The following is a 108,925-nucleotide window of genomic DNA, read 5'->3' on the forward strand; positions in this document are numbered from 1 at the left end:
AACCTCGCGACCTTCTCGGACTCGCGCCCTGCCCGGGCGGTCCCGAGGATGATGGGGATGTACATAAGGTTCTTTTTCTTATTCAAGATATGAATAGCCTTTTCTCGACCCAACCGGCCGCCGTTGATCGATCCCAGCCGGCTCCGCTCCTGCTCGCGGAGTGGATATGCCCCCGGATGGCGATCAAAAAGCGTTAATCGCTGGAACTCAAAAATAAGACCAGGTGGTGAACCTGTGGAGACGATCAGAACGTGTATAGGCTTCCATGGAGAGGCCGAGGAGGCGGCGAACCTCTACGTCGATGCCTTCTCTAGGGCCTTCGGAGACTCGAAGATCCTGAAGATCACATACTATGGAGATGAAGAGCTGGAGGCGCTAAGAGAAGTCCCCGATGTGACAGAGGAATTCATGCCGGGGCCTCCCGGGAGCGTGAAGGACGTCCGTTTCCTGCTGAACGGAGATGAGCTGATGGCGTTCAACGGCGGGGGCTACTTCGGCAACTTCACCGAGAGCGTCTCCCTCTATGTCAGCTGCAAGACCCAAGACCAGATAGACGGACTCTGGGAGAAGCTCTCCGAAGGCGGGATCGAGCAGCAGTGCGGCTGGCTGAAGGACCGGTTCGGCGTAAGCTGGCAGATCGCCCCTGAGATCATCCAGGAGATCATGGAGGGGCCTGACCAGGAGAGGGCCCAGCGGGTGATGAAGGTCCTCTACGGGATGAAGAAGATCGAGATCGAAGAAATTTTGAAGGCATGAGATGGGAGAAGATGGGAGATGAGCAAGATATGGGAAGAGGATTGGTCCAGCACATAAACCCCGAGGGGCTATCAAAAAATCCGGCCTTCTCCCAGGCGGTCGTGGTAACCGGCCCGGCGAAGACGATATACGTCGGGGGGCAGGACGCCGTCGACGGATCGGGGAATATAGTCGGTGAGGGCGACGTCGGACTCCAGACGGAGCAGGTCCTGAAAAACATCCAGACGGCGCTCGCGGCCGCAGGCGCGGACCTTGCGGACGTCGTCAAGTGGAACGTTTACGTCGTCGCCGGCCAGCCCCTCCAGCCGGGCTTCGAGGCGTTCATGAGGGGGTGGGGCCGCCGACCCAACCCGCCGGCGATCACCATGGCCTTCGTCAGCGGGCTCGCGCGCCCGGAGTATCTGGTGGAGATCGATGCTGTAGCCGTGGTGGAGGAACAAGGAGGAAGGTAGCAAAATAGCGCAACTTTAAACGGGTGCTTTAGGCAGAGCTGCTCTGACATGGACCGTGCCACCTTCCCACCCCCAGACTCCGATCAAACAGCTCACCGGGATGCCTGCTTGCCCTTGTACCTCCCAGCCCTAATGATCGATCTCTGATACCATTATTCCCTATCACTAAAAACTGATATAGGATATCACTGATAACCTTAAATACATATCAGTAAATGGTGATATCACTCATGAAGACCATATCACCCTCCAGCTCTGAGATTATCGCGTTCCTTCGCCAAGAGCTAGAAATCAGCGAGAACGTATCTATAAAGCAGGAGGGTATGCTCAACGATAATTACCCTATTCGGTTTGACCTGATCATCGAAGACGACGGTAAAACGTACGTCGTGGAAATCAAGCGGATCGTGCGCCTTGAGGCCCTCTCACGGCTCGGGCTGCTAAAACTGCTCCTAAATGCCGATAACATCAGCAATTACGACATCGAATTCGTCATGGTAGGTAAACGGATAACACCGGAAGCTGCTGAAGCCGCTGAGAAGACAGGGATGCGATTCATCAAGCTGCCAGCTGATGTGAACTTAGAAGAAGCCCGCCCCAAGTCCAGCGCCTTGTCGGTGAAGCTCACATCCCCCAAGTCCTGGCAAGCCATCTCATATCTTCTCAAGATAAAGGAGGCTTCCATCAGGCAGCTCGCGATCGCATCTGGCGTCTCCTACGGCTGGACCCATGCGACGGTGAAGGCTCTCGCCTCAAAGGGAATAGCATCAGCCGATAGGGGCCTCGTAGAGATCGCTGACAAAAACAAGCTTCTCAACGGCATAGCGTGGGAGCGGCCGTTCGAGAAGCTCTTTGCCCAGGAGATTCGGATAGCTGCCGAGAGCCCCATGGCGCTCGCCCAGGAAATTTGCCTCGTCTGCGATGAGCAGCAGATTCCAAGCGCTTTTTCCAGCTACACTGCAGCAGAGATTTACACCGGCTACAGCGCGAGGCACGATTCGATATACCTTTATATTGAGAGGAAAAATATAGATGAAGTTGTAGGGATGTTTGAAGTGCAGAACGAAGGCGGAACAGCTGTACGAATCTATGCTCCAGACCGCGATGTTTTCAAGGATCGCAGAATTTCCACCGTGGAGGGCGTTTGGCTCGTCTCGCCCGCCCAGGCCCTCCTCGACTGTGCGGGCCTGGGATATGCAGGCCGCGACCTCACATTAAGGCTGGTGGAGATCTATGACCGCCTATAGAGCCCCACGAACGATTGTGGACGCGTCCCTGGAGGAGCTGATCGACATATTCCGCTGGGTGCATGCCCGAGAGAAGGATGAGAGAAATCCCGTCACCGTTTTGATCGGCGGCTGGGCGGTGTACAGCTACAATAAGTGGTACGGCTCGGTGGATATCGATCTTGTCACCAATAACAAGACAAAGCATCAACTGATGAAGCGCCTGAGGGACGAACGGGGATTTGTTCACCAGAGGGACCCGATGGTTCCCACCACAGTTGTGAAAAATGTCCAGGAAGAGAAGATCCTTCTCGACTTTGGGTCGCGGGAGGATATCTCCAGGTTTGAGGGGAGAGATGAACAACTTCCGTTTTCGCTTCTTGATGGGCGTACTGAGGCAAGAGAGATCAGCCCAAGTTCTTCTGTTTCTGTGATTGTGCCCGAAAGAACGCTGCTCATGATCTTCAAGCTCAAGGCTGCATGGGACCGCTCGTTCCGGATACAGAATGAAACCGCCGAAGATGAGGAATGGGAGAAGAGCAAGCTATGCAAGGATCGGGCCGATATTATAGCTCTCATCGACCCTGACGCCGGGGGCACTGAGATCGATATTCAATATCTTGGTGAGAGGCTTCGCATGAACCCGTTCCTGGTGGAGGTGCTTTGGGAGATCCCGAGCGACATCGATGCAGTCGATATGTACGGCAGGATGGAACAGAAGGAAGTTCAGGATTCCATCGAGAAGCTGCTCCTCCTTGCGGGAGAAAGAAAATGAGCTTCGCCTGAACGAATTCCAGTCATCACACAGCTCCATTGCCAGTCCCTTGCCCAATCCACTCCAGCTCTTCGGCCTGACGCAAGCTGGCTGCCCAGGAGGCAAAAAGGCGACATCCGGCAGCAGACGGTTCAGATCCTGATAAACATCCAGACGGCGCTCGCGGCCGCAGGCGCAGACCTTGCGGACGTCGTCAAGTGGAACGTTTACGTGGTCGCCGGCCAGCCCCTCCAGCCGGGCTTCGAGGCGTTCATGAGGGCGTGGGGCCGCAGGCCCAACCCGCCGGCGATCACCATGGCCTTCGTCAGCGGGCTCGCGCGCCCGGAGTATCTGGTGGAGATCGACGCGGTAGCCGTGGTGGAGGAGTAGAGGCTAAAAAGCAGATCGCCTAAAAACTGATCCTACTCTCGACCGCCCACGTGGCGATTCAGCTGAGATAAAAACAGATCTGCAGAGAGGTCGTCTGCCGGTTCGATGTAGCTCTCAAATGAGTTCGATTTTTCGCGATCTGCAATGATGAAACATGCTGCATTGTACTGACGCTCTCGGACCAGCTTCCGGCAGAATAGCTCGTACCTCTTGGCGTATGAAGCGCCCCGAAACTCCTCGAAGACCGGAAAGTGGGTCTCCTGAGTTCTCACCGGGCTTCTTGATTCTGGGCAGTCCTCCAGCAAGAACAGATACCCAAGCCAGGGCGCAGGGGATGTGCAAAAGGCACCTTCCCTGTAAGCGGTCCAGATATCCAGGGCCGTGCCCATCGCCTCCTCTGTGCGGTTGTTGAAGTTGTTTCCAAACGAGAGGCCGACCTGTGACTTGAGCTCGATGGCAGCCATAAGCACTCCATCGACTACCACCACGATATCCCAACCCTTGACGGGGCGGAAGAATCCGGGCAGGTGAGTCTTTTTCGTGTAGATGTTCCCCTCATCGACGCCGCTTGCCGTCATCAGCTCGATGATCTTTCGGACGAATCCGTCCATCTGCTTTCCGCCGGTGACAGCGCTCCGCGCCCCCTGATCAGACCCGCCGCGCCTCTCCTGGTCCTTGATCTGCCGATCTCTGATCTGCCAGAAAGTTTTCACAGCGTCAGAGAAAACGAGGTCTCCAGCGAAATCTGTGATAATCCCACCCCCTAGAAGCCGTCGAAATCCAGCGTAAGCTGCTTATTTCTGATCTTGTTGAGACGATTCGAGGCCATCTCAAAATACGTCGGCTCGATCTCGAATCCCACGCTGCTCCGCCCCCACTGGCCAGCGGCCAGGTTTGTGGTTCCCGTGCCCATGAAGGGGTCGAGGACCGTATCTCCAACGAAGGAGAACATCCTTATGAGCCTCTCAGCAAGGGCCAGAGGAAAGGGGGCAGGATGTTTTCTCGTCGATGCCCCCGTGATCGTCCAGATCTGCTGGAACCACTCCTTGTGGAGATCCTCGGGGATCACCGAGAGGAGACGAGCCGCATTTGAGGGCTTTCGATACCCTCCCGGCTTTCTCTGAAATAGTATGTACTCGATGTCGTTCTTGACGATGGCATTCGGCTCATAAGGCTTTCCCAAGAACTTCGACCCGTTATTCGACTCGAATCTGGCGTTCGCGATCTTGTACCAGATGATCGGCGCGAGGTTGTCAAAGCCGATCTTCCGGCACCGCTCCTGGATGCTGGCATGCAGAGGAAAAACGACGTGCCTGCCGAAGCAGCGCCTCGGAAGGCAGACGTCCCCCACCACGACCACCAGGCGGCCGCCGGGGACGAGGACCCGGAAGACGTTCCGCCAGACCCTGTCCAGCTCGTCGAGGAACTGCTCGTAGTCTTCGACGGAGCCGAGCTGCCCCTCGTTGGCTGGGTACTCCTTGAGGGTCCAGTAGGGAGGAGAGGTGACCGCCAGATGGACGCTCTCGTCCGGGATCTCCTCCATAAAACGGCTGTCACCGAGGAAGAGCTGATGGCGGGTGGGGACCCGCTTTGCAGCCATCTCGATCTCCAGGAGAAGATCCGGGTTTTTGGCGATGGCTGGAATCGCCCTCTGCCCTTCGCTTCGGGCAAAATTTAGAGCATTTATCGGAACCAGATCCTCCAGCTCTCGCCCAAAATCGGAGGGCTCGATTATCACCACATCCTCGCACATCTTCGAACCCAGACTCCTCACCCGTGCGCCTTCCTCGCAAACTTCTTCGCATAGTACGTCAATATCATATCCGCCCCGGCCCGCTTGATGGAGGTGAGCGCCTCGCCCATCGCCTTCTCTCCATCGATCCAGCCCCGCTCCGCCGCGGCCATGATCATCGAGTACTCACCGCTCACCTGATAGGCGGCCGTCGGCATCCCGAACTCGTCTTTGACCATCCTCACGATGTCGAGGTAGGGCATCGCCGGCTTCACCATGATCATATCCGCCCCCTCCTCGATGTCGAGGCGGACTTCCCATAGCGCCTCTAAAGCGTTGGCGGGGTCCATCTGGTAGCCGGACCGGTCGCCGAAGGAGTACCCCGACTCCGCCGCCTCCCGGAAGGGTCCGTAGAAGCTGGAGGCGTACTTGGCGGCGTAGGAGAGGATGGGGGTATCGGTGAATCCCTCGTCGTCCAGGGCTCCGCGGATCGCGGCCACCATGTGGTCCATCATCCCGCTGGGGGCGACGACGTCCGCTCCCGCCCTCGCCTGGGAGACGGCTGCTTTGCCCAGGAGGGGGAGGGTCTCGTCGTTGGCCACCTCCTGGTTTTTGATCAGGCCGCAGTGGCCGTGGCTGGTGTACTCGCAGAGGCAGAGGTCGGCGATGACGATGACCTTCGAGGTCGTCTCCTTGATCCGCTCGGCCGCCCTCTGGACGACGCCCTGGGGATCGTAAGCGCCGGAGCCGACCTCGTCCTTCTTTTCAGGAAGGCCGAATAGGATGACGGCGGGGACCCCCAGCTCCTCCAGCTCCTCGACCTCCTTCGCGAGGCTCTCGAGGGAGTGCCTATTCTGCCCCGGCATCGACTCGATCTTGATGGGCCTCTTTAACCGCTCATCCACGAAGAGGGGCATGATCAGGTCGTCCGCCGAGACCCTCGTCTCGGCGACGATCCTTCTCAGCCCCGGCTTACGAAGTCTACGCATCCTTCTCATCATCCGCCTCCAGCCCGAAGAGCTCCTCGATGAAATTCAGACATCCGTCGTCGCCCCGCTCCGCCGCCCTCCTCAGGGCCTTCGTCGGCTCGGCGAAGATCTTGTTGACGATGGAGTGGCTCATGTCCATCAGAACCCTCTCCTCGATCTCCCCTAACGTGTGGCGGGCGCCGAGCTTGTTCATCGCCCTCATGCACTCCTGGGCCTTGATCTCCTCGGCCTGGAGGTAGATCCTCCCGAGGAGATCCTCCGCCCTCCTCCTCTTGTACTTGGCCTTGAGGAGGGCGAGCTCCTCGTCGATGATCGCCTCGGCCCGAGCCATCTCGGCCATCCGCAGCCTCATATTCTCGGCGCTGATCTCCCGGAGGGCGTCGATGTTCCGCAGCTCCACGCCGGGGATCTCGCCGACGTCCTCGGCGATGTCCCGGGGGTTTGCGATGTCTATCATCAGGAGGGTCCCCTTCGTCCTCCTCGCCATCACCTCCTCCAGGTCGTCCCGCCTCAGGATGTAATGGGGGGCGGAGGTGGCGCTGATGACGAGGTCGGAGGTCCTGATCATCTCCTTCATCCGATCGAAGGGGACGGCCTCGGCGCCGAGGCCGGCGGCGAGGGCGAGGGCCCTCCCGAAGGTTCTGTTGGTGACCAACAGCTCGCCGATATTCTTCGATAAGAGGGCCTTCGAGATGAGCTCCCCGGTATCCCCCGCCCCGATCACCAGGACCCTCCGCCCCTCAAGGCTCCCCAGGATCTCCTCGGCGAGGTCGACGGCCGCGGAGCCCACCGAGATCGACCTCTCGTTGATCCGCGTCTCCCGGCGGACCCGTTTTCCGACGGAGATCGCCTTCTTGAAGGCGACGTCCAGGGTCCAGCCGGTGGTCTCCGCCGCCTTGGCCATGTTGTAGAGCTCCTTCATCTGGCCGAGGATCTGGTCTTCGCCGATGATCATCGACTCGAGGCCCGAGGCGAGGCGGAGGAGGTGGTTGAGCGACTCGTCGTGGTCGTGAAAATCTATGATCCGCGATGATATCCGGGCCTTCTTCGCGAGCTCGAAGAGGACCTTCTCCCCCCGGGGCGAGACGACGTAGATCTCGACCCGGTTGCAGGTCTTGAGGACGGCGGACTCCTCCACCAGGTCGGAGGAGGAGATCCACTTGAGGAGGGCCTCCAGGTCGCCGTGCCAGGCCCTCTCAATCTCGTCGATATTGGCCTTCCGGTGGGTCACCAGCATCGAGGCTATCTCGCTCATCTGAAGGGAGATGTTCTCCGGCCCTCTTATAGCCCTTTTCGTAGGACTCCGATAGGAGCCTCCAGACCTCGCCATCGGAGATGATCTCCCAGAGGATCCGCCTCCTCTCCTCCTGGTCGGCGACCCTCTCCTTCATGACCCCCCTCATCTCCCCCAGGAGCCGGGCCATATCGCCGTACCCTTCGTCCAGGATCTCTTCGATCCTCATCCGCAGGCTCTTGGATAGAGCCGGGCTCTCCCCGAAGGTGGATATGGCGACGACGACGGGGCCCCTCCTGACGATGGAGGGGACGACGACCTCTCCGAAGCCGTCGACCCGGTTCACCAGGACCCCCATAGAGGATGCCGTCTCCTCCAGCCTGGCATTGAGGAAGGAGTCGCTGGTGGCGGGGATCGCGATGAAGGCGCCCCGGAGGAGGTCCGGCCCCGCCCCCCAAGGTCCGCCTCCACCAGCTCCACCTCCCCCGCCGCCGCCATCTCCCAGATCCCGGGGGTGAACTCCAGGCTCGCCACCGTCACCCTGGCATGCTCTGAGAAGAGCCGGGCCTTCCTTTCGCCGACGGCACCGCCGCCGAAGATGACGACCTTTCGGCCCGAGAGGTCCAGGAGGAGGGGGAGGTGGCCCTTCAGATCCGCGCCCCCGTCTTCTTGAACTCCCTCTCGCTGAAGAGGACCTGATACTCGGTGATCCCGACCTTCCTGGATATCTCGGCGGCGACCTTCCGGCACTCCTCCCGGGAGGGAGAGTGGACGACGGTGTAGAGGTTGTAGGGCCACTCGGGCCTTTCGGCCCGCTCGTAGCAGTGGGTGACCTCGTCGAAGGAGGCCATGATCCCCCCGACCCGCTCGGCATCCTCCGGCGGGACCCGCCAGACGATCATGGCGTTGGCCACGATCCCCAGGGCCCGATGGCCTATCGTCGCCGAGAACCTCCTGATCACCTCCAGCTCCAGGAGGCGGCTCAGCCTCTCCAGCACCTCCCCCTCGCCGATGGCGAGCTCCTTTGCCAGGGCCTCGTAGGGGCGGGAGGAGAGGGCTATCCCCCCCTGAGCCGCCCTGATGAGGGCGAGGTCCAGATCGTCGACCTCATCCGGCGTCCCGTCATCTCCTTCTTTCATCCGAGGACCTTCGTATGATTTCACTTCTTCCTCCAGCCGTCGGGGTCCTGGAAGGGGTACCGGTCCACCCCCCTCGTGGGGACAGCCTTGGGACCGGACCCCGGATTTCCGGTTACCTGATGGTCGCTCCAGAAATTTCCTCCCACCTCGGCCCCCCCATCCCAGGAGTTGTCGCCGTTGTCGACGGCGTTCTGGGGGCTCATTGGGTTGCCGTTATCGATGAAGTTGTTGTGGCGGATGATACAACCCGTGCAGTCGACCAGCCCCGTCCCCCCGAGGCCGTTCTTGACGAAGGTGTTCCCATAGACCTTCCCTTCCCGGGAGTAGCTCATCCTCAGGCCGTAGCGGCGGTTATTGCTGAGGTTGTTCCCCTCGATCTTAGCGCCGACGACCGCCTGGAGGAAGACCCCGTCCCCGTTATCGAAGGCTGATGATCCCGCCACCGTCGCCGCGGAGAGCTGGAGGAGGGCCAGGCCCGCATCCCGATTCTCCGAGAGGTGGCTTCGGACCACCATCGTCCCGTCGGAGCCGGAGGCTCTGATCCCCCAGCGGTTTCCCGAGGCGATGTTGTTGTTCAGGACGGACCTTGGAGATCTCGAGATTTTGATCCCCTCCTCGGTGTTCCCCATCGCCCTGGCCTGGAGGATCGTGGTGGAGGTGGAGTTGACGACGGAGATCCCCACCAGCCCCTCCGAGGCCTCCACCCCCCTGAGGGCCGAAGCCTCCGACCCCTGGACCAGAAATCCGGCCTCCGAGGACCTCAGGGCCGAAGACCCTTCGATCGAGGCGCCCTTCCCCCCCTGGACCAGGAACCCGATGGTGCAGTTATCGGCTCTGCTCGCCTCAACCCCGCAGCCGGCCGTCCAGAGCATCCGGACCCCGGCATCGTTCCCCAGGAGGGTGAGGTTTCGGGCTGTGCAGCTGCTCGAGTTGACGATGAGGGCTCCAGCACTGTTGTTGGAGAGGGCCAGGCTCTCGACGGTGACGTTGGTGCAGCCCACCAGGGCCAGGAGGCCGTAGTCTCCGGAGATGGACCGGTCATGCTCCCCCACCAGATAGCAGAAGGCCTTTCCGTCGATGGTGTTGGAGGAGTCGGCGTCCTGGCGGAAGGGAGCGTCGTCGGTGGCCGAGGGGTCTTCTCGATCGACCCTGAAGGCCCGGTGGTTATCTTCCATCTGGTTTTTCCGGAGGAGGTTCGCCCCGGATCCGAGGAGGGTGAGGCCGCGGCCGTTCTTCAGGATCTGGTTCTCCAAGATGGAGTTCCCGGAGGAGCCCGACCTGAAGATCAGCCCTTCGACGTTCCCGGATAGGAGGTTTCCGGCGACGACGTTCCCCTTCGAGCCCTCCAGCCAGATCCCGGCGACGGCGCTCTCCTCCATCCGGTTCTTCAAGATCCTGTTCGCCGTCGAGTCCTTCAGCCTGATCCCTACGTTGCAACCCAGGGCCGAGTTTTCGGCAACTGTGCTGTTGCCGGAGGCGAGGAGGAGGATCGCGACATTGGTCGCCCCCGTCACGACGTTCTCCAGGATCTCGCTCTCCTCCGACCTCTCGACGGCGATCCCCCTCTCCGGCGAGGAGATCTCGTTTCCTCTGACCCTGGTTCTGGGGGAGTCAGTGATGAGGACTCCGGTCCTGGCGGTAATGAGGGAGTCAGAGACGGCACACCCGCTACAGTTGGCGATCACGACCCCGGTGCCTCCGGAGATGGTGCAGTTGGAGATGGCAGGCCCGAGGGCCTCGACCCCCGAGACTGAGCTCTCCTGCAAGTCCCGGACGGTGCCGCCCGAGAGGAGGACCCCTACGGAGCAGCCCTCGATCGCCGAGCCGACGACGGCGTTATCGGAGTCGGACGAAAGGATGCCGGTAGAGAAGTTCCGGATTATGCAGCCCCGGATGGTGGCCTCTTTGGATCTCAGCTCCACCCCGACGCCGGTCCCAGTGCCCCTCATCTCGAAGCCCGAGATGTTGGTGCCCGGAGCCTCCACCCTGAAACCCCCCTCCAGGGTCGTCTCGCCGGCGGAGCCGTTGAGGGCCAGGGGCCGGAGGAGGGGGATCACCCCCTCCCGATAGTACCCGGGGCGGACGAGGATCTCGTCGCCGTCTTCAGCGGCGTTGACGGCCTTGCTTATCGTCGAAAACCCTCCGCCTCCGCTCGGATCGACGACTAGAGTTGCAGCCTGGGCCCCGGGCTGCCATGGGCTGAATATAAGGAGAAGGACTATGAGCCATAACCTATCCGTGACGACACCCCCAATCCGGTACGATAGTCCAGTGGTGGCGGTGATAGATAACTCTATCCCCAGGCCACGAAAGGCGGAAAAATCCTTCCGGGATCGATAAGTACCTGCCTCCTGAGGAGGAGAGGACCCCCGCGGCGGAGCTCAAATCCGGCCGCCAACGGGAAGATTCTAATCGGATGAAATTGAATATTTGCGGGATGATCCTGGAAGGCGGGCCGGCATGACCAGCCCTTATCGGATCCTCATCATCGAGGACAACCCCGACGACGTCGAGCTGATCCTCCTCGGCTTCTCGAAGCACGACGAGTTCTTCGTAGACGTCGCCACCACCGGGGAGGAGGGGCTCGATAGGGTCGCTACGAGCCGATACGACCTCGTCTCCGTCGACTTCGCCCTCCCCGGCATAAGCGGCCTGGACGTCCTGGAGGAGATCCGAACGTCCGACCAGGACGTCCCCGTCGTCATGGTGACGGGCCGGGGGACCGAGGAGCTCCAGGTCGTCGCCTTCGAGAAGTTCGCCACGAGCTACGTCATGAAGAGCGTCGACAGCTTCAGGAGCCTTCCCACCGTCTTCGAGGCGCTGATCATCGAGGCGAGGTTCCGGTCCCAGGAGCGGCGGATGAAAAGGGAGATCGAGAGGTCCGAGACGGTGAGCAGGTACATCCTCGAGAACTCGCCGACGGGGATATACGTCCTCCAGAACGGCTGCTTCAAGATGGTCAACTCCAGGTTCGCTGAGATCTTCGGCTGCGATAAGGAGGATCTTATAGGAGAGCACTTCTGGAGCCTGGCAGACCCGGAGAGCTTCGAGTGCGAAGAGGCCGCCGAGGAGCCCTGCCTGGAGGTCGGGGCCGATCTCCCAAGGACGAAGGTCCACGAGTTCGGCGTCACCAGGAGGGACGGGTCGAAGCGGTGGGTCGAGGCGAGGATCGCCTCCCTCGACGACCAGGAGGAGAGGTGGGTCCTCGGAAATGTGGTGGACGCCACCGATCGGAAGAGGGGGGAGAGGGACCTCCTCCTGGCGAACCGGAGGCTCTCCATCCTCCACAACCTCCTCCTCAGGGCGATCGACTTTCCCGGTGACTCCGACGACCTGATGAGGTATGCCCTGGCAGAGGTGATGGCCGGCCCGGACGGATTCGAGGTGGGGGGAGCCTTCCTCCAGGAAGGTGGACGGCTCGTCCTCCGGGCGATGGCCGGACCCCTGGAGGCCCTCATGGAGCTCTCCGAGAAGGTAGACGCCGAGGGGCTCCTGGAGGAGGGCAAGATGAGGACGGTGGCGGGGGACGGCCCCACCATATCCTGGGCCATAGCCCCCTTCTCCTGCGGCGAAGGCCGGAGGGGTCTCTTGGTTCTGGGAAGGGGGGTGGAGATGGGGGACGACCTTCAGAAGTTCGTCGCCGACCTTGCCTCCCACTTCGGGAAGATGGTGGGAGGGGAGCCTCCGACCGGCCGAGAGGGGCTACAGCCGCCTCCAGATGAGGGCTATCCTCTGGAGGGCGGTGATGTGGCTTGCCAGGGTGATCACCACCACAGCCCACCCCAGGATAGATAGACCCATGATATCCCCGGGGAAGAGGGCGGTGGCGAAGGTGGCTCCGAGGATGATGACGAGCCGGTCGGCCCTGCCCATGATCCCGCCGTAGAGGCGGCCGAGGCTCAGGGCCTGGGCCTGGGTCCCGAGGTAGCTCGTCAGGAGGACCCCCATCACGGCGAAGATCCCCACCGCCTCGGAGACGTAGCCCGCGAAGACGATTCCCGTGAGGATCGCCATGTCGGCGTACCTGTCGATGACGTGGTCGAGGAAGTCTCCCCTCGCCTCCGCCCGGCCGGCCTTCCGGGCGACGGCGCCGTCGACGGCGTCGAAGACGGCGTTGAGGAGGAGGAAGAGGGCTGCAGGATAAAGGAAAGCGGGACCTTCGGCCGAGAGGTAGTAGAACCCCCCCGCCGCCAGGGCGAAGATCAGGGATAGGAGGGATATCAGGTCGGGGGACGCCCCCGCCCCCATCGCCAGGTCCGCCAGGGGCTCCGTCGCGGCCTGGGACCTGGACCTCAGGTCATCGAGGGTCAAACTCCACCTCTCCAGTCCAATCTATACCCCCGGGCGGAAGAGAGATCTCGCGGCGAAGGAGCCTCCCCACCAGGTCCGCCACCTCCTCCGGCGATAGCCGGGTCGCGTCGATCTCGCTCACCCGGTGGCACCCCTCCACCGCCTCCACCAGGACGACGTCCAGGGCTTCAGCCTCCAGGTTCTCCCGGATCTTCCTCTCGGGGTAACCCCTTCGGGCGAGCCGCTCCCTCAGGACCGCGGGGCGGGTCCGGAGGACTATCGCCTCGGGGGCGAAGCGGTGGGAGAAGTGCCCCTCCAGGACGACGATCTCCTCCGCCCCCTCCGGGGCCAGCTCCTCGATCCTCGCCTCCAGGGCTTCGACGTCGGCGATCAGACACCCCCGGCCCTCGTCGATGCCGACGGATAGCCCCTCCTCCCTCACCAGGGCGTTTATCTCGATCACCCTGAAGGGGAGGAGGGCGGCGACGGTCGTCTTCCCCGTCCCAGGGGTGCCGGTCAGGGCGGCCCGCATACCTCTCCGAAGGCCTCGAGGAAGCGGCCGTTCTCCTCGGGGGTTCCGACCGTCACCCGAAGGGCGCGGTCGCCCGCCCCCCGGAAGGAGTAGCAGTCCCGGACGATGACGCCCCTGCCGAGGAGCCGCTCCGCCACCTCCCCCGAGGGCTCCGCCGTCTCCATATAGAGGAAGTTCCCCCCCGAGGGGCGAAACTCCGGGATCGCCGCCATCAACCGGTCCCTCTCATGCCTTATAGCCTCAACGGACCGCCTCATGTGCTCGAGATCCTCCAGGGCCGCGATCCCCGCCGCCACCGACGGAGTGGTGACGCCGAAGAAGGGAGGGGCCGCCCTCCTGTACTCTCTCGCAATCCAATCGGGGGCGACGGCGTAGCCCAGCCTCATCCCGGCGAGGCCGAAGGCCTTGGAGGTCGTCCTCCCCACCACCAGGTTATCGTAATCCTCCACCAGGGGGAGGAAGTTCTGGTCGCTGAACTCGGCGTAGGCCTCGTCGAGGAAGACTATCCCCTCGGCGGCCTCGACGATCCCCCGGAGGTCCTCTTCGGGGATCGTATCGCCGGTGGGGTTGTTCGGAGAGCAGATGAAGATCATCTTAATCCCGGAGGGCACCTCCGACGGCACCTCGAACTCGGGACCCCGGGGGAGGAAGAGCGGATCGGCCCCGGCAGTCACCGTCAGGATCTCGTAGTAGCTGAAGGTGGGGGGATAGATCACCGCTCTATCGCCGGGGTCGAGGAAGAGCCTCGTCAGGGTGTCCATCACCCCATCCATGCCGGCGCCGATGACGACGTCCTCGGGAGGTGCTCCGGCGTAACCGGCCAGGGCCTCGACGAGCCGTCCGGGCTCGGGGTACCTCTCGGGCCTCGCGGAGGCGATCGCCTCATAGACCTTCGGGCTGGGGCCGTAGGGGTTTTCGTTGGAGCCGAGCTTGACGATCCCGTCGGGCGGCAGGCCGTACTTCGCCGCGATCTCCTGGATGCCCCGGCCGGCGACGTAGGGCTTCAGCCTCGCCAGGCAGGACCTAAGGTTCTCTTTGTATCTCGCCAAGGACCTTCACCACGCGGTCGATCTCCCCCCTTCCGACGACCAGGGGCGGGACCATCCTGAGGACGTGATCGCTGGTGGCGTTGAGGAGGACGCCCCGCTCCCGGGCCCGGTTGACGATCTCGGGGCAGTTCGCCGCAAGCTCCACGCCCACCATCAGGCCGAGGCCTCTTACGTCGATGGCGTCGATCTCCTCGGAAAGCCTCGACCGGAGGTATCTGCCCATCTCCTCAGACCGCTCCACCAGCCTTTCTTCCCTGATCGCCCCGATGGAGGCGAGGGCCGCCGCCGAGACCAGCGGGCCGCCGCCGAAGGTGGAGGCGTGGTCGCCTCTCTTGAAGACGTCGGAGACGGACTCTGCCGCCAGCATCGCCCCCATGGGGAGGCCGCCGGCGATCCCCTTGGCGAGGGTCATGGCGTCCGGCATAACCCCGCTGTGCTCCTTTCCAAACCACTTGCCCGTACGGCCGAAGCCGGTCTGGACCTCGTCGAGGATGAAAAGCGCCCCGCAGTCGTCGCAGATCTCTCGGGCCGCCCTCAGGTAACGGGGCTTGGGGACGTGGACCCCCCCCTCCCCCTGGACCGGCTCCAGGATCACCGCCGAGGTCTCCGTTGATACCGCCGCGGCCAGGGCCTCGGGGTCGTCGAAGGGGACAAAGTCCGCCTCTTGGAGGGGGCGGAAGGGCTCCCTGTACATCGGCTTATAGGTCGCTCCCAGAGACCCCAAGGTCCTCCCGTGGAAGGAGTGGATGGCGGCGACTATCTTCGACCTGCCCGTCGCCTTCCGGGCGAGCTTCAGGGCCGCCTCGACGCTCTCGGCCCCGGAGTTGCAGAAGAAGGCTCTATCCATCCCCGTCAGGGCCTTCAGCTCCTCGGCCAAAAGGACCTGGTTCTCGGTGTAGTAGAGGTTCGAGGTGTGGATCAGCTCTTTCGCCTGCTGCCGGATCGCCTCGACGACCGAAGCGTGGCAGTGGCCGACGTTGTTGACGGCGACCCCGGCGACGAAGTCGATGTACTCGCGCCCCGAGGCGTCCCAGACCCGCGCCCCCGACCCCCGGACGAGGAGGATCGGCTGGCGGGTGTAGGTCTGGACCACCGACTTCCTCTCCACCTCTGCGATCCGGGCGGTCCTCTCGGCGCCCGAAGATTCCGCGTTCAAGTTCACCGTCGCCTTCTCCTCTCCCTTCTTCATACCCTCATCGGTGTTCATCATCCTCAAATCGCCCTCTTTATATCGCCCTCTTTATCGATCATAGAATGCTCCGAGCAAACCGGAGGCTCGCCTGGATCTGACGGCCGACGTCGCCGCTGACGACCTCCATGTGGCCGGGGTAGAGGACCTCGACGTCGAGGGCCGTCAGCCTCTCAATGGAGCGGATCAGGTCCGCGTCGCAGCCTGCGAAGAGGTCGGTCCTCCCGATGTTCCCCTGGGGGAAGACGGTGTCCCCGGAGAAGAGGACCTTCGCCTTCGGCTCGTAGAGGCAGATCCCCCCCGGCGAGTGGCCCGGGGTGTGGAGGACCGAAAGCTTCCACTCCCCGAGATCGAGGACGTCCCCCTCCTTCAGGGTCCCGTCCGCCTCGATCTCCTGGGCCGGGAGGCCGAAGAGGTAGGCGACCGTCGCCATGTCGTCGCCGAGGGAGCCCGCCTCCTCCTCGTGGATCAGGACCCTCGCCCCCGTAGCCTCTTTTAGCCGGGGCACCCCTGCCGAGTGGTCGTGATGGCAGTGGGTGAGGACGATCATCTCGATCTCCTGAGGGTCGATGTACTTTTTGATCTTTCGGAGCGTCGACTCCGGCTCCATCCCCGCGTCGACGAGGATCGGGACCTCATCGAGGATCAGGTAGACGTTCCCGTCGAAGGGCGAGCCTGAGACCTTGTGGACTTCCACCATTCCAACACCTACTCCGGGGAGGGGCTCCACCGATATATCTGTTTGGCAGCGGTTTGAGGGCGGTTAGGGCATGTTTCGAGGAAAGCTCATCGATCGGCGCGATCAATAACCTTTTAAGAAAATAGATCTTCTCCAGATCAGCTTTGAAGGTGCCGATATGTCCCAATATGAGATCAATATGAAGAGCGTCCCCGCCCTGCGGGTGGTCAGCCTCTGGGCCAAGGGCCTCCCCTTCGCCGTCACCGTACCCAAGGCCTAAGAGGAGCTGGCGGCCTGGATGGCGAAAAAGTCGATCCCCGCTCTATCGGGCTCGCCGATGGGCCTCGCCCACTACTACGACGACCCCGCCTCCGTCGGCCCCGTGGAGGTGCGGTTCAAGGTGGCGGTGCCGGTTCCGACCGAGACGCCCGAGGTCGCCGAAGGCGGGGCCGCGATCTGCCTATGAGGCGGTTGAAGAGGATTTTAAAAACATATATATCCTCAAGGATCGCTCTATAAATTCGAGGTATTTCTAATGGCAAAAGCTGAGGTCCGCCCAATCAAGGCCGATTATGCAGATGAAGAAGAGGCCAGGGTGGCGGAGTTTGAAGAGGGCGTAAAGCGGGGAATCGAGCAGTTTGAGACCGGCCAGGTGAAGACCTTCGATGACAAAGGAGAATTCCTGAGCCACCTGCGCGCCCTTTGAACGTCGTCCTTCTTGAGAAGATGATATGTCCCGACCCCTCGATTCGGTGAGGCGCGAATATGCGAGCACCACCGAATTCGAGCGGCAATTCAAAAAGCTGACGAAGAAGGACAGGGCGCTAAGAGATCGCCTGCTGAGGAAGATCAACCAGATATTATCAGATCCAGAAATCGGTGAGCCGAAGAGCCACGCCCTCAGGCACATTCGCGGCTCTCACGTCGACCCCTATGTCATCGTTTATGTGTTCAATGGAAATACAATCACATTTATATATGTAGATCATCACGATGCTACTTATAAAAAGGCACCATATATATTAGCGAAATATCGCCTTTAACTCCACTGCGACATCTTTTTAAGACATTAGGTGTATACTATGCCAGATTTTAGAGAGGTTTCGACATGCCAACATACGATATCGAGATCAAGAGCGTCCCCGCCCTGCGGGTGGCCAGCCTCTGGGGAAAGGGCCTCCCCTTCGCCGTAACAATCCCGAAGGCCTACGAGGAGCTGGCGGCCTGGATGGCGAAAAAGTCGATCCCCGCTCTATCGGGCTCGCCGATGGGCCTCGCCCTCTACTACGACGACCCCGCCTCCGTCGCCCCCGAGGAGGTGCGGTTCAAGGTGGCGATGCCGGTGGCGGCGGAGACGCCCGAGTTCGCCGAGGGCGGGGCGGCGGTGGAGGTGCTGCCAGAAGCGGAGGTGGCCTATCTCACCGTCCGTGGGCCCTACACCAACCTCGAAGACGCCTACAGCCAGCTCTACGGCTGGGTCTTCTCAAACGGCTTTCAGCCTGCGGACGCCGCCCGGGAGGTCTACGTCCGGTGGAGCGAATCGATGCCGCCGGAGGAGTGGGTGACGGAGATCCAGGTGCCGGTGGGGAGGTAGGGGAAGAGAAAGGGCGAAGCATCCGAGGGGCTCGGATACACGACCTCCGTTGAGGTAGAGAGGTCGAAAGATTTATCTTTGACCACGTCAACCGTGGTATTCGACATTTCAGTTCACCGCTAAATGTCGACATCAGGCAGGGGGCTTCGCAGTCTCCCTGTCTTGATCCTCTTCTACTATCCTGATAGTGATCTCCACCAGGTCGCCGTCTTGAAGCCTCATGGCGTCGCGTATGGATTTTGGAATGGTCACTTTTCCACCACTAAAAACACGTACTACGGTCGTGTATCCTCTCATGTGATCCATCTAGGTTGTACAAGTTTTTATAGATTACTTGTTGTTCTTAGAAATTATTAGCGATAATGTTATATAACCTGAATCTGATACACTATGTCGGTGGACTGAAATGAGCATAGAAACAGCATTTAGTGGCGGGAGGAGACGCCGGTCTTGCGGCTCCGACGCCGAGACTATTTTGAAGCCAGAAGGGTTGAAACGTCGTCCGAGCGGTGAGAGAAGGCTTTATTCGTGACGATCCGTCGGGCTGCGACGACGTCCAGCGACCAGCCCCGCCGCCGATAGCCTCTGAGGGGGCTTTTATCGTGGCCAGAACGCCTTCCCCGATTCGTGGAGGTCGGCAAAGATGGGGGCGGAAGAGGTCGCGGTATGATCGATCCTTCCCCTTCAGTTCTCGGACGGGTCTCTGAGATGAGGCGGATTCGATCCGACGGCTTCCCAGCCCAGGCTGATGATCAGAGCTGAGGAGGTGTGGAGATGCGATCATCCGGGAGAGGAGAGGCTGATAGGCTGACCGTTCCTCACTGTGGCACCTCGCTCTGGACTTACCAGCCAGAGGCCGAAACGATGGAACTCCCACCGCTGGAGAAACGGGCAGACGAGCTGTTTCTGGAGCTGAACCAAACCCAGGCCATGATCAGGGATCTGAGGGCTGATATCGTACTCTGGGGGCGTGCTAGAAAACTCCACGAGCTCCGAGGGGTTCGGAGGCGGAGACGAGAATAAAAGAGGTGTGGATATGAAGAAAGCCGAAGGATATTGGAGACCGACAAAATCGGACCCGGATACTTGGGTGGGGCGCGTATAATTGGCATCGGAGCTGAGCTTAGAAGAGACGAAATCCGAATTGATGGAGAAGGTGGCTGAGCAGATCGAGAACCTTCACTCTAAAAAGTTCGGAGAGGACCACAAGATCAACTGGTACTACTATGACGACGTCCTGGGGGAGGGCGACGGCAAATGCACCGCCTGTGGAGGAAAGTTCACGATACGGTTGAAGCAGAGCTGCGCCCGAAGGGGTGACTGGCTATGAACTGCCCTGGTACGGTCCGCCGGGCAAGAGCAGCTGGAAAGGTATGGATCGATAAAACCAACATATGGAGGAAAGTATATGAATGAAGTATTTCAGGAGCATCGACGTGATGTGGTTGAAAAAGATCTACAGATGCCCGACGATATATTGGAAGTTATCGGCAGCATCTCGAAGAGCCAGGCAACGGTGCTGTTAGCCGATGAGGAGAAGCGGCGTAGGAAGAGGGCGAGGAGATGAGCAGAAGGTATCTGATGGACTGCGAGGGCTACAGTTGCGGTATCTGCTACAAGCCGATCAAGATCGGTGAACTTTACGTAACCGACCATGGGGCCCTATACCACGCGACCTGTGCCGAAGAAGCCATGGCGGTTGATCCCGTCGCCAATTGGTGGGGGATGGCATGATGGTAGCCCGCCAATGCTTCGCCAAGGTATATGGTCCTGGAGGTGGCTGTGACCTTGAAGGTCGGGGAGAGCCGATCCCTGCCGGGGGAGGAGAAGTCATGACCCCCGACGGAGAAGATCTAGCTGCCCTGTATGCAGAATTCGACAGGAGGTTTGCCGAGCTGGAACGGCTCATATGGCGCATAAGGATGCTGGAGGAGGAAGAGACGAACATTCCTCCTAAATCGCCCGATATATCGAAAAGGAGCCCGCCTGATAGGGTATGCTGTGAAGGAGATATCGAAAGATCAATCGGCCCGTATAGGCGCCAATCGGCTATCCCCTCCACCGCGGCACCACCCGCCCCGTCCGCTCCGAATACCGCCGATACTCCTCGCCGAATTGATCCAGCATCATCTCCTCCTCCCGGGGGATCCGGGCGGCGTATAACGGGAGGGACGCCACCAGGAAGGCGGGGCCGGCGATCGCGTTCTGGAGGAGGAGGAGCTGAGCCGTCGCCCAGAGGAGGTGGGCGGCGTACATGGGGTGGCGGATCCGCTCGTAGACGCCGGTGGTGACGAGGAGGTGGCCCTTTCGGATCTGGAGCCCCGGCGAGAAGCTCTTCGCGAGGTCGGCGTGGGACCGCCACAGAAGGATGAGGGCCTGGAGGAAGAGGGCGGCGCCGAGGGAACCCGCCACGAGGCTCAATGTGGGCGGCAGGGTGTAGTCGGCGAAGTCGAGCCTCGTCGTGAAGAGGTAGAGGAAGGGGACGACGATCATCCCGGCGGCCGTGAGGAGCATGAGGGGCCGGTCCTGCCTCCTCTCCCGGTTTAAAGCCACCATCTCCCGCCTCCGCCACCAGTGATCGGTCCTCCGAAGCCAAAGGAGCCGGATGGCGGAGGCCGCCCCAAACCCGATGAGATAGACGAGGTCGAAGATGTCGTCGAGCATCGCCCCCCCTCGACGCCGATGATAAAAATAGGCGGCGGTCCGGGGGGGGTCAGTGGATCGACCGGGCGAACTCCAGGCTCGTTTTGATCTGCTCGCCGACGACCTCGTCCGTCGGCTCCATGTGGCCGGGGTAGAGGACCCGGACCTCCAGGGACGCCAGCCTCTCTACAGACCTGACCAGCTCTCTGACCATCTCCCCCGACCGGCGGGTCCTCCCGATGTTTCCGTGGGGGAGGAGGGTGTCCCCGGAGAAGAGGACCTTCGCCCTCGGCTCGTATAAAGAGATGGAGCCGGGCGAGTGGCCCGGGGTTCTGATGACCGAGAGCGCCCACTCCCCGAGGTTGATCACGTCCCCCTCCTCCAGGGTCCCGTCGATTCCAAACTCCGCCGGGTCCTCTCCGTACTGGTATGAGCCGGTGGCGATGTCGTCGCCGAGGTCGCAGACCTCCCCCTCCCCGATCAGGACCTTCGCGCCGGTCGCCGCCTTGAGGGCCGGAACCCCGGCGGTGTGGTCGTGGTGACAGTGGGTGAGGATGATGAACTCAATCTTTGCGGGATCGATGAGCTTCTCGACGTTCCTCATCGTCGCCTCGGCATCCATCCCGGCGTCGATGAGGGCCACCACCTCGTCTATGATCAGGTATACGTTCCCCTCGTGGACCGGGCCGCCGCCGTTAACCTTATGCACTTCCACCATTCAAAACACCTCATAAGATGGATGGGTTTCCTTAAATATATCGGTTAGTTGGTATCATGACTCTCATCGAAGACGCTAAGAAGGGGAAGACCCCCCCCGAGGTCGAGGCCGTCGCCCGGAAGGAGGGGGTCGACCCCGCCGCCCTCACCCGCCTTGTAGCCCGGGGGAGGGTGGTGATCCCGAGGAACGCCCGGCGCGATATCAGACCGACCGGGATCGGCGAGACCCTCACCACCAAGGTGAACCTCAATATCGGCTCGTCCCGGGGGGTCGCCGACCCCGCCGCCGAGGTGGAGAAGGCCGTCGTGGCGATGGAGGCGGGGGCCGACACCGTGATGGACCTCTCGACCGGCGGCGACCTGGACGAGATGAGGCGGAAAATCCTCAAGGCCGTCGAGATCCCCGTCGGGACCGTCCCCATATACCAGGCGGAGGTGGCGGGAGATCTGACGAGCCAGGGGCTCTTCGACGCCCTGGAGCGGCAGGCGAAGGACGGCGTCGACTTCGTCACCGTCCACGTCGGGGTCAACTTGAACTCCTTCGAGCGGCTGAAGAGGAGCCACCGGATCATGGGCGTCGTCAGCCGCGGGGGATCCCTCACCCTCAAGTACATGAGCGAGACGGGGGAGGAGAACCCCTACTATGCCGAGTTCGACCACCTCCTGGAGATAGCCCGGGAGCACGAGCTGACTTTGAGTTTGGGCGACGGCCTCCGCCCTGGCTGCATCGAGGACGCCAGCGACCGGGCGAAGTACATGGAGTTCATCATGCTGGGCGAGCTCGTCGACCGGGCGAGGAGGGCGGGGGTCCAGGCGATGGTGGAGGGGCCGGGGCACGTCCCCGCCGACGAGATCGAGACGAGCGTAAAGGCGATGAAGTACGTCACCGACGGCGCCCCCCTCTACCTCCTCGGGCCGATCGTCACCGACGTAGCCCCCGGATACGACCACATCACCGCCGCCATCGGGGGGGTGATCGCCGGGATGAGCGGCGCCGACTTCCTCTGCGCGACGACCCCCAGCGAGCACCTGGACCTCCCCACCAAAGAGGACATCTTCGAGGGGACGATCGTCACCAGGATCGCCGCCCACGCTGCGGACCTGGCGAAGGCGGGGGTCAAAGATAGAGCCCGCCTCTGGGACCGGAAGATGGCCGCAGCCCGACGGGACCTGGACTGGCCCTCCCAGTTCGACCTCGCCATAAACCCCGCCATCGCTCGAGAGATCCGCCACCGAAGAGGCGTCGAGGTCGACACCTGCACCATGTGCAACGAGCTGTGCGCCATCAGGCTCGCCCGGGAGGCGATGGAGCGGGAAGCGGAGAAGGCGACGAGGAAGACGAAAGAGAGAGAGGGCTAGAAGGCTCCTCCGAGATCTTGGGGCCTCAGGAGCAGCCCTCAAGATCCCTCTCCACCACCGCGCCTCCGGGGGAGGCCTCGGCGAAGGCCTGCCCCTCGAAGAAGAGGACCTCCGTCTCCTCGTCGATCCAGGAGTCGGGGGGGAGGCCCGCCTTGATGCAGGTCTGGCATAGAAAGTCCGTCGCGTCGAAGCCCCACTCCGTCGCCACCTGGGGGAGGAGGAGCCCCGACCAGATCCCCCGCCGGACGATGATGCCGTGGCGCCCTACCTGGACCGCCCCTGGTAGATCTCTATTTCTTACGGAGTAGGGCCTCGGCGGCGATAGGACCGTCACCTCGATCTCGATCCGCGAAAGCTCTTCTCGCCCGACCCGGGGAAACCTCGGGTCGTTCACCCCGGCGTTGATCGCCGAGTCGACTATGGCAACCCCCAGATCCATCACCGGCTCCGGGTAGCCGATGCAGCCCCGGAGCTCCCCGGCCTTGTGGAGGGTGACGAAGACCCCGGCCTTCTCGCTGAAGGCTGGAGGGAGATCCTCCGGAGCTATCCTCTCCCTCCGATCAACGTAAGCCGTCAGGGCCTCCCTCGCGAGATGGACGGCCCGCCTCCCCTCATCGATCGTCAGCATGATTGTAACTGGGGCTCACCCTGTAATAAAGAGTTTTGAGCTGACTGTCTTCAAAGGCGAGATTACAAACTTAATCGAAAACTTGATTATAGATAAAAATCAACTGTGTATGAGAGGTGAAAGGCGATGGTGGCCTCAATATATAGAAAAAGCTTCGCGGCTCTGGTTTTGATCGTCCTTCTGGCTCTATCCGTCCACGGAGCCACGGATGACGATACCGCTGCCCCCCAAGAAGAAGCGACTGACCAAGGGAACGCCGTCAGCGGTCCAGGGGGCGATTTGACGGGAGAAGAAGGGATCGATGAGAATACAACGGCTGGCGACCCAGCTGTCGAAGGAGAAGAAATCCCGGATTGGAGTAAGCCGGGGAGTGGGACGCTGATATTCATAGTGATGGTCATAGCTCTCGTCCCCTTCTCAATAGTCTTCGTAAACGTCCTCGGAGCGTATCACTATTACGGAAAACGGCAGGATATTTTGGAAAAATTGTTGGCCAAGAATGGCAGCACTAGTCAAGATGAAACCCAAAGTCTGATCAAAGAGTTCATATCCATGGAGCCGATCGGCGTTGGAGGGGTGGCAAGGGCAGCCATGGCCATCGGCGTGATCGTGATCGTGGGAGTCGCCGTAGTCTTCCTCCTCGTCAACGCCTCGGAGGGGGACAAAGATATCGTCAAGGAAATTCTGCTGATCCTCTCGGGAGCCTTGTCCTCGGTCATAGGGTTCTATTTCGGCGGCAGAACCGGCCAAGAGGGCGCAGCCGCCCCCCCAGGATCCCAGACGACGGAAAAACCACCTGAGACTGGAGGAAGGCCAGGAACGGGAGGAACATCCGGGACGGTATGACGGAAAGATTTAACCTGATAAGGAGCCTGGGGAGGGGACCTTCCAATCTCTTTTTATCAAATCAGCTCGATAAACCTCCGACATGTCCGACTCAGAAGATGCCCTGAAGGAGGCCTTCGCCGGGGAGGCCCAGGCGAACCGCAAGTACCTCGCCTTCGCCGAGAAGGCGGACCAGGAGGGCTACCCCCAGGCAGCCAGGCTCTTTCGCGCCGCCGCCGAGGCGGAGGCGGTCCATGCAATAAATCACCTCCGGGCGATGAACGCCGTCAAGACGACGAAGGAGAACCTGAGGGAGGCGATCGCGGGAGAGACCCACGAGTTCAAGGAGATGTACCCCGGGATGATCGGAGCCGCCCAGGCCGAAGGAGACCGGGCCGCCGAGAGGGCGTTCCGATACGCCAACGACGTCGAGGAGATCCACGCGCGGCTCTACCACGAGATGATGGAGAGCCTCGAGCCCCGGAAGGGGGAGAGCTTCCCCTACTACGTCTGTCCCGTCTGCGGCATGACGGCGGAGCGGGAGCCTCCCGAGAGGTGTCCTGTCTGCGGCGTCAAGGGGGATAGGTTCAGGAGGATCGACTGAGGCGGCCGGCGGTCTCTAAGCCTTATCCAGATGGAGCTGAAGCTTCTCCAGGAGCCGCCAGGAGAGGAGGAGCTGAGCCATCCCGGTGGAGGTGACCCGGTCGCCTCCGGCCCGGTCGCAGATCGGCGCCGTCGAGCCGGCGAGGCTCTTGAGCTTCGCCTCCACCCCCTCCACCATCGAGCGGTGGAGCTCGCCGTCGACGGTCAGGACGCTCACCCTCTTGCCGTAGTAGTCGTCCCTCTGGAAGGATATGGAGAACTCCCCATCAGGGAGGCTGAAGAGGGCGGAGAGGTCGATTTTCAGGTCCACCGCCGACGGCCCGGCCTCCAGAACCTCCTGGATCAGCCTGACGGAGTACCTCTCGCCGGGGTCCTCCAAGAAGGATGGCGCCCCAAGCCGCGTATCGTCGATCTTGACGACCGCCTCGGCGTAGACCTTCTGGACGTCGACGTAGAGCTTGTAGTCCGGCTCCCGGGCGAGGATCTCGGCCATCACCAGATCCCGCTGGTAGCCCCTATCGCCGCAGTCCCTCCGGATCTTCCACCGCCTCTTCACCGCCCGGCTCGGGTCGACGAAGATCCCAAAGTCGACCTCCCGCCGGAGCTTCTGGGTGTAAAGAGGGTGGAGCCCCTCGAGGATCAGGACTGGCCCCGACCGGAAGGGGACGGGTTCCCGAAATTCTCCCACCGAGTGGTCGTAGACGGGCTTTGCGATAGTCTCGCCCAACCGCAAGGACCGGAGGTGCTCGGCGAGGAGGTCGAGGCGGTTCGCCTCCGGGTTCAGGGGGGTCATCCCCCGGACCCGCCGCTCCTCCCGGTCGAGGCTGTGGTAGTCGTCCATGCTGAAGGTGGAGACCGCCTCCTCGCCGAGGAGCCTCCGGATACCCCGGGATAGGGTGGTCTTTCCGGAGCCGCTGTCCCCCGCCACCGCTACCACGAAGACCCGGCCTGACCCCTTCAGCCTCTCAGCCAAACTGGACGCCACAAAAATCACCCATCATGAGATCCCATCCAACGGTGATCCCGGACCGGGGGTCCATGGGAGGATGGGGAGATAAGGAATAGTCATTTATCCTGCTTCTCCGACATGAGGTCTGCAAACTCGCTCGTCTTGCCGATCCGCTCCAGCTCCCGGCTCTCGATCACCGCCGTCTCCTCCACCCGCTCCACCTTCGACTCGCCGTCGACGATCACCGCCGAGAAGGTCTTGGTGACGATGGAGAGGCTGCTCATCAGCCGGGCCTTCTTCAGCATCGTCGACGAGAACTTGCCGACGCCGGTGAGGACGACCAGATCCTCCTTCTGGGTGATGGCGTTGAAGGGGGACTGGGCGGTGGGGAAGACGTCGAAGCCGATATCGGCGAGGTGGCTGAGGACCTTGTCATCGATCCGCCCCCCCTCTCTGGAGACGGGGGCGGCGGGCTCCAGGATCTCGACGGGCTTTATCAGCTCCTGGCCGAAGAGCTCCTCGAGCTTGATGGCGACATCGATGGTGGTGTCCATGCTCTCGATCTCGTACTTGCTGACCGTCCTCCGGGAGACGGATAGCTCCGAGGCGAGGGCCCCCAGGGATTTGCCGCTATCCAGCCTGAGCTTCCTCAGGAGGCGGCCGTCGATCTTGACGTAGAGCCCCCCGTGGGCGGCGTAGACGAGGGGGGGGGATATCCTCGACGATCCAGTCGGCGAGGGTGCTGAAGCTGACGGTGGGAACCCCGTACCTGAAGTAGACCACCCCCCCCTCCAGGCCGTGGTCCCTCGTCTTCTCCCCGACGAGGAGGGGGTTTCCCGAAAGGTATCTGGCGAGGCGGCGAATCTCCACCGCGGTCTTCTCGTTGAGGCCGTCGATGTTGGAGAGGATCTTGAGAATAAGGAGGACGCCCCCCCGTCTGGCAGCGAGGTCGAAGCTCCTGGGCCTGACGTAACACCGGTCGGAGACGGAGAATCCCGCCCTAAACAGAAGATTGCTGACTTGGTCGGTCAGAAACTCCTTATTCATCGTCGTATATCTTTGGGCTCAGCCGTTATTTAAGGTTCACCATCATGATCACCATAGGCGTAGACGATACCGATTCAGAATACGGCCTCTGCACCACCTACCTCGCCGCCACGATGATGGCGAGGCTCGGGGAGATCGGTGAGGTCCGGGGGCCCCCCAGGCTCGTGAGGCTCAACCCTGCCGTCAAGTTCAAGACGAGGGGGAACGCCGCCGTCGCCTTCTCCCTGGAGACCGACCAGCCGGAGGAGGCGAAGGAGGTCGCCCTCCAGACCGTCCTGGAGCTCTCCGACTTCTCGGGCCCCAATACCAACCCCGGCCTGGTGGTGGCGGAGGAGGTGTCGGCGGATCTCTCCTCCTTCTACCGGAGGGCGCTCTTCGAGGTTCTGGAGGTCGGCGAGGCGGAAGAGATCATCGAGGCCTACGGCCTCTGGTCCCGGGCCTTCAAGAACCGCCGGGGGCTGATCGGGGCCCTCGCCGCCGTCGGGGCGGAGTTCTCCGACTGGACCTATGAGCTCCTCGCCTACAGGCGGCCCGAGCGGTGGGGCACCCCCCGGGAGATCGACGAGGCGTCGGTCTGGAGGGCCGACGAGCTGACCTACCCGCGGACCTGGGACACCGTCGACCACCACAACCAAAAGGTGGTATTCGCCCCCCACTCCGGGGACCCCGTCCTCTTCGGGATCCGGGGGGAGGGGCCGGAGCCCCTCAGGGAGGCCCTGGAGGCGATCGGATCGGAGGCATACGAGAGGGCGGTCATCTACAGGACAAACCAGGGTACCGACGCCCACATCCTACCTTGCAAGATCTCGGAGGCCGCCGAGGACGGGAGCTATCGCCTCCGGGGCGTGGTCGCCGGGGGTGCGAAGCCGATCGAGGGGGGGCACATCTTCTTCCCCCTGGAGGCCGAGGACGGCAATAGCGCCATCAACTGCGCCGCCTTCGAGCCGACGAAGAACTTCAGGGATCGAGTGAGGGCCCTCCTCCCCGGAGATCTGATCGAGGTCTACGGCGCCGTCAAGAGGGGGACCCTGAACCTCGAGAAGATGGAGGTGGTGGCCCTCGCCGAGGTGAAGGCCCCGACGGCGCCCCTCTGCCCCTCCTGCAGACGGCGGATGAAGTCGGCAGGGCGGGGTCAAGGTTACCGGTGCAGGAGGTGCAGGACCAGGGCCGGGGGGAAGGTGGAGGCTCCGATCCATAGAGAGATCGAACTCGGGTTCTACGAGGTTCCTCCTTCTGCCAGGAGGCACCTATCGAAGCCCCTGGTGAGGATGAGGGAGGCGCGGGTTCATCCGAGCAGATGAAAATATAAAAATGGCGGAAGCCTGCCCTCACTTGAAGGCCGCTTCCAGGGGCGGTATGACCTGCTTCTTCCTCGACAAGACCCCCTTCTTGTAGATGGCGTTGTTCTCCATCTTCCCTTCGAAGGCCTTCTCGAACTTATCGACGGGGGATCCGACGAAGAGGAGGTCGCTCGCCTCCTTCATCACATCGGTGAGCATGATCAGGACGAAGCTGAGCCCCTCGTCCTTCCTCACCTTCTCCATCGTCTCCAGGATCTCCTTCTTCCTGGGGACGAGGACCGAGAGGTCCATCACCTCGATCTGGCCGACTCCGGCCTTCGTCCCGGCGAAGTCGAAGTGCTTGTAGTCGCCCTTCACGATCTCCATGGCGGTCTTGGAGGAGATGTCGCTCTTCGCGGTGAGCATCGCGATCCCATACTGCTGGAAGTCCTCGCCGGTGATCTTGGCGAGCTTCGCCACCTCATCCTTGTCCTTGGGGGTGCAGGTGGGGGACTTGAAGAGGACGGTGTCGCTGAGGATGGCAGACATCATCACTCCCGCCATCTCCTTGGAGATGGGGACCTTGTACTGGTCGTACATCGCCGAGACTATCGTCGCGGTGCTCCCGACGGGCTCGTTGTGGAAGAAGATGGGGTTAGGGGTCGTGATGTCGCCGATCTTGTGGTGGTCTATGACCTCGAAGATCGTCGCCTCCTTGATGTTCTCCACCGCCTGTCCGACCTCGTTGTGGTCTACCAGGACGATCTTCTTCCCCTTGCCGTCGGTGATCGTCTCCGGCACCGGGACGCTGAAGTGGTCGAGGACGAACTTCGTCTCGCTGTTGATCGTTCCCGCCGCCGCCGGCACGTATATCTCCGGAGTTCCGAGCTGGTTCTTCAGGTTCGCGTAGGATATAGCCGCAGCTACAGAGTCAGTGTCTGGACTTTTGTGGCCAACCACGTAGACGTTATCAGCCAGATGAAACACCTCCGAAGATAATCAACGCGCGACTTCGACTTAAACCTTTGCCACGAGGCGTTTATCTCGAAATTATGTTACAACCCCGGGGGAGGGGGAGCCGGGATCGAGGGAGGCAGGCATCTTTATATAGTACTTTGCTTATATATCGAGGGTTCCCCTCAGAGGACTGGCAGGAGCTGAGGCATCCGCCGTCGCCGTGACTGCCGGCGCAAAGGGGGAGCGACACGAAAAGCCGCGTTGATAGGTCCTTGGGGGAGATACTGACTATCGTCTGACGATGACCTCAAGACAACCCAGATGCGGTACAGAAAGCCCGCTGCGAGGGTCACTGAGCCGACTTGCGGATCTTCCAAAGGATGAGGCCTCAGAGTTAGCAGGCATCGGGCGACATCTCCACATCCATGGGCGTAGAGTCGCCTTCTGGCGTAATTCTTCGATTTTTCTTACGAGGGACTTATCCCGGGATCTTCCCCATCCTTAAATATCAGCACCCCTTGATGGAAGACGCTGATTATGAGGGGAATTCTGATCACCTTCGAGGGGATAGACGGAAGCGGCAAGTCGACGGCCCTCGCCGGCGTCGCCCGCATGGCATCAGAAGGGGAGCTGGCCGTGGAAGGGAGGCGATTTCTCTTCACCGCCGAGCCGACTTATGGAGATGAGGGGCGGCTTCTGCGAGAGAGGCTGAGGGGTCCAGCGGCCGAGGGCGGCGGGGCGGCGGCGATGAGGGCGGGGCAGATGGAGGAGCTCTTCCTCTTCATGGCCGACCACGCCCGCCACCTGGCGGAGACGGTGATCCCCGCCTTGGAGGGGGGGATGGTCGTGGTATCCGACCGGTACTCCGACTCCCGGGCTGCCTACCAGGGCGCCACCCTCCGGGAGGTCTTCTCTGACCCTATGGAGCGGGTGCGAGAGCTCCACCGCCCCTGGAGCGTCGTCCCCGATAGGACGATCCTCTTCTCCATCGACCCCGCCCTGGCGGTGGAGAGGTGCCTCTCCCGGGGGGAGGCCGACCCCTCGGCGCCGAAGGGGCCCGAGAAGTTCGAGCGGGAGGAGTTCCTCCGGCTAGTGGCAGAGAACTTCAAGACCCTGGCCCGGCTGGAGCCCCGGAGGTTCGTCGTCATCGACGCCTCCCGCCCCATCGCCGAGGTCCTCGCCGAGACGGTTGAGGCCCTCGCCGAGGTCCTCGCCGAAGGCTGAGGGCCGGAAGGCCAATAAGATCGGGGGGGACTCCGATAAGCCTTCCAGGAGCCGGCGACGGCCCACAAAGACGGGGGAAGGCCCAAGGTGCCGGAGAGAAATGGGGCTCTCGCCACCTAATCGGCGGGATCCGGCCTGCCCTCCAGGGCCATCGCCACCAGCCGCCTCGCCCAAGCCAGCTTCTTCTTCTTCTTCGCCGTAACGGTGGGGTCGTCGAAGTCGAATCCCACGAGATGGATCTCCCCGGCCCCGAACCGTCGGGCGAGGAAGACCGCCCGATCCCCGTCGGTGAAGCCGCCGAAGTTGTATACCCCCTCCAGGGGGCGCGACTGGGTGGTGGCGAGGACTCTGGTGAGCCTCGGGACATACTCTTTCAGGGCCGCCAGGTTGTCCCCGTGGGCATGGACCACCGCCGCCGAGCCCCGGCGGTTTGAGGCGAGGATGTCGGGGAGAAAGCCGTCGAGGTCGGTGACGATGACGTCCGGGAGGGCCCCGGCCGCGAGGATAGGGGTCGTCGCCCCGTCGGCGGCTATGATGACGAGATCGCTCCGCTTCAACGGCTCCGGCGACCCTTCTCCTCCTCCCAGGGCCTCCGCCAGCCCTCGGGGGAGGCTCGGCCCGTTCCCGCAGACCAGGACCTTCCTCCCGCGGATCATCGAGGCGAGCTCCTTTATGGAGAGGTCGCCCTCGCGGCCCAGAAGGAGGCTCTGGAGGAGCAGGGCCGCCCCCTCGTCCTCCTCCCTGGTGAAGCCGAAATCCGCCAGGATCTCCGCGTAGATCGGCACCCACTCCGAGAACTGCATGGTAACGCCATCCTCCGGGGACGGTTAAGCCTTTTCGGCCGGGGCGATAGAATCGGCAATTGAGACGAATGACCCGACCTGATCAAAAAGAAGAAAAGAGGGGGGGAAGGATCTTCCCCTTCAGTTGCCGCAGCATCCACCGCTGGTGGTGGGGGTGTACGCAGAGGCAAAGACCGACCCGGCCGACGTCTTGTTGGCGGCGGGGGTCATATCCATGCACTCCTCGCAGGGGTTATAGGGGGTTCCCACTTCGCACGGATCGGGGCATCCACCTATGCAGCAGCTGAGCCAGTCCTTCGGCGTTCTTTCATGCTTATAGGGGACGTCGATGGACATGTTCTTCTCGATGTGGAAGGTTCCGACGTAGTGCTCATCGATCTCGATCATCGGCTTGACCCACTTGGAGGTAGCTGGATACCAGTAGCCGGGATGCTCCATCGAGGCCGGCTCGCCCTGGAGGACGCCGATGTCCACCATACCGTCGGTGACATCCTCGTTGATCCTCATGGTGGTGTAGCCGACGCCCTGGTAGACCGGATCTTCGTAGACGTACTGCTTGTCCTTGACGATGATGTCGATCTCCTTGTCGATCGCCTTAGCGTACTCGACCTGGTGGTGCATCATGGTGGCGGGCCTGTAGTTCTTTATGACCGTCTTCTCCTTCAGGAGGGAGTCGTACCGGATCGGGTTTTTGGCGTAGTAGCCGTTCCCGTAGGACATGGTCATCGGGGAGTAGACCATGGAGTTGTCCTCCCTCGCCGAGATGCAGGAGTAGGCCTCCCACTCCCTATAGCAGCCGACTGGCCTGGTGTATTCGATCTCCTCTGCACAGATGGTGATCTCGTTGTCTATGGTGCCGCTCCCGTGGGCGTAGTCCTTGTACATCGGTCCCTTCTGGCCGGCGTTCGGACCCCAATCCGTCCCCGGGGAGTCGAGCTGGATGTACCTGTAGGTCATGAAGTAGCCGCTGCCCTGGACGCTCTGATCGAAGTCGAAGGTGACATTGCGGGATGTGGTGCCCTTGCCGCACATTGCTGGATCCAGTGAGCATTTATCATCCGGATATCCGCATGCGGGACCACAATACCCCGACTCACACGGTCCTGCAGACGCCATCCCCATCAGCAGCGATAGGGCGAGTATAGCGAATGTAACTTTTTTCAGATCACTCCCTCCGTCTAAATTAAGCTCGGTAGAGACTTGCAAGAAACTAATGCCACCCACCTATTTTAATCTGTTGATTGCATTATACCCTGGGAAGGGGCTGCGGCAGGATTTCTTCGGCGTTCGGAACCTGATGGATCGAAAGAGAATGTCAGAGGTATCCGGCTAAGAGGGGGAAATTTCAGACCTCAGGTTTACGAATAGAGATCCGAAGGGGACGAGGGCCTGAGGGAGGCGGGAGTCTCCTCATCGGCCCTGATCGGCATCGGCGGAGGCTACCCGCCGCCGAAACTCCTCAAACCCGATCGTCTTGATGAACTCACGAAGCCTCATTCCGGGCTTGGCGCCAGCCCCGTAGACCTCCAGGATCCGCCCTATGAGGGGGAGGATCTCCTCCCTGCCGACGAAGTCGCGGAGGATCCAACCCTCGAAGGGGGGCCAGCTTCCGCGACCCCCGACGAAGAGCATGTAGCCGTCCTCGGCGGAGTACCGGGCCCCCCCGGGACAGTTCACTACGCATCGGCCGCACATGATGCACTTGTCGTAATCTATGACCGCCTTGCCGTCGACGACGGAGGCAGCTCCCACCTTGCAGACCGCAACGCACCTCTCACACCCGGTGCACTTCTCGGTGTCCATCTCCGGCCGCACCCGACCCATGATCCCTATCTCGTTGAACTGGGGCCTGGTGCAGGGGAAGGGACACCCTCCGATCCCGACCTTCAGAGGGCCGGGGGTCTTCTCCCCGGTAAAAGCCTCCGCGACCTCCTTCGCCAGGGAGGTCGTCTCAGCCGCGGCCTTGAAGCAGTAGTCGGACCCAAGGCAGGAGACGACGTTCCTGAAGGTCATCCCCGCCGATCCCGGGGCGAGCCCCGCCTCCGCGAGATCCTGGAGGGCGAGGTCGAGCCGCTCCTCGGGGACCCCCAGGATGGAGAGCTCCTGCCGCACGGTTATGTGAACCTCGCCGCCGTACTTCTCGGCGACCTCTCCGATCCGCCTCACCTGCCCGGGGGAGAGCATCCCCCCGGTCACCAGGATCTTTATCTCGAACTTCCCGTCCTTCCTCTTGAATACCGCAGGCATCCCTTTGTAAATCTCCGGCTTCAAAGCGACTCCTCCATTCATATCTCGAACCATCGATCCCGGTGGACTTGTAAATTGTGGTCGGGAAAAAGGCGACATAGGTATGATCGTCTCTCCCCCGAGAGGAAGCCCACCACCTTGCGGACGGGGTAGCGGCCGCGGTGGGGGGAAGAGGCTCCACCGCCCGAGGGAGGCGGTTCGGACCAAAAGGTTAATACGTAAGGGGTAAATTAGAAAATTGCCACATGCCCATCGACGTCGATCTTGGGAACAAGCTATATTTTGGTTCCATGGAGCTCGAAGGTGGCGGCATTTTGACCTCCGCCCAGAGCCCGGCTGAGATGATGATAAGATAAAAGCGAAAGTCGATATTTTATTCGGATCTCCACCAGGAGAGGTCGATCGAGGGAGCATGTAAAGTTTATGGTGCCCCGCGCTGGAGAGTGCCGTAGGGAAAGGCGTAATACCAGCCCATGAGCTGGAAAAGGAGGATAAAAGGGGGATGCTGGCAGAACTGGAAGAAAAGAAGGCCCGGCTGAAGCAACAGGCCGTCGATTATAAGGAAAGTCGCAGCCAATTGAACGCTGAGGCGAGCAAGTGGGCCGCGGAGCGGAACGAACTGAACAAGAAGACCAAAGAGCTCATAGACCAAGCCCAAGAGCTCAAGACGCTCCGTGACGAGTACAACAAGAACGTGGCTGAGGCCAAACTGAAGCGGGACGAGTACAACGAGAAGACCAACGACTTTTACGCTCAGATAGACGAGATCAGGAAGAAGCACAACCTCACCGGCGATCGATCGATCCGGGGTCTGCGCCGAGAGATAGACCACATGGAGTTCAAACAGCAGACCGAGGTTCTCAGCCCCGACAAGGAAAAGCAGCTGGTCGAGAAGATCTCCGCCCTCCGAGCCGAGTTCAAGACGAGGAAGGAGCAGATGGAGAAGAACGAGGTCTTGAGAGACCTCTTGGACGAGGCCCAGAAGCTGAGGGACCAGGCCTCCGAGTACCACGATCTCGTCACCAAGTCCGCGGAGCTCGCCCAGGAATATCACGACAAGATGATCGCCACCTTCAAAGAGGCCGACCAGGTGAGGGCCGCCGCCGACGCAGCCCACCGGGAGTTCGTCAAGGCCCAGGAGGCGGCCGACAAGCAGCACCGAGAGTTCATCAGGACTCAGAGAGAGATACGTGATTTCGACAAGATCATCACGGGTCTCCGAAAGAAGAACCGGGAGAAGAGGGAGGACAAGGTGAAGGCCGAGGTCAGGAAGGAGGCCGAGGAGATCCTCACCCAGTTCCGGCAGGGAGAGAAGCTGGACACCGCCGACCTCCTGAGACTCCAGCGTTCAGGTCTGGTTTAATCCAGCATAAGAGGGCAGCATTGCGGGGGGGGCCCAGGCCCCCCAAAAACCCTGCATATTTCCGTGTCGCCCTTCGGCGATCGGGCGACGACGGCCCCAGGTGGACGGAGATGAAGATAACCTGGCTTTCTCATTCTTGCTTTGAACTCGTCGAGACGATGAGGGTCCTCATCGACCCCTACCTCCGGGGAAACCCCGCCGCTCCGGCGTCCCCCGAGGAGCTCGACCCGGACGCAATCGCCGTCACCCACGGCCACGCCGATCACCTAGGGGACGCCGAGGAGATCGCCCGCCGGACCGGCTCCCCGGTCCTGGCCGTCTCCGAGGTGGCGAGGTTTTTGGACCGCCGGGGGGTTCGATCGGAGGGGATGAACATCGGGGGGACCCTCCGGATCGCCGACGTCTCCTTCACCATGACGAGGGCGGTCCACTCCTCCGGGATCACCGTCACCGACCCGCCTGCTTGCGGCGGCGAGGCGGCAGGGTTTGTGATCGACGACGGGGTCCGGGTCTACCACGCCGGGGATACCGCCCTCTTCGGCGACATGAGGCTCATCGGAGACCTCCTCCGCCCCGAGGTGGCGCTCCTGCCGATCGGGGGGAGGTACACCATGGGGCCGAGGGAGGCGGCGATCGCCGCGAGCTGGATAAGGCCCCACCTGGTCATCCCGATGCACTACAACACCTGGCCCCGGATAAGCCAGGACCCTGCCGAGTTCCGAGATCTGGTGGAGACTCTATGCGATTCCGAGGTCGTGATCGTCGAGGCTGGCGACTGCGTAGAGTGCTGAAGCCCCGGGGGGGCTGGAGGCGGGAGTTCGTTTTTATATTAATATATTTTTATATTTCCGCTTCCTTCTCCTGGCCCTCCCTGCCATCCTGCCGATCCTGCCCCCCCGGGGCGACCGCAAACTTTTAAACTCCGTCGCCGAACCAACCGTCGATGAGCGATCTGCGCCTGCTCTTTGGAAGGCCTAAGATGAAGGGGACGGGGAAGTTTCTTGCGGCGTTGAGGGAGGCTGGGGAGGGCCGAGGCTGCATCATCCAGGCGATGGACGCCTCCCTCGTGGTCGGCGAACGCCACGCCGCCTTCGCCGCCGAGAAGGCGGTGCGGGCCTTCACCGAGAGGAGGAACGTGGCCAAAGACCTGGGGCTGGAGATCCTCCGCTACGCATCGGGCCAGAGACAGATCGAGCGGGCGCTCTCCATGGGGGTATCGGAGGCGACGGAGCGCGTCGCCCTGATAGTCATGGGCACCCCTCCGGATATCTCCGATATCCTGGAGCTCGACGGCGAAGGGCCCCGCTGGAGCGAGGCGGCCGTCAGGGAGGCCTTCGATATCGGGGACCTGGAGATCGAGGCCGCGGGGGAGGAGAGGATCCCCGACCTCGTCCTGGAACGGGTGGCCCTAATAGACGCTTACCGATGAGAGGATCTTATGAAAGAAGAGTTCTACACCCGAGGCCGATGGCAGAACTGGATCAACAAGATAAAGGAGAGCGGGTTCACCCTCCAGGAGTCGGAGGAGGACCCGTCGGCGGCGGTCTTCGTCTACGCCATGGACGATGTGGTCCTGGCCTGCCTCAAGGTCATCGCGCGATGCGAACACGGCACCATAACTAAAGAGGAGGCGATCTCCACCATCGACGAGATCAGGGAGATCGTCTCCGAGAGGGACGACTCCCTGGGGGAGGACGCGACCCTGATGCTGGAGTCCTTGAACGCCTCCCTCTCGGCGGTCTTCCTGGCGAGCCAGAGGTACATCGATGGCGGCTACGACCAGAAGACCCCCCTGGCGGATATGGTGAGGAAGGCAGCCACCGCCGAGGAGGCGGGGAGGATGGAGGAGGCCCTGGGGATCCTGAGCGACATCGGGGCGAGGGTGATCGGAGGGGAGGCGGTCCCCGAGGAGGCCTTCGCAGAGCTTCCCTACTGCATGACGGCGGAGCTCCTGGACGGCATCGACGCCATCTCCGCCGCCCAGGTCGGGGACGACAGCTACAAGGAGGACGACGGCTCCGAGGACGACGGCGAGGACGCCTGACCGGACCTTCACCCCGGCCTCGTCGTCACCTGGCGGCCGCTATCCAGGACGATCACCGTCTCCTCGGCCTGGGAGACGAGGGCGCCCTCCGCCTCCCAGAGGAGGGGGTACCGGTGGAGGACCCCCGCCCTGAGGAGCTGATGGAGGGAGTAATCGATCCTCTCCCCCGATAGCCAACGCCGGGCGAAGGGGAGGGAGGAGTAACTATCCAGGACCTCTTTTAAGAGAGCCCTCGCCGGCGGGGACCTGATCGGCCTCTTCCCGATGAGGGAGTATATCTCGACCTGGGGCGCCTCCGATATCCGGCCGATGCCGTCGGTGGCAAAGGGCTCGATGGCGATTACGTCCCCCGGAGATAGCTCCACCCCCTTCTCGACGGCCCGGTTGGGGATCGAGGGCTCCCCGTGAGCCCGGTAGCGTCCGAGGCCGTGGCCCGTCAGGTTCGCGACGGAGCTGTAGCCGTACCCCCGGATCGCCTCCTCGATGGCCGCCCCCAGGTCGGCGGTGGACGCTCCGGGCTCCACCAGCTCGATCGCCGCGGCAAGGCCGGCCTTCGAGGCCTCGACGAGGTCGGGATGGCCCCCGAGGTCCACCGTCACGGCGGCGTCGGCGATGTAGCCGTCGACGTGGACCCCGATGTCCAGCTTCACCATCTCCTCGCCGAAGACCGCCCCGTCCGCCGGCCGGGGGGTGTCGTGGGCCGCAACCCTGTCCCTGGAGATGTTGCAGGGGAAGGCGGGCTCGCCGCCGAGGGCTCGCGTCTTCCCCTCTACGAACTCCGCCACCTCCAGGATGGAGACTCCGACGTCGATCATCGAGGCCGCCTCCTCCCGAACCCGGGCCAGGATCTCTCCCGCCGTCCTGTACTTTTCCAGCACTTCAGCGTCCATATAACCATACTCCTATCGTCAAAACGCCCTCGTCAGAGGATCAGCCGCTTTTCGAAGTTGGTGAGGTTCTCGGACCCTCCCCCCCTCACCACCAGCAGATCCTCGAGCCGAACTCCCCCGAGCTCCGGGTAGTAGAGGCCTGGCTCCACGGTGACGACGCTCTCCGCCCGGAGGGCCTTCCCCACCTCGGAGAGGGAGGGCCTCTCGTGGACCGCAAGCCCCACCCCGTGGCCCGAAGAGTGGATGAAGCCCCGACCCTCCCGCTCCGGGTAGCCCCGCTCCTCGAAGGCCTCGCAGACCTTCGAATGGACCATCCTTCCGCTCGCCCCCGCCCTGACGGCCGCGATCCCCGCCACCTGAGCCGCCAGCACCACCTCGTAGATCTCGAGGACCTCGGGTTCTGCCTCGCCCCGGAGGACGGTCCGGGTCATGTCAGCGAAGTATCGCGTCCGTTTGGAGCGGGGGAAGATGTCGATGACGATGGGGGCGTCCCTCGGCAGGGGGCCAGAGCCGACGAGGTGGGGGTCGGCCGCCTCCGGCCCTCCGGCCACGATCGTACCTTCCGCCTCGCACCCCCACTCCAGGAGAGAGACCTCGATGGCGGACCTGACCCTCTCGGAGGTGAGGGGCCCCCCCTCCAAAAAGAGGAACTCTCCGGCGGGCCGGGAGCGGCGGATCATCTCGATGGCGACCTTCATCGCCTCCTCGCAGGCCCTCTGAGAATATCTGATCGCCTCGATCTCCTCGGCGGCCTTCACCTCTCGCATCTCCAAGACGGGGCTCTCCAGGACGGATATCTCGAACTCCCCGGCGAGGTCCAGATAGATCCTCGCGGGAAAGTCTCCGAAGACCCCGAGCCTCTTGACGGACCGGTCCCGGAGAAACTCCTTCAGGACCGCGACGTAGGCATCCTCAGGCCGTTCGAACCTGGCCATCTTCTCCAAGATCCCGTAATCGGAGGTGCTGACCACCTCGTCGGCGACCGACTCCTTCCTGGCCCGGCCCGCCTCCATCCCCGAGACGAGGATGGATAGCGACGGCCTGGCCAGCAGGGCGAACCTGTCGGGGGCTGAAAAGCGGGATAGGTAGTAGATGTCCAGGTGGCAGCGGCCGTCTCCCAGGAGGAGAAAGCCGTCCAGCTCGTGATCGGAGAGAAACTTCCCCGTCTGAGGAGACGAAGGGGGCATGGGAGGGGATCAGGAGAGATAGTATAAAAGGATAGCCATAAAAGGGAGGCCCGCGGCCTGAAGCGAGCTGATCAGAGGCCCTTCATCGCCGAAGTGATCTCGCGGACGAAGGCCTCGACGTCCTCGGACCTCTCGACCCCGGTCCCGGTGACGATGATCTCGGCCCCCGCCTCCACCAGGCGGCGGGCCGCATCCCCGGACCGGATCCCTCCGCCGACGATGAGGAGGGCGTCGCCGATGGCCCTCTTCGTCGCCGCCACCATCTTCGGGGGCACCGGATCCCCGGCCCCGGACCCCGCCTCCAGATAGACCATCCTCATGCCGAAGTACTTCCCGGCGAGGGCGTACGCCGCGGCCAGCTCGGGCTTATCTCTCGGGATCAACTTCGCGTCCCCGACCCAGCCCACCGTCCCCCCCGGCTCGACGATGATGTAGGCCATGGGGATCGGCTCGAGGCCGTACTTATAGACCAACGGGGCCCCGAGGGCCTGGTTCTCAATCAGGTAGCTCGCGCTCCTGGAGTTGAGGAGGCTCATGAAGAAGACGGCGTCGGCGTTGGAACAGAGCCCCGAGACGCCGCTAGGGAAGAGGATCACCGGCAGGCCGGACTCCGCCCTGATCGACCTCACAGTATCCTCGAGGGCGCGGCCTGCCGCGCCGACAGACCCCCCGACCATGATGGCGTCGGTGCCCCCCTTTGCCGCCGCCTTGGCCATCCTGCCGGCGGCCTCGGGGCCCTGGGAGTCGGGGTCGATGAGGGTGAGGTGGGCAGCCCCTGCCGTCTCCACGGCCGTCGCCAGCATCCCCTCTACGGGACCGATCATGAGGACCTCAGCCCCCGGCCCGGCTACCCTTTGCTCTCCTTGGACTTGACGCGAAGCCCCTTGTAGCCGCACTTGCGGCATCGGGTTGAACGGGCGGCGTTTCGCGCGTTGCAGCGCATGCAGATCTTCATGTTCAGAAGTCGGTTTTCAGCCTCTGGAAATCGAGCCATGGAAGTATCCTCTCTGATCTTTATAGCGGTTCGTCATCCCTGACGACGGATATCGCCAGACGGACCGCGGCGATATGAACCTTTTGGAGGGTTTCAGGCGCCGGGGTTGGGATTTTCCTGGGAGGGCTTTCCCGCCCCCCCATTTTGAACCCAAGCGTCCCAGAAGGGACAACAGGTCTCGAGCCTGCCGCGTTTGGACTCTTCAGACCCCTTGGAGACAGAAGATTAGTCCGCTCTGCCACCCCGGCTCCGGAGCTTCTTCTTCAAGCTTCTGGTTTATATCTGTTGGCCCGGCCCCCTCCAGCAGGATAGGCTTATGTGGGCGGGGCGCTAATTCCCGGCGGGAGATTTGGATGGCCCTTCGAGATGATGCGCTGGAGTTCCACCGGAAATCAAGGGGTAAGATAGCCATAAAGAGCAAGGTGCCCTGCAGCACCCGCGAGGACCTGAGCCTCGCCTACACCCCCGGCGTCGCCGAGCCCTGCCGCGAGATCGAAAACGATCCGGATAGGATCTACGACTACACCGCCAAGGGGAACCTGGTGGCCGTCGTCACCGACGGGACCGCGGTTTTAGGCCTCGGCGACATCGGCCCTGCGGCGGCGATGCCGGTGATGGAGGGCAAAGCGATCCTCTTCAAGGAGTTCGCCGACGTCGACGCCTTCCCCATCTGCATAGACTCAAAGGACCCCTCGGTGGTGGTGGAGGTGACCAAGAGGATATCCACCGTCTTCGGCGGGATCAACCTGGAGGATATAAGCGCCCCCCGCTGCTTCGAGATCGAGGACCGGCTGAAGCGGGAACTGGATATCCCCATATTCCACGACGACCAGCACGGAACCGCGGTGGTGACGGCCGCCGCCCTCATCAACGCCCTCACGATCGTCGGAAAGGGGTTCGACGAGGTCCGGGTCGTCACCAGCGGGGCGGGGGCGGCCGGGGTCGCCGTCTCCAACTTCCTCATGAGCTTCGGCGTCGAAGACCTCATCCTCTGCGACAGAAAGGGGGTCGTCCACGAGGGCCGCGGCGACCTGAACCCCTCCAAGATGGAGATGGCGAAGATCACAAACCCCACTGGGGTGACCGGGTCCTTAGCCTGCGCCCTGGAGGGGGCCGACGTCTTCGTCGGGGTCTCGGCCCCGGGGATCGTATCCGAGGAGATGGTGAGGTCCATGGCCAAAGACTCCATCGTCTTCGCCATGGCCAACCCCGTCCCCGAGATCATGCCGGACCTGGCCAAAAAGGCCGGGGCGAGGGTCATCGCCACCGGCAGGTCCGACTTCCCCAACCAGGTGAACAACGTCCTGGGCTTTCCCGGGATCTTCCGGGGAGCTCTGGACGTCCGGGCGAGGGACATAAACGAGGAGATGAAGATGGCGGCGGCGAGGGCGATCGCAACGCTCGCGGAGCCGATCTCCGAGGACCGGATAATCCCCTCCCCCTTCGACCGGCGGGTGGTTCCGAAGGTGGCGGAGGCGGTGGCGAGGGCGGCGATCGAGTCGGGGGTCGCGAGGCTAGAGGTTGATCCTGCGGAGGTGGGCCGGAGGGCGGCGGAGAGGATCGGGCTATCGGGGTAGACGGCGGCGAGGGAGGGGGAGGCAAAAAAAATGAAAGTAGGAACGCTGAGGCCTCCCGGATTTGCGTCGTTTTGTGATTCTTCATTATCTTTATATGGGATAGTGTAACACAACTAAGTGTGCGAGGTGAAGGTCAATGGCCAAGCCCGTGGAGCTAGGATTAACTCTAGAAGGCAAAGAAGCGGATGAGTTCTTAAAGAACGAGTCCAACGCCGAGTTCACGTCTAGCCAGGTCGATCTATTCCGGGAAGCGAAGCGGATTTATAGATCGCATCGCACCCAATTTAAATTCTGATGGATCCGATCAGCGAAGATGAGCTCGGCATTGAGCTTTTGAATGCCAGGTACAATCTATCGCTTTTTAATTCAGGAGACGCAGAATTGGATGATTTTCTTAAGAATGATGCCTTAAAAGAACAACAAGAACTCCTGAGCAAGACCCATCTATGTTTCTACAAAAACCATGTCGCGGGTTTTTTCACAATAACGGCAGACTCAATACGAGTAAAAAAGGACAGACTGGATGAAAGCCAGATTGTCGAGGACTCCGAATATCCCGCCTATCCCTGCATTCTAATTGCTCGATTGGCCATAGACAAAAGAGTACATAAACGGGGTATCGGAAAATTTTTGCTGTTGCTCATAATAGGTTTTGCCCTTGAGGGACCATTAGGATGTCGATATCTATCAGTTGATCCCAAAACCGACGCGTTAGAATATTATAAAAAATTCGGGTTTAACTTCTGGACCAGCAGCAAGCGAAGGATGTACTTGAATATTAGAGATGTTGCGCGGGAACTGAGACCTGATGAATCATTGGATCCTTGGATAACGAACGAATAGTCCATGATAAAGAAGGCCTCGAAAAAGAGAGGGTGAGGTCAGAGGACGTCCTTCTGGACCTCGCTCCTGATGTCCTCGAAGTCGACGAAGTGCATCCCCGAAACCTCCCGGAGCTCCCGGGCGATGAACCGCTTCGTGGACATGACCATGAACCTCTTAACCCTCGCCTGGAAGGGCTTGAGGGGCTGCTCGAAGTCGCCGTCTCCAGGTTCCTGATGAGCTTCGGAGTCCGCGACATCGTCCTCTGCGATAGCTTGGGCGTCATTCACCCCGGCCGCTCCGACCTCAACTCCTCCAAGATGGAGATGGCAAGGATCACCAACCGCAAAGACAAGACCGGCTCCATCGCCGAAGCCATGGATGGCGCGGACGTCTTCGTCGGGGTCTCGGCCCCGGGGATCGTATCCGAGGAGATGGTGAGGTCCATGGCCAAAGACTCCATCCTCTTCGCCATGGCCAACCCCGTACCCGAGATCATGCCGGACCTGGCCAAAAAGGCCGGGGCGAGGGTCATCGCCACAGGCAGGTCCGACTTCCTCAACCAGGTGAACAACGTCCTCGGCTTCCCCGGGATCTTCCGGGGGGCCCTGGACGTCCGGGCGCGGGAGATCAACGAGGATATGAAGATGGCGGCAGCCAGGGCGATCGCAAGACTCGCAGAGCCGATCTCCGAGGAGTGCATAATCCCCTCGCCCCTGGACCGGCGGGTGGTGCCGAGGGTGGACGAGGCGGTGGCGAGGGCGGCCGAGAGGATCGGGCTATTGGGCTAGACGGCGGGCGAAGGAGAGGGGGGCAGCCAGGCTGGAGGGCGAGGCCGAGGATCTGTAGAACGCGGCGCGGGTGGAGGTGTTGACGGTCTACCTCGGCCCGGTAGAGAAGATCACCGCGAAGGGGCCGAAGACCTACGAGTACTATTTCACATTCTGGAAGATGGGGGTCAAGGTCGTCAACAAGTACATCGGCTCTCCTCGAAAGATGACCCGAGAAGCGGCCCCGCGAAGGCCCGGAAACTGAAGGCGGAGGCTCTAGGGCTCTGATCCCCCTTTTAGTTATGTGACCCTACCAATCACCCCAGGTGAGATCAAGACATGAGACTGACGCAATCTATGTTCTTTTATCCAGAACTTCACCAAAAGACTTTTAGTTGGTCAATGTTATTTTATAGCGGGTAAAGGCTATGAAAACGAAACTACCGACGATCTCGGCAATACTATTAGTGCTAGGGCTATGCGTAATAACGCAGGCGGCACTAAGTACATCAGACAGTGATCAAGAGTGGGTAAACATTGTAATAGTATCAGCAGCATTCTTGTCGCAGGACATGCAAGATATGTCTGTAGCAGCAGATGCATTGGACACCGATGCGCTTGCGGATGCGAGTTCCTCATTATATGGTCACTCAATAGCAGCCAAGCAGCTGAGCGTAAACTGCACAGTATCCTCTGACTATAGTACCTCTAAGCGCGAATTTGAACTCGCGCTGGACGATTTTGCGAATGCTGGGTTATATGGGTACATTGGTGCAACAGAAATGGATGCAGATTCTTTAGAGCTAGCAAGTGACTATATGACACGCGGCTCCAACCACCTAACCGCTGCTACGGACGCACTTCCAGATGAGTGACAGTATCAAACACAACAAGCAGGAAGGAGCCCTCAAGGGCTCCTTTTATGATTGATATATGCTTACCGGCTCTCGCTACCATTTCGCATCCTGGAAAATGGGGGATAAGGTCGTCAAGTACATCGGATCTCCTCGGAAGATGACCCGAGAAGCGGTCACGGCGAAGGCCCGGAAATTTAAGGCGAAACTCTGGAGCTCAGATTCCTTTTTTTGGTTATGTGGCTCACAGTCAATAAATGATCTATCGAGTCACATAACAAACCGCCATGACTGATGTATCTGGAGCGTGAGGCCCGGATATACGAGTGGAACCGCCATAGGAAAGAGGAGAGGACGAGAGCGAGAGAAAGCTGCGCTCACAAGCCTAAAAAGAAAGGTATGAAGAGGCTCACATCTTGAACATCAGTGTATCAAAGAAATGCAACACAGGCTCTTCAAACTTCCCTCTACTTACACTATCACCTGGAGCAAGTACACCCAAGCTTAAAATCTCTAGTGTTTGCCCGGCCATTATCTCTTGCGTCCCAAACCGAACGGACAGCATCGTAATATTTGAGGTATCTTGGTCCGCGAAAAAGTACATTATGCCATCGCCATATGGAGTTGTATCATTTATCCAACCACGTGGGTGCTCAACGCTAAAATAAACACTGTCGTAAGGCACGTAGGTTATATTATCCGAAACGTTCGCCACATCGGTGCCGCTGTTTTTAAAGGTAAGAGTATCTAAGAAATGTTGCGTGGGCTCATCGAGATATCCACTTTCTACGGTATTCAATGTTGATACAATCGCCAACACGATAATATCTGCACCTATAATGAGGTTAATCTGATGCAATATTACATCGTTGACATCTGGGTCAGAAGGATCCACACTATCAAAATCAACATTTATAAATTCGTACTCCCATCCACCTAATTCGGTCGCTAACGACCTTTCGGCATCCCAGTTGGACGGATATTCTACACTAAAAGATGCCGTATCGTATACGGAATAGGCAGTGGTATCAGCATCATTTGCTGAAACGGCACTCACACCACAAAGGCAGAATATCATCAATATACTGAATGCTAATTTAAGTTGCGTCATTCATTTATCACACCTTAAAACATAATGTCCTCATGAAATGCTGTACTGGCTCATCAAACTTACCGTTTACCACACTGCTTCTTGAAACTCGCATTAGCATCGATACAGTATCTAAATTTAGTTTATCTGCTGTTCCAAAAGCAAAGGTCAGTGTCGTTGTGCTGTCCCCAAATAAGTACACATTACCAAGTGTTTTATCTTGCTTCCTATCAGTCATCCAGCCTTGCGGATACTCTGCACTTAAATAGATACCATCATACAACAAATAGGTTATATTTTGGTCATCATGTGACGTATTATCATTACTACTGTTAAAAACTAGCGTGTCTAAGAAATGTTGTGTGGGCTCATCAAAAGAACCGTTCTCGATAGCATCGAGCGTCAATTTCATAAATAAGTCAATTCTATCTGCAGAGATCGTAAGGCAGATCTCATGGGCTGATGCATTCTCGAAAGGAGCAACTGGATTAACTTCACCAAGGTCAAGACCACGAAACGTGTACTCCAATCCTTCTTCTTCAACAGCCAAAGACCTTTTAACATCCCAGTTGGATGGGTATTCCACACTAAAATATTCACAATCATACGTATTATATACCATTCCAACAGCAACCGATACTACAATTGCGCCAAGAAGGCAAAACACGACCAACGCATCTATTCCCTTCTTTATGATGTACATTTTTTGATCTCCATGAGTTTAGCTACATAATAGCTTAAATAAATTATCCATGGATCAATCGGTTAAGGAGGTTAAGCTACACAATCTCTCTATTTTTCACACTGTAGGCTTAGGTCAATTTTATACAGGACATTTTTAGAGAGCTTGAAGCCTGGGATGCGTATAGGATCACGGGCAATTAAAGCAGGAGACGTAGAGGCGTTGAGTTAACCGAGTTTTCATGAAGGCCTGAAGCTGGTCACCGGACGAGGTCCTGTAGCCCCCATCGGTCAGAGGTGGATTTGTAGAAAGATAAAAACAAAGGACAAAAAAGAGAAAAGAGGTCTCAGGTCTCCTTCTGGACCTCGCCCCTTATGTCCTCGAAGTCGACGAAGTGCATCCCCGAAACCTCCCGGAGCTCCCGGGCGATGAACCGCTTCGTGGACATGACCATGAACCTCTTCCCCCGGGCCCGCAGGAGCCGGAGGGGCCGCTCGAAGTCGCCGTCGCCGCTGACCAGGATCGCCATGTCGTAGTTCTCGATGGTGTTGAACATGTCCAGGACGATCTCGATGTCCAGGTTCGCCTTCCTGATCTCCCGGCCGTCGTCGAGGACTATGATCTTCAGCTCCTTGGTGATGATGGAGTAGCCGATGTCCGCGAGGGCGGTCAAAAACCCCTGCTGCCTGGTGTCTGGCGGGTTCTCCTCCCCCACGTAGTAGTAGGCGTCGATGATCTCCCCGCCGGTCCTGTTCTCGATCCACCGGAGGAGCTTCTCGAAGTTGATCCACCACTTAAGCTCATCTTTCTGCATGTAAAAGACGTTCGCCCCATCTACGAATACCGATATTTTCAATTATATTTCCCCTTTATTTTAAATGTAGTAACCATGGCGGCCGCCGTCGGCCGCCCATCGCCCTTCCGCGAGGAAGAATATCTGAGAATACATATAGTTTCCTGAAGTCCCATGAAGGGCCCAGACCTCCATAGCCCGCCTCTGGACGGTATATCAGTCGTTGGCTGCCGCCCGGGGGGGCGGGCTCCCCTCCTTTTGGCCGCAGCCGTCGCAGATCCCCTTCAGGTCCAGGCTGGATCCGATGACGGTGAAGTTCGCCTCGGCAGATACCTTGGAGATCAGCTCTCCCATGATGGGGTCGGACCAATCGATGAGGCATCCGCACCGGATGCACAGCAGGTGAGCGTGAGCCTCGGTATTCGGATCGTATCTCGTCTCGCCCTGGGAGAGGTTCAGCTCCATGACCAGCCCCATATCCTTCAATATTCTGATTGTGCTGTAGACCGTAGCGAGGCTCACCGTTGGGTGGGTCTTCTTGACCTCGAGATGAGCCTTCTGCGCCGTTGGATGTTCGTGATTGCTCAGGATATACCTGCTGATGGCGATCCTCTGGGGCGTAGCCTTGTACCCCCTGTTCCGGAACGCCTTTATTATCGATGCCTCAGGATCGCCGTAATTGATCATGGTGATTACTACGTAATAATCAATCTTAAATAAGCCTATGCTCAATAAAGATTTTGGGGGCAATCAACTCAAATTTTGGGCGTCCACGTTGATCGAGCCCTCGAGATTGATGGAAGATAAAGAGAGGAGATGCTAAAATGACCCACCATGCAGAAGACCATTTCGGATGCTGTGAAGGGAGCGGTTTCCCGTTGATCGGAGACAAGTTCCCCATGATGAAGGTGAAGACCACCCACGGTATGATCAACCTCCCGGGGGATTATAAGGGAAAGTGGATCGTCCTCTTCAGCCATCCTGCGGACTTCACCCCCGTCTGCACCACCGAGTTTGTGGCCTTTGAGAAGAGGCGGGAGGAGTTCGATAAGCTGAACTGTGAGCTGATCGGCCTCTCCATCGACCAGGTCTTCTCCCACATGAAGTGGACCGAGTGGATCCGGGAGAATATCAAGGTGGAGATCAAGTTCCCCATCATCGCCGACGATCAGGGGAGGATAGCGGAGATGCTGGGGATGATCCATCCCGGCAAGGGCTCCAACACCGTCCGGGCAGTCTTCATCATCGACCCCGAGGCGACGATCCGCTTGATCCTCTTCTACCCCCAGGAGGTGGGGAGGAACATGGACGAGATCGTCCGGGTTCTGAAGGCCCTCCAGGTCGTCGACGAGAAGAAGGTGGCAGCTCCCGCCAACTGGCCGAACAACGAGCTGATCGGAGACCACGTCATCATCCCGCCGCCGGGGGACGAGAAGACGGCAGCCACCCGAAAGACCGGCGGCGGCATAGTCTGCGAGGACTGGTGGTTCTGCCACAAGAAGATCTGAGATGGCGGGAAAAGTAGTTAAGAGGGAGAACCATCTATAACGGTTAAAGGTGATGGTATGGCGAAGATCGGTGTTGTGAGACATCGGGTGGAGGACTTCCCCGCCTGGAGGAAGAAGTTCGACGATCGGATGGAGATCCGGAAGAGCAACGGATGGTCGGGCCACGAGCTGTATTATGACGAAGGGAAGAAAGAGGCCTACGTCGTCCACACCGTCCACGACGATAAGCTGGCGATGGCGAAGGAGCATATGGAGAAGTTCAAGGCCATGGGGAAGCGGACGGAGATGAAGCCCTCCGGAAACCCCGACCATTCGATCGTGCCGAGGGGCGAGAAGATCGAGGCAGTAAATTACTGATCCGGCGACGGGGGTGGCAGGACGAGCCCTCCTCCGGGCCCTGGGGTCGCCCTCGCCGCCCAGAAGGAGCCTTCTGGGGGGGGGCCGGGCAGCTTCCTCATCCTCCGGGGTCCGACCACCCCGCCCTGCGGCCCCGGGCAGATCCCACAGATCGGGGTCGGAGGTCCGGCCGGCAGCCCCCCGGCCTCCGGGGTCCCTCCGCTCCGCAAGAAGTTTAAGGAAATCCGACGAAGGTTTTAGAAAAACTATGGAGATATTCGCATGGTCCAAAAGAAATTCTACTCCCTCCCCGAGCTGCCCTACGCCTACAATGCCCTGGAGCCTCAGATCTCCGAGGCCCAGCTCCGGCTCCACCACGACAAGCACCATGCCGCCTACGTCAACGGCGCGAACGCCATCCTGGAGAGGCTCGACAAGGCCCGGGAGGCGGGAGCCGACCTGGATATGAAGGCGACCCTCAAGGAGCTCTCCTTCCAGGCGGGAGGCCACCTCCTCCACAGCCTCTTCTGGAGGAACCTCGCCCCGGCGGCGAAGGCGGCCGAGGAGCCGAAAGGCGCCCTAGCCGACGCCCTGAAGGAGGAGTTCGGCTCCTTCGCCAGGTTCAAGAAGGAGTTCTCCGCCGCCGCCGCGACCGCCGAAGGCTCCGGCTGGGCAGCCCTCGCCTGGTGCGGCATGACGAACCGGCCCGTCATCATGCAGATCGAGAAGCATAACGTCAACGTCTACCCGATGTTTAGGATCCTCATGGTCCTGGACGTCTGGGAGCACGCCTACTACCTCGACTACAAGAACGAGCGGCCGAAGTTCGTCGAGGCATTCTGGAAGATCGTCGACTGGGACGAGGTGAGCCGGAGGCTAGAGGCGGCCATTAAATAAGGCCGGTCGACTGCCGAAACTATTTTTGGGGGGACTTGAAAGCGTGAAGATCCTTTTTCTGATCCTGACGACGGTGGCCTTCGTCGTCACCGCCGGCTGCGTCGATCGGGCCGAGGAGAGGGGCGGATCCGCCCCACCACTCCCGGTGGAGAGCTCCACCGCGACGATCGAGAGCGGAGATCTCACCTATCCCGCCTACGTAGCTTCCCCCGCTCCAAGGCAGGACGGAGGCGACGATCCGACCTATCCCGGGATCGTGATGATCCACTCCTTCAACGGCCTGGAGCCCGGCTACCGGGATCTGGCAGATCGGCTAGCAGCCTCCGGGCACGTGGTGATCGCGCCCGAATGGCAGACCTTCAATAGGACGCCCCGGGACGAGGTCGTCGAGGAGCTCGTCAGGACCTCCGCCGCCTACCTCGTGGATAGGGAGGATGTGGACGGCGACAGCCTCGGCCTCACCGGCTTCTGCGCCGGGGGAAGGTACACCATGCTATTTCTCCCCGGAATGGAGGAGTTTCGCTCCGGCGTAGCCTGGTACGGATTTCCCTACTCCGGCGGCTTCAACGACGAGGCCCGCCCCGCCGACCTGATCGACGGCCTCGCCGCGCCGATCCTGATCATCCACGGGACCCGGGACGTCCCGAGCCCCATCTCGGGGATATACGATTACTCCGCCGCCCTCGACGCCGCAGGCAAGTACTTCGAGCTGAAGGTCTACCAGGGGGAGGGCCACGGCTTCATGATCGCCAGCGGCGAGAGAGAGGTGAGCTTCGCCGCCCGAGACGCCGAAGGAGAGATGGCGAGGTTCTTCGAGAGGACCTTGAAGTGAGGGCGACTCTGCCTTACCCCCTCACCCTTCTTTTTGAATCGGAGATGGGCAAAGAAAAGTTTATTGCTGCTTAAATTTTATTGTGATTATATGAGGCGAAATCTGTGGATCGGTGCGGCTGCGGTTCTGATGCTGTTGTCTTTGCCCGCGGCCTTTGCCCAGAGCTGCGACTGGACGGGAACGTGGGAGACGAACTGGGGAGAGATGGAGCTGCAACAGCATGGCAACAACACGGTGACCGGAACTTATACTCACGACAACGGACGGATCAGCGGAACGATACTCGGAGACGTGCTCATCGGCACCTGGTCGGAGGACGCCCAAGAAGATCCCTATATGCCGCCCTATAACGCGGGAGAGGTCGAGTTCACCATCTCGGATGATTGTAGCTCCTTCGATGGTAGATGGCGGTATGGCTCCTCTGGAGAATGGGGAAGCTGGTCAGGCACGCGGATTATGGAGAGATGAGAGCAGGATCAGGCCTCTCGAAGACGTTCCGGCCTTGCGCCCACCACCTCCTTCGGATCAGATCTCCTCCTCCGACCGGCCCGTGACCATCTCGGCCACCCAGTCCCAGTCGTGGTCGTAGATGTGGGCCGAGCAGCTCACCGTCGCGATGGAGCCGGGCTCCGCCCCTGCCCTCTCCGCCACGTATTCGAGGAGCCTGGTGAGGCCGTATAAGTTCGCCGGGTAGGCGCCCGCGAAGTCGTGGCTCCGAAATAGGGCCGTGAGGTGGAGCCTCCCCTGCCTAATTTTGAAGTCGTCGACCATCATGCAGGGGACCTCCTCCTTCTCCGTATCGACGGGCGGGATCCAGGTCACCGCCGAGGCCCTCCGCGAGTTCGGATTGGACCGGAGGCGGCGGACGACGTACTCGATCTGGTCGACGGCCCCTCCCGCGCCTTCACCATCGATACCCTTCTCGCCGCCCCGATCGTCGCGGACCCCTCTCTCCTTCCCAGGGCAGGGGAGAGACCAGGAACGGAGCCGCTCGCCGTAGGTGTACTCAAAGCCGGGGTTGTTGCCGCTGATGAGCTGACTTGCGTAATCCTCCAGGCGGGGCTGGTTCCAGGAGTACTCCTCGGGGATCATCTCCTTTCTCGGGTCCTCCACCACCACCTCCAGGGCCAGGATCTCCCGGGTCCTGGTGCCCCGCTCGTCGGTGATCTCCTCGCCCCCCCGCCATATCAGCCCCAGCCCCCGCCGCCACGCCTCGGGGATCGTCTCCGCCCTGATGAGCCTTCCGACCCTCACAAGAACACCCTCCGCCGTTTTGGCCCAAGGGCTGAAATAGTTGGCTCTTGAAGTTGAAAGGGAGAGCTGAACTCGGCAGAGCTCTGGAGATCCAAGAGATGCCCGACTTCGAGTGGGAGCTGGTGGCGGCCATAAACCGCTTCTTCGAGGCGTCCGGGATGAGGGGATTGGCCTACCGGCTGAAGCAGAGCAGGTACACCCCCCAGGTCGTCGACCTCCTCGTCGACTCCCCCGATCCCGCCTACTACCTGGCCATCGAGTGCAAGAGCATCGACGCCCGGAAGGCGAAGACCCTCTACTTCACCCAGCACTTCTCCGCCGCCGGGGGCGTCCACCAGATGGAGAGGATCGACCAGTTCATCGATAGGACCGGCCGGCGGGGCTTTCTGGCGGTGGAGCTCCGGCGCGGGGCCGGGAGGGCGAAGACCGCCCACCTCCTCCCCTGGTATGCCGCGATGGAGGCCTTCAGGTCCGAGAGCCCCGGAATCCCGGTGGAGAGGATCGAGGCGATAGCCCCCCTCGGAAGGAGGGACGGCGGCTACCTCATCGAGGCAGGAGATCTTGATCAGGAAATTCAGGGCCAATCAATTTAACTTCGCGCAAAAGAATTTGGATTAAGCTTATATCCCCTTCCGCCGCTCCAAAACCCCATGAAGCTTCCCGGTACAGCGACCCAGCCGGAGAACGTCCAGATCGCCATAGGAAAGCTCGACATCAGGCCCGGCATGACCTTCCTCGACATGGGGTGCGGCTCGGGGGCCGTATCCCTCGCTGCCAGCAGGTTCACCGATCAGATATTCGGCATAGACCGGAGGCCTGAGGCGGTGGAGATCTCCAGGGCGAGGGTCCCGGCGGGGACCTTCCTCTGCGGCGAGGCGGCGGGGATCATCCCCGGCCTTCCCAAGATCGACCGGTGTTTCATCGGCGGGACGGCAGGGGTCGAGGATTTCTTCCCGATGCTGATGGAGAGGCTCTCTCCGGGAGCCGCCGTCGTCGCCGACCTCGCCAGGATCGGGGTCGCCGCGAAGGTCGCAGGGCTGATGAGGGGGGCGGGGATCTTCGAGGAGCTCCTCCAGATCGGGATAGCCCGGGGCTACGACCTCGCCGGGGACATCGCCCTCCGGCCGGAGAACCCCATCTTCATGGTGGTGGGGAGGCTTCCGGGAGGTCGGAGCCGATGAGGGGAGGAGGATCGAGGATGAGGGGCCATGGGAGGGGACGGCAGATCTCAGGAGAGGAGATGGAGGTGGCGGCGTGCTGATAGGGGTGAGCCTCGGCCCCGGGGACCCGGAGCTGATCACCCGGAAGGCGGAGAGGGCCCTGGCGGCCGCGGATAAGGTCTTCGTCCCCGGGGAGATGGCCGCCGACCTGGTCCGGAGGTACGCCGAGCCGGAGCTCCTCGACTTTCCCATGATCTCGGATAAAAGGAGGCTCCTTGAGATCTGGGCCGAGAACGCGGACCGGGTCGCCTCCTGGGCCGCCGGCGGAGCTGCCGCCTTCGCCTGCATCGGGGACGTCAACACCTTCTCCACCTTCTCCCACCTCAAGAGGCTGGTAATCGAGCGCCACCCGGAGGTGGAGATCGAGACGATCCCCGGGGTCGGGACGGTCCCCGCCCTGGCGGCGAGGCTCGGGGTCGACCTCTCGGAGTCGTTTCTGGTCTCCGACGGCTCCCCGGTGAATACGGTGATCAGGATGAAGGCGGTCCGCCCCGCCGAGATGGCTAAAGAGCTCGCAGCCGAGGGTTTCGACGAGTTCCTCCTGGGGGTCCGGCTCTACGCCCCCGATGAGGTGGTCGTCAGAGGCGAGATGCCGGAGAAAAGCGACTACTTCAGCGTCCTCTGCGCCAGGAGGAGGAGATGAAGGTCCACTTCGTCGGCGCGGGGCCGGGGGACCCCGACCTGATAACCGTCAGGGGCGCCCGGCTCCTGGCAGAGGCGGACCTGGTCGTCTACGCCGGATCCCTGGTGAACCCCGCGCTGCTGGAGGGGCTCTCGGCCGAGCTCGTCGACAGCAACAAGATCAACCTCGAGGAGATCAACGGCCTCATGCTCTCCGCCCTCCGGAGGGGCGAGAGGGTGGTGAGGCTCCACAGCGGCGACCCCTCCCTCTACGGCGCCATCCTCGAGCAGATGAGGCCCCTGGAGGAGGCGGGGGTGGAGGTGGAGGTCGTCCCCGGAGTCTCGTCATTGTTCGCCGTCGCCGCCGCCCTCAAGACCCAGCTGACCCTGAAGGGGGTCTCCGAGTCGCTGATCGTGACGAGGCCGGCGGGGACGACCCTCGCGAGGGACTCGATCCGGGAGCTCTCCAGGTTCGGGACGACGATGGCGATATTCCTCGGGGCGGACAAGATCAGGGAGACGACCGAGCGGCTAGAAGTCCCGAAACAGACGCCGGCGGCCGTCGTCTACCACGCCTCCTGGCCCGATGAGCAGGTCATCGTCGGGACCGTCGAGGATATCGCCGACCGGGCTGAAGAGGCGGGGATCACCAAAAGCGCCCTCATCCTCGTCGGGGACGTCATATCGAGGAGCGGGTTTGGGAGGTCTCACCTATACCGAAGTCGGTAGCCGTCCTCGTCTTCCCTCGGAACCTCGCCGAGGGGGAGAGGATCGCTCGCGCCATCGGAGACCGGTACGACCCAGAGGTCGTCGTCTACCGCCGGGAGGGACCCGAGGCGACCTTGGAGGCCGTCGGAAGGTTCGACCTGGTGGTGGCGGTGATGGCCGTCGGGATCGTGGTGAGGATCCTCTGCCCGGCCCTCAGGGAGAAGTGGACCGACGCCCCCGTCGTCGCCGTCGACTCCTCCCTCCGCTCCGCCGTCCCGGTGGTGGGGGGCCACCACGGAGGAAACGACCTGGCATATCATCTATACGAGAAGCTGGGGGCGTACCCCGCCGTCACCACCGCCACCGACGCGGCCGGACGGCCATCCCTGGAGGGGACGGCGGATCGGCTGGGGGCTTCCGTCGTCAACAGGTCCTCCTCGAAGGAGGTCAACCTCGCCTTCCTGCGAGAGGACGTCCCCGTCCTCCGGATCGTGGGGCCCAAAGTCGTCCTGGTCGACGAGGGGGTGGCGGTCCTGAGGAGGAGGGGCGGGATCGTCGTCGGCCTCGGCGCAAGGCGGGGGGTCGACGCCTCGGAGGTGCTGGAGGCGGTCGGGTCCGCCCTGGTATCGGTGGGGAGGTCCTTCGAGGAGATCCGGGCGATCGCCACCGCCGAGATTAAGAGGGACGAGCCCGGCATCTCCGAGGCGGCAGAGAGGCTGGGGCGGCCGGTCGTCTACCTCGACGAGGAGGTCCTCAACGCCCAATCCCCGACGACGGAGTCCCGGGCGAGAGACCTCGGCCTCGTCGGGGTGGCGGAGCCGGCGGCCCTCGCCCTCTCCGAGAGGCTGATCATGCCGAAGAAGGCCTACGGGAGGGTGACCGTTGCCCTCGGAGAGTAGGCTTTACATCGTCGGGATCGGCCCCGGCGGCCGCGGCCTTCTCACCAGGAGGGCGGAGGAGGCGCTCTTGGAGGCGAGAAGCGTCGTCGGCTACGGCCCCTACCTCAACCTTGTAAAAGACCTCCTTCCGGGAAAGGTCGTCCGCTCCACCGGGATGGGGCGGGAGGTGGAGAGGGCGAGGGAAGCGGTCGACCTCCTCGCCGAGGGGGATGTGGCCCTCATCAGCAGCGGTGACCCTAACGTCTACGGGATGGCCGGGCTCGGCCTGGAGGTCGCCTCCGGGAGGGTGGAGCTCGAACGGGTGGAGGTCGTCCCCGGGATCACCTCCTTCTCGGCGGCGGCCTCCAGGGCTGGGATCACCTTCCGGGAGGCGGTGGCCGTCATCAGCCTCAGCGACCTTCTCACCCCCTGGGAGAGGATCGAGGATAGAGCGCGGGCGGCATCGGAGCTGGGGATGCCGATGGCGATCTATAACCCCCGGTCCAGGAGGAGGACCTGGCAGCTGGAGCGGCTCCTGGATATCGTCACCGGTGGCGGCGAGGGGGAGCGGCACCTTCTGGTGGCAAAGAACGTCTCCCGCCCCGGGGAGGCCCTCTGGTGGACGACGGCGGGAGAGGTTCTGGAGAGGGAGGATCTCCGGGAAGAGATCGACATGTTCACCCTCCTCATCATCGGAGGGGAGGGGATGGCGGAAGGATGGCGGTGGGATGGGAGGAATGAAAAGGGAGACGGAAGGGGTGGTGAGGGGATGGGAAAGGCGGAAGGAGGGAGAGGGGTTGAGGGGATCGCCGCGGGAGGGCCCATCGCCGAGGCGAAGATCCGCCTGGTGGGGGTCGGCCCCGGAGACCCCCGCCACCTAACCCTGGAGGCGGAGGGGCTGATCCGGGGGTCTGACCTCCTCCTGGGGGCCGAAAGGCACCTCGCCTCCGTCGGAGCCCTCCCCGGGGGCCTGGGGGCCAGATCCCTTTCGATCTCCCCCACGGGGAGGTTCGAGGAGAGGGTCGGGGCGAGGCTAGCGGCGGCGGAGGAGGCGGCCGGCCGTGGGGAGACCGCATCGATCCTCTTCGGGGGGGACCCCGGCACCTTCAGCTCCGCCTGGAGGGGCCTCTCCCGCCCGGGGATCCGGGTATCTCCGGGGGTCGGGGCCTTCGCGGCGGCGGCGGCGAGGGTCGGAGCCCCCCTGGTGAACGACTTCGCCCTCCTCTCGGGGCTGGACGGAGAGGCTCCAGAGAAGGCCCGGCGGCTTCTGGAGGCCGGCTTCGCCGTCGTCTTCTACAACCAGAGCTCCGGAGGGCTGGAGGCCATCGCCGACGCCGCCTCCTCCCTCGACCCGGAGAGGCCCTTCGCCCTCGTCCAGGACGCCACCCGCCCCGACGAGAGGATCGCCATCGGCAGGGCCTCGGATCTGGCAAGGCCGAAGTTCGATGGCAGAAGGTGCACCCTCATCCTTCCGGGGCCGGAGGCCCATCTGCGAGAGGGGAGGATCATAGCCCGGAGAGGGTACGAGAGGAAGTACGATTACTGATGGATCAGAGCCGGGGGCGTTCAAGATGGCAGATAAGAAGTACGAGGACCTGGGGGCGGTGACCCCCGAGGCGATGGAGATCTACAACAGGAGCAGGAGCCTCATCGCCGGGATCGTGGGGGATAGGACCCCCGAGGACAGGATTAAGCAGCGGTGCGTCATCGCCACCGGAGACCTCTCCGTCGCGGAGATCCTCAGGTTCCAGGGCGACCCCGCCGCCGCCGGCCTCGCCGCCCTGGAGGCGGCCGCCGCGATATTCGTCGACATCAGGATGGTGGAGGCGGGGGTGCTGAAGCGGGGGCACAATAGCCCCATCATCACCGCCATCGGCAGGGGCGATCGGTTGGCTGAGAAGGAGGGGATCACCAGGACCTCGGCGGGGTTTGTCGAGCTGGCGGGGGAGCTATCCGGGAGCATCGTCGTCATAGGAAACGCCCCCTCCGCCCTCCTGACGGTCTGCGACCTTATGGAGAGGGGGGAGGCAGAGCCCGCCCTCGTCATCGGCGTCCCCGTGGGCTTCGTCAACGCCGCCGAGAGCAAGGAGAGGCTCCGCAAGATCGCCGTCCCCTCGATATCGACGGTAGGCACCCGGGGCGGAACCCCCATCGCCGTCGCCGCGATAAACGAGATCATAAACATGCGGCAGGAGAAGAGGGGGACCTGAGCCCTCCGGAGAGGGGGGGGCGGGGCCCCAAAGAGGGCCACCAAAGACGGCAGAGGAAGGGTTTCAGGGATGGGTGAGGAGGAGCGGGAAGAGGAAGGGCCGAAAGAGGCGGGGCAGAAGGAGAAGATGCCGGAGGAGAGGGGGAGAGAGGGAGGGGTGAGAGATCCCGTCGCCGGCCTATCCATCCCCCGGGACTGGATCGAGAGGGCCACCGACCCCCGGGTCCTGGAGAAGGTCAGAAGCGGCCTCTGGGCCCTCCTCTCCGACGGGACCCTCCTCCGCCGGGGGCTCACCACGGGGACGACGGCCGCCGCCGCCGCCAAAGGGGCGGTCATCTCCCTCGGAGGGCCGGTCTTCACAGTCTCGATCCTCACCCCGGCGGGGATCAGGGTCTCCGTCCCCGTGGAGGGGCGCAGAGGAACCTGCACCGCCGTCAAGATCGGAGGCGACCACGCCTCCGACGTCACCGCCGGGGCGGCGTTGATGGCGAGGGCGGAGGCGATCGGGGCCGAGGCGGGATATGAGGCGGCCGCCGGAGAGGATCCCGGGCCTTTGGGATCCGACGATACCAGGCACGCCGAGGGGACCGGGCCCGGAGGGGAGGGGCCGGGAAAGAGGATCGAGCTCGTCGCGGGGGCGGGGATCGGGCGGATCGGGGCTGCGGGGCTCACCGTCCCCCTGGGAAAGCCAGCCATCAGCCCCTCGGCGAGGGGAGAGATAGAAACGGCCATCGAGGAGGGGATGGAAGAGGCCGGCCTGGAGGCGGTCCGGGTGGAGCTTGAGGTCATAAACGGCGAGGCGATCGCAAGAGAGACCCTGAACCCCAAGGTCGGGGTCCTGGGCGGGATCTCGATCCTCGGCTCGACGGGGTTCGTCGAGCCCTGGAACGAGCACCTCGCCGAGAGCCGCGAGGCGGAGGTCCTGGAGGCGGATCGGGTGGTCGTCACCACCGGGAGGGTCGGCCTCAGGTACAGCCGGTTCCTCTTCCCGAAATTCAGGGTCGTCCTCCTGGGAAACCAGCTCGATCGGCTCCGGTTCAGGGAGGGGCAGGACTCCGTCCTCTGCGGCCTTCCAGCCCTGATCCTGAAGTGGGGGATGCCCGAGCTCCTGGAGGGGACGGGGTATCGGACCGTCGCGGAGATGGTCGAGGAAGAGCCGGGCCACCCCCGGATCGACGAGGCGCTCCAGATGGTCGGGGAGAGGCTCCCCGGGACGAGGATCGTCCTCATCAACAGGGACGGCTCGATACTCCGGGAGCTCCCACCCCCTCATCCCCCATCAGTCCCGCCGGGCTCCTGAGGGCATGCTCCGCCGGTCAAGAAGTCGGGGGAAGAGAGGATAAACTGAGGTGAGTTCAGATGAGGAGGTCTCTGAGATGAAGATCGTCGGCGTAGGAGCAGGCCCGGGGATGCTGACCTTCGAGGCGGCAGAAGCGGTTAAAGAGGCCCGGCTGATCCGGGGTTCGAGGAGGGCGATCGAGCTGGTCCGGGAGGTGATCGACCCCGGCTGCGACGTCGCGGAGATCGAGGACTACAGGGCCCTCCGGGAGCTCCCCCCGGAGGCGGTCGTCCTCTCCACCGGTGACCCCATGCTCAGCGGCCTCGGCTACCTCGAGGGGGAGGTGATCCCCGGGATATCCAGCATGCAAGTCGCCTGCTCCAGGCTGAAGGTCAGCCTCCTCAAGGTCGTCCCCATCACCGTCCACGGGAGGAGGATGGACCCCGAGCCGATCGTCGAGGAGGTGGCCCGGGGGAGGGCCGTCTTCCTCCTCGTCGACGAAGCCACCGACCTTCCGGGGCTATGCCGCCTCCTGGAGGAGAGGGGGCTATCGAGGGATGTCGCCGTCCTCACCGACCTCGGCTACCCGAAGGAGGAGATCCGGCGGGGAAGCACCAGAAGGCCGCCCCCCTCGAGGGGGCTCGCCTCGGTGATGATAGGAGATCTCGGCTTTTCCCGGTGAGGTCCGCAATCCGCTGCTCGGGCCATGGGGACGGATGGCGGCCTTCCGCCGCGGAGGAGGTGGAGGCTCCGACCGGCCTGAGGGTTAAGGGCCTCCTCCGATATCGAGGGGTGGATCAGGGGTTGGAGGGCTGGATGTGGGTCGGGAGGGGCCAGGATTATCAGGTTCAGGACGACCCCATCATTTCCACTGGAGATGCCGAGATCAGGTCTGATAAAGGTTGGAAATATAAAAAAAGTTCCTAACCTGGATTGCAGACCTTGCAGGGGGAATAGCCGGCCTCCCGGGCCTCCCAGACATCGGAGAAGGTTATCCTGTTCTCTGGCTTTATCTTCTTCGCCGACTTGCAGTCCGGCCGATGATACTTGTCGGAGGTCTTGCTCCCGACGTACTCGTATCCGAGATCATCTGCCGGACCTGTCACGGTCTCCTCCTCCTCGTCGATGGCAGTAACCGAATCCTGAGATCTTTCGTCCCCTTTGAGCTCCTCGGAGGAGGCTGCGAAGCCCCGAGATCCTTCAGTGGATCTAGACGAGAAGGACTGGATCCCCGTTGCTGATCCGTATCTTGAAAGGGGCTCGACTGAGGGCCTCTCGGAGGGCGCCTCCCGGATGGGTTCCTCGGACCCGCCCCAGATCACCCTCTGGGGATCCTCCTCCGCCACCAGGCAATCCCGACGCTCCGCTATTGCCACCCCCTCCATCGATAGGAGGCCCTCCGGCTCCTCCACCTCCAGAAGACAAGAATAACCCACCTCGGGACGGAGACGGCAGATCTTTCTGATGTCGAAATCCCGCCCCGTTCCCGGCTCCAGATCCATCATCATATACCTGGACCCCTCGACGAGCTGATCCCCGTCCCAGAGGGTGGCGTTCAGGATAAGGTACGGGATCGTCGATCCGGTCCGGACGGCCACCGAGCCCCAGGCCCGGAAGAGGGTGCTGCTGACGGAGGAGTCGAAGTCCAGGACCTCCAGGGCCTCCGTCGAGGAAGAGGCGGCCGCCCCAGTGGCGAGACTTCCTGAACCCGGATCACCCTCCTCCAGCCCTGGATCTTCTGCGGCCCTCAGGGGGGGCCCGCGATACGCCTCGCTCCTCCCATGGGGGGAAGATCGAAGCTCCTTGATCCAACCCCCCCAGTCCTCCTGCACCGATGATAGGGCCCCCGCCACCGGAGAGGGGACAACGAACCCACCTCCGAAGTGAAGGTACGCCCCGGAGGCGAGGACGGCGCCCAGGAGGAGGGTTAAGATAACAGCCCTTTTCCGGGATGAAAGCCTTTTTGTCAGTTGCATACCCCCTTATTTCCACTGGAGATCGAAGGGATGAACGCCTGCAGGAGAGCGGCAGGGAGAAACCCAGGTCAACCAGTCCTATCCGAGCCGGTCGGACCCGAAGGCCGAGCCGAGACCCCTCAGCCGCTCCAGTACCTCCAGCGCCTCCTTCAGGCATTCCAGCTGACCCTTCAGCCTGCTCATATCCTGCTCTTCCCCGATCTTATCGGAGATCTCCCGGATCTTATCGAGGATCGCCGCCTCTAACCCTCCAAGGGCCGGATCCATCGGGGATTCTGCCCTCATACCTCGGGATAACCCCTCGCGACGGCCAGACTCCCCTTCATCTTCGGCTTTACGAGGCCTCTCCTCCCGGATCCGCCCCCCTTCCTCAGAATCTCCCCCAAAGATCCCCTCCGTATCTCCACGCCGCCTCCCGGCCGGCCCTGCTGCGCCCTTCGGGGGGGATCCGGCCGGAGATCCCTCTCCCTGATGGGGGATCTCCGCCGCCCCCTCCTCTTCAAACGAGCAGACGGGGCATACCACCTCCCCCTTATAACGGAAGAGCGGCGCCCCGCATTCGTGATGGGTGGCCAGCATCGTCCCTCCCATCTCCAAAAGCCGCGTCATCCTCTTGATCGCCTCTTCTTCATCCATACAGAACCACCTCGATCCCTCTCTTCTCCGGCCCTCTTCATCGCCCGCCTCTCCAGCTGACCCTCCAGATCATCCCGATCTAGAGCTTTCGCCTCGAATGTCGACCTCCCGCGCCCCAGGCCAGGGGGGAGATGCGCCGCCCCTCAAAGACGGCTGCCCTCCAGCGGCGCCAGGTCTTTCCAGCCCGCCGAGCCCCATCTAAGCCCTCTGAAACCCTCCCGGAACTCGGGTTCCCTCCGGCATGCCGCCACCGACTCCCCCGGATCGCCTGGGGCTTTGGGGCGGTTCAAAAACCCCATCCACGGAAGAATCGCCTTCCTATCGCCGATAAACCAGGTCGTGACCACCATACGTTTAAATATGACTACCATGTCATAGCTTCATGGGACGGATTTATCCTATAACCTTTTTGCCGTCTTGAAAGTGTGGTGATTCCATGACAGCTGAAAACGTGATTAAGCAATGCGTCGAAGTTTTAGAGCGCATCATGAGCGACGATACCGTTCCCAGAAATATAAGGCGTTCTGCGGATAGCGTCAAGGCGACCCTTCTCAACGTCCAGGAATCAGAAGCCATAAGGGCAGCATCTGCCATATCTATTCTGGACGAGATCAGCAACGATCCAAATATACCCCTCCACACCAGAACCCTGATCTGGAACGTCGCGAGCCAGCTCGAGACGGTCCCCGTCGGATGAGGCCAGATAGCTCCCGTATCAACCGACGCGATGGGCGGGGATGAGGGGAACGGTGGTGACAAATAGGCCGCCTCCGAGGTAAGTCCCACCATCAGCCTTGCATTCTTCTCATCCACCTCGAAGAGGAGGATCCGGGCATCCAGAGATCGAACAGCTCAGGCCTCTCCGGGGCTTATGTGAATTTATGAATGCTATGCATTTTGATCTCCTTTGAGCCTATTAAGCTCATTAAGCCCATATAGCCCCACAATCAACCCCGGCCGAAGGCTGGCGCCGAAGAAGAAGGCTCAAAGGTGGCAGGATAAGGGAGATCCGACCAATCAGCCCTCCTCGCCCCATCGATCCCGATGACCCCCTGGCTTCCACTGGAGCCCCCCGACCCCTTGGTTTCCGCTGGAACCGAGGGGAGGTGATATCGAGAGGTGAATCGAAAGCCTGGAAAAAAAATATTAATATTTTTTCTCTATTAGAGATTTATACCCTCCAGCTCCGACCCTGATATTTCTACTGGAACCCCCGGCCCCCTTTATTTCGACTGGAGATCAACGGCCATGATCCTATCATCTCGGCTCCGGATAATTCGCCATAAATGGTGATGCAAAATCGTGAAGATCTGGTTTAAAAAATCGATCGGATCGGCAGCGCCCCAGAGGGCGAAACCCTCCAGAGAGAAATCGCCGGGGCCTATCCAGATCGAAAGGCGCAGCCGAACCCGAATCCCTCTTCTCATCTTTTATCCCGGATCATCTCTAGAGGGAAGGATCAGCATCTTTAAGTAGGATAAGAAAGCTAGTTACAGCAGGATATATTGACGGCTTTTCTCTCTTCTCTTCCTGGATATATTCCCCATTCCAGTGGAAACAATGGGGTGAGGGGGTTGGAGTCGAAACGGGGGTTTCGCACCGCAACTCTTAATAACAGATAGAATGTATTTGCTTTTTTGTTCGGGGGGATTGCTCTTTCATGTCAGGCGGATTATTTGCGGACCTATTGAAGAAGGGGGAGATATTCGAGTCCAGAGAAGTACTGCGTTCCAGCTATACGCCCTCAGCCCTCCCCCATCGCGAGGATCAGATCAACGGCATGGCCTCGATTCTGGTCCCAGCCCTTCGGGGCGAGACCGCCTCTAACGTCCTGATTTATGGCAAGACGGGGACGGGGAAGACCGCCGTCGCCAAGTACGTCGGCTCGGAGCTGGAAGCCGCCGGGGCCAAGAGCGCCTCAAACTGCTCTTTCATATACATCAACTGCGAGGTGATCGATACCCAGTACCGGGTCTTGGCCCACCTGGCCCGCTGCTTTGGTAGGGAGGTTCCCATGACCGGATGGCCCACAGATCAGGTCTACGAGGAGGTGAGAAAATCCCTCGACGAGGACCGGCGGATGGTGGTGATGGTCCTGGACGAGGTCGACAAGCTGACGAGGAAGGGGGACGATATCCTCTACAACCTGACCCGGATCAACTCGGACCTGGACCAGGCCGGCGTCAGCCTCATCGGCATCTCCAACGACCTGAAGTTCACCGACTTCCTCGACCCGAGGGTGAAGAGCTCCCTGGGGGAGGACGAGATCATCTTCCCCCCCTACAACGCGGAGCAGATCAAGGACATCCTCGAACAGAGGGCTACGATGGCCTTCAAGCCGGGAGTTCTTGCCGAGGACGTCATCCCCCTCTGCTCGGCCCTGGCGGCTCAGGAGCACGGCGACGCCCGGCGGGCCCTCGACCTGCTGAGGGTCTCGGGGGAGCTGGCGGAGAGGACGGGGTCGAACAGGGTGACGGAGGATCAGGTGAGGGCCGCCCGGGCCAAGATCGAGAGGGATCGGGTTAGGGAGGTGGTGATGACCCTTCCGACCCAGTCGAAGCTCGTCCTCTACAGCGTCCTCCTCCTGGAGGAGCAGGGGATAAAGAACGTCACCACTGGAGCGGTATACGGGATGTACAAGCAGCTCTGCCCCCTGGTGGACCTCGATTTTCTCACCCATCGGAGGATCGCAGATCTGATCGCGGAGCTCGACATGCTGGGGATCATCCACACCGTGGTGGTGAGCAAGGGGCGCTACGGCAGGACCAAGGAGATCTCCCTCTCCATACCCCTGGCAAAGCTGAAGGCGATGATCCTCGACGACTACCGGCTCAAGGACCTCATCGGGGGGGCGGCCTCCCTCCAGAGCAGATGGTTCTAGCCGATGGCTCTGAAGTAAGCGAACGGAGGTAGGGCTTCGGCCCTCCTTTCTGGCCTCGAAGATCTGAGAAATAGATGCGAAGAGTGCGCCGACCGGGATTCGAACCCGGGTTTAGGCGTTGGCAACGCCTAGTGATGACCACTACACTATCGGCGCTCTGGTCTTAGCCGCCACACACCCCATAACGTTCCAGCGTAAAAACATTGCGGGCAGACCGGCCCCCTTCCCTTGATATATCAGCTATCTCCCTCCTTTAGCCATCGGCTATCCTCCCCTTTATCTGCACATCTTTTATCTATCATCAACTCGAACCGATATGGAGTTGGTGGTGTCCTCTCTTGTACGACGTCATAATCATCGGGGCGGGACCGGCCGGGCTCACCGCCGGGATGTACTGTGCTCGGGGCGGGAAGAAGATCCTCATCCTGGGAAACGTCTACGGCTCTCAGCAGTCTATGGGCGGGCTCTACGAGAACTATCCGGGGTTCCCAGAGGGGATCCAGGGGATCGAGCTCTCGGAGCGGATGGTGGCCCAGGCCAAGAAGTACGGCGCGGAGCTCCACGAGGAGGTGGTGGCCAAGGTCGTCTCCCTCAACGGCGTCTTCAGGGTTAAGACCGAGAGCTGGGAGTACCAGGCGAGGGCCCTGATCCTGGCCATGGGGGCGAGACACCGGACCCTATCCATCCCCGGGGAGGTGGAGTACGCGACGCGGGGCGTCTCCTACTGCGCCTACTGCGACGGCGCCCTATTTAGAAACAAGACGGTGGCGGTGATCGGCTACGGGAATGGGGCGGCCCGCGCGGTTCTATATCTCGCGGGGCTCTGCGCCAGGGTTCACCTCCTCAACGTCCGGGAGGATCTGGTGGCGGAGGCGATCTATCTCGATAGGATCAAGAGCCTCACCAACTTCGTCGCCACCCCCGGGGTCGAGCCGATCAGCATCCTCGGAGACGGCTTCGTCACCGGCGTCGAGTTCAGGGCAAGGGGCAAAGTCAGGACCTTGAAGGTGGACGGGGTCTTCGTCGAGATGGGGGTCTCTCCCAACGTCGAGCTGGCCGCCGACCTCGGGGTAGAGCTGACAAAGGGCGGGTTTGTAAAGGTCAACCGGCTGACCCAGGAGACGAACATCCCCGGGGTCTTCGCGGCGGGGGACGTCACCGGTGGGAGGATGCAGGTGACGACGGCCGTCGGAGCGGGGACCTCCGCCGCCATCAGCGCCATGAGGCACATCCAGTAATCCGGGTGGTGTTACCATCAAAAGAGAGAGACGAAAGGAGCCCGACCTTGGAAGGCCGGTGGCGGTCTGGCGGTCGAAGGATCTCCTGGACGGGGAGGCGGCGGGGTCTCTTACGATCATCCTCAGGACCCGGGGGTGCCGATGGCGCCGATGCACCGTCTGCGGCTACGCCTCCGAGGGCGCTCCCGCCACCGGGGACGACCTGCTGGTCCAGTTTCGGGCCGCCACAAAGGACCTCTCCCCCGAGGATCGGGTCGTCAAGATCTACACCAGCGGGAGCTTCTTCGACCCCCTGGAGGTCCCCCCTCCGGCGAGGGTCAGGATCCTCGACGGCCTCGCCGCCGCCGGGGTGGAGAAGCTGATAATCGAGTCTCGGCCCGAGTACGTCACCGGGGAGGCGGTGGAGGAGTCGGTGGCGAGGATCAGGACGGAGGTGGCCGTGGGGCTTGAGACCTCCAACGACCTGGTGAGGGATCGATCCATCTCCAAGGGCTTCTCCTTCGAGGAGTTCGCGGCGGCGGCGAAGGTCGTCCACGCCGCCGGCGGGTCGGTGAAGACCTACCTCCTCCTCAAGCCCCCCTTCCTCTCCGAGGGGGTGGCGATATCCGACGCCCTCCGGTCCGCCCGGGACGCCCTCCCCTCCTCCGACGTCATCTCCCTGAACCTCTGCAACATCCAGAAGGGGACCCCCCTGGAGAGGATCTGGATGCTGGGTGAGTACAGGCCCCCCTGGCTCTGGAGCGCCGTAACGGTGCTGAAGGGGGTCAAGGGGGTGCCCATCCTCTGCGATCCCGTAGCAGCGGGGACGAGGCGGGGTCCCCACAACTGCGGCCTTTGCGACGAGGCCGTCGCGAAGGCGATAAGGGAGCACGCCCTCACCCAGGACGCAGGCGTCTTCGAGGATCTCGACTGCCGGTGCAGAACCGCCTGGGAGGAGGTGTTGGCGCTGGAGGACCTCGCCTTCGGCTCGCCTCTGGGTTCGGATTCGAGGAGGCTGTAAAGGCCTTCCATTCGTCATCGGGTAACTCAAAAATCGTAATGAATTGCCCGACGTTAGAGGTTCTTTGAGACAAACAGTCAAAATTTATATGACGAATTTACTCTACTTAACGTTTGGATACCACACAAAGTGCATTTATCACATCGTTTTTCACAGCATAAAATATTTGAAATATATTTCTATAATGAAAAGAATAACCCTTTACATCGAAACCTATCGAAATAGCCTTAATAGATGAGCAATGAAAGTCCATCATGAGTTCAGGATCCGAGAACCGGCGTTCGCATTCCCGAGCCGGTTCTCGTGCAGCTATCCGCGGGTATATTCGATGATATATCTCGGAAAAATATCTTTTTATGGTCGTAAGATTGAAATACGACGGATGGGATATCAATTATAGAAGGTTGCTATGCAGAGTTCTCGGCATATGGGCCGAGCAACACCAGAAAATTGGAGGGAGGTACGGTTAGGATGTTCGAAACGGTTTTGGTCCCCACGGACTTCTCCAAGTATTCAGATAAGGTCCTCGAGTGCGTCGGCGGATTGCCCGGGGTGAAGAAGGTCGTCCTCCTGAACGTCATCGGTCCAGTGGACCCTTTGGCCACGATCTGGAACCCTGGAGCCAGGCTGAAGGTGGCCAAGAAGAAGCTGTTAGATCAAGCGAAGCTTCTGGAGGCCCAGGGGCTCGAGGTAGAGCAGAGGGCAGAGCCGATGCTCGAGGGAGAAATATTCAGGAACATCCAGGAGGTATCCGAAGAGGAGGGGGTCAATCTGGTGGTGATGGGAGCCCGGGGAAAGGGCTTCCTCCAAAACATATTTCTCGGGAACGTCGCCAAGAACGTATTGAGGTACGGCGACAGGCACCTCCTTCTCATGCGCTATAAGATGCTGGAGGGCGGCATCGATCTGGAAGAGTACTGCGCCATGATAACCACCAAGGTCCTCTGTCCCACGGACTTCTCTGAACCTTCAGAGGAGGCGATCCGCTTCGTCAAGGGGATGATTGGGGTCCGCGAGGTCGTACTCTTAAACGTCGTCTTCAGCGGCGAGAGCCAAGCGCACGTCGATGCCAAGATGAAGGAGGCGAGAGAGAAGCTCAATGCCATTAAGGAGGGGTTCGAGAGAGACGGCATCAAGGCCTCCGTCCTGATCAGCATGGGGGACCCTGCCGAAGAGATCATCGCAGTCGCCGAAGATGAAAATGTCTCTTTGGTAGCCATGAGTTCCCACGGCAAGGGGTGGATGAAACAGCACATAGTCGGAAGCGTCGTCTACGAGGTATCCAAGAACGGCACAAAGCCCGTCCTGGTATTGAGGGCAAGCAAAGCTTCCTAGAGCCTCCACCATCATGACAGGGATGGCGCCCAGTATACCGTATTAACTCTCTTGATTCAGCCGTGGAACGGCGCGGCCAGGGCCCCGCAACCGGGGCGGGAGCGACGAGGCGGCCGCGAAGGCGATAAGAGAGGATGCCCTCATCCTGGACGCGGAGTATATTTGATTTTCGACACCAGATGCTCTCTCTCCACCGTAAGAAGGTGCCAGATCCGGGATCTACAGCTTTCGGGCGCTGCATTTCTAAGGACCCAAATTTATCCTCCCGAAGATTCATTCTCACGAATTTCACCGCGCCGACCCGCCAGAGATCATGTTATTATCTATTTTTATTTTAATACTATATTTCTGCAAAACTTATTTTTATTCGAGACTCTGAAACGACGTGGATGAGAATATCCGGCAATTTTTGATTCTATTATGAGTTTCTTTCTTTTGACTCCGCTTTTCAGACCATAATATTGTTCACGACTTTGACCGGAGGTCTGTATCATGATAAATCATCTCCATATCGCTTTTGTCATTTAAAATCATCAATGTTTTCCCTTGGCCATAAAAAATTTAAAATTGCTCTTTATATCATTATTAATCGTTATGCATACGCTTTTGTCATTATAAATCATTATAATAGCTTTTTCGTACTTATAAACAATTAAGACGGGTTTTTTGTCATTATTAATCATTATAATCGTTTATTGGCCCAAAAGGACTTAATATCAGGAGTTTAAGAGGGCGCGCTTAGTTGGAGGATTTATATGTCTGCCATGAAAAAATCACGATCCCCAGGGAAATGGCTTCTGTATCTATTATGCGCCTCGGTTGTGTTTCGCACAAAGTGGCTTGGAGGCTGCACTTCGTGGACCAGATGGATCTCGGGTGCCATCCCAGACAAACCGACCACTGAAAAGAGGAGATCTCCATCAACCAAAAACGTAAGGGAGTCGCAAAAGGTGTAGAGCTGGCAAGAGCTGCGAAATCTCGTATTAATTAGATATTGGTATGGAGGAATGGATTTTATGGTGAGTACAGTCGATATGGGTTTGTTCGGCATATTCTTGCTGGTGCTTCTTTGCCCATTTTTCATAAAGAAAGTTGAGGAGCAGCTGGAGGCCTTCCTGTTTGTTATGGGCGTGTCCGCGGTTACCATAGCCAACGCCTGGCATATGGAGCTGGTGATAGAAGCCATCGAAGAGCCGATCATGAAGGGGATAGTCCCGGCGGTTCTGGTAGCGGGTCTTCTATTCTATTACGGAAGATCTCACGCGCAGAGGATAATGAACGTCCTCTTGGATAAGGTCCCTCTTAAGATACTGGTCTTTCTGATAGTGGTTATCCTGGGCTTATCCGCAAGCCTGATCACAGCCATAATCGCGGCCCTGGTTCTGGTTGAGGTGGTAAGCCTCATGCCCCTAGATCGCAACACCAAAATCAAGCTCACGGTGGTGGCCTGTTTCTCCATAGGTCTTGGAGCAGCTCTGACCCCGGTGGGCGAGCCCCTCTCTACCATAGCCATAACCAAGCTGCAGGGTCCGCCATATCATGCAGGTTTCACCTTCCTGCTGGATACCATAGGCGTGTACATAATTCCAGGGATGCTGGCCTTCGGCTTATTGAGCACGATCATCGTCGGGAAAAAGACGGTCGCAAAGGAGACGGATACCTTTGCGAAAGGCGGTGATACTCTCCGGGACGTGGGGATCAGGGGAGCGAAGGTATACCTCTTTGTTATGGCCCTCCTGCTCTTGGGCAGCGGCTTCAAGATCATCATAGATACTTACCTGATCCACATACCCGCGATGATCCTCTACTGGGTAAATATGTCCTCTGCGGTCCTGGACAACGCCACTCTGACGGCAGCGGAGATCGGCCCTTCCATGGATATCTTCCAGATCAAGGCCATCCTGATGGGGCTTCTCGTCGCTGGAGGGATGCTCATCCCCGGTAATATCCCAAACATAATATCTGCAAACAAGTTGGGCATAACCAGCAAAGAGTGGGCCCGCACCGGCGTCCCCATCGGCCTTGTGACGATGCTGGTCTACTTCGGATGGATATTCTACATTTAGATTACGGGGGCTGATGTCCGAGGATAAACTGATGCGAGGAGGGTTATGATGTACGAGAAGGTGTTAGTTCCAACAGACTTTTCAAAGTATGCGCAAAAAGTCATAGAATGCATAGGGGACGTTCCGGGATTGAAGGAGATAGTGCTCCTCCACGTGGTGGATGCCACCCATCCCTCAAAACGGGGATGGACCCGGGGACCCAAAGTCGAAGATGCCAAGATCGATCTCGCCGACATAAAAGAGCGGCTCGAGAATCTCGGCTTTAAGGTCACCCCCCGGCTCGAGGTGATCACTGAGGCGGACGTCTCCAGGACCATTCAGAGGGTTGCAGACGAGGAGAATGTCTCTCTGATAGTGATGGGCGCTTTGGGAAAGGGCCGCGTCTCTGGCATCCTTCTGGGGAGCGCTTCAACGGGAGTTGTCCGTTTCAGCAACAAAGATACCCTCATCATGCGCTACAAGATGCTGGAGGGGCTTGAAGGGGCAACCTACGAGAAGTTCTGCCCCATGATATTCTCCAAGGTCCTCTGCACCACAGACTTCTCGGAGGCTTCACAGTCATCGATCTCGATGATCAAGGGTCTGAAGGACGTAGTCGGAGAGGTCATTTTGGAGTACGTCGTCTCCAAGGGAGAGACCCAGGAGGAGATCGAAGGCTACGTCGCAGAGGCGAAGGAGAAGCTCGGAGAGATCAAGGAGGATCTCGCCAGCGCGGGCCTCAAAGTGAGAACCCACGTAGACGTGGGCAACCCCCGGGAGCAGATCACGTCCCTGGCCACGACGGAGGATGTATCTCTGATCGTGATAAGTTCCCAAGGCAAGGGCTGGATAAAACAGATGATGGTGGGAAGCACCACCTTTGATGTCGTGAGGACCGCAGAGAGGCCGGTACTGATCGTGAGATCTAAGAAAGGCACTTAGATCTCAAAACCGTTCTTTTTATCATTCAAGGGGTGCTTCGCTACGGACTCGGCATCGGGGCCATCAAAATCCCAGGGGAAACGGCTTCAGCATCTATTACGCGCTGCGATATTATTTCCCATAAAGCGGCCTGAAGGCCGGAGTTCGTGGACCAGATCGATCTCGTATCTTCTCCAAGACGAATCGACCATTGGAAAAAGGATATCTACAACTCCTAAAAACATAAGAGAGTTTCAAGGGTGTGATGTTAGTAGGAGCTGCAAAATCTCACAGTAATCGGATATATTGAGCAAGGAGTCATTATGGTAAGTACAGTCGACATGGGTTTGTTCGGCATATTCTTGCTGGTATTGCTATGCCCATTTTTCATAAAGAAGGTTGAAGAGCAGCTTGAAGCCTTCCTGTTTGTTATGGGCGTGTCCGCGGTTACCATAGCCAACGCCTGGCATATGGAGCTGGTGATAGAAGCCATCGAAGAGCCGATCATGAAGGGGATAGTCCCGGCGGTTCTGGTAGCGGGTCTTCTATTCTATTACGGAAGATCTCACGCGCAGAGGATAATGAACGTCCTCTTGGATAAGGTCCCTCTTAAGATACTGGTCTTTCTGATAGTGGTTATCCTGGGCTTATCCGCAAGCCTGATCACAGCCATAATCGCGGCCCTGGTTCTGGTTGAGGTGGTAAGCCTCATGCCCCTAGATCGCAATACCAAAATCAAGCTCACGGTGGTGGCCTGTTTCTCCATAGGTCTTGGAGCAGCTCTGACCCCGGTGGGCGAGCCCCTCTCCACCATAGCCATAACCAAGCTGCAGGGTCCGCCATATTATGCAGGTTTCACCTTCCTGCTGGAGACGATAGGCATGTATGTAATCCCGGGGATACTGGCCTTCGGCTTATTGAGCACGATCATCGTCGGGAAAAAGACGGTCGCAAAGGAGACGGATATCTTAGCGAGAGGCGGTGATACTCTCCGGGACGTGGGGATCAGGGGAGCGAAGGTATACCTCTTTGTTATGGCCCTCCTGCTCTTGGGCAGCGGCTTCAAGATCATCATAGATACTTACCTGATCCACATACCCGCGATGATCCTCTACTGGGTAAATATGTCCTCTGCGGTCCTGGACAACGCCACTCTGACGGCAGCGGAGATCGGCCCTTCCATGGATATCTTCCAGATCAAGGCCATCCTGATGGGGCTTCTCGTCGCTGGAGGGATGCTCATCCCCGGTAATATCCCAAACATAATATCTGCAAACAAGTTGGGCATAACCAGCAAAGAGTGGGCCCGCACCGGCGTCCCCATCGGCCTTGTGACGATGCTGGTCTACTTCGGATGGATATTCTACATTTAGATTACGGGGGCTGATGTCCGAGGATAAACTGATGCGAGGAGGGTTATGATGTACGAGAAGGTGTTAGTTCCAACAGACTTTTCAAAGTATGCGCAAAAAGTCATAGAATGCATAGGGGACGTTCCGGGATTGAAGGAGATAGTGCTCCTCCACGTGGTGGATGCCACCCATCCCTCAAAACGGGGATGGACCCGGGGACCCAAAGTCGAAGATGCCAAGATCGATCTCGCCGACATAAAAGAGCGGCTCGAGAATCTCGGCTTTAAGGTCACCCCCCGGCTCGAGGTGATCACTGAGGCGGACGTCTCCAGGACCATTCAGAGGGTTGCAGACGAGGAGAATGTCTCTCTGATAGTGATGGGCGCTTTGGGAAAGGGCCGCGTCTCTGGCATCCTTCTGGGGAGCGCTTCAACGGGAGTTGTCCGTTTCAGCAACAAAGATACCCTCATCATGCGCTACAAGATGCTGGAGGGGCTTGAAGGGGCAACCTACGAGAAGTTCTGCCCCATGATATTCTCCAAGGTCCTCTGCACCACAGACTTCTCGGAGGCTTCACAGTCATCGATCTCGATGATCAAGGGTCTGAAGGACGTAGTCGGAGAGGTCATTTTGGAGTACGTCGTCTCCAAGGGAGAGACCCAGGAGGAGATCGAAGGCTACGTCGCAGAGGCGAAGGAGAAGCTCGGAGAGATCAAGGAGGATCTCGCCAGCGCGGGCCTCAAAGTGAGAACCCACGTAGACGTGGGCAACCCCCGGGAGCAGATCACGTCCCTGGCCACGACGGAGGATGTATCTCTGATCGTGATAAGTTCCCAAGGCAAGGGCTGGATAAAACAGATGATGGTGGGAAGCACCACCTTTGATGTCGTGAGGACCGCAGAGAGGCCGGTACTGATCGTGAGATCTAAGAAAGGCACTTAGATCTCAAAACCGTTCTTTTTATCATTCAAGGGGTGCTTCGCTACGGACTCGGCATCGGGGCCATCAAAATCCCAGGGGAAACGGCTTCAGCATCTATTACGCGCTGCGATATTATTTCCCATAAAGCGGCCTGAAGGCCGGAGTTCGTGGACCAGATCGATCTCGTATCTTCTCCAAGACGAATCGACCATTGGAAAAAGGATATCTACAACTCCTAAAAACATAAGAGAGTTTCAAGGGTGTGATGTTAGTAGGAGCTGCAAAATCTCACAGTAATCGGATATATTGAGCAAGGAGTCATTATGGTAAGTACAGTCGACATGGGTTTGTTCGGCATATTCTTGCTGGTATTGCTATGCCCATTTTTCATAAAGAAGGTTGAAGAGCAGCTTGAAGCCTTCCTGTTTGTTATGGGCGTGTCCGCGGTTACCATAGCCAACGCCTGGCATATGGAGCTGGTGATAGAAGCCATCGAAGAGCCGATCATGAAGGGGATAGTCCCGGCGGTTCTGGTAGCGGGTCTTCTATTCTATTACGGAAGATCTCACGCGCAGAGGATAATGAACGTCCTCTTGGATAAGGTCCCTCTTAAGATACTGGTCTTTCTGATAGTGGTTATCCTGGGCTTATCCGCAAGCCTGATCACAGCCATAATCGCGGCCCTGGTTCTGGTTGAGGTGGTAAGCCTCATGCCCCTAGATCGCAATACCAAAATCAAGCTCACGGTGGTGGCCTGTTTCTCCATAGGTCTTGGAGCAGCTCTGACCCCGGTGGGCGAGCCCCTCTCCACCATAGCCATAACCAAGCTGCAGGGTCCGCCATATTATGCAGGTTTCACCTTCCTGCTGGAGACGATAGGCATGTATGTAATCCCGGGGATACTGGCCTTCGGCTTATTGAGCACGATCATCGTCGGGAAAAAGACGGTCGCAAAGGAGACGGATATCTTAGCGAGAGGCGGTGATACTCTCCGGGACGTGGGGATCAGGGGAGCGAAGGTATACCTCTTTGTTATGGCCCTCCTGCTCTTGGGCAGCGGCTTCAAGATCATCATAGATACTTACCTGATCCACATACCCGCGATGATCCTCTACTGGGTAAATATGTCCTCTGCGGTCCTGGACAACGCCACTCTGACGGCAGCGGAGATCGGCCCTTCCATGGATATCTTCCAGATCAAGGCCATCCTGATGGGGCTTCTCGTCGCTGGAGGGATGCTCATCCCCGGTAATATCCCAAACATAATATCTGCAAACAAGTTGGGCATAACCAGCAAAGAGTGGGCCCGCACCGGCGTCCCCATCGGCCTTGTGACGATGCTGGTCTACTTCGGATGGATATTCTACATTTAGATTACGGGGGCTGATGTCCGAGGATAAACTGATGCGAGGAGGGTTATGATGTACGAGAAGGTGTTAGTTCCAACAGACTTTTCAAAGTATGCGCAAAAAGTCATAGAATGCATAGGGGACGTTCCGGGATTGAAGGAGATAGTGCTCCTCCACGTGGTGGATGCCACCCATCCCTCAAAACGGGGATGGACCCGGGGACCCAAAGTCGAAGATGCCAAGATCGATCTCGCCGACATAAAAGAGCGGCTCGAGAATCTCGGCTTTAAGGTCACCCCCCGGCTCGAGGTGATCACTGAGGCGGACGTCTCCAGGACCATTCAGAGGGTTGCAGACGAGGAGAATGTCTCTCTGATAGTGATGGGCGCTTTGGGAAAGGGCCGCGTCTCTGGCATCCTTCTGGGGAGCGCTTCAACGGGAGTTGTCCGTTTCAGCAACAAAGATACCCTCATCATGCGCTACAAGATGCTGGAGGGGCTTGAAGGGGCAACCTACGAGAAGTTCTGCCCCATGATATTCTCCAAGGTCCTCTGCACCACAGACTTCTCGGAGGCTTCACAGTCATCGATCTCGATGATCAAGGGTCTGAAGGACGTAGTCGGAGAGGTCATTTTGGAGTACGTCGTCTCCAAGGGAGAGACCCAGGAGGAGATCGAAGGCTACGTCGCAGAGGCGAAGGAGAAGCTCGGAGAGATCAAGGAGGATCTCGCCAGCGCGGGCCTCAAAGTAAGAACCCACGTAGACGTGGGCAACCCCCGGGAGCAGATCACGTCCCTGGCCACGACGGAGGATGTATCTCTGATCGTGATAAGTTCCCAAGGCAAGGGCTGGATAAAACAGATGATGGTGGGAAGCACCACCTTTGATGTCGTGAGGACCGCAGAGAGGCCGGTACTGATCGTGAGATCTAAGAAAGGCACTTAGATCTCACCTTTTTTGATGCAATTTATTGTATTATATTGTAATTACATTTAAATTCGGCGGGATAAGGCGCAAATCTTAACTATTAAGAATGATAGAATAAGCTTCAATTAGGTGAGGTAGGTGGAAAGATATGCTAGGCACAAAAAATTCTGAATCCAACAAGAAATTCCTGCATACTAGACTCTCCAAGTGCTTCCTATTTGTACTTTTAAGTGGGATCGTATTTCGTACAACGTGGCTTGAAGGCTACTCAACGCGCCCCAGGTGGCTTCCGTCGGCGGTGCCTAATAAAACGGTTGTCGAAATGAAGAGAGACCTCAGAATATGGGGCTCAGTGATTGTGGCCATAGGCATCTCTGGCATCATGCTCTCCGGATTTATGGACCCCGTCTGGGGAATAGTTCTGGTGATATTCGGGGCATCAGCGCTGGGCATTCAAGAACGGAGCATGTTCGTTCCCCTTGGAATGGCCTTGATCTTTGCAGGACTAATAAACGTAAGCTTTGGTGGGTTTGGGATCGAATCGATATTCGGACTCCTGCTGATCGTCTTGGGTGCACAGGAGATCAGAACTATCAGGACTTATGGCTCAAAGGCAGCTTGACACAAAGTCCTGATCCCAGGTGAGAAGTAGTTTTGACCTGTCGATCAATCTCGGCCTCCTAATTGCGGGGTTGAGTTCAACCCCGCAATTTTTGGCGCCATGATATCTTCGGTAATTTGTGATGAGGTGCCGGCTCCAGATGGTTTGCATACCGGTTGCTCATCTCAAATAACCCAGGTTGCGGCCTTTACCGGAAAGCAGCACTGGGATTGAGGTTCACGCAAGAGACCAAAGCTCTACCCTCCCTTCACTTTTATCAGCAGGAGGTCTCTGCTTCCATCACCATGAGACTCCATCGCCCCGGTGATTATGTAGCTCCCATCGGTCGTTTCGTCGACTGCGTTGGCCCATCCATTGCCTCTTCCGCCGAAGGTCCTATCCCACTCCTTCTCTCCTTTCGAGTCGGTTTTGATCAGCCATACGTGACTTTTGTCCGCCGTATTTATCAGCCAGGAGTGCAACGCGCCATCATCGTGTTCCGTTGTATATCCTGCGATGATATAGCCGTCATCCCCCGTCTCCTTGACAGCTATCCCCTCATCAAAACCAGGGCCGCCAAAAGTCTTGTCCCATTCTTTGGTCCCGTTTGAGTCCGTCTTGATCAGCCAGACGTCTTTGCTGCCGTTCCCGAAAGATTCTGTGCTGCCTGTGACGATGTAGCCGAGATCCTTCGCCTCGCGGACAGAAAAGCCAACGTCTTCCCGGGGTCCGCCGAAGGTTCTCTCCCAGAGCCCGCGACCTCTCGGATCCGTTTTTACTAGCCAGATGTCGCTACCGCCTGCACCGCTGGAGGTTGTATATCCTGTGACGATGTAGCCCCCGTCATCTGTCTCCTGGACGGATGAGCCTTCATCAAAGCCGGATCCCCCGAAGGTTCTGTCCCAGGCTATATTCCCCTCCGAATCGGTTTTGATGAGCCAGAGGTTCGTATTTCGGGGGGTCTTTACCAAAAATGCGTTATTAAATCCGGCGCCATAAGATTCTGTGCCGCCTGCAATGATGTAGCCCCCATCGGCGGTTTGCTGGATCGCGTTGGGCCAGTCATTGCCCCGTCCACCAAAGGTCTTATCCCATTCTGGGTTTCCTTCCGAATCGGTCTTGATCAGCCAGATATCATAATCTCCGATCACATGCGGTTTTGTAGCACCCGCGATGATGTAGCCTCCGTCTTTCGTTTCCTGCACCATGAAACCAATATCTTTGCCCATCCCGCCAAATGTCCTCTCCCAAAGGGTATTCCCTTCTGAATCCGTCTTGATCAGCCAGATTTCGCCTATTCGGGAAGCCTTTATCATCCATGAATAAGCGATGTTTTTCTTGTGAGATGTTGTGCTGCCCGTTACTATATACCCACCATCCTTCGTCTCTTGGACCGATGTTCCCACGTCTTCCCCGGCGCCGCCGAAGGTTCTCACCCAGCCGTCCTCCGGAGCGATGCTCTCACTATTTGCCAACACCGCAGAGATTATCAGCAAATAGGTTACTCCTGTAGCCAGCCCCCTCTTAATGATAGCCACAATTAGCACCACCTGGATATCAATTCTTCATTATCAATAATGATCATTATTAATAGTGATAGTATAAGTGGTTTTTGCCCATTCAGCGTGCATCAAGGAACTGATATTAAATAAATTAAAAAAAATTATTCTTATTTCATGATATATATGAGAATTTTTCAGCCCTTAGTTCCGCTATACTCTCTCAAATCAACTACCTACGATTTTTCTCTTTCTATCTCTGGAATGGGATGAAAAATCGCTTTCTTGATAGGATATATCCTTGAATCAGCCTTAACAGATTACTAAATAAATTGCTATTCAATGCGACTATGATATTAGTTCATGAATACTATTAATTCTCACCAACTAATACAGCTTCGGCATTAATAAAATCCATATACACCTACTTATGCCGATATTATCCGGATTTGTTGGAAATATTTACCAAACTATTATTGCAGAAATTCTCTGCCGACTTATGCCCATTCAAAGCGATTTTACAGATCAAAATGTCCACAACTATCACGATTAATAATTATAATTGTTAATCGTGATCTCCATTTTATAATCCGGTGGGTATTTCTTAACCAAAAAGGTTTAATATGTGATTTAACACCTATAATCGTGATGGATCATAAATTTAGTGCCAGATTTGTTGTGGTCCGTCGTTAGGGGGACTGCAATGGTCTTTGAGACGCTGAAAATGGTGAAAGGGGCGGAGAGGGAATCTCTTTCCAAGCTCGAACGCGCCAATAAGGACGCCGAAGAACTGGTAATCAAGGCCAATAAAGCAGCAGAGGAGCAGGTAAACAAGGTGATTGAAGAAGCTGATGCGGAGGTTGAGGCTCTTATTGAAGATAAGATTTCACAGGCAAAGAGGTCCGCCAACGAGATTATCACGGAAGGTGAGCGCGAGGCACGACAGCTTTCAGAGCGGGCTCAGTCGAAGATCTCGGACGCGGGAGCATTTGTAGCGTCACAAGTAATCGGGTGATCGGATGTTTCGACCAGTCCAGATGAGACGGTTGCACATCGTCGCATTGAGCAAATACAAGTATCCGCTTATCCAACGACTCCATGAGCTCGGCGTCGTTCAGATGACCGATGTAACCCGGACGATGGAATCACCCGAATGGGCGCAGCTTCTAGAAAAGCACCCATCAGATCCGACCATAAGGCAGATTACAGCCCAGGTCATGTCTTTTAACAAGATACTCGACTTTTTCGGTGCAGTCTCTCCCCTACCTGAGGACAACTTCTTTAAGATGCTCTTCAGCCCATCCCCGCCCAAGAAGATGGAAGCTGAAAAGGTCTACGGAACGAAACTGTTGGAGAGGTCAGAGAGACTTTTAGAAGAGGCCAATGCTGCGGTAAGAGAGCCTGAAGAGCGTCTGAATCGGGTAACTTCGGAGCTTGGCGAAATCTCCACCAAGGTGGAATCTCTTGAGAAGATACGAGATTTCAGGGTCGATCTTGCCGACGTCGTCAAAACGGATCTTCTCACCGTTCTGATCGGCATCGCGCCAAAAGAGCGCGCCAGCGACATGACCAGCAAGCTCAGCGAGATAACCAACGGGATCTGTTACATCGGATCTAAAGATATCTCGCAGATCGAATCTGTTGTATTGGTGGTTGCCCTCTCAGAGGTCTCGAAGGACGTCTCAGATTCCCTGAGACGGATCGGGTTTGAGAGGATGGATGTTAGCGGTCTATCTGGGACCCCAGCGGAAGCGCTCTCGACGCTTGGTGAAAGAAAAGCATCTCTCGCCTCTGAAGAGGAGTTTCTCAGGTCTGAGATAAAAAAGCTGGCCGAGCGTTGGAGGGACAAACTGCTGGTACATCGGGAGCTTCTCCTGATCGAGAGAGACAGGCTTGACGTGCAGACCAACTTCATGAGGACCGACGAGACCTTCATCTTGGAGGGGTGGATACCCGCAAAATCCATCGGTTCTGTTAAAGAAGAGGTCTTGGAGGTCACCAAGGGATACTCGGTGGTCAAGGAGTCCAACCCGAATCCTTCTCCTGATGATATTCCGGTGTACCTTCAGAATCCGCCATTCATCAGACACTTCCAGGTTCTGACGGAGCTCTATGGCCGTCCAAAGTACCACGAGATCGATCCAACTTTCATGTTAGCGCCGGTATTCATGCTCTTCTTCGGGATTATGCTGACCGATGCCGTATACGGCGTGATGATGGCGGCGGTGGGATTGATGTTACTTCGCGGTGGTGGCAGGTACAGCTCATCGGTGAAGGATTTCGGCGTCATCTTTGCGGCGATCGGTTGCGCGACGATAGGGTTCGGCATCCTGACAGGTGGGTATTTTGGCGACTTTGCTTTAAAGTATCTCGGAATATCGGCTCTGAGGCCTATAATATTCGATCCGATGGTAGACGTGCAGCTCTTCTTGATTCTGGTTCTGGTGATCGGGCTGATTCATCTGAACCTCGGACTCCTCATCGGGTTTGCGGAGAACGTCAAGGGGAAGCAGTACAAAGATGCCGTTGGAGACCAATTCTGGCTCTTCCTTCTGCAGGGTGGCATAGCGCTGCTCATGATGGATATGAAGTCGATAGGCGCGGTCTTCTTACTGATCGGCGTCATATTGGTCGCCATAATCCACGGGCCGCTCTTCTTCTTCGATATTACAGGCTACCTCGGAGATGTGCTATCATACGCCAGGCTTCTGGCTTTGGGTCTGGCCACCAGCGGGATAGCTATGACCGTAAACATCCTCTCATCCATGGTAGACAGCGTTCCTTTCATCGGAATCGTGCTGGGGGCGATCGTCTTTGTCGTCGGGCACATCTTCAATTGGGGGATGAACGGTCTGGGCGGCTTCGTCCACGGGATAAGGTTGCACTATGTAGAGTTCTTTAACAAATTCTACGAGGGCGGAGGATCTGAGTACAGGCCTTACAGGATAAGACGGGAGCTGACCAAAGAGTAGCTATCTGAATTATGGTTGAAATATGGTGTAGTAGCTATATTACTGTATACATCGGTTATCAGGGAGGATAAAAGTATGGATATAAGTACAGGTGTTGCACTGGCCGCAGTCGGTGCAGGCATATCAATGGGCGCAGCCGCAATTGGTGCCGGCATTGGAGTAGGCATCGCCGGAGCTGCGGGCGCGGGTGCGATAGCGGAAGATCCGGGCAAGTTCGGAACAGCCCTCGTTTTCCAGGCGCTTCCCCAGACTCAAGGCATCTATGGTTTTCTTGGGGCTGTCCTGATAATGATCGGTACGGGCATCCTCGGCGGTTATGCTGCGTTCGAGTCGGCGGCCACTTCGTTGGCTGGCTTGATGGATACCACTCCGGAGAATGCAGCGCTGATCATGGGACTTGCCGCTGTAGGAGGTGGCCTATCCGTTGGGCTTGCCGGGCTTTCGGCCATCGGTCAGGGGATAACAGCAGCCGGCAGCATAGGAGCGGTCTCGAAGGAACCTGGAGCCTTTGGCAAGTGTATGGTCCTCACCGTCATGTCTGAGACATTTGCAGTCTTCGGCTTGTTGATAACGATCCTGATCTTGGTAGGTTTGAATCTGCTAGGGGCGTAACTCTCGGGTGATGTATCATGGGTTCTGAAGGGGCCGATAAGATCGTTCATGAGATTGTCAGGATCACAGACGCCCAGGTTGAATTGATCCTTCAGCAAGCCCGGAAAGATGCTGATGATATACGAGGAGAGTCCGAGAAGAAGGCACAAGCGAAGAAATCAGTGATACTGGGAAAGGGGCAACAACAGGCAGAGAGGGAATATCAGAGGATACTGGCAGACGCGAAGATGCAGGTCAAGCGAAAGATATTCGATGTGAAGGAGGATCTCATAAAGAAGGCCTTCGTGGACGCTGAGGCAAGGCTAAAGAGATTGGCGGATACTTCAGAATACGGCGACGTTCTGAAAAAAATGATTGTGGAATCGGGGGTTGTGGTGGGGGGCGGACCTCTCGAAGTGCTGGTGAGGGAAAGGGACAGAGCCCTCCTCTCCGAGAAGGCCCTGGCCGATCTTGCCGAAGAGATCTCAAAGGCGACGGGCAAGGATACCGCCCTTGAACTGTCTGAGGAGGTCATAACCACCATCGGTGGAGCCGTAGTTCGGAGCAAGAGCGGCAAAATTGAGGCCGATAACACCATCGAGTCCAGAATCAGCAGGATCGGGAGCGAGCTGAGGTTCAAGGTAGCTGAGATACTCTTCGGGGGAGCATCGTGACGCTGGAAGAGTTGGCTGCAAGCCTCGGCTTTCCTTCATTTGTGCCCCTATTCGCTGTAGCTCTGGCTTTGGCTCTGGTTGTCGGGCTCATCATCCTTGTGCCGATCCTCCTTCGGGTGATCGAGATAGCAAACTACGCCTACTCGAATTCTCGAATCCAGGTGATGTCGAGCAGAATCATCCCGGAGGAGAAGCTCAAGGAGATGATCGAGGCGTCTTCTCTGGCAGAGGTCGTGGCAGCTCTGGAGCCTACGGATTACTCACCGTACCTGCATGAGATGATGGAGGAGCGTTCAGAGGCTATCGAGAGGGCGCTGAATAGACATACCGCCGATTCGTACAGAGAAGTGGCCACCATGGTGCCCATGGACTTGAAGGCGGTATTGGCCGTCCTCCTCAGAAAGTGGGACATCTACAATATCAAGCTGATCCTCCGAGGGGTTTATGCCGAAAGATCACCCGACGAGATTCGGGCCGATCTCGTCCCGGTGGGCGAGCTGGCCCCTTCAAAGATCGGCGAATTGGCCGAGGCCAGAAGCTTGGAAGAGCTGGTCTCCAACCTAGATGGCACCCCTTATTCCCGCTTGGCCGAATCTCTTCAGCTCTTCGATCAGACCAGAAACCTCACAGTTCTCGAAGCAAGACTCGATAACATCCTTTATGAAGATGCCTGGAAGGATATGACGAGCAAGCCCCTCGACGAGAACCTTCTCGCCCTGAAGAATTATCTGGCCACCAACATAGACGTTGTTAACCTGAAGTTCTTGTTCAGGGCGAAGAAGGACGGATTGACAGCAGGTAGCATAGAGGGCTATCTGGTGAAGGGGGGAGGTCTCCAGGAGAGCTTGATCAAGAGCATCCTCGAAATGGATACGGTCGACAACGTCGTGGCAGCGCTAGAGGGGACCAAGTACTACCAGCCTGTGCTGGGGGCAGTTCCAGAATACGAATCTACAGGATCGGTGCTGCCGATAGAGCTCGCTCTGGACGGTTACCTGGTGAGGGTCGGCAAGAACATCTCAATCACACAGCCTTTCGGAATCGGTCCCGCCATCGGCTATCTCTCCATGAAGGAGATGGAGATCCGGAACGTCAGAACTCTTGCCAGAGGAATAGAGGCGGGCCTCTCTCCTGACGAAATACGCAATCTCATTATGAAGGTGGGTACTTGAGTTCGATGAAGATAGCCGTTATCGGCGACTCGGATACTGTGAGCGGCTTCAGGCTTGGAGGAGTGACCAGGTCGTATGTGGTCAGAGTCGAGGAGCCGATCGAGGTCATTCTTGCGGAGCTGATCGGCGATGAAACGGTTGGGGTCATTGCTATAACAGAGCGGTTGGCGGATGCAAACCGTTCGGCCATAGATGAGATAACCAAGGGCAAGAAGGCTGTCACACCGATTCTGGTGGAGATTTCGGACAAAAATGGCCCTATCGTTCGTGAGGTCGATCCACTGAAGGCTCTAATCAAGAGCGCCATAGGAGTTGAGATTTAAGGAGGGATATTGTTTGAGCATTACAGGACGCATTTATAAAATTTCTGGACCTCTCGTAGTCGCCGAAGACGTAAAAGGCTGCGTCATGTACGAAGTGGTCAAGGTTGGGGATATTGGGCTGATGGGCGAGACCATTCGGCTTGATGGCGATCGCGCCTATATCCAGGTCTATGAGGCCACCGAGGGGTTGAAACCGGGCGAACCGGTGGAGACGACGGGGTCGCCACTGACGGCGGACCTCGGCCCGGGGATCCTGAAGAACTTCTACGACGGGATTCAGAGGCCTCTTGAGGGGCTGAGGGAGGCGGCTGGAGATTACATCACCCGGGGGCTGACCGTACCCCCCCTTAATCCCGAAACTGTCTGGGATTACACACCCGTTGCCGCTGAAGGCTCTTCCGTTGAGACGGGGGACGTTCTAGGCACGGTGCCGGAGACAAAAGTCATCACGCATAGAGTTCTCGTCCCCCCAGGGATTAGGGGAAAGCTGACAAAAGTACGAGAGGGAAAGCTCCACGTCACCGACTCCGTCGCAACCCTTACCAAAGAGGACGGAAAAGAGGCGAACCTCACCATGTCGCACCGGTGGCCCGTAAGGGTTCCGAGACCTTATAAAAGGAAGCTGGATCCCTTCGTGCCCCTGCTCACAGGCCAGCGGATTTATGACACCTTCTTCCCGCTGGCTAAGGGAGGATCTGCGGCCATTCCTGGCGGGTTTGGCACCGGCAAGACGGTATCCCAGCATCAGCTCGCCAAATGGGCTGATTCTCAGGTGGTCGTGTATGTAGGATGTGGTGAGCGCGGAAACGAGATGACCGAGGTTCTGGACACCTTCCCCCTTCTCGACGATCCCACCACCGGCGAAAAGCTGATGGAGCGGTCGACTCTCATCGCCAACACCTCCAATATGCCGGTCGCCGCGAGGGAGGCGTCGGTCTACACCGGGGTGACCCTAGCTGAGTTCTATCGTGATATGGGTTACGACGTGGCGGTGATGGCGGATTCGACGTCCCGATGGGCAGAGGCGATGAGGGAGGTTTCGGGAAGGCTCGAGGAGATGCCGGGAGAAGAGGGATACCCTGCATATCTTGCATCCAGAGTGGCCGATTACTACGAGAGGAGCGGACGTGTGATAACCCTCGGATCCGGAGAGGAGAGGTTGGGTTCGGTCTCCCTGGTGGGAGCTGTCTCTCCGCCGGGGGGCGATCTTTCAGAGCCGGTCTCGCAGAACACGCTCCGCGTCGTCAGCGTCTTCTGGGCCCTCGACTCGACCCTGGCAGACAGGAGGCACTTCCCGGCCATTAACTGGCTTAGAAGCTACTCTCTTTACCTAGACGTGCTCGGAGATTGGTACAAAAAGAACGTCTCAGAAGACTTCTACGAAGTTCGGACTGATATGATGGTCCTCCTCCAGAAGGAGGCCGAGCTCCAGGAGATCGTCCAGCTTGTTGGCGCGGACGCGTTGCCAGAGAAGGAGCGTCTGGTTCTTGAGGTCTCCAGGATGGTGAGGGAGGATTACCTTCAGCAGAACGCCTACCACGAGATAGACTCCTACTGCTCCAAGGAGAAGCAGCTGATGATGGCGAGGACGATCCTGGCCTTCTACGACAGGGCGCTTAAGGCGATGGATGCGGGAGCGTCTATCGCGAAGATCGAGACCATCCAGGTGAAAGATGAGATCGCCAGGATGAAGTACGTGCACAATACGGAATTTCCAGGGCGGTACGAATCGATGCTCAAGGCCATAGAGAGCCAGTTCTCTGCACTGGAGGGGTAGATCAGATGTCAAAAACCACAACTCGTGAATATACGACCGTAAGAGAGGTGGCAGGCCCCCTCATGGTGGTAGAAGGCGTTGAGGGGGTGGCCTATGGTGAGATCGTGGACGTGGTCCTGCCCGACGGCGGCACCAAGCGGGGCCAGGTGCTGGAATCCCGAAAGGGTGTCGCTGTAGTTCAGGTCTTCGAGGGGACCAGCGGGATCGATACGCTATCGACAAAGGTGAGGTTCACAGGCGACATCATGAGGATGCCGGTCTCGATGGACATGATGGGCAGAATTTTCGACGGCCTCGGAAGGCCGATAGACGGCGGCCCCGAGATCATCGCTGAGGAGTATCTCGACATAGCAGGCGCTTCCATCAACCCCACCGCCAGGGCGTTTCCCAACGAGTTCATCCAGACGGGGATCTCGACGATCGATGGAAACAACACTCTGGTACGCGGCCAAAAGCTTCCCATCATGTCCGGCGCCGGATTGCCGCACAACGATCTTGCAGCACAGATAGCGCGACAGGCCAAAGTTCGTGGCACAGAGGAGCCCTTTTCGGTGGTCTTTGCGGCCATGGGGATCACTCACGAAGAGGCGAGCTTCTTTATGAGGGATTTCGAGAGGACCGGCGCCCTGGAGAGGATAGTGGCCTTCATCAACCTCGCAGACGATCCCGCCATCGAGAGGATCATCACCCCGCGGATGGCTCTCACCGCGGCCGAGTATCTCGCCTACACCTGTGACATGCATATCTTGGTGGTGTTGACGGATATGACGAACTACTGTGAGGCGCTGCGAGAGATATCTGCCGCTAGAGAGGAGGTTCCTGGAAGAAGGGGATATCCTGGCTACATGTATACCGATCTTGCGACCCTCTACGAGCGTGCAGGCAGAGTTAGAGGTGCCAAAGGTTCGATCACGCAGGTCCCAATACTCAGCATGCCTGATGACGACATCACCCATCCTATACCTGATCTGACCGGCTACATCACAGAGGGGCAGTTCGTTCTGAGCCGAGAGATGCACCGAAGGGGGATCTACCCGCCCGTTGACATTCTGCCAAGCCTCTCAAGGCTGATGAACGAGGGGATCGGCGCGGAGAGGACGCGGGATGACCACTCTGGAGTATCCAACCAGCTCTATGCTGGTTATGCTGAGGGGCGCGATATGCGAGATCTTGTAGCGGTGGTTGGAGAAGAGGCTCTCTCAACCCGAGACCGGCTTTATCTCAAGTTCGCAGATCGCTTCGAGAAGGAGTACGTTACCCAGGAAAGGGATGAGGACAGGACCATCGAGCAAACCCTCGATCTTGGGTGGGAGCTGTTGACAGATCTGCCTGAGGGTGAGCTCAAGAGGATCGACGAGAAGTACATCAAGAAATATCACCCGAAGTACAGAACCGCTTAGACCCGCCCGGCTCTCTAAGATGGAGGTTCGATCAAATGGCAGAGATCATCGAGGGGATAAGCCCCACCAGAATGGAGCTCTTGAAGCTAGGGCGGAGAATAAAGCTCGCCGAAAAGGGACATAAACTCTTGAAAGAGAAGCGGGATGCTCTGGTCTCCGAGTTCTTGGATGTGGTTCAGAGGGTCCAAGAGTCGCGTGACAGTACTAATGAGAAGCTTGAGGCGGCTTTCAAGGATCTGCTGATGGCTCAGGCGGTGATGGGTTCCGACGCCGTATGGCAGATCTCTCAGGTCACAGGCCAGGAGATAAAGATCGATGTGGACACGATGAACATCATGGGCGTGAAAGTTCCGATGATCGTCATCGAGGATGTCAAGAGAAGCATGGTAGATAGGGGATACGGCTTTGCAGATACCTCTTCAAAGCTGGATGATGCATCCAGAAACTTCGAGGAGGCGATCGGTGAAGTGATAAAACTGGCCGAGGTGCAACAGAGCGTCCAGAGCTTGGCTAGCGAGGTGATCAAGACGAAACGGAGGGTCAACGCTCTGGAGTACATCGTCATACCCCGCCTCAAAGCCACGGCGATTCACATCAGGATGAGGCTTGCCGAGATGGAAAGGGAGAACTTCACCCGTCTCAAGAAGATCAAGGCTGCCATCGAGGCCGGTGAGGAAGGGGCTGAGGCGGCCTGAGGTGAGGAGATGCCAGTCATTACCCACAGAGTGAAGAAGATAATAGAGGAGATCGACGAGCAGAAGAGGGTGCCTTTCGACTTCGCTCTCCAAGGGACTTGCCATATCGACTATCTGATCGCCGAGGAGGATAAAAAGTTCAGGTCGGGGGACGCAAAGCCTGTGAAGATAAAGAAAGTGGCGATCCCCCGAAATACCATCCTGCTTATAAGCCCTTACGGGAGGCATGGGATAGGCCAGGTTATAAGCATCGGCGAGGAGATAGCGATGCCCGTCGAACTCGACCGCTCGGCAGATCATGCGCTATTTGTGGCAGGGGTGGACGGATCGGTCAAAAGAGAGGAGCTGTTGGGCGTCATGATGCTCATCCCCATAATCCCGCAAATAAGGAGGTGAGATGGACCCGGAATCGAGGGTCTTCGCAAAGCTGGTCAGATCCCTGAACGATCACCTTCCAGTGGAGCGAAAGACCCTCAGAGAGCTCTTGGGGGAGGAGAAACCGAGAATCGTCTGTCGGGACGGATCCACCCACAGGATAAGGAGGGAGGAGCTCGAAACGATTGAGAGGATATCGAGATTGAAGTGGGGAAAGGAGGCCGATAAGTTGAAGCTCCCCATCCTGATCGAAATGGCTCCTGATTACGGCCGCTCTGCCGCCAGGATAAGAGGGCGGGTATACTGCGACATCGTCCAGGAGATCCTCAAGGAGGAGCGGAAGACCACGGACGAGATGGTGATATTCAGGCCCGATATAAGGAGGCTGAGACGCGAGCTGCCCTCGGCAACTCAGTACGCATTCATCATTTCCACGGTATGAAGGAGGCGTGATCCGTGCATGAAGATTATTATCTTGAAAGGATGTTGAATAAGAAGGACGTTAGGGTCAAGATCTATTTCATCATGTGGATCGCCTCGATATGTGCTACGATCTCGCTCTTCATCGGTGGCGTCTACATGGTCTATCTTGCGATCCGCTACTTCGGATTGAGCTAGGCGGTGAGATGCTATGGTCGAGGCGAGCGGTTATCTCTTTCAGGATGTTGAGTCGCTTCTGAAGAGGGCAAGAGAGGCGATGGCGGAGGCGAAGATCAAGATTCAGGCGACTGGGGTTCACGACATATATCGGGGGTCTTTGAACAGCTCCATGCAAAAGTTGGACGAGATCTGTTCGAGGTATAGGGATGATGCCGAGGCATTCATCGTCAGGAGGAAGCTAGGTGAATTCCTGGAAAAGCTCGACTCTGGCGAGCTTGCTCCTGAGGTAGAAGAACAGCATTTGGACAGGATCATTGACGAGGTTCATCACCTAGTGGAGTGGAGAAGGCTCTCCACGGCGGCCGGTCGCGACCTCTCCCTCAAATCGCGGCGGAGGACGAGGGAGGATGTCCAGAAGCGGTGATTCTTGCTTCTGTGGCAGCTCATCGAAGGAGCGATCGAGCAGTTACGTTCCAGCAAGTAGAATTTCAATGATACATTGGGTGCGCGGGGCGGTCGGATGAAAATGAAGCGCGATGAAAATATGATTATGTTCGGCATAGCGGGCTTAATAATGAGCTACATTTTATACATAAACGATCGCATATTATTAAGCGCTCTGGCTTTTGCAGCAACGGTCGTTATAGGCCTTATATGGGGGGCATTATTTCTAAGAAAGAAGAACCTGAGATGATGGACCCGTTCATGCTAACCAACCTCTACCCAAATTCGGCGCTGAGGCGCGGGAAGCCCTGCCTCAGCGCCTCTTCATACTTTTACACCGCCTCGTCGAACTCTCTTCGGTAGCTGGCTACGCCGGAGGCGCCGACGATCGCCGTCTTGTTGAGGATCAGGATCATGAAGGCCTCGTCGGGGACCTCCGACCACTGGCTGTGGATCCCAAACCTGGACGCCCTCTCAAAGCCGAAGCGGGGGTAGTACTCCGGGTAGCCGAGGACGATGATGTAGGGGCAGCCCCTCTCCCTCAGCATCTTTATCCCGTTGTGGATAAGAAGCGACCCGATCCCCTGCCCCTGCCGCTCCGGGAGGACCGCCATAGGCGCAAGCCCCATGCCCGCCAAGGGAGGCGTCGCCCCTTCTCCCCCGATGGAGGCGGGGCTGAAGAGGATGTGCCCCACCACCTCTCCTCCTTCCTCCGCCACCAGGGATAGAAGGTCTCTACAGCTCTCCCGGAGCCTGTCGACGACTTCGGCCTCGGCCGGCTGGTTGAAGGCCGCCAGGTTGATTTGCCTGATCGCCTCGACGTCCTCGGGCCTCTCTTCTCGGATGATGATCATTTAATTCACCTGGACGGTTGGTTATTGAGAATCCTCTATCCTTCAGCCGAACTCGGCCATGCCGTCGCCTCAAAGCTCAAATGCCGGCTCCGCGGCCACGGATCCCAGCAGCTCCTCAGCCTTCTCCATCTCCTCCTCGGACCCGTCGACGGCGAGCCAGATGGACCCCTCGGCGCCGGAGACGCCCCCGGCGGCCGCGAGCTCCGCCCTAGCCCCCGAGAGGAGAGCGATCGCCTCGATCTCGGTGAATACCTCGCCGGGGACCGGCAGAAGCCGAGGCCCCTCGGCGCCGGGGGCGTTCAGCTTGTTTGCCAGATCGTCGAGGTCGCCAAAAATCCGCTTCTCTAGGCCGACGGGAATGATTAGCCGGACGCGCCGCCCGACGACCGCCTGGATCGCAAGGCCGATGGTGCCGCCCCGGGGGTGGCCGATGAGGACGGCGGCTCTGTTGGACCACGGGTCGAGGGCGTTCGCCCCCTTCAGGATGACGTCCCCCTCCTCCAGGTCGTCGACGGCGTTGAGGATCGTCTTCCCCCGCTGCCAGATCCCCTTTTTGATGACGACGTCGCCGGGAAACTCGGACATGTCATGGAGCATCCCCGCGTCGTTTGTCGGCATCCACGGCGGGAGGGTGACGCCGCGGAAGAACCTCTCCTTCGAGAAGCCCTCGACCTGGCCGATCTTCGCCAGGATCTCCTCGGCGACGTAGCCGTTGGTCGTCCCGGCGATGATGACGACGGTTCCCGATTTCAGGGCCGCCTCGACGGCGGGGTGGGTCGCGAGGGCCTTTGCTATAAGGCGCTTTCCTGCTGCTGGGGAGAGGACGAAGGATCTCATGGAATCTTCTTATCATCCTGGAAAGAAAATTGTTTTGCTATGGGTGGCGCAAGGTCACCCATCGACGGCGTTTCTGATGTTGCCGATGGCCTTCCGGTCGATCCCCCTCGGCGCCAGGTACCACCTGCCCTTATGCTTTTTCATGTGCTCCAGGGCCTCGGGGTAGCCGTCGAAGGATAGACAGTCGCCGCTGTCGAGGTTGAGGAGGATGAGGGCGCCCCCGCCAGCCTCTCCCCGATCCAGGGCGGCCCTGAGGGCGGCCTCGATCTCCTCGCGATGCCGGCTCCTCTTCCGCGACCCCAGGGCCTCCATCTCTCGGGCGATCTCGTCCTCGTCGACCTGATAGAGATCCTCTTCGGACGGCTCGGCCTCGGCGAGCTCATCTCCGACCTCTCTCCCGCCCTCATCTCCGCCTTCCTCTCTCCGCTCCATATCGTCCCTCCGACCTCGTCAGAGCTTCGCGGGCTCTCCCTCCCCGGCCGCCCAGCAGAGGTACTCCAGCGAGGGGAACTCGTGGATGGTGGTGGCGACGACCTTCCCGCGGCCTACCTTCCCGAGGACGAGGACGGGCCTCCCCTTGGCGTCCTTCAGAATCGTCTCAAACCCCTCGCCGGGGATGAGGTAGCCGTCGCAGTCGGCGGACTTCGCCCCAAATAGGCTTGAGGAGGGGTGGTCGGCTGCCGGGACGAGCTCCCAATTTTCGTATTCGCCGACGTACCGGAGGGGGATGGGAAGCCAGTCGTAGTCGTGGTCGGGGACCAGGGGGCCGAAGACGGTGACGATGCCGCCCTTCTCCAGAAAATCCGCGATCCTGGACCTCGCGGCCCGGAGGGAGGAGAGGGCCTTCGAGTACTCTGGGTTAGCAAAGCCCGTGGGGATGACGAGAACCCTGAACCGGGGTAGGAAGGGGCTTCCCAGGACCTCGGGCTTTACGAACTGGTGCTCCCTCCCCGCCTCCGCCAGGAGCTTCTCGAAGAGGAAGGTCTTCTCGCCGATGATCGCAATATCTGGCATGCTAGAGGGACCTATTTTCCGGGTCGTCTAAAGCTTTACCCCTCGCCTCCGGCCTCTCCAGGTCCCGCCAGCCCCTCTCTCCTCCGATCGCCCCTTTTTTCTATTTATTCAGAATTGCTTCCAATAGATTTATTACTATATATGACTATAATCTCCTCCCAGAGGGAATACAATTATGGAACAGGAACTCATGAGGATTGGGGTCTCTCTTCCGGAATCGCTCCTGACCAGGTTCGACGGGATCATCGAGCAGAGGGGCTACTCCTCCCGGTCCGAGGGGATCAGGGACGCCATAAGAAACTACATAGTCCACTACGAGTGGATGAGCGACGTCAAGGGAGACCGGGTCGGGGTGATCACCATGGTCTACTCCCACCACCAGCGAGGGCTCGTCGACGCCCTGACGAACATCCAGCACGAGTTCACCGACATCATCCAGTCGACCCTCCACGTCCATCTCGACCACGACAACTGCCTGGAGATCGTCACCCTCCGGGGGGAGGGGCAGGAGGTCCGGAAGGCGGCGGAGAAGATGATGGCCCTCAAGGGCGTAAAGCACGTGAAGCTGACGACCACCTCCCTCGGCGCTGAGCTGTGAGCCGCCCGGCGATAGCGGCCCGGAGGGAGATCGGCCGGGATCTATCCACCCCGGTCAACGGGAGAACCGGGCGCTATGGATCCTCCCCGGCGGAGGGGCGGATAGAAAGAAGGGGGGCTCGCAGATGATGGTCAGGGAGGACCTCTCCGGAATCCTCGTCCTCGACCTCTTCGGCGAGGCGCGGATAGCGACCCGGCCGAAGGTCCCCGTCCCCGTTTACGGCGAGAGGATCGTCGATGGCCTCCGGATATGGGACCCCCACCGGAGCAAGCTCGCCGCCCTCCTAAACAAGAGCCTGCTGGCGGGGGGGCTCGCCGGCTTCGTCCGAGATCTGAACCTCTCCCCAGGATCGGCGGTCTTATACCTGGGCGCCGCCACCGGGACGACGGCAAGCCACGTCAGCGACCTCGTTCCCGACGGCCTCGTCTACGCCGTAGAGCTATCTCCGAGGGCGATCCGGGACCTCCTGGGGCTCTGCCAGGGCCGCGATAACATCGTGCCGATAATCGAGGACGCCTTCCACCCCGAGAGGTACGCCCCTCTCCTCGAGCCCGTGGACCTGGTATATCAGGACTTAGCCCAGAGGAACCAGGCGGAGATCGCAAACCTCAACGTCGGACGCTACCTGAAGCCTGGAGGCGCCCTCGTCCTGATGATCAAGGCGAGGTCCGTCGACGTGACGGCGGATCCGAAGGAGGTGGCGAAGGGGGAGGTGGCGCGGCTGGAGGGGGTCGAGGTCGTCTCCGTCACCGACCTCCGCCCCTACCACCAGGATCACTGGGCGGTGGTGGCGAGGAAGAGGTCGGAGGTCCCATAGGGGGACCTTCCGCACCCCGGGGTTTTTCAGCTGAGAAGCTCTCTCATCTCATTTCCGATGATGTTCGGCAGGAGCCTCACGTATCCGACGACCGGGATCCTGAACCGCGCGACCCCGATGACCCAGTCCTCGTGGACCGGCATCAGGTAGTTTATCCCGAAGATGACGTAGGTCTCGCCCCCCCTCCTCACGAAGACGTAGCCGAACTCATGGTCGAGGTAGGTGCCGTTCCCCACCTCCTCGATCAACCCCTTCGCCATCTGGTCGTTGAAGTAGCTCTCCTTGACGACGCCGAGGAGCTGGCCTGCGTTCTGGTCGATCTCGGAGTTGTTGTCCCCCTTGGTGATATAGCCGGCGAAGGGGGCGGCGGGGCCCCCCTCCCACATCGGCTCCCCCTCGTCGACCCATCGCATCGCCCGGTGGATGACGGGGGTGGCCTTGTCGGGGGGGTAGGGGCGCCGGAGGAGGACGTGAGCCGCCTGGTCGGCCAGGGTCAGCTTATCCTTGCCGTAGGGCCGGTAGAGGATGACGTTTCCGGGGTTGTTGAAGGTGGTGTAGTTCTCGGCCTCTCCCTCATCCCAGGGGATGACCTCGGTCCTGGAGGCCCCCTGGATCACAATGATGTCCCCGACCTTCATGTTGGGGTACATGCTCCCCGACTCCACCGCCACCATGGGGGTCCAGACCCCCAGGGTCACCTGAGATAATATCGATATGCCGCCCACCACCGCGGCGACGAATATCAGATCCCGGATGAAGCCCTGGACCTGCCCCTCTCCCTTGAGCCACTCTAGAAGTTTCATCGGGCTGCCATATCGGCGCCCTAACGATATAACCGTTTTCGGTCGTACCTCCTTTTGGGGCGGAGAGGACCCTTTATCTAAGGGCTCCGAAGATATGGACCTCTGATGCGGGAGATCGTTAAGAGGTTCGCCGAGGAGGGGTACATGATAGATCCGGAGGCCCTGGCGCTGATAGCCTCCTACCCCGGCCCCAGGGACGAGCTGGTGGAGGGGGTGATCCGGGGGCTCGACCCCACCACCCTGGTGGTGGGAGCCCCCGACGTCGAGCGGTGGACCCGATGGACCGATGACGTCGGGGGGGCGGGGTCCCTCCCCAAGACCCCGGCCCCTTCGAGGGGCGGTGGATCTCTCCCGGAGGCTTCGCCGCCCTTCTCCAGAGAAATTCCCCCCTCCCCCCCGTCTCTGAGGGGGGGCGGGGATCTGCTTGCTGGAGCCTTCGCGACGGCCGGAGCCGTCGGTGCTCCGCCGTCCCCCCCTTCGGAGCTCACCACCCCTCAAAAGGCATCTCATCCGGCATCGGCCCCGGTGGTGGAGCTCTCCCCCCCTCCCCTCAGAGGCGGGGGGGGCTCTCTGAATCTACCCGCCACGGAGACGGGTGGCGGCTCCTTTGGACTGAAGGATGCCCCCAATCCGGGGCCGGAAGGAGGGTCGGGGGTGTTGAGGAGATCGAGCCCGATCCCCTCTGGAACCGAGGGCTCGCAAGTCATCGGTCCCGGTCCCGTCCCCGGCTCCGCAGCTCCTGAGGAGCTCCGCCTTCCCGGCCCTCCAGCCCCCCTCGAGGCCCTCAGGGACATCACCGGGAGGTCCACCTGCGTCGGGGAGTACCAGGACTTCGTCAGGTACTTCCGGGACCGGTACTCTCGGATCCGGGAGATCCTCGCGGGGAGGCTGAACGCAAGGCCGATCGAGAGCCTCGGGCGGGGGGACCTGGCGGGGAGGGAGATCTCCATCATAGGGATGGTGATGGAGGTGAGGACGAGCGCCAAGGGGAACAGGGTGGTGGAGCTGGAGGACCCGACGGGGATGGTGACGGCGATATTCCAGAAGGGGGTTCCCGGCTCCGAGGAGGTGGAGACCCTCGTCTCCGACGAGGTGGTGGGGGTCACCGGGACGACGGACGGGAAGGGGAGGTTCTTCGCCAAGGCCCTCCTCCGCCCCGACCTCCAGGCCCGATCCGCCGCTGCTTTCGGGGAGGGGGGCGCCCTCCTCCTCTCGGACGTCCACGTCGGGTCCACCTACTTCATGGAGGATGCCTGGGATCGGTTCATCGGCTGGATCCGCGGGGAGGTGGAAGACCCCCTGGGGATAGCATCGAAGGTGAAGTACGCCGTCATCGCCGGGGACCTCGTCGACGGGATCGGGATCTACCCCGGCCAGGAGGGGGACCTGGCCATAAAGGACATCTGGGAGCAGTACGAGAGGGCGGCGGAGCTGGTGGCCGAGATCCCCGACCGGATCTCGATCGTCCTATCTCCGGGAAATCACGACGTGGTGAGGCAGGCGGAGCCCCAGCCCGCCCTCCCCGAGAGGCTGCGGCCCCTCTTCAAAAAGAACGTCACCTTCGTCGGAAACCCGGCGTCCTTCATCCTCGGAGGCGTCGACTGGCTCGTATACCACGGCCGGTCGATAGACGACCTGGTCCTGAAGATCCCGGGGCTCTCCTACGCCGAGCCGGAGAAGGCGATGGTGGAGATGCTGAAGAGAAGGCACCTCTCCCCCATATACGGCAACCGGGTCTCCATAGCCCCCGAGGAGGAGGACCTCCTGGTCATAAGGAGGCCGCCGGCGGTCCTCCACTCAGGCCACGTCCACACCGTCGGGATGGCCCGCTACAAGGGGGTGACGGCCATCAACAGCGGCACCTGGCAGTCCCAGACCGACTTCCAGAAGAAGATGAACATCCAGCCCACCCCCGCCATCGTCCCCTACCTCGACCTATCGACGATGCGGGCGAGGAGGCTGATATTCGCACGAACCCCCCGGGATGATCGGTCATCGGAGGGACCACTGCCGGCGTAGCCTTCTTCTGAGAATGCCGTCTTGGCCGGCGGCATCCGTCGATAGAGCCCGCATCCGATCCCTTCGGGCCTGGTTTTTCTCATCTCCTTTGGGGTACGATCTTGAGGCGGCAGCTCTCGATTAGAGCAGACAGGAAATGAAATGCAGATATTTTTATATATCATGGCGGTCCAGGTATGTCATGATCGGCCGCTGTGGGGGAATTTCGGCATGAGGGATATATTCAAGGACGCTCTGAAGGAGGTGGTCCAGTCGATCCTTCCCATCAGCCTCGTCGTCCTCCTGATCCAGCTCTTCCTCGTCGGCTCACCCCCGGAGAAGATAGCCACCTTCCTCCTGAGCGCGTTCATGGTGGGGCTAGGATTCACCTTCTTTCTGATGGGGGTGAAGGTCGGGATGCTTCCGATGGGAGAGGCGATCGGGGGGGAGCTCGCAAAACACGGGTCGGTCCTCTTCCTCGTCCTCGTGACCTTCGTCATATCCTTCCTGGCCACCTTGGCCGAGCCGGACGTCCGGGTCCTGACGAGCACGATAACCTCCGTATCCGGCGAGGTGATCTCCAGGGTTGCCCTCCTCGTCTCCATCGCCTTCGGCGTCGGGATCTTCGTCGTCCTCTCGATGCTCCGGATCGTCTACGGCGTCCCGATAAAGTACCTCTACGCCGGAAGCTACCTATTGGTCATCGCCCTCTCCTTCTTCACCCCTCCCGATTATCTCGCCATATCCTTCGACTCCGGGGGGGTGACCACCGGCCCCATGACCGTCCCCCTGATCCTCGCCCTCGGCACCGGCGTAGCCTCGGTGATGGCGGGGAGGTCGGCCCTGTCGGACGGCTTCGGCCTCATCGGCTTCGCCTCCATAGGTCCCATCCTGGGCGTGATGCTCCTGGGGGTGCTCCTGGCTTGATCGCCGAGGCGGTGGAGGCTCTGACGGAGTCGTCTCTGGACGTCCTCAAGGCGATAATTCCTCTCGTCCTCTTCTTTCTGGTCTTCCAGGTCTTCCATCTCCGCTATCCGAGGAGGCATGTGATGAGGCTCCTCTTCGGCATCGCCCTCACCACCGTCGGGATGGTCCTCTTCCTTGCGGGGGTCTTCCTGGGCTTCCTCCCCACCGGCCAGGAGATGGGCCGATTCTTCGGAAGCTATGAAGAGGGGTGGGTGCTCCTGGCCGTCGGGGTCCTTCTGGGATTTCTCGCCACCTACGCGGAGCCGGCGGTCCGGGTCCTCTGCTACCAGGTGGAGAAGGCGTCGTCGGGGTACATCAAGTCCAGTCTGATGCTCTATACCCTATCCCTGGGGGTGGCGGTCCTGGTGGGGATCGGGATGGCGAGGATCCATTACGGGATACCCATTCTCCACATAGTAATCCCGGGCTACATCCTCGCCATCATCCTTTTATTCGCGAGCGACAGGGACTTTGTAGGGATCTCCTTCGATGCGGGGGGCGTGGCGACGGGGCCTATGGCTGTCACGTTCCTGATGTCCGTAGCCGTCGGAGCGGCGTCGGTGATGGAGGGGAGCGATCCCCTGGTGGACGGCTTCGGCCTGATCGCCCTCATCGCCCTCGCCCCCATAATCTTCGTATTGTCTTTGGGCGTAATCATTCGGATGAGGAAGGGTGATGAAGGATGAAGTGCGAGACTGATCTCTCCCTCATCGTCACCATCGTCAAGAAGGGATGGGGCGATGAGATCCTCTGCGCCTCCATGGATGCTGGCGCCGAGGGGGGGACGATCCTCTTCGGGAGGGGCGTCGGAGTTCGCGAGCAGAAGAAGCTCTTGAACATCATGATCGAGCCGGAGAAGGAGGTGGTCCTGACCGTAGTCTCCACCTGTGAGGCGGACCGGGTCCTCGAGGCGGTGGTGAAGGCGGGAAAGCTCGAGGAGCCGGGGAAGGGGATAGCGTTTGAGCTGAGGATCGATAAGCTCCTCGGCAGGGCCCATAAAGCTGGAGTTGGGGGCATCGCCGAAGGCGATAAAGGGGAGCCCGGAGAGAAGGATCCGCCCCTGGAGGATGGTTAGAGAAGGTCTAGGAGCCGTTCCCATATCCCGCCGAGAGGTTCCTCGCCTCCATGAACTTCACCATCCTGTAGAGGGTGGCGTTGGTGGGGGTGGGGACTCCGACCTCTTCGCCGAGGCGGACGACGGCCCCGCTGAGGGCCTCGATCTCCGTCGATTTTTTCGCCCGGATGTCCTGGAGGGTCGAGGACTCGTGCCTCGCCGTCGGCGGCAGCAGCTTCTCGTAGAAGACGGCCCTGTACTCATCGGGGGTCGACCAGTGGGTCCGGTACCCCGCCGCCTCCATCACTGCGAAGATCTCTCCGATGAGGGCCTCCATGATCTCCCGGGATGCAGAGACCTCGGCCAGGTCGCCGTAGGGGACGCCGAAGATCGCTCCCAGGGGGTTCAGGGCGCAGTTGTAGAGCATCTTCGCCCAGAGGTCCTTTCCCACCTCCGGGACGACCTCGGCGGGGATCCCGCCCGTTGTGATCGCCTCCCCGAGAGGCGCCATCGGCGCGAGGTCCGAGCCGAAGAGGCTCCCGAGGTGGATCGAGTCGGCGTGGACGGTCACCTCGACGACGTTATTTTCGGGCCTTGAAAAGCCGGTGATCACCCGGGCGCTGTAGATCTGATCCTTCGGGAAATGCTCCGCGAAGATCTCGGCGTTCCCCCAGCCGTTCTGGAAGAGGACGATCTTGCCACCGTCGCCGAGGATCTTCCGGTGGCGGGAGAGGTCTGCGGCGGCGGCCGGGGAGCCGTGGGACTTGGTGCAGATGAGGACGTAGTCGTAGTCGCAGCCAAAGTCGCGGTCCCGGTTGAGCCCGCCGTCCTGGAGCCGTCGCCCTCCGAGCCGGAGAAGCTCGTCCAGGGAGGCGAAGGCCCCGAACCCCTCCGGCCCGACCTCGACGGAGCCGAAGATCCCGGTCCTGGCCAGGCCCCCCTTTCTCAGGGCGGAGACCGTCCCCTCTCGCGCGATTATATCGACCTTCGCGCCGGACAAAATCAGGCAGCTTGCAATCCCCAGCCCGACGGCGCCGCCCCCGTAGATCAAAGCCTTCATCCCTTGAGCCCTCTTTTGGGCCCAATTGAGCTCAATCTACTTCACCTCTTCCCCCGCTTCGCCCTGATCGCCCGCCAGCCGGCCCGCCAGGCAGGAGGCGAGAGGAGGAACCGGGCCAGGGGCGGGAGGATTTTGATGGGGACGACCCTAAGCCTCCCCTCAAATGACCCCGCGAGCCTCTCCTCGGCGAAGGACGGGGCGACCTCTGCCCTCAGGGGGGTGACGGCCTCGAGGGGCATCAGAACCGCCATCATAAGGCCGAAGGCCTCCGCGGTATCGGCGGGGTCGGAGAGGCCGACGGAGAGGTCGATTCGGAGGGACTGGACCTGAACTGCCCCAGAGAGGCCCCTCAGGAGATCCCCGAGGCTTCTGAGAAATCCCCGGGTTCGGAGGAGTTCGAGGGCGATCCTAGGGGAGCTTCGACCCCTTCCCTCCCCTTCATCCTCTCTCTCCCCTTCATCCTCTCTCTCCCCTTCATCCTCTTCTTCTCCTTCCACCTCCTCTTCTGCCGGGGGGGGTTTCTCTCCCCATGCCTTCGAAGGCTCCCGTTCGCCGCCGCGGAAGAGGTCTTTCTGGAGGCGGCCGAAGAGCCAGCTCACCCTCACCCTCGCCTCGGGGCGGTCACCGCCTCTTGCGACCCTCCCCTCCAGGTCGACGGGGACGAGGAGGAGAAGGGCCAGCAGAACGAAAAGAAGGAGCAGGAGCTGGAGGATCAGGGCCGCGGGGCCCAGGATGGCGGGGTGGGTCATGGTGGGGCGTCCCCCTCCTCCTCTCTACTCGACCTTGATCTCCTTTCCCTTCCCCTTCTCCCCTCCGCTCTTCTCCTCCGCCTCCTTCTCCTTCCCCTTCCTCTCCTCCCTCTCATCGATCTCCTTCTTTATCAGCGAGGGGATCTTATCCGCCAGCTGCTCGATGAGGGAGCCCGGCTTCTTCTCGACGGGCTCGACCCGGACCGACTCCTCCTCGATGATGATAACGGCGACGGGCTTGATGCCGAAGCCGCCACCGGCGCCGCCCCCCGTTCCTTCGTCCTCCTTCCCCGCGCCCGCCCCGGCCCCGAAGCCGGCGCCGACGCTCAAGAGGGGTATCACGGTCTTTCCTCCGGCGGTGATCGGCTCGCCGATGACGGTCTTGGTGGCGAGGAGCCTCTCCATCTCTCCGATGGTGGCCTTCAAGAGAGCTTCAACTTCGGTCATAATTTATCCTCTAATAATTCTCTTCTCCTACCGTTAAAAACTTTCTCTGGGGATGGCGAAAGAAGGGGGGGTGGGGCTTCATCGCAGCTCTGGACCTTCTCGTGGCTGCTCTGCGTTCCATAGTGTCGGCCCAGTCGGATCGGTTCGGGAGATCTCCTCGCAACCTATTATTTTTAGGGAATATTATTTGGATTCCTAAAGAAGAACTCCCTCGCCACCGGTCGGGATCTGAAGCCTTCTTCCCGAGCCGATCGGGATCAAAGAGGACGAGGTGGACGGATTTGGTGACTTGTATCCGATATTGTTCCGTAGCCCGAGATAAGTTCGAGGGGTACCTGGACCAGATGGGGATAGATCTGGAGGGGAGGATCCTGGACGTGGCCTGCGGGCCGGTATCCCTGGCCTGCCTCTACGACGACGTCTGCGGCCACGACAACTCCCCCGCCTTCGTAGAGCATCTCGTCGAACGGGGGATACCGGCCCGGCTCGCCGACATAACCGACCTCGATTATCCGTCGGAGAGCTTCTCTTACGTCGTCTCATTAAACCCGCCGATGAAGCCCTTCCGCAGGCGGGGCGACCCCCGGGCCGGGGTGAGGAGGTTTGTGGAGGAGATGCTCCGGATAGCGAGGAAGAGGGTGATCATCAGAAGCGGCCCCATGATGGACTTTCTGCCGCCAGAATGGGACCACCTGGTGGAGCGGCGGGGGAGGAACTACGTGGTATATCGGGCCGAAGACTTTGGGACGTCTTCGGTTTCCCCGCTCTGTGGACCTTCTCTTTCATCAGGATGCCGATCCTGAAGCCTGACCACTTTTTTCTTGAAGTTCGAATTTTCGTCGTCGATGGGAGTCCGGCACCGCATCTTCGGCTCTTCAGGTCTCAGCTCTTTAGGTCCCGTCTTCGAAAACCTATTGCCTTTAGGGCACATTACTTGTCCACCTAAGGGGGAATGTAAGCCCTGGGCCGGAGAATGGGGCGACGCCCGATGCGTATAAAGCCAACCAAAGGTGACCTCCTTAGAGCCGATATCATCGGGGCTGCCATGAAACACGACTCCATCTTAATGCCATTCCGCACAACCATCTCCGGCTCAATTCATTTTTATCCTTCTCTGATTTCGTCGACCCCTTTGCCGAGAATGTTCGGATTTCTACATGGGGTCGAACTCTCTTCGGGATACCAATTTCTCCACCTAACTCGCATCAATCTGCCATTCTTCGGATGATCCGAATCATGCGATGGGGAACCATCCTGATCGGTTGAGACCTTCGACCGGAACGGTGTCATCGATAGCAGAGGAAAAATAATGGCTGAGAAACGGTTGGACGAGATGGAGCGGGGGGAGAGGGGGAAGGTGATCGAGATATCATCCTGCGGCTCCCTCCGCTCGAAGATCATGGAGATGGGGATCGTGAGGGGCGCAGAGATCGAGATGGTTCGAAGCGCCCCCTCGGCGATCCCCTGGAGTTTCTTCTGAGGGGTTACAGGCTCACCCTGAGGAGGGGGGAGGCCGCCAACGTCCTTCTGGAGGTGCTGGAGGTGGACCGCCATGAATAGCTGCGGCTCGATCTCCGGCGGAGGGCTGCCGCTCGCCTTCCTCCTGGAGGGGGAAGAGGGGAATGTGGTGGAGGTGAGGGGCGGAAGGGGCCTGGCCCAGCGGCTCTCTGAGATGGGCCTCACCCCCTCGACGAAGGTGTTGGTTCTCAGGTCCTGTCCCCAGGGTCCGATGCTCATTTCGTTCCGCGGATCGAGGATCGCCCTGGGAAGAGGGATCACCATGAAGATTCTGGTCAGCAGATTGGAGGGTCCATGACGACGGTGGCCATCATCGGAAACCCCAACGTCGGAAAGACGGAGCTCTTCAACCGGCTCACCGGCATGAAGCAGCACGTCGGCAACTGGCCCGGGGTCACCGTGGAGAAGAAGACGGGAAAGCTCGTCCATCGGGGCGAGGAGATCGAGGTCGTCGACCTTCCGGGGACCTACAGCCTCGCCGCCACGGCAAAGGACGAGCTCGTATCCAGGAGCTACATCCTGGAGGAGAGGCCGGACGTGGTGGTGGACATCGTCGACGCCACCAGCCTCGAGAGGAACCTCTACCTCACCCTTCTTCTCCTGGAGCTGGAGGCGAACCTGGTGGTGGCCCTCAACCGCTGGGACATGGCCCGGGAGAGGGGGATCGTCATCGATACGGAGAAGCTCTCCGAGCTTCTGGGGGTGCCCGTCGTCCCCACCGTCGCCCCATCGGGCGAGGGGGTGGAGAGGCTGAAAGATGCGGTGCTGGAGGCGGCTAAGGCCGAAGGAGGGAAGAGGAAGATTGTGGTCGGATACGGCGAGGAGGCGGAGATCGCCATAGCCGAGGTCGAGGACGCCGTCCGCAAAGATGCGGAGCTATCGAGGAGATACCCGCCCCGGTGGCTGGCCATAAGGTTGCTCGAAGATGACGAGCATGTGCTGAAGCTGATAGAGACGAGCCCTCATCAGAGAACGATCAGAGCGGCGGTGAGATGATATGGGTGGATTTTCGAAAGAGGACGCGGCGTCAGACCTCGCCGAAAGGCGGTACCAGGCGATCGCGGATATTCTGCAGACCGCGGTCACCAAGGGCGGAGGCAGGTGGACCTATACCGACATCTTCGACCACGTATTCCTTCACCGGTGGCTGGGGATCCCCATATTTCTCTCCCTCCTCTGGGCCGTCTTCGCCTTCACCTTCTCTCTATCCGAGCCCTTCATGGTCATGATAGAACTCCTCTTCGGACGGCTCGGAGCTCTCGCGGAGGAGGGCATCGCAAACCCCCATCTCGCCTCTTTTGTGGCCGGGGGGATCGTTGACGGCCTCGGCTCCGTCCTGGTCTTCGTTCCGCCGATATTCATGCTCTTTTTCGCCCTCTCCATCCTCGAGGACAGCGGCTACCTCTCCCGGGCGGCCTTCGTCATGGACCGGCTGATGCACAGCCTCGGCCTTCACGGCCGCTCCTTCATCCCCATGATGATGGGCTTCGGCTGCAACATCCCGGCGATAATGGCCACCCGGTCCATCGACGGCGAGAAGGACAGGATGATCACCATCCTGGTCAATCCCCTGATCAGCTGCGGCGCGAGGCTTCCGGTCTACGTCCTCATGGCCGGCGCCCTATTCGGCGCTGAGCATGCGGGAACTGTGATCTTCTCCATATACCTCCTGGGGATCGCCCTGGCGGTCATCATGGCTCTGATATTCCGGAGGACCCTCTTCAGGGGAGAGCCGTCGCCCTTCGTCCTGGAGCTTCCGGCCTATTCGGTGCCGACGGCGAAGGCGGCGGTCGTCCACATGTGGGCGCGAGGCAGGCTGTTTCTGGCCAGAGCAGGAACCATAATATTCGGCACCGTCCTAGTCGTGTGGTTTTTATCCGCTCATCCCTGGGAGGCGACGGGCGGCGGAGAGCTGATCGAGAGCTCGTACATCGCGTCGCTGGGACACGCCCTGGAGCCGATCTTCAAGCCCTTCGGCTGGGACTGGATGGCCGCGGTCGCCCTCCTCTTCGGCCTTCTGGCCAAAGAGGTGGTGGTGGCGACCTACGGCATCCTCCTCGGCGTCGAGGAGGCGTCCCTCGGAGAATCGCTGGTCAGCCTGGGGCTCTTCACGCCCCTCACCGGATTCGCCTTCATGGCCTTCGTATTGATCTACGTCCCCTGCATCGCCACCATCGGCGTCATCGCCAGGGAGACGAACTCGTACCGGTGGGCGGCCTTTGCGATGACATATCTGGTGGTCCTGGCCTTTCTGGTCTCCGGCCTGATCATCGGCTTCGGCAGAATGCTAGGATTTTCGTGAGGTGAGATGATTGACGGATTTCAGCATCAAAACTGGCAAAAGGCTGGCGATATACGCCTCGGTCCTGGGGGTGATCAGCCTCGCGATCGGCCTGGTGGAGATCCTCGGCGGATGGGGGGAGTCGATCCCCGGCGACCTCTTCGGAGGCTTTGTCCTGGTGGTGATGGCAGCGACCTACCTCGGCGGGGTGAGGGGCGCCTTCCAAGGGAGGCATGAGGGGCTCTCTTTCGTTATGGGGGGCCTCTTCCTCACCGCCGTCTTCGGCGTCCTCTACCTGCTGATGATGGGGGCAGACGGCCTGATGTACCTCCTCGGGGAGGCGGAGGCGCTTCCTGCGTTAACCGACGCAAGGCCGGAGATATGGATATTCATCCTATCCCTCCCCCTGGCCCTGAAGGTGAGGCGGCTATCGGCGGGGATGGCCTGGTGAGGCCGATCCAGTCTGTTGAATCGGTTAGGTTTTAAATTCAAAGCCTAAATCAGTTAGGGTTACCGATATATTCGCCTAAAGACGTTCTTTGTCCGACCTAAATTCGATACGATAAGGGAGAGGCCGCTGGTGGTGTAAGGATCTTGGGGCGATCTTGAAGATCATCCCAGATCGTTTTTAGGTCGTATTCAAGGATCAAGAGTGACCACGAACGGCGTGATCTCATGATGAGCAAACTATCACGAAAAGCAGAGGACTATCTGGAAGCGATCTTCGAAATATCGGAGGAGAAGGGGTACGCTAGGGTGCGGGATATATCCCAGAAGCTTGATATCAGGCCCCCGAGCGTCGTCGAGATGGTTAAGAAGCTGGACGATCTGGGCTACGTCGTCCACAAGAAGCAGGAGGGGGTGTTCTTGACCCCCAAGGGCGAGGAGATAGGTAGGGTGATAAAGGATCGGCACGACACCATAAAGGCGTTTTTGATGCTGATCAACGTCCCCGAGCCGATAGCAGATAAGGACGCGTGCATCATGGAGCACAAGCTGGATACAAAGACCGTAGAACAGATAAAAAATTTGGTTAAGTTCGTCCAGCTCAGCTCAGACCGACCGCCGTGGCTGGACCATTTCGAAGTATTCTGCAGGACGGGAGAGCACGTCTGCGGGTCTGGGGGTTGCATCTCTCGCCGGCGAATCGCCGAGACCAGCTCCGATTGAGCCTCTTCTCTTCTGAGCATCGGCGCCACTGGCCGAGGAGCTTCCTCCACGGCACCGCCAACATCCGAGATCGCCCTCAAAATCCACGATCTACTCCTCCGCGGGCCTTCCTTCTGGCCCTCCTCCCAGCCGCCCGGGGAGCGTCGACGAGGACGCCCCTGCAGCCCTGGTGGTCGGAGGGGTCCGATGAGGCAGACGGGCTCTCTCTCCCCCTCTTCGCCCTGGCGGCGGCCATCCATCTATCGGAGTCCTCGTATCTCCGAGGTGATGGCGTCTGCGGGCAACGGCTGATCTTTTTCGGGCACCTTCAAAACGACGTAGGTGTGGAGGTCGTCGGTCGTTGATGTGATCAGCTCCAGGGTGCGAGTGTACTGCCAGTCATCTCCCGTTGGGGGGAGCATATCGTGGTACTTCGGATCGTTCACCCCGACGGCGGGGGTCTGGTACTCGCCCGGATCCAGGGGGCTGTCGTCGGTGAGGCCGGGGGGATATACATCATAAACCGTAAGGGGCCACCCATTGTTATCCGATCTGAAACCGTTTATGGGGCTGAAGGCGAACTCCCCATTTTCATCCGTCCTGACCGTCTCTCTGATGCCTCCAGGATGCCGGAGGGAGAGCTTCAAATCGGGTAGAGGCGTGCCATCAGATGCGGAAACTGCTACTCCTTTTATGAACGCCGCCCTCGGTACGAGGTAGACGGTGACATATTCGGGGCTCGGGCGGATCACGGTTGCTTGCATATAGCCGCTGGCAGTCCCCTCCGTCTTCCAAGTTGATGGGGGATTGACCCTCAGGTAATGATTGACCTTATCCGCCCCCATCCAATCCCAACTATCTTCGGGCCAGGTTATGCTGAATTTGCCGTCTGGTCCCGTGATCTGCTCGTATCCGGGGAATGCATCCACCCTGCCGGGGAGTCTAGCCTTTACGCTGACGCCCTCAATCGGCAGGCCTGTCCGAACGTCCAGCACCTCTCCCGACCATGTATGGGACCCGCTGGCCGGGAAAGCCGTCAGAGCCGCCAAAGTCAAAACAGAAAAAATGGCTATCAGTCTCATCTCTTCACCTACTTCGGGGTTTAGGGAGTCCTCAACCGTTATAAGATGATCCGTCGAGCGGTCAACGGTCCCAGCTGTTCTGCCTCCCCTTCTCCCTCCTCTCCCTGGAGATCCCTAGCCGTCAAAATTGTTCCTTATGATCTATAGGATGATCTTCCGGAAAGCCGGAGATCTCAGAGGGCGGAAACATCGGAGATTGATATGGCGAAAAGATAATATATTTAATACTTCCCCATATAAGATATAACAAAAATATAGGGGGGTATTTATGAGAAAAGGGCCTTCAGTTTTTAGAGCAATACTTTTTGGCCTGATCGTCATCGCTTGCCAGGCCTCTTATGCCCAGCCAGAAGGCGGCTTTGAGATCCTGGCCGAGTCCTCCGTCAGCCTTGAGATGGACCAGCTCAGAAGCTCCGACGATCGGGTTCAGATGGCAGATCAGCATCTTGCAGCAGAGGGGTTCTCGCCGGATAAAGAGATGACCTCGGATAATTTCTTCGGCATGAGGCAGAGCTATAACAGGACCGGGGAGGGGGATGAGGCGGATCAGACCTACGAGTTCTTCATCCAGGAGTACTCAAACCCCGGCTCGGATATGGCCGCTGCCGTCGGTCGGATGGCGGTGAAGAGCTCCGACGGGGCATATGCGGCCCAGTACACCTTCATCCTCAAAGCCCCCAAGGAGAACGTCTCCGCGATCGAGGAGTACTACGTCGCAGCCTCTCCTTCGGGGCTCTCGGTGGTGGAGGCCAACAGCTGGTGGACGTGTATGCTGGGCCAGCTCCCTCTGGTCGGGGAGGAGTGCGGTCTGGGGCCCAACGTCTGCTCCCCGGCGGCGACCTCCATCGTAGGCTATCTGGGGTGTGTCGCGACCCACTGCGGCCCCAGCTTCTCGAAGTCGTCGGCATGCTGCAACTGCGGCTGCCGCCAGTGGTGCAGCTGGGCGTATGGCTGCTGCCGGATGTGATCCCCGGGAGGGGCCGGCAGCCAAATCCTTTATTTTTTCCATCAATTCGGGCACCAAAGGCGCCGATATCAGGCACTTTATTATATGGGCGTTACCATCTTATTGTTCGATCTTTATAGGAGGTAAGCGATCTTGAGTCCGGATGGTTGGAGAGTTGGACCATTACTTGCAGCGATGGCGCTCCTGGGGTTGGGCGCCTTGGGTCTCGTGGCGGCAGAAGGGTCAGATCAGGCCCCGATCGGAGTCGGTGGGGCGGAGGAGGGACCATTGAAGATCGGGGCGATATACAACCTGGAGGGGTCCCAGGCGCCCCTGGACCTCCCCTCCTCCCGGGGGGCGAGGCTCGCCGTAGAGGAGATCAACGCCGCGGGAGGGATCGACGGCCGGAGGGTCGATCTTCTGCTATGTGATGGAAAGAGCGATCCCGCAGAGGTTCGCCGATGCTCCCTCGATCTGGCGGAGGAGAACCTCTCCGGGATGATCGGCCTCTCGGATACGGATATGGTGGTGGCCGCAGCCCCAGGGGCTGCCGGCGCCGGGATCCCCTTCCTCACCTCGGGGGCCACCTCCCCTCGACTCCCTGAGGTGTACGATGGGCTCTTCCTCGCCTGCTTCGGCGACGACGTCCAGGCGGCGGCCGGGGCAGAGCACGCCTTTGAGATGGATTTGTTGACCTGCGCCCTCCTGGTGGAAGGCGAGATGGAGTACGCCCGCCTCCTCGCCGGCTACTTCAGGGAGCGGTACCAGGCCCTCGGGGGCGAGATAGCCTTTGAGGCCTTCCTCAACGGCTCGGATAAAGAGGCCCTCGTCCAGGCGATCGGGGAGGCAAGCCCGGATATGATATACCTGGCGGCGGGACCGGATCTGGCGGCGGAGGTCGTCGGGGAGGTCCGGGATGCGGGGATCGAGATCCCCGTATTCGGAGGCGACAGCCTCGACTCCCCCGAGCTGAGGAGGGGGGGGACGGGAAGGATCGTCTTCAGCGCCCACGCCCTCCTGGACGAGAACTCGTCGAGGAGCGGGCCCTTCGTCAGAGCCTACGATGGCCTGTACGGCCACCCCCCCGAGAACGCCTTCGCAGCCCTGGGGTACGACGCCGTAATGCTCCTGGCGGAGGCGATGGATCGAGCCGGCTCGGAGGATCCGGAGGCGATTCTTGAGGCCCTCCAGAACACAACGGGATTTGTTGGAGTTACGGGGGATATAAGCTACGATGGTGGCCGCCGCATCCCCAATAAGGGGGTGACGATGATATCCCTCCGGGACGGGGTGATCGATGGCTCGGCGGTGGTGGTCCCGGGCCCTTCGATCTGATCGGCATAATCCGGGACGTCCCGGAGAGGTCAGGTCCCAGGGCTCCGGGCCGGACCCCGCTTCATGGGGAGAGTTGGGGCTGAAGAGAGTCCAGCGCCCTCTCCAGGTGCTCCTGGAGGACGGCGGCGTTGTTCCGCTCCTCGTCCCGGGCGCTGTAGACCAGCGTCAGATCCCCGGATCGGGCCGCCTCCAGGAGGGGCTCCCAGGCGGCTCTATTCGCCTCCAGCTCTTCCCGGTATCGCCTCCGAAACTCCTCCCATCGGGAGGGGTCGTGGCCGTACCACCGCCGCAGCCCGTCGGAGGGGGCGGCCTCCTTGGTCCAGCCGTCGACCTTGAGAGCCTCCTTTCCGATCCCCCTCGGCCAGAGGCGGTCGACGAGGAAGCGCTTCCCGTCCCCGGGGGCGGGAGGATCGTAGGCGCGCTTTATCCGGATCATATATATCAAAAATAATTTCTTTTTATGTTATTAATACCTTCGTCGGCCTCATCTCCGAAGTCTTCGCGGATTCCCCGCCCGGGAGCCGTCCCCCCTACCGTTCTCCCTCCTCCCCTCCCAACCCACTCTCATCCTCCGAGCCCTGACCTTCACCCCTCTCCTCCCCTTCTTCCTCCACACCTTCCTCCTCCGCCCCGCCCGAGGATCTCCGAGCCTCCATGAAGAGCTGGTAGACTCGCTGGTAGTCGGTCACTGGAAATCGGAGGGAGACGGTCGTCCTCCTAGCCGCTGGCGGCGGGGAGTCGGGATCCGACGCCATGAGCCCCTCTCCATCGAGGGGGGGCCGATCGGCGTAGACGTTCGTCGTATACCGCCAGAAGCCCCGCGCCGGCGACATTCGCGTCATCCGGTCGCGGAGCCCTCCGCGGCCTTCGTCCCGGGGATCGAGGCTGCGGGCTACGATCTTGAGGAAGCGGCTCAGGCCGGAGGCGGTCTCAAACTCGATCCAGATCACTCCCGGCTCCTCCTCTTCGCAGGAGTTGGCGGTCTCGATCCCCTCGCTCCAGAGGGCAGCGAGGAGGGGCGCTAATCCGGCGTCGACGGCGATCTGCCGCCCCGAGGGGTGGAGTACCCTGGTCTGGCGGTGCTCTGGCTTCATATCATCAGGGCTTCGTATCATCAGGGGCGTGGCGATCACTCAAAGGGTCGGAAGGAGGCGGTCGGCGGGGCCGCCCTGGAAAGGGGAGGATCATCGGGGCTCTGGTTTGTCGGGCTGGCCCCGGATCCTCTCCAGCGCCTCGGCGGCGGCGGCCTGGACGGAGGGGGCCTCGTCGTGGAGGGCCTCGGCGAGGGGACGCGTCGCCCTGGCGTCACCGATCCGGCAGAGGGCGATGGCGGCGTTCCGCCGGACGTGCTCGTAGGGGTCTTTGAGGGCTCCTATGAGGGGGCCGACGGCCCGAGGATCGCCGATCTTGCCCAGGGACCAGGCCGCCCTCGACCGGACGCTCCAGACTGGGTCCCCCAGGGCTTCGATGAGGGGTTCGGCGCCCCTCGGGTCTCCGATCCTGCCGAGGGCCTCCACCGCCCTCCACCGGACCCCCCTCCTCTCGTCCTCCAGGGCTCGGATCAGAGGATCGGTCGCCCCGGGATCTCCCAGGAGGCCGAGGGCGAAGGCTGCCCTCG

At 59.9% G+C, this 108,925-nt stretch carries 131 protein-coding genes, 2 tRNA genes and 1 pseudogene (2 of these 134 only partly in view); 83 read left to right on the forward strand and 51 right to left on the reverse strand.

The genetic code is table 11. From position 1 onward, the window contains the following. Positions 1-86, reverse strand: partial view of an NADPH-dependent FMN reductase gene (locus MHAR_RS00775; protein WP_014585734.1) — the 5' end (the start) only. Its footprint begins 478 nt before the window's first position; the window shows 86 of its 564 coding nt (coding positions 1-86); its start codon is at positions 84-86; its stop codon lies beyond the left edge, outside the window. 148 nt (positions 87-234) lie between these two features. On the opposite strand from MHAR_RS00775, the gene MHAR_RS00780 reads away from it, so the two are divergent. The 5 genes from MHAR_RS00780 (at position 235) to MHAR_RS00800 (ending at position 3,578) form a co-directional block, all read left to right on the forward strand. Then, positions 235-756, forward strand: a complete 522-nt coding sequence (locus MHAR_RS00780; RefSeq protein ID WP_014585735.1) for a VOC family protein — start codon at positions 235-237, stop codon at positions 754-756. Positions 757-785: 29 nt separating this feature from the next. Further along, positions 786-1,208, forward strand: coding sequence for a RidA family protein (locus tag MHAR_RS00785; RefSeq protein ID WP_048144725.1), 423 nt, complete (start codon positions 786-788; stop codon positions 1,206-1,208). Positions 1,209-1,438: 230 nt separating this feature from the next. Further along, a complete protein-coding gene (locus MHAR_RS00790) occupies positions 1,439-2,455 on the forward strand; it encodes a hypothetical protein (protein ID WP_014585737.1) in 1,017 nt (338 codons plus the stop codon). After that, complete coding sequence (locus tag MHAR_RS00795; protein WP_048144202.1) at positions 2,442-3,209, forward strand: hypothetical protein; 768 nt, start codon at positions 2,442-2,444, stop codon at positions 3,207-3,209. Before MHAR_RS00790 ends, MHAR_RS00795 begins: the two co-directional genes overlap by 14 nt. 114 nt (positions 3,210-3,323) lie before the next feature. After that, complete coding sequence (locus MHAR_RS00800; RefSeq protein ID WP_228369665.1) at positions 3,324-3,578, forward strand: RidA family protein; 255 nt, start codon at positions 3,324-3,326, stop codon at positions 3,576-3,578. A 32-nt stretch (positions 3,579-3,610) separates the two neighbouring features. Here MHAR_RS00800 and MHAR_RS00805 read toward each other — a convergent pair whose 3' ends face one another. The 8 genes from MHAR_RS00805 to MHAR_RS00835 are packed head-to-tail and all read right to left on the reverse strand — an operon-like array spanning position 3,611 to position 10,729. Continuing rightward, positions 3,611-4,291 (reverse strand): PaeR7I family type II restriction endonuclease, encoded by a 681-nt coding sequence (locus MHAR_RS00805; protein WP_014585740.1) that lies wholly within the window; start codon positions 4,289-4,291, stop codon positions 3,611-3,613. A 50-nt stretch (positions 4,292-4,341) separates the two neighbouring features. Then, on the reverse strand, positions 4,342-5,319 hold the full coding sequence (locus MHAR_RS00810; RefSeq protein WP_014585741.1) for a DNA-methyltransferase: 978 nt from the start codon (positions 5,317-5,319) through the stop codon (positions 4,342-4,344). Positions 5,320-5,348: 29 nt separating this feature from the next. Next, the gene (gene hemB / locus MHAR_RS00815; RefSeq protein WP_014585742.1) at positions 5,349-6,308 is read right to left on the reverse strand and encodes a porphobilinogen synthase; all 960 of its coding nucleotides are present in this window, start codon (positions 6,306-6,308) and stop codon (positions 5,349-5,351) included. Next, positions 6,292-7,554 (reverse strand): glutamyl-tRNA reductase, encoded by a 1,263-nt coding sequence (gene hemA / locus MHAR_RS00820; RefSeq protein WP_048144203.1) that lies wholly within the window; start codon positions 7,552-7,554, stop codon positions 6,292-6,294. The genes hemB and hemA overlap by 17 nt, the downstream gene beginning before the upstream one ends. Next, a complete protein-coding gene (locus MHAR_RS13535) occupies positions 7,496-7,954 on the reverse strand; it encodes a precorrin-2 dehydrogenase/sirohydrochlorin ferrochelatase family protein (protein WP_228369666.1) in 459 nt (152 codons plus the stop codon). Before MHAR_RS13535 ends, hemA begins: the two co-directional genes overlap by 59 nt. Then, positions 7,876-8,283, reverse strand: a complete 408-nt coding sequence (locus MHAR_RS13540) for a precorrin-2 dehydrogenase/sirohydrochlorin ferrochelatase family protein (protein WP_187287875.1) — start codon at positions 8,281-8,283, stop codon at positions 7,876-7,878. The genes MHAR_RS13535 and MHAR_RS13540 overlap by 79 nt, the downstream gene beginning before the upstream one ends. After that, complete coding sequence (ahbB, locus tag MHAR_RS00830) at positions 8,181-8,672, reverse strand: siroheme decarboxylase subunit beta (RefSeq protein WP_014585746.1); 492 nt, start codon at positions 8,670-8,672, stop codon at positions 8,181-8,183. The genes MHAR_RS13540 and ahbB overlap by 103 nt, the downstream gene beginning before the upstream one ends. 20 nt (positions 8,673-8,692) lie before the next feature. After that, positions 8,693-10,729: a NosD domain-containing protein gene (locus tag MHAR_RS00835; protein ID WP_014585747.1), complete on the reverse strand. Its 2,037-nt coding sequence runs from the start codon at positions 10,727-10,729 to the stop codon at positions 8,693-8,695. 403 nt (positions 10,730-11,132) lie between these two features. On the opposite strand from MHAR_RS00835, the gene MHAR_RS00840 reads away from it, so the two are divergent. Continuing rightward, positions 11,133-12,467, forward strand: a complete 1,335-nt coding sequence (locus MHAR_RS00840) for a PAS domain S-box protein (RefSeq protein WP_048144204.1) — start codon at positions 11,133-11,135, stop codon at positions 12,465-12,467. Here MHAR_RS00840 and MHAR_RS00845 read toward each other — a convergent pair. From MHAR_RS00845 to MHAR_RS00865, 5 genes are read right to left on the reverse strand one after another with little or no spacing between them, the layout of a single operon-like run. Beyond that, positions 12,375-12,983 (reverse strand): CDP-alcohol phosphatidyltransferase family protein, encoded by a 609-nt coding sequence (locus tag MHAR_RS00845; RefSeq protein WP_048144205.1) that lies wholly within the window; start codon positions 12,981-12,983, stop codon positions 12,375-12,377. The genes MHAR_RS00840 and MHAR_RS00845 overlap by 93 nt on opposite strands. Continuing rightward, a complete protein-coding gene (locus MHAR_RS00850; RefSeq protein WP_014585749.1) occupies positions 12,970-13,494 on the reverse strand; it encodes an adenylate kinase family protein in 525 nt (174 codons plus the stop codon). The genes MHAR_RS00845 and MHAR_RS00850 overlap by 14 nt, the downstream gene beginning before the upstream one ends. Next, entirely contained in the window at positions 13,479-14,543 is a 1,065-nt protein-coding gene (gene hisC, locus MHAR_RS00855) for a histidinol-phosphate transaminase (RefSeq protein WP_014585750.1), read from the reverse strand. Before hisC ends, MHAR_RS00850 begins: the two co-directional genes overlap by 16 nt. After that, positions 14,518-15,759: an acetylornithine transaminase gene (locus MHAR_RS00860; RefSeq protein WP_014585751.1), complete on the reverse strand. Its 1,242-nt coding sequence runs from the start codon at positions 15,757-15,759 to the stop codon at positions 14,518-14,520. Before MHAR_RS00860 ends, hisC begins: the two co-directional genes overlap by 26 nt. 31 nt (positions 15,760-15,790) lie before the next feature. Then, positions 15,791-16,432: an MBL fold metallo-hydrolase gene (locus tag MHAR_RS00865; RefSeq protein WP_048144206.1), complete on the reverse strand. Its 642-nt coding sequence runs from the start codon at positions 16,430-16,432 to the stop codon at positions 15,791-15,793. 277 nt (positions 16,433-16,709) lie between these two features. On the opposite strand from MHAR_RS00865, the gene MHAR_RS13545 reads away from it, so the two are divergent. From MHAR_RS13545 to MHAR_RS12300, 4 genes are all read left to right on the forward strand, one after another. Continuing rightward, positions 16,710-16,877 carry a hypothetical protein gene (locus tag MHAR_RS13545; protein WP_014585753.1) on the forward strand — a complete coding sequence of 56 codons (168 nt, stop codon included), beginning with the start codon at positions 16,710-16,712 and terminating at the stop codon, positions 16,875-16,877. 69 nt (positions 16,878-16,946) lie between these two features. Next, entirely contained in the window at positions 16,947-17,117 is a 171-nt protein-coding gene (locus tag MHAR_RS13550; protein ID WP_187287831.1) for a hypothetical protein, read from the forward strand. Between the two features lie 25 nt (positions 17,118-17,142). After that, on the forward strand, positions 17,143-17,454 hold the full coding sequence (locus MHAR_RS00870) for a type II toxin-antitoxin system RelE family toxin (protein ID WP_014585754.1): 312 nt from the start codon (positions 17,143-17,145) through the stop codon (positions 17,452-17,454). Positions 17,455-17,519: 65 nt separating this feature from the next. Next, positions 17,520-18,005 carry an AraC family transcriptional regulator gene (locus tag MHAR_RS12300; protein ID WP_014585755.1) on the forward strand — a complete coding sequence of 162 codons (486 nt, stop codon included), beginning with the start codon at positions 17,520-17,522 and terminating at the stop codon, positions 18,003-18,005. A gap of 132 nt (positions 18,006-18,137) precedes the next feature. Here the strand turns inward: MHAR_RS12300 and MHAR_RS12750 are convergent, their stop codons facing one another. Further along, complete coding sequence (locus tag MHAR_RS12750; RefSeq protein ID WP_187287832.1) at positions 18,138-18,302, reverse strand: AbrB/MazE/SpoVT family DNA-binding domain-containing protein; 165 nt, start codon at positions 18,300-18,302, stop codon at positions 18,138-18,140. Positions 18,303-18,779: 477 nt separating this feature from the next. Between MHAR_RS12750 and MHAR_RS00880 the strand changes: the two genes are divergently transcribed. From MHAR_RS00880 to MHAR_RS13560, 4 genes are all read left to right on the forward strand, one after another. Then, positions 18,780-19,028 (forward strand): hypothetical protein, encoded by a 249-nt coding sequence (locus MHAR_RS00880; RefSeq protein WP_048144207.1) that lies wholly within the window; start codon positions 18,780-18,782, stop codon positions 19,026-19,028. A gap of 82 nt (positions 19,029-19,110) precedes the next feature. After that, positions 19,111-19,335: a hypothetical protein gene (locus tag MHAR_RS00885; protein ID WP_014585756.1), complete on the forward strand. Its 225-nt coding sequence runs from the start codon at positions 19,111-19,113 to the stop codon at positions 19,333-19,335. 78 nt (positions 19,336-19,413) lie between these two features. Then, complete coding sequence (locus MHAR_RS13555) at positions 19,414-19,572, forward strand: hypothetical protein (protein WP_187287833.1); 159 nt, start codon at positions 19,414-19,416, stop codon at positions 19,570-19,572. Then, positions 19,569-19,739 carry a hypothetical protein gene (locus MHAR_RS13560; RefSeq protein ID WP_187287834.1) on the forward strand — a complete coding sequence of 57 codons (171 nt, stop codon included), beginning with the start codon at positions 19,569-19,571 and terminating at the stop codon, positions 19,737-19,739. The genes MHAR_RS13555 and MHAR_RS13560 overlap by 4 nt, the downstream gene beginning before the upstream one ends. 315 nt (positions 19,740-20,054) lie before the next feature. On the opposite strand, the gene MHAR_RS00890 is transcribed toward MHAR_RS13560, so the two are convergent. Further along, the gene (locus MHAR_RS00890) at positions 20,055-20,669 is read right to left on the reverse strand and encodes a protein-S-isoprenylcysteine O-methyltransferase (RefSeq protein WP_014585757.1); all 615 of its coding nucleotides are present in this window, start codon (positions 20,667-20,669) and stop codon (positions 20,055-20,057) included. Between the two features lie 49 nt (positions 20,670-20,718). Continuing rightward, positions 20,719-21,366: an MBL fold metallo-hydrolase gene (locus MHAR_RS00895; RefSeq protein ID WP_014585758.1), complete on the reverse strand. Its 648-nt coding sequence runs from the start codon at positions 21,364-21,366 to the stop codon at positions 20,719-20,721. A gap of 56 nt (positions 21,367-21,422) precedes the next feature. Here MHAR_RS00895 and thiC point away from each other — a divergent pair, with 56 nt between their 5' ends. Further along, positions 21,423-22,724, forward strand: coding sequence for a phosphomethylpyrimidine synthase ThiC (thiC, locus tag MHAR_RS00900; RefSeq protein WP_014585759.1), 1,302 nt, complete (start codon positions 21,423-21,425; stop codon positions 22,722-22,724). A 25-nt stretch (positions 22,725-22,749) separates the two neighbouring features. Here thiC and MHAR_RS00905 read toward each other — a convergent pair whose 3' ends face one another. Beyond that, a complete protein-coding gene (locus MHAR_RS00905) occupies positions 22,750-23,352 on the reverse strand; it encodes a TIGR00296 family protein (protein ID WP_014585760.1) in 603 nt (200 codons plus the stop codon). Positions 23,353-23,478: 126 nt separating this feature from the next. Here MHAR_RS00905 and MHAR_RS00910 point away from each other — a divergent pair, with 126 nt between their 5' ends. After that, positions 23,479-24,198 carry a hypothetical protein gene (locus MHAR_RS00910; RefSeq protein ID WP_014585761.1) on the forward strand — a complete coding sequence of 240 codons (720 nt, stop codon included), beginning with the start codon at positions 23,479-23,481 and terminating at the stop codon, positions 24,196-24,198. A gap of 82 nt (positions 24,199-24,280) precedes the next feature. Beyond that, positions 24,281-24,781, forward strand: a complete 501-nt coding sequence (locus MHAR_RS00915) for a rubrerythrin family protein (RefSeq protein WP_014585762.1) — start codon at positions 24,281-24,283, stop codon at positions 24,779-24,781. Positions 24,782-24,796: 15 nt separating this feature from the next. On the opposite strand, the gene MHAR_RS00920 is transcribed toward MHAR_RS00915, so the two are convergent. Continuing rightward, positions 24,797-25,765, reverse strand: a complete 969-nt coding sequence (locus tag MHAR_RS00920; protein ID WP_143763215.1) for a phosphoribulokinase — start codon at positions 25,763-25,765, stop codon at positions 24,797-24,799. Positions 25,766-25,845: 80 nt separating this feature from the next. Continuing rightward, positions 25,846-26,776 (reverse strand): annotated as a pseudogene (locus MHAR_RS14165) (transcriptional regulator). Between the two features lie 44 nt (positions 26,777-26,820). Here MHAR_RS14165 and MHAR_RS00930 point away from each other — a divergent pair. Further along, positions 26,821-28,077 (forward strand): tRNA(Ile)(2)-agmatinylcytidine synthase, encoded by a 1,257-nt coding sequence (locus MHAR_RS00930; protein ID WP_014585766.1) that lies wholly within the window; start codon positions 26,821-26,823, stop codon positions 28,075-28,077. Between the two features lie 27 nt (positions 28,078-28,104). On the opposite strand, the gene MHAR_RS00935 is transcribed toward MHAR_RS00930, so the two are convergent. Continuing rightward, positions 28,105-29,043, reverse strand: a complete 939-nt coding sequence (locus MHAR_RS00935) for a manganese-dependent inorganic pyrophosphatase (protein WP_228369581.1) — start codon at positions 29,041-29,043, stop codon at positions 28,105-28,107. Positions 29,044-29,550: 507 nt separating this feature from the next. Between MHAR_RS00935 and tmk the strand changes: the two genes are divergently transcribed. Further along, complete coding sequence (gene tmk / locus MHAR_RS00940) at positions 29,551-30,237, forward strand: dTMP kinase (protein WP_014585768.1); 687 nt, start codon at positions 29,551-29,553, stop codon at positions 30,235-30,237. Positions 30,238-30,353: 116 nt separating this feature from the next. Here the strand turns inward: tmk and MHAR_RS00945 are convergent, their stop codons facing one another. From MHAR_RS00945 to MHAR_RS00955, 3 genes are all read right to left on the reverse strand, one after another. Next, on the reverse strand, positions 30,354-31,040 hold the full coding sequence (locus tag MHAR_RS00945; protein WP_014585769.1) for a 6-hydroxymethylpterin diphosphokinase MptE-like protein: 687 nt from the start codon (positions 31,038-31,040) through the stop codon (positions 30,354-30,356). Positions 31,041-31,160: 120 nt separating this feature from the next. Continuing rightward, on the reverse strand, positions 31,161-32,072 hold the full coding sequence (locus MHAR_RS00950; protein WP_014585770.1) for a hypothetical protein: 912 nt from the start codon (positions 32,070-32,072) through the stop codon (positions 31,161-31,163). 378 nt (positions 32,073-32,450) lie between these two features. After that, complete coding sequence (locus MHAR_RS00955) at positions 32,451-33,311, reverse strand: 4Fe-4S binding protein (RefSeq protein WP_228369582.1); 861 nt, start codon at positions 33,309-33,311, stop codon at positions 32,451-32,453. A 478-nt stretch (positions 33,312-33,789) separates the two neighbouring features. Between MHAR_RS00955 and MHAR_RS00960 the strand changes: the two genes are divergently transcribed. The 4 genes from MHAR_RS00960 to MHAR_RS00975 all read left to right on the forward strand — a co-directional run bounded on the left by MHAR_RS00960 (position 33,790) and on the right by MHAR_RS00975 (position 36,694). Next, a complete protein-coding gene (locus MHAR_RS00960; RefSeq protein ID WP_014585772.1) occupies positions 33,790-34,650 on the forward strand; it encodes a coiled-coil protein in 861 nt (286 codons plus the stop codon). 110 nt (positions 34,651-34,760) lie between these two features. Then, a complete protein-coding gene (locus tag MHAR_RS00965; protein ID WP_014585773.1) occupies positions 34,761-35,441 on the forward strand; it encodes a metal-dependent hydrolase in 681 nt (226 codons plus the stop codon). Between the two features lie 152 nt (positions 35,442-35,593). Continuing rightward, on the forward strand, positions 35,594-36,079 hold the full coding sequence (gene cgi121 / locus MHAR_RS00970; protein WP_228369583.1) for a KEOPS complex subunit Cgi121: 486 nt from the start codon (positions 35,594-35,596) through the stop codon (positions 36,077-36,079). A 9-nt stretch (positions 36,080-36,088) separates the two neighbouring features. Then, positions 36,089-36,694 (forward strand): DUF2150 family protein, encoded by a 606-nt coding sequence (locus MHAR_RS00975; protein ID WP_014585775.1) that lies wholly within the window; start codon positions 36,089-36,091, stop codon positions 36,692-36,694. A gap of 8 nt (positions 36,695-36,702) precedes the next feature. Here MHAR_RS00975 and map read toward each other — a convergent pair whose 3' ends face one another. The 5 genes from map to MHAR_RS13525 all read right to left on the reverse strand — a co-directional run bounded on the left by map (position 36,703) and on the right by MHAR_RS13525 (position 40,013). Further along, positions 36,703-37,584, reverse strand: coding sequence for a type II methionyl aminopeptidase (gene map, locus MHAR_RS00980; protein WP_014585776.1), 882 nt, complete (start codon positions 37,582-37,584; stop codon positions 36,703-36,705). Between the two features lie 32 nt (positions 37,585-37,616). Continuing rightward, positions 37,617-38,771, reverse strand: coding sequence for a M24 family metallopeptidase (locus MHAR_RS00985; RefSeq protein WP_014585777.1), 1,155 nt, complete (start codon positions 38,769-38,771; stop codon positions 37,617-37,619). 71 nt (positions 38,772-38,842) lie between these two features. Then, on the reverse strand, positions 38,843-39,595 hold the full coding sequence (locus MHAR_RS00990; RefSeq protein WP_014585778.1) for a geranylgeranylglyceryl/heptaprenylglyceryl phosphate synthase: 753 nt from the start codon (positions 39,593-39,595) through the stop codon (positions 38,843-38,845). A 23-nt stretch (positions 39,596-39,618) separates the two neighbouring features. Beyond that, positions 39,619-39,765, reverse strand: a complete 147-nt coding sequence (locus MHAR_RS12760; RefSeq protein ID WP_081472236.1) for a 50S ribosomal protein L40e — start codon at positions 39,763-39,765, stop codon at positions 39,619-39,621. Positions 39,766-39,863: 98 nt separating this feature from the next. Continuing rightward, positions 39,864-40,013, reverse strand: a tRNA-Ser gene (locus MHAR_RS13525). A 105-nt stretch (positions 40,014-40,118) separates the two neighbouring features. Here MHAR_RS13525 and MHAR_RS00995 point away from each other — a divergent pair. Continuing rightward, entirely contained in the window at positions 40,119-41,342 is a 1,224-nt protein-coding gene (locus MHAR_RS00995; protein WP_014585779.1) for an NAD(P)-dependent malic enzyme, read from the forward strand. A gap of 294 nt (positions 41,343-41,636) precedes the next feature. Next, a complete protein-coding gene (locus MHAR_RS01000) occupies positions 41,637-42,185 on the forward strand; it encodes a GNAT family N-acetyltransferase (protein WP_014585780.1) in 549 nt (182 codons plus the stop codon). Positions 42,186-42,223: 38 nt separating this feature from the next. On the opposite strand, the gene MHAR_RS13145 is transcribed toward MHAR_RS01000, so the two are convergent. Continuing rightward, complete coding sequence (locus tag MHAR_RS13145; RefSeq protein WP_014585781.1) at positions 42,224-42,454, reverse strand: hypothetical protein; 231 nt, start codon at positions 42,452-42,454, stop codon at positions 42,224-42,226. Between MHAR_RS13145 and MHAR_RS01005 the strand changes: the two genes are divergently transcribed. The 3 genes from MHAR_RS01005 to MHAR_RS13150 all read left to right on the forward strand — a co-directional run bounded on the left by MHAR_RS01005 (position 42,440) and on the right by MHAR_RS13150 (position 43,809). Then, a complete protein-coding gene (locus MHAR_RS01005) occupies positions 42,440-42,955 on the forward strand; it encodes a malic enzyme-like NAD(P)-binding protein (protein ID WP_014585782.1) in 516 nt (171 codons plus the stop codon). The genes MHAR_RS13145 and MHAR_RS01005 overlap by 15 nt on opposite strands. Before the next feature lie 76 nt (positions 42,956-43,031). After that, the gene (locus tag MHAR_RS13565) at positions 43,032-43,199 is read left to right on the forward strand and encodes a hypothetical protein (protein WP_187287835.1); all 168 of its coding nucleotides are present in this window, start codon (positions 43,032-43,034) and stop codon (positions 43,197-43,199) included. Between the two features lie 163 nt (positions 43,200-43,362). After that, positions 43,363-43,809: a hypothetical protein gene (locus tag MHAR_RS13150; RefSeq protein WP_143763217.1), complete on the forward strand. Its 447-nt coding sequence runs from the start codon at positions 43,363-43,365 to the stop codon at positions 43,807-43,809. A gap of 388 nt (positions 43,810-44,197) precedes the next feature. Here MHAR_RS13150 and MHAR_RS13155 read toward each other — a convergent pair whose 3' ends face one another. The 4 genes from MHAR_RS13155 to MHAR_RS01025 all read right to left on the reverse strand — a co-directional run bounded on the left by MHAR_RS13155 (position 44,198) and on the right by MHAR_RS01025 (position 47,040). Next, positions 44,198-44,899, reverse strand: a complete 702-nt coding sequence (locus tag MHAR_RS13155; RefSeq protein ID WP_143763218.1) for a hypothetical protein — start codon at positions 44,897-44,899, stop codon at positions 44,198-44,200. 7 nt (positions 44,900-44,906) lie between these two features. Further along, on the reverse strand, positions 44,907-45,581 hold the full coding sequence (locus tag MHAR_RS01015; RefSeq protein WP_048144210.1) for a hypothetical protein: 675 nt from the start codon (positions 45,579-45,581) through the stop codon (positions 44,907-44,909). 325 nt (positions 45,582-45,906) lie between these two features. After that, complete coding sequence (locus MHAR_RS01020; RefSeq protein ID WP_014585783.1) at positions 45,907-46,416, reverse strand: LabA-like NYN domain-containing protein; 510 nt, start codon at positions 46,414-46,416, stop codon at positions 45,907-45,909. Between the two features lie 153 nt (positions 46,417-46,569). Next, entirely contained in the window at positions 46,570-47,040 is a 471-nt protein-coding gene (locus tag MHAR_RS01025; RefSeq protein ID WP_048144211.1) for a Fur family transcriptional regulator, read from the reverse strand. A gap of 137 nt (positions 47,041-47,177) precedes the next feature. Between MHAR_RS01025 and MHAR_RS01030 the strand changes: the two genes are divergently transcribed. From MHAR_RS01030 to MHAR_RS01050, 5 genes are all read left to right on the forward strand, one after another. Next, on the forward strand, positions 47,178-47,861 hold the full coding sequence (locus tag MHAR_RS01030) for a peroxiredoxin (protein WP_048144212.1): 684 nt from the start codon (positions 47,178-47,180) through the stop codon (positions 47,859-47,861). 57 nt (positions 47,862-47,918) lie between these two features. Further along, a complete protein-coding gene (locus MHAR_RS01035) occupies positions 47,919-48,218 on the forward strand; it encodes a hypothetical protein (RefSeq protein WP_014585786.1) in 300 nt (99 codons plus the stop codon). Positions 48,219-48,479: 261 nt separating this feature from the next. Further along, positions 48,480-49,094, forward strand: coding sequence for a superoxide dismutase (locus MHAR_RS01040; RefSeq protein WP_014585787.1), 615 nt, complete (start codon positions 48,480-48,482; stop codon positions 49,092-49,094). A 43-nt stretch (positions 49,095-49,137) separates the two neighbouring features. Then, positions 49,138-49,926 carry a dienelactone hydrolase family protein gene (locus MHAR_RS01045; RefSeq protein WP_014585788.1) on the forward strand — a complete coding sequence of 263 codons (789 nt, stop codon included), beginning with the start codon at positions 49,138-49,140 and terminating at the stop codon, positions 49,924-49,926. A gap of 90 nt (positions 49,927-50,016) precedes the next feature. Next, positions 50,017-50,394 (forward strand): hypothetical protein, encoded by a 378-nt coding sequence (locus tag MHAR_RS01050; RefSeq protein ID WP_143763219.1) that lies wholly within the window; start codon positions 50,017-50,019, stop codon positions 50,392-50,394. A 57-nt stretch (positions 50,395-50,451) separates the two neighbouring features. Here the strand turns inward: MHAR_RS01050 and MHAR_RS01055 are convergent, their stop codons facing one another. Next, positions 50,452-51,180 carry a thymidylate synthase gene (locus MHAR_RS01055; protein WP_014585790.1) on the reverse strand — a complete coding sequence of 243 codons (729 nt, stop codon included), beginning with the start codon at positions 51,178-51,180 and terminating at the stop codon, positions 50,452-50,454. A 98-nt stretch (positions 51,181-51,278) separates the two neighbouring features. Here MHAR_RS01055 and MHAR_RS01060 point away from each other — a divergent pair, with 98 nt between their 5' ends. The 9 genes from MHAR_RS01060 to MHAR_RS01100 all read left to right on the forward strand — a co-directional run bounded on the left by MHAR_RS01060 (position 51,279) and on the right by MHAR_RS01100 (position 58,777). Further along, positions 51,279-51,773: a hypothetical protein gene (locus MHAR_RS01060; RefSeq protein ID WP_014585791.1), complete on the forward strand. Its 495-nt coding sequence runs from the start codon at positions 51,279-51,281 to the stop codon at positions 51,771-51,773. Between the two features lie 57 nt (positions 51,774-51,830). Further along, the gene (locus tag MHAR_RS01065) at positions 51,831-52,361 is read left to right on the forward strand and encodes a methyltransferase domain-containing protein (protein WP_014585792.1); all 531 of its coding nucleotides are present in this window, start codon (positions 51,831-51,833) and stop codon (positions 52,359-52,361) included. Between the two features lie 73 nt (positions 52,362-52,434). Continuing rightward, on the forward strand, positions 52,435-53,043 hold the full coding sequence (locus MHAR_RS01070) for a cobalt-factor II C(20)-methyltransferase (protein WP_014585793.1): 609 nt from the start codon (positions 52,435-52,437) through the stop codon (positions 53,041-53,043). Then, a complete protein-coding gene (gene cobM, locus MHAR_RS01075) occupies positions 53,040-53,750 on the forward strand; it encodes a precorrin-4 C(11)-methyltransferase (RefSeq protein WP_014585794.1) in 711 nt (236 codons plus the stop codon). The genes MHAR_RS01070 and cobM overlap by 4 nt, the downstream gene beginning before the upstream one ends. Before the next feature lie 53 nt (positions 53,751-53,803). Continuing rightward, the gene (cbiG, locus tag MHAR_RS01080; RefSeq protein ID WP_266335564.1) at positions 53,804-54,628 is read left to right on the forward strand and encodes a cobalt-precorrin 5A hydrolase; all 825 of its coding nucleotides are present in this window, start codon (positions 53,804-53,806) and stop codon (positions 54,626-54,628) included. Then, the gene (locus MHAR_RS12315; RefSeq protein ID WP_014585796.1) at positions 54,612-56,153 is read left to right on the forward strand and encodes an SAM-dependent methyltransferase; all 1,542 of its coding nucleotides are present in this window, start codon (positions 54,612-54,614) and stop codon (positions 56,151-56,153) included. The genes cbiG and MHAR_RS12315 overlap by 17 nt, the downstream gene beginning before the upstream one ends. A 25-nt stretch (positions 56,154-56,178) precedes the next feature. Then, positions 56,179-56,817 carry a precorrin-8X methylmutase gene (locus tag MHAR_RS01090; RefSeq protein ID WP_014585797.1) on the forward strand — a complete coding sequence of 213 codons (639 nt, stop codon included), beginning with the start codon at positions 56,179-56,181 and terminating at the stop codon, positions 56,815-56,817. Positions 56,818-56,943: 126 nt separating this feature from the next. Continuing rightward, positions 56,944-58,116: a cobalt-precorrin-5B (C(1))-methyltransferase gene (locus tag MHAR_RS01095; protein WP_143763438.1), complete on the forward strand. Its 1,173-nt coding sequence runs from the start codon at positions 56,944-56,946 to the stop codon at positions 58,114-58,116. 76 nt (positions 58,117-58,192) lie between these two features. Further along, entirely contained in the window at positions 58,193-58,777 is a 585-nt protein-coding gene (locus MHAR_RS01100; RefSeq protein ID WP_014585799.1) for a cobalt-precorrin-7 (C(5))-methyltransferase, read from the forward strand. 241 nt (positions 58,778-59,018) lie between these two features. Here MHAR_RS01100 and MHAR_RS13870 read toward each other — a convergent pair whose 3' ends face one another. Together MHAR_RS13870 and MHAR_RS01115 are read right to left on the reverse strand one after the other, a co-directional pair. Beyond that, positions 59,019-60,071: an Ada metal-binding domain-containing protein gene (locus MHAR_RS13870; protein WP_014585800.1), complete on the reverse strand. Its 1,053-nt coding sequence runs from the start codon at positions 60,069-60,071 to the stop codon at positions 59,019-59,021. A 78-nt stretch (positions 60,072-60,149) separates the two neighbouring features. Continuing rightward, positions 60,150-60,707, reverse strand: coding sequence for an Sjogren's syndrome/scleroderma autoantigen 1 family protein (locus MHAR_RS01115; RefSeq protein ID WP_014585801.1), 558 nt, complete (start codon positions 60,705-60,707; stop codon positions 60,150-60,152). Positions 60,708-61,143: 436 nt separating this feature from the next. Between MHAR_RS01115 and MHAR_RS01125 the strand changes: the two genes are divergently transcribed. Then, positions 61,144-61,404, forward strand: a complete 261-nt coding sequence (locus MHAR_RS01125) for a UPF0147 family protein (RefSeq protein ID WP_048144215.1) — start codon at positions 61,144-61,146, stop codon at positions 61,402-61,404. A gap of 963 nt (positions 61,405-62,367) precedes the next feature. Continuing rightward, positions 62,368-63,588, forward strand: a complete 1,221-nt coding sequence (locus MHAR_RS01135; RefSeq protein WP_014585803.1) for an ORC1-type DNA replication protein — start codon at positions 62,368-62,370, stop codon at positions 63,586-63,588. A gap of 84 nt (positions 63,589-63,672) precedes the next feature. Here MHAR_RS01135 and MHAR_RS01140 read toward each other — a convergent pair. Continuing rightward, a tRNA-Gly gene (locus MHAR_RS01140) sits at positions 63,673-63,744 on the reverse strand. Positions 63,745-63,926: 182 nt separating this feature from the next. Between MHAR_RS01140 and MHAR_RS01145 the strand changes: the two genes are divergently transcribed. The 10 genes from MHAR_RS01145 to MHAR_RS13165 all read left to right on the forward strand — a co-directional run bounded on the left by MHAR_RS01145 (position 63,927) and on the right by MHAR_RS13165 (position 75,298). Continuing rightward, positions 63,927-64,826 carry an NAD(P)/FAD-dependent oxidoreductase gene (locus tag MHAR_RS01145; protein ID WP_014585804.1) on the forward strand — a complete coding sequence of 300 codons (900 nt, stop codon included), beginning with the start codon at positions 63,927-63,929 and terminating at the stop codon, positions 64,824-64,826. A 58-nt stretch (positions 64,827-64,884) separates the two neighbouring features. Continuing rightward, positions 64,885-65,826: an archaeosine biosynthesis radical SAM protein RaSEA gene (locus MHAR_RS01150; protein ID WP_014585805.1), complete on the forward strand. Its 942-nt coding sequence runs from the start codon at positions 64,885-64,887 to the stop codon at positions 65,824-65,826. 471 nt (positions 65,827-66,297) lie between these two features. Continuing rightward, entirely contained in the window at positions 66,298-67,161 is an 864-nt protein-coding gene (locus MHAR_RS01155; protein WP_014585806.1) for a universal stress protein, read from the forward strand. 1,016 nt (positions 67,162-68,177) lie between these two features. Next, positions 68,178-69,227: a DUF1646 family protein gene (locus tag MHAR_RS01160; protein WP_014585807.1), complete on the forward strand. Its 1,050-nt coding sequence runs from the start codon at positions 68,178-68,180 to the stop codon at positions 69,225-69,227. Positions 69,228-69,272: 45 nt separating this feature from the next. After that, complete coding sequence (locus MHAR_RS01165; RefSeq protein WP_143763220.1) at positions 69,273-70,148, forward strand: universal stress protein; 876 nt, start codon at positions 69,273-69,275, stop codon at positions 70,146-70,148. Positions 70,149-70,450: 302 nt separating this feature from the next. Next, positions 70,451-71,500: a DUF1646 family protein gene (locus tag MHAR_RS01170; protein ID WP_048144218.1), complete on the forward strand. Its 1,050-nt coding sequence runs from the start codon at positions 70,451-70,453 to the stop codon at positions 71,498-71,500. 45 nt (positions 71,501-71,545) lie between these two features. Then, a complete protein-coding gene (locus tag MHAR_RS01175) occupies positions 71,546-72,421 on the forward strand; it encodes a universal stress protein (protein WP_143763220.1) in 876 nt (291 codons plus the stop codon). Positions 72,422-72,723: 302 nt separating this feature from the next. After that, positions 72,724-73,773 (forward strand): DUF1646 family protein, encoded by a 1,050-nt coding sequence (locus MHAR_RS01180; RefSeq protein ID WP_048144218.1) that lies wholly within the window; start codon positions 72,724-72,726, stop codon positions 73,771-73,773. Between the two features lie 45 nt (positions 73,774-73,818). Then, on the forward strand, positions 73,819-74,694 hold the full coding sequence (locus tag MHAR_RS01185; protein WP_143763220.1) for a universal stress protein: 876 nt from the start codon (positions 73,819-73,821) through the stop codon (positions 74,692-74,694). Between the two features lie 130 nt (positions 74,695-74,824). Next, positions 74,825-75,298, forward strand: coding sequence for a hypothetical protein (locus MHAR_RS13165; RefSeq protein ID WP_143763221.1), 474 nt, complete (start codon positions 74,825-74,827; stop codon positions 75,296-75,298). 236 nt (positions 75,299-75,534) lie between these two features. On the opposite strand, the gene MHAR_RS01195 is transcribed toward MHAR_RS13165, so the two are convergent. Continuing rightward, positions 75,535-76,827, reverse strand: a complete 1,293-nt coding sequence (locus MHAR_RS01195) for a hypothetical protein (RefSeq protein WP_228369585.1) — start codon at positions 76,825-76,827, stop codon at positions 75,535-75,537. A gap of 652 nt (positions 76,828-77,479) precedes the next feature. Here MHAR_RS01195 and MHAR_RS01200 point away from each other — a divergent pair. From MHAR_RS01200 to MHAR_RS01255, 13 genes are all read left to right on the forward strand, one after another. After that, positions 77,480-77,791, forward strand: a complete 312-nt coding sequence (locus MHAR_RS01200) for a V-type ATP synthase subunit G (protein ID WP_014585811.1) — start codon at positions 77,480-77,482, stop codon at positions 77,789-77,791. A 31-nt stretch (positions 77,792-77,822) separates the two neighbouring features. Further along, positions 77,823-79,748 (forward strand): V-type ATP synthase subunit I, encoded by a 1,926-nt coding sequence (locus MHAR_RS01205; protein WP_014585812.1) that lies wholly within the window; start codon positions 77,823-77,825, stop codon positions 79,746-79,748. A gap of 75 nt (positions 79,749-79,823) precedes the next feature. Beyond that, positions 79,824-80,360: a hypothetical protein gene (locus MHAR_RS01210; protein WP_048144222.1), complete on the forward strand. Its 537-nt coding sequence runs from the start codon at positions 79,824-79,826 to the stop codon at positions 80,358-80,360. Positions 80,361-80,377: 17 nt separating this feature from the next. Further along, positions 80,378-81,013: a V-type ATP synthase subunit E gene (locus tag MHAR_RS01215; protein WP_014585813.1), complete on the forward strand. Its 636-nt coding sequence runs from the start codon at positions 80,378-80,380 to the stop codon at positions 81,011-81,013. Then, on the forward strand, positions 81,010-82,185 hold the full coding sequence (gene ahaC / locus MHAR_RS01220) for an ATP synthase A1 subunit C (protein ID WP_052300968.1): 1,176 nt from the start codon (positions 81,010-81,012) through the stop codon (positions 82,183-82,185). Before MHAR_RS01215 ends, ahaC begins: the two co-directional genes overlap by 4 nt. Positions 82,186-82,190: 5 nt before the next feature. Beyond that, the gene (locus MHAR_RS01225; RefSeq protein WP_048144739.1) at positions 82,191-82,508 is read left to right on the forward strand and encodes a V-type ATP synthase subunit F; all 318 of its coding nucleotides are present in this window, start codon (positions 82,191-82,193) and stop codon (positions 82,506-82,508) included. Positions 82,509-82,521: 13 nt separating this feature from the next. Beyond that, positions 82,522-84,285: a V-type ATP synthase subunit A gene (locus MHAR_RS01230; RefSeq protein ID WP_014585816.1), complete on the forward strand. Its 1,764-nt coding sequence runs from the start codon at positions 82,522-82,524 to the stop codon at positions 84,283-84,285. Between the two features lie 5 nt (positions 84,286-84,290). Continuing rightward, positions 84,291-85,685, forward strand: coding sequence for a V-type ATP synthase subunit B (locus MHAR_RS01235; protein ID WP_014585817.1), 1,395 nt, complete (start codon positions 84,291-84,293; stop codon positions 85,683-85,685). A gap of 35 nt (positions 85,686-85,720) precedes the next feature. Then, positions 85,721-86,380 carry a V-type ATP synthase subunit D gene (locus MHAR_RS01240; RefSeq protein ID WP_014585818.1) on the forward strand — a complete coding sequence of 220 codons (660 nt, stop codon included), beginning with the start codon at positions 85,721-85,723 and terminating at the stop codon, positions 86,378-86,380. A gap of 9 nt (positions 86,381-86,389) precedes the next feature. Then, entirely contained in the window at positions 86,390-86,776 is a 387-nt protein-coding gene (locus MHAR_RS01245; protein ID WP_014585819.1) for a DUF22 domain-containing protein, read from the forward strand. A gap of 1 nt (position 86,777) precedes the next feature. After that, positions 86,778-87,197, forward strand: coding sequence for a DUF61 family protein (locus MHAR_RS01250; protein WP_014585820.1), 420 nt, complete (start codon positions 86,778-86,780; stop codon positions 87,195-87,197). Positions 87,198-87,238: 41 nt separating this feature from the next. Beyond that, the gene (locus tag MHAR_RS14010) at positions 87,239-87,373 is read left to right on the forward strand and encodes a hypothetical protein (RefSeq protein WP_266335525.1); all 135 of its coding nucleotides are present in this window, start codon (positions 87,239-87,241) and stop codon (positions 87,371-87,373) included. Between the two features lie 13 nt (positions 87,374-87,386). Next, positions 87,387-87,779 (forward strand): hypothetical protein, encoded by a 393-nt coding sequence (locus MHAR_RS01255; RefSeq protein WP_048144223.1) that lies wholly within the window; start codon positions 87,387-87,389, stop codon positions 87,777-87,779. A 352-nt stretch (positions 87,780-88,131) separates the two neighbouring features. On the opposite strand, the gene MHAR_RS01260 is transcribed toward MHAR_RS01255, so the two are convergent. The 4 genes from MHAR_RS01260 to MHAR_RS01275 all read right to left on the reverse strand — a co-directional run bounded on the left by MHAR_RS01260 (position 88,132) and on the right by MHAR_RS01275 (position 90,504). Beyond that, the gene (locus MHAR_RS01260; RefSeq protein ID WP_014585821.1) at positions 88,132-88,653 is read right to left on the reverse strand and encodes a GNAT family N-acetyltransferase; all 522 of its coding nucleotides are present in this window, start codon (positions 88,651-88,653) and stop codon (positions 88,132-88,134) included. A gap of 69 nt (positions 88,654-88,722) precedes the next feature. Then, entirely contained in the window at positions 88,723-89,490 is a 768-nt protein-coding gene (locus MHAR_RS01265) for a hypothetical protein (RefSeq protein ID WP_014585822.1), read from the reverse strand. A gap of 54 nt (positions 89,491-89,544) precedes the next feature. Then, positions 89,545-89,922: a hypothetical protein gene (locus MHAR_RS01270; RefSeq protein ID WP_014585823.1), complete on the reverse strand. Its 378-nt coding sequence runs from the start codon at positions 89,920-89,922 to the stop codon at positions 89,545-89,547. Positions 89,923-89,940: 18 nt separating this feature from the next. Continuing rightward, positions 89,941-90,504 carry a hypothetical protein gene (locus MHAR_RS01275; protein WP_014585824.1) on the reverse strand — a complete coding sequence of 188 codons (564 nt, stop codon included), beginning with the start codon at positions 90,502-90,504 and terminating at the stop codon, positions 89,941-89,943. 175 nt (positions 90,505-90,679) lie between these two features. Between MHAR_RS01275 and nikR the strand changes: the two genes are divergently transcribed. Next, entirely contained in the window at positions 90,680-91,102 is a 423-nt protein-coding gene (gene nikR / locus MHAR_RS01280; RefSeq protein ID WP_014585825.1) for a nickel-responsive transcriptional regulator NikR, read from the forward strand. Positions 91,103-91,226: 124 nt separating this feature from the next. After that, positions 91,227-91,919 (forward strand): fibrillarin-like rRNA/tRNA 2'-O-methyltransferase, encoded by a 693-nt coding sequence (locus MHAR_RS01285; protein ID WP_014585826.1) that lies wholly within the window; start codon positions 91,227-91,229, stop codon positions 91,917-91,919. A 26-nt stretch (positions 91,920-91,945) separates the two neighbouring features. Here MHAR_RS01285 and MHAR_RS01290 read toward each other — a convergent pair whose 3' ends face one another. Continuing rightward, positions 91,946-92,722 (reverse strand): S26 family signal peptidase, encoded by a 777-nt coding sequence (locus MHAR_RS01290; RefSeq protein ID WP_014585827.1) that lies wholly within the window; start codon positions 92,720-92,722, stop codon positions 91,946-91,948. A gap of 105 nt (positions 92,723-92,827) precedes the next feature. Here MHAR_RS01290 and MHAR_RS01295 point away from each other — a divergent pair, with 105 nt between their 5' ends. The 4 genes from MHAR_RS01295 to MHAR_RS01310 all read left to right on the forward strand — a co-directional run bounded on the left by MHAR_RS01295 (position 92,828) and on the right by MHAR_RS01310 (position 96,761). Then, positions 92,828-94,741, forward strand: a complete 1,914-nt coding sequence (locus MHAR_RS01295) for a DNA-directed DNA polymerase II small subunit (RefSeq protein WP_014585828.1) — start codon at positions 92,828-92,830, stop codon at positions 94,739-94,741. Positions 94,742-94,951: 210 nt separating this feature from the next. After that, positions 94,952-95,647 carry a DUF1538 domain-containing protein gene (locus MHAR_RS01300; RefSeq protein WP_014585829.1) on the forward strand — a complete coding sequence of 232 codons (696 nt, stop codon included), beginning with the start codon at positions 94,952-94,954 and terminating at the stop codon, positions 95,645-95,647. Beyond that, complete coding sequence (locus MHAR_RS01305) at positions 95,644-96,372, forward strand: DUF1538 domain-containing protein (RefSeq protein WP_014585830.1); 729 nt, start codon at positions 95,644-95,646, stop codon at positions 96,370-96,372. The genes MHAR_RS01300 and MHAR_RS01305 overlap by 4 nt, the downstream gene beginning before the upstream one ends. Continuing rightward, positions 96,369-96,761, forward strand: a complete 393-nt coding sequence (locus MHAR_RS01310) for a P-II family nitrogen regulator (protein ID WP_014585831.1) — start codon at positions 96,369-96,371, stop codon at positions 96,759-96,761. The genes MHAR_RS01305 and MHAR_RS01310 overlap by 4 nt, the downstream gene beginning before the upstream one ends. A gap of 7 nt (positions 96,762-96,768) precedes the next feature. On the opposite strand, the gene MHAR_RS01315 is transcribed toward MHAR_RS01310, so the two are convergent. From MHAR_RS01315 to MHAR_RS01325, 3 genes are read right to left on the reverse strand one after another with little or no spacing between them, the layout of a single operon-like run. Further along, positions 96,769-97,800: a ketopantoate reductase family protein gene (locus MHAR_RS01315; protein WP_014585832.1), complete on the reverse strand. Its 1,032-nt coding sequence runs from the start codon at positions 97,798-97,800 to the stop codon at positions 96,769-96,771. Positions 97,801-97,841: 41 nt separating this feature from the next. Continuing rightward, the gene (locus MHAR_RS01320) at positions 97,842-98,549 is read right to left on the reverse strand and encodes a hypothetical protein (protein WP_014585833.1); all 708 of its coding nucleotides are present in this window, start codon (positions 98,547-98,549) and stop codon (positions 97,842-97,844) included. A 24-nt stretch (positions 98,550-98,573) separates the two neighbouring features. After that, positions 98,574-98,996, reverse strand: coding sequence for a GerW family sporulation protein (locus tag MHAR_RS01325; protein WP_014585834.1), 423 nt, complete (start codon positions 98,994-98,996; stop codon positions 98,574-98,576). Positions 98,997-99,277: 281 nt separating this feature from the next. Between MHAR_RS01325 and MHAR_RS01330 the strand changes: the two genes are divergently transcribed. From MHAR_RS01330 to MHAR_RS01355, 8 genes are all read left to right on the forward strand, one after another. Beyond that, entirely contained in the window at positions 99,278-99,799 is a 522-nt protein-coding gene (locus MHAR_RS01330) for a class I SAM-dependent methyltransferase (protein WP_143763222.1), read from the forward strand. A gap of 506 nt (positions 99,800-100,305) precedes the next feature. After that, a complete protein-coding gene (locus MHAR_RS01335; protein ID WP_228369587.1) occupies positions 100,306-100,476 on the forward strand; it encodes a FeoA family protein in 171 nt (56 codons plus the stop codon). Beyond that, positions 100,473-100,556, forward strand: coding sequence for a hypothetical protein (locus tag MHAR_RS14170; protein ID WP_394296399.1), 84 nt, complete (start codon positions 100,473-100,475; stop codon positions 100,554-100,556). The genes MHAR_RS01335 and MHAR_RS14170 overlap by 4 nt, the downstream gene beginning before the upstream one ends. Next, positions 100,549-100,812 (forward strand): FeoA family protein, encoded by a 264-nt coding sequence (locus MHAR_RS01340; protein ID WP_014585836.1) that lies wholly within the window; start codon positions 100,549-100,551, stop codon positions 100,810-100,812. The genes MHAR_RS14170 and MHAR_RS01340 overlap by 8 nt, the downstream gene beginning before the upstream one ends. Beyond that, positions 100,809-101,510 carry a FeoB small GTPase domain-containing protein gene (locus MHAR_RS13875; protein WP_014585837.1) on the forward strand — a complete coding sequence of 234 codons (702 nt, stop codon included), beginning with the start codon at positions 100,809-100,811 and terminating at the stop codon, positions 101,508-101,510. The genes MHAR_RS01340 and MHAR_RS13875 overlap by 4 nt, the downstream gene beginning before the upstream one ends. A gap of 1 nt (position 101,511) precedes the next feature. Next, positions 101,512-102,816, forward strand: a complete 1,305-nt coding sequence (feoB, locus tag MHAR_RS13880; RefSeq protein WP_014585838.1) for a ferrous iron transport protein B — start codon at positions 101,512-101,514, stop codon at positions 102,814-102,816. Positions 102,817-102,826: 10 nt separating this feature from the next. Continuing rightward, positions 102,827-103,246, forward strand: a complete 420-nt coding sequence (locus MHAR_RS12325) for a hypothetical protein (protein WP_014585839.1) — start codon at positions 102,827-102,829, stop codon at positions 103,244-103,246. 224 nt (positions 103,247-103,470) lie between these two features. Further along, positions 103,471-103,965, forward strand: a complete 495-nt coding sequence (locus MHAR_RS01355; protein WP_143763223.1) for a metal-dependent transcriptional regulator — start codon at positions 103,471-103,473, stop codon at positions 103,963-103,965. Positions 103,966-104,204: 239 nt separating this feature from the next. Here the strand turns inward: MHAR_RS01355 and MHAR_RS01360 are convergent, their stop codons facing one another. Next, on the reverse strand, positions 104,205-105,026 hold the full coding sequence (locus MHAR_RS01360) for a hypothetical protein (RefSeq protein WP_048144225.1): 822 nt from the start codon (positions 105,024-105,026) through the stop codon (positions 104,205-104,207). Between the two features lie 394 nt (positions 105,027-105,420). On the opposite strand from MHAR_RS01360, the gene MHAR_RS01365 reads away from it, so the two are divergent. Together MHAR_RS01365 and MHAR_RS01370 are read left to right on the forward strand one after the other, a co-directional pair. Then, positions 105,421-105,993: a hypothetical protein gene (locus MHAR_RS01365; protein WP_143763224.1), complete on the forward strand. Its 573-nt coding sequence runs from the start codon at positions 105,421-105,423 to the stop codon at positions 105,991-105,993. Positions 105,994-106,182: 189 nt separating this feature from the next. After that, a complete protein-coding gene (locus MHAR_RS01370) occupies positions 106,183-107,307 on the forward strand; it encodes an ABC transporter substrate-binding protein (protein ID WP_228369588.1) in 1,125 nt (374 codons plus the stop codon). Between the two features lie 61 nt (positions 107,308-107,368). On the opposite strand, the gene MHAR_RS01375 is transcribed toward MHAR_RS01370, so the two are convergent. The 3 genes from MHAR_RS01375 to MHAR_RS01385 all read right to left on the reverse strand — a co-directional run. Continuing rightward, complete coding sequence (locus MHAR_RS01375) at positions 107,369-107,743, reverse strand: DUF488 domain-containing protein (protein WP_014585843.1); 375 nt, start codon at positions 107,741-107,743, stop codon at positions 107,369-107,371. A gap of 94 nt (positions 107,744-107,837) precedes the next feature. Next, positions 107,838-108,401, reverse strand: coding sequence for a hypothetical protein (locus MHAR_RS01380; protein ID WP_048144228.1), 564 nt, complete (start codon positions 108,399-108,401; stop codon positions 107,838-107,840). Between the two features lie 90 nt (positions 108,402-108,491). Beyond that, a protein-coding gene (locus tag MHAR_RS01385; protein ID WP_014585845.1) for a HEAT repeat domain-containing protein crosses the window boundary here: on the reverse strand, positions 108,492-108,925 show its 3' portion. The gene runs 244 nt beyond the window's last position; only the last 434 of its 678 coding nucleotides appear in the window; its start codon lies beyond the right edge, outside the window — the gene reads right to left on this strand; the stop codon is at positions 108,492-108,494.

Origin of the sequence: Methanothrix harundinacea 6Ac (assembly GCF_000235565.1) — an archaeon.
Classification (GTDB): domain Archaea; phylum Halobacteriota; class Methanosarcinia; order Methanotrichales; family Methanotrichaceae; genus Methanocrinis; species Methanocrinis harundinaceus.

Excerpts from the sequence above, each read along its gene's own strand:
- MHAR_RS00785 (WP_048144725.1), top strand. The coding sequence starts at position 786 with ATGGGAAGAGGATTGGTCCAGCACATAAACCCCGAGGGGCTATCAAAA.
- MHAR_RS00790 (WP_014585737.1), top strand. The coding sequence starts at position 1,439 with ATGAAGACCATATCACCCTCCAGCTCTGAGATTATCGCGTTCCTTCGC.
- MHAR_RS00795 (WP_048144202.1), top strand. The coding sequence starts at position 2,442 with ATGACCGCCTATAGAGCCCCACGAACGATTGTGGACGCGTCCCTGGAG.
- hemB (WP_014585742.1), bottom strand. The coding sequence starts at position 6,308 with ATGAGAAGGATGCGTAGACTTCGTAAGCCGGGGCTGAGAAGGATCGTC.
- hemA (WP_048144203.1), bottom strand. The coding sequence starts at position 7,554 with ATGAGCGAGATAGCCTCGATGCTGGTGACCCACCGGAAGGCCAATATC.
- ahbB (WP_014585746.1), bottom strand. The coding sequence starts at position 8,672 with ATGAAAGAAGGAGATGACGGGACGCCGGATGAGGTCGACGATCTGGAC.
- MHAR_RS00840 (WP_048144204.1), top strand. The coding sequence starts at position 11,133 with ATGACCAGCCCTTATCGGATCCTCATCATCGAGGACAACCCCGACGAC.
- MHAR_RS00850 (WP_014585749.1), bottom strand. The coding sequence starts at position 13,494 with ATGCGGGCCGCCCTGACCGGCACCCCTGGGACGGGGAAGACGACCGTC.
- MHAR_RS00865 (WP_048144206.1), bottom strand. The coding sequence starts at position 16,432 with ATGGTGGAAGTCCACAAGGTCTCAGGCTCGCCCTTCGACGGGAACGTC.
- MHAR_RS13545 (WP_014585753.1), top strand. The coding sequence starts at position 16,710 with ATGGCGAAAAAGTCGATCCCCGCTCTATCGGGCTCGCCGATGGGCCTC.
- MHAR_RS13550 (WP_187287831.1), top strand. The coding sequence starts at position 16,947 with ATGGCAAAAGCTGAGGTCCGCCCAATCAAGGCCGATTATGCAGATGAA.
- MHAR_RS00870 (WP_014585754.1), top strand. The coding sequence starts at position 17,143 with ATGTCCCGACCCCTCGATTCGGTGAGGCGCGAATATGCGAGCACCACC.
- MHAR_RS12300 (WP_014585755.1), top strand. The coding sequence starts at position 17,520 with ATGCCAACATACGATATCGAGATCAAGAGCGTCCCCGCCCTGCGGGTG.
- MHAR_RS12750 (WP_187287832.1), bottom strand. The coding sequence starts at position 18,302 with ATGAGAGGATACACGACCGTAGTACGTGTTTTTAGTGGTGGAAAAGTG.
- MHAR_RS00880 (WP_048144207.1), top strand. The coding sequence starts at position 18,780 with ATGCGATCATCCGGGAGAGGAGAGGCTGATAGGCTGACCGTTCCTCAC.
- MHAR_RS13555 (WP_187287833.1), top strand. The coding sequence starts at position 19,414 with ATGAATGAAGTATTTCAGGAGCATCGACGTGATGTGGTTGAAAAAGAT.
- MHAR_RS13560 (WP_187287834.1), top strand. The coding sequence starts at position 19,569 with ATGAGCAGAAGGTATCTGATGGACTGCGAGGGCTACAGTTGCGGTATC.
- MHAR_RS00890 (WP_014585757.1), bottom strand. The coding sequence starts at position 20,669 with ATGCTCGACGACATCTTCGACCTCGTCTATCTCATCGGGTTTGGGGCG.
- MHAR_RS00895 (WP_014585758.1), bottom strand. The coding sequence starts at position 21,366 with ATGGTGGAAGTGCATAAGGTTAACGGCGGCGGCCCGGTCCACGAGGGG.
- thiC (WP_014585759.1), top strand. The coding sequence starts at position 21,423 with ATGACTCTCATCGAAGACGCTAAGAAGGGGAAGACCCCCCCCGAGGTC.
- MHAR_RS00905 (WP_014585760.1), bottom strand. The coding sequence starts at position 23,352 with ATGCTGACGATCGATGAGGGGAGGCGGGCCGTCCATCTCGCGAGGGAG.
- MHAR_RS00910 (WP_014585761.1), top strand. The coding sequence starts at position 23,479 with ATGGTGGCCTCAATATATAGAAAAAGCTTCGCGGCTCTGGTTTTGATC.
- MHAR_RS00915 (WP_014585762.1), top strand. The coding sequence starts at position 24,281 with ATGTCCGACTCAGAAGATGCCCTGAAGGAGGCCTTCGCCGGGGAGGCC.
- MHAR_RS00930 (WP_014585766.1), top strand. The coding sequence starts at position 26,821 with ATGATCACCATAGGCGTAGACGATACCGATTCAGAATACGGCCTCTGC.
- tmk (WP_014585768.1), top strand. The coding sequence starts at position 29,551 with ATGAGGGGAATTCTGATCACCTTCGAGGGGATAGACGGAAGCGGCAAG.
- MHAR_RS00945 (WP_014585769.1), bottom strand. The coding sequence starts at position 31,040 with ATGCAGTTCTCGGAGTGGGTGCCGATCTACGCGGAGATCCTGGCGGAT.
- MHAR_RS00950 (WP_014585770.1), bottom strand. The coding sequence starts at position 32,072 with ATGTGCGGCAAGGGCACCACATCCCGCAATGTCACCTTCGACTTCGAT.
- MHAR_RS00960 (WP_014585772.1), top strand. The coding sequence starts at position 33,790 with ATGCTGGCAGAACTGGAAGAAAAGAAGGCCCGGCTGAAGCAACAGGCC.
- MHAR_RS00965 (WP_014585773.1), top strand. The coding sequence starts at position 34,761 with ATGAAGATAACCTGGCTTTCTCATTCTTGCTTTGAACTCGTCGAGACG.
- cgi121 (WP_228369583.1), top strand. The coding sequence starts at position 35,594 with ATGAGCGATCTGCGCCTGCTCTTTGGAAGGCCTAAGATGAAGGGGACG.
- MHAR_RS00975 (WP_014585775.1), top strand. The coding sequence starts at position 36,089 with ATGAAAGAAGAGTTCTACACCCGAGGCCGATGGCAGAACTGGATCAAC.
- map (WP_014585776.1), bottom strand. The coding sequence starts at position 37,584 with ATGGACGCTGAAGTGCTGGAAAAGTACAGGACGGCGGGAGAGATCCTG.
- MHAR_RS00985 (WP_014585777.1), bottom strand. The coding sequence starts at position 38,771 with ATGCCCCCTTCGTCTCCTCAGACGGGGAAGTTTCTCTCCGATCACGAG.
- MHAR_RS00990 (WP_014585778.1), bottom strand. The coding sequence starts at position 39,595 with ATGATCGGTCCCGTAGAGGGGATGCTGGCGACGGCCGTGGAGACGGCA.
- MHAR_RS12760 (WP_081472236.1), bottom strand. The coding sequence starts at position 39,765 with ATGGCTCGATTTCCAGAGGCTGAAAACCGACTTCTGAACATGAAGATC.
- MHAR_RS00995 (WP_014585779.1), top strand. The coding sequence starts at position 40,119 with ATGGCCCTTCGAGATGATGCGCTGGAGTTCCACCGGAAATCAAGGGGT.
- MHAR_RS01000 (WP_014585780.1), top strand. The coding sequence starts at position 41,637 with ATGGATCCGATCAGCGAAGATGAGCTCGGCATTGAGCTTTTGAATGCC.
- MHAR_RS13150 (WP_143763217.1), top strand. The coding sequence starts at position 43,363 with ATGAAAACGAAACTACCGACGATCTCGGCAATACTATTAGTGCTAGGG.
- MHAR_RS13155 (WP_143763218.1), bottom strand. The coding sequence starts at position 44,899 with ATGACGCAACTTAAATTAGCATTCAGTATATTGATGATATTCTGCCTT.
- MHAR_RS01015 (WP_048144210.1), bottom strand. The coding sequence starts at position 45,581 with ATGTACATCATAAAGAAGGGAATAGATGCGTTGGTCGTGTTTTGCCTT.
- MHAR_RS01025 (WP_048144211.1), bottom strand. The coding sequence starts at position 47,040 with ATGATCAATTACGGCGATCCTGAGGCATCGATAATAAAGGCGTTCCGG.
- MHAR_RS01030 (WP_048144212.1), top strand. The coding sequence starts at position 47,178 with ATGACCCACCATGCAGAAGACCATTTCGGATGCTGTGAAGGGAGCGGT.
- MHAR_RS01035 (WP_014585786.1), top strand. The coding sequence starts at position 47,919 with ATGGCGAAGATCGGTGTTGTGAGACATCGGGTGGAGGACTTCCCCGCC.
- MHAR_RS01040 (WP_014585787.1), top strand. The coding sequence starts at position 48,480 with ATGGTCCAAAAGAAATTCTACTCCCTCCCCGAGCTGCCCTACGCCTAC.
- MHAR_RS01050 (WP_143763219.1), top strand. The coding sequence starts at position 50,017 with ATGAGGCGAAATCTGTGGATCGGTGCGGCTGCGGTTCTGATGCTGTTG.
- MHAR_RS01060 (WP_014585791.1), top strand. The coding sequence starts at position 51,279 with ATGCCCGACTTCGAGTGGGAGCTGGTGGCGGCCATAAACCGCTTCTTC.
- MHAR_RS01065 (WP_014585792.1), top strand. The coding sequence starts at position 51,831 with ATGAAGCTTCCCGGTACAGCGACCCAGCCGGAGAACGTCCAGATCGCC.
- cobM (WP_014585794.1), top strand. The coding sequence starts at position 53,040 with ATGAAGGTCCACTTCGTCGGCGCGGGGCCGGGGGACCCCGACCTGATA.
- MHAR_RS01090 (WP_014585797.1), top strand. The coding sequence starts at position 56,179 with ATGGCAGATAAGAAGTACGAGGACCTGGGGGCGGTGACCCCCGAGGCG.
- MHAR_RS01095 (WP_143763438.1), top strand. The coding sequence starts at position 56,944 with ATGCCGGAGGAGAGGGGGAGAGAGGGAGGGGTGAGAGATCCCGTCGCC.
- MHAR_RS01100 (WP_014585799.1), top strand. The coding sequence starts at position 58,193 with ATGAAGATCGTCGGCGTAGGAGCAGGCCCGGGGATGCTGACCTTCGAG.
- MHAR_RS13870 (WP_014585800.1), bottom strand. The coding sequence starts at position 60,071 with ATGCAACTGACAAAAAGGCTTTCATCCCGGAAAAGGGCTGTTATCTTA.
- MHAR_RS01115 (WP_014585801.1), bottom strand. The coding sequence starts at position 60,707 with ATGGATGAAGAAGAGGCGATCAAGAGGATGACGCGGCTTTTGGAGATG.
- MHAR_RS01125 (WP_048144215.1), top strand. The coding sequence starts at position 61,144 with ATGACAGCTGAAAACGTGATTAAGCAATGCGTCGAAGTTTTAGAGCGC.
- MHAR_RS01135 (WP_014585803.1), top strand. The coding sequence starts at position 62,368 with ATGTCAGGCGGATTATTTGCGGACCTATTGAAGAAGGGGGAGATATTC.
- MHAR_RS01155 (WP_014585806.1), top strand. The coding sequence starts at position 66,298 with ATGTTCGAAACGGTTTTGGTCCCCACGGACTTCTCCAAGTATTCAGAT.
- MHAR_RS01160 (WP_014585807.1), top strand. The coding sequence starts at position 68,178 with ATGGTGAGTACAGTCGATATGGGTTTGTTCGGCATATTCTTGCTGGTG.
- MHAR_RS01165 (WP_143763220.1), top strand. The coding sequence starts at position 69,273 with ATGATGTACGAGAAGGTGTTAGTTCCAACAGACTTTTCAAAGTATGCG.
- MHAR_RS01170 (WP_048144218.1), top strand. The coding sequence starts at position 70,451 with ATGGTAAGTACAGTCGACATGGGTTTGTTCGGCATATTCTTGCTGGTA.
- MHAR_RS01175 (WP_143763220.1), top strand. The coding sequence starts at position 71,546 with ATGATGTACGAGAAGGTGTTAGTTCCAACAGACTTTTCAAAGTATGCG.
- MHAR_RS01180 (WP_048144218.1), top strand. The coding sequence starts at position 72,724 with ATGGTAAGTACAGTCGACATGGGTTTGTTCGGCATATTCTTGCTGGTA.
- MHAR_RS01185 (WP_143763220.1), top strand. The coding sequence starts at position 73,819 with ATGATGTACGAGAAGGTGTTAGTTCCAACAGACTTTTCAAAGTATGCG.
- MHAR_RS13165 (WP_143763221.1), top strand. The coding sequence starts at position 74,825 with ATGCTAGGCACAAAAAATTCTGAATCCAACAAGAAATTCCTGCATACT.
- MHAR_RS01200 (WP_014585811.1), top strand. The coding sequence starts at position 77,480 with ATGGTCTTTGAGACGCTGAAAATGGTGAAAGGGGCGGAGAGGGAATCT.
- MHAR_RS01210 (WP_048144222.1), top strand. The coding sequence starts at position 79,824 with ATGGATATAAGTACAGGTGTTGCACTGGCCGCAGTCGGTGCAGGCATA.
- MHAR_RS01215 (WP_014585813.1), top strand. The coding sequence starts at position 80,378 with ATGGGTTCTGAAGGGGCCGATAAGATCGTTCATGAGATTGTCAGGATC.
- MHAR_RS01225 (WP_048144739.1), top strand. The coding sequence starts at position 82,191 with ATGAAGATAGCCGTTATCGGCGACTCGGATACTGTGAGCGGCTTCAGG.
- MHAR_RS01235 (WP_014585817.1), top strand. The coding sequence starts at position 84,291 with ATGTCAAAAACCACAACTCGTGAATATACGACCGTAAGAGAGGTGGCA.
- MHAR_RS01240 (WP_014585818.1), top strand. The coding sequence starts at position 85,721 with ATGGCAGAGATCATCGAGGGGATAAGCCCCACCAGAATGGAGCTCTTG.
- MHAR_RS01245 (WP_014585819.1), top strand. The coding sequence starts at position 86,390 with ATGCCAGTCATTACCCACAGAGTGAAGAAGATAATAGAGGAGATCGAC.
- MHAR_RS01250 (WP_014585820.1), top strand. The coding sequence starts at position 86,778 with ATGGACCCGGAATCGAGGGTCTTCGCAAAGCTGGTCAGATCCCTGAAC.
- MHAR_RS14010 (WP_266335525.1), top strand. The coding sequence starts at position 87,239 with ATGTTGAATAAGAAGGACGTTAGGGTCAAGATCTATTTCATCATGTGG.
- MHAR_RS01255 (WP_048144223.1), top strand. The coding sequence starts at position 87,387 with ATGGTCGAGGCGAGCGGTTATCTCTTTCAGGATGTTGAGTCGCTTCTG.
- MHAR_RS01260 (WP_014585821.1), bottom strand. The coding sequence starts at position 88,653 with ATGATCATCATCCGAGAAGAGAGGCCCGAGGACGTCGAGGCGATCAGG.
- MHAR_RS01265 (WP_014585822.1), bottom strand. The coding sequence starts at position 89,490 with ATGAGATCCTTCGTCCTCTCCCCAGCAGCAGGAAAGCGCCTTATAGCA.
- MHAR_RS01270 (WP_014585823.1), bottom strand. The coding sequence starts at position 89,922 with ATGGAGCGGAGAGAGGAAGGCGGAGATGAGGGCGGGAGAGAGGTCGGA.
- MHAR_RS01275 (WP_014585824.1), bottom strand. The coding sequence starts at position 90,504 with ATGCCAGATATTGCGATCATCGGCGAGAAGACCTTCCTCTTCGAGAAG.
- nikR (WP_014585825.1), top strand. The coding sequence starts at position 90,680 with ATGGAACAGGAACTCATGAGGATTGGGGTCTCTCTTCCGGAATCGCTC.
- MHAR_RS01285 (WP_014585826.1), top strand. The coding sequence starts at position 91,227 with ATGATGGTCAGGGAGGACCTCTCCGGAATCCTCGTCCTCGACCTCTTC.
- MHAR_RS01290 (WP_014585827.1), bottom strand. The coding sequence starts at position 92,722 with ATGAAACTTCTAGAGTGGCTCAAGGGAGAGGGGCAGGTCCAGGGCTTC.
- MHAR_RS01295 (WP_014585828.1), top strand. The coding sequence starts at position 92,828 with ATGCGGGAGATCGTTAAGAGGTTCGCCGAGGAGGGGTACATGATAGAT.
- MHAR_RS01300 (WP_014585829.1), top strand. The coding sequence starts at position 94,952 with ATGAGGGATATATTCAAGGACGCTCTGAAGGAGGTGGTCCAGTCGATC.
- MHAR_RS01310 (WP_014585831.1), top strand. The coding sequence starts at position 96,369 with ATGAAGTGCGAGACTGATCTCTCCCTCATCGTCACCATCGTCAAGAAG.
- MHAR_RS01315 (WP_014585832.1), bottom strand. The coding sequence starts at position 97,800 with ATGAAGGCTTTGATCTACGGGGGCGGCGCCGTCGGGCTGGGGATTGCA.
- MHAR_RS01320 (WP_014585833.1), bottom strand. The coding sequence starts at position 98,549 with ATGACCCACCCCGCCATCCTGGGCCCCGCGGCCCTGATCCTCCAGCTC.
- MHAR_RS01325 (WP_014585834.1), bottom strand. The coding sequence starts at position 98,996 with ATGACCGAAGTTGAAGCTCTCTTGAAGGCCACCATCGGAGAGATGGAG.
- MHAR_RS01335 (WP_228369587.1), top strand. The coding sequence starts at position 100,306 with ATGGCTGAGAAACGGTTGGACGAGATGGAGCGGGGGGAGAGGGGGAAG.
- MHAR_RS01340 (WP_014585836.1), top strand. The coding sequence starts at position 100,549 with ATGAATAGCTGCGGCTCGATCTCCGGCGGAGGGCTGCCGCTCGCCTTC.
- MHAR_RS13875 (WP_014585837.1), top strand. The coding sequence starts at position 100,809 with ATGACGACGGTGGCCATCATCGGAAACCCCAACGTCGGAAAGACGGAG.
- feoB (WP_014585838.1), top strand. The coding sequence starts at position 101,512 with ATGGGTGGATTTTCGAAAGAGGACGCGGCGTCAGACCTCGCCGAAAGG.
- MHAR_RS01355 (WP_143763223.1), top strand. The coding sequence starts at position 103,471 with ATGATGAGCAAACTATCACGAAAAGCAGAGGACTATCTGGAAGCGATC.
- MHAR_RS01360 (WP_048144225.1), bottom strand. The coding sequence starts at position 105,026 with ATGAGACTGATAGCCATTTTTTCTGTTTTGACTTTGGCGGCTCTGACG.
- MHAR_RS01365 (WP_143763224.1), top strand. The coding sequence starts at position 105,421 with ATGGACCAGCTCAGAAGCTCCGACGATCGGGTTCAGATGGCAGATCAG.
- MHAR_RS01375 (WP_014585843.1), bottom strand. The coding sequence starts at position 107,743 with ATGATCCGGATAAAGCGCGCCTACGATCCTCCCGCCCCCGGGGACGGG.
- MHAR_RS01380 (WP_048144228.1), bottom strand. The coding sequence starts at position 108,401 with ATGAAGCCAGAGCACCGCCAGACCAGGGTACTCCACCCCTCGGGGCGG.